We start from the raw sequence: 115343 nt of genomic DNA, 5'->3' as shown, positions 1-115343 counted from the left end.
GGTTGTTTGCTAGTGTACCGTCCTTAGCCAGTCCTGATAGTGTGGTGGCAAAGGCGTCACCAAGCGGGTCAATTGCTGGCCGAATGTTGGCCGTAATATGAGCATTCAGCTTGTTGTCCAGCTCGCTCACGATTGACTGCATGTAGCGGTTAAGAGCATTGGCGTACATCCCCTTAATTTGGACAATGCTACTTTGCTGGTCACCCTGACCGTTCAAATAGCTGTCTGGGATTCCAAATACCTTGGCAATCTGGCGGCTAGTCCAATCAGTCTGACTAAGCAGCTGAGCCACATTGGCCTTCATCTCTAAAGGCTTGTACTCTTCTAGTTGGTCAAGAACTACCGGACCACTATCGGAGGCACTGACCTGACGCATAAATTGGCGACTACGTGCAGCCTTTTGCTTACCATCAAGCAATCCACCGTGTTGAATCGAAAGCACACCAGGGGAGCTGATAGACCGCTTCAAAGCTGACAGTGTCAAGCTATTAGACGTGTCTTTGATGTTGAGTTCATCAGATAATGCGGCCAGTGGGCTAACACCTGTCATACCTCCGTTCTGGCTGAGCAACCGCAAGTGGATCATGTCACCTTGTGGCACGTATTGAAGCACTCCCAGATCAGGCTCATCAAACGTGACCGTATAGGTAAGCCCTGTGCCATCATCTAACAGATACGTGGTGACCTGGCTAGGCCGTAAGTATTCCCATCGCTGGTCAATCCCATTTCGATTACGCCAGCGGTAAGCAAATGCTTCGCCGCCTAGTAGCAACTGAGCATACATGCTCTGCCAAAACGCGTGACGATTACTGGTCGAACTTGGATGGTCTAGCATCCCCTGAGTACGCGGCATACTTGACTTCAAAACTACGGTTGACAGGTCACTAGACAGCTGATTTACTGCCGAATAAATGTCTGAATTCTGTAATGCCGTCTCTGCACTGATATACTTTCCAGCCTTCCCCGGATTCATGAAATTAATAATGTCCGGGTCGGAAAGGCCAATTGATTGTTTGCCAACTGTCAGCGAGTTCTTAACTCTAGTTGGTGGTTCAAAGAATGGCATCGTTAATCACCCCCTTTCTGGTTATTGGCGGCGATTACCTCGGACAGCCAGCCAATAACTGCTGCTGTCAATGCTAGAGCGAACACCCCCCATGCTTTACCCATCAAAAAAGCTCCATAATCGCCTAAACCTAGGGCAATTACGAAGCAAATCACGTCAAAGTAGTTCCAAAATCCTGATAAAATCCGTTTAAATATCGTTGTCGTCACCTCCTAGTAGTCCTGATTTAGGGTCATTGAACCAATTGAGTACCTGCTCATCAGTCATGCGATCTACTTGCTTATCAGGATTATTTACATCAGAAAAGTCTTCAAAGTCATACATTCCTTGGAATCCAGCATCAATCAGGGCATCGACCACGTCAATTTTCAGAGTTGCTTGTGCCTTATCAACCTGGATACCAATGCTGTCTTGCTTTGTCTCAGCGTTCAATAGCGCTTTTTCCATAATCTTGTCGTCCAAGCGAGTGAATGACCCTTCAACGAAACCAGTTTGTAGCCACTTCGTTGGGTCTTTAAGCTCACTAGTTCGCTGCCGAATGGCTTCAAGCGGCCACCCTGAATTGAGCTCCAGTTGCTTAATCATTGTGGTAGCATTCCAGGCGTCATATCCAAAGAAAACAACTTGCAAATTATGTCGGTCAACGTATGCTCTCAACCACTGGTAAACCTGGTCCATGTTAATCAATCCTTGTGGATGGCTAGTAATCGTACAGAATCCCCTCTTGACCAGTTCGCGGTAGGCAATGCCGTCCTGCTTCTCTTTGGCCTCAATTGAGCCCGCCTTTTCCCAAGGAATGAAGGAATGCTGATACAAGTGCCACTTATGCTTACCGCCCTTATCTGTATATGGGAAGATAAAGCCAAGCGCCGTATTATCACTAAACATCGAATAATCAAAACCCAGATAGGCTCGCCGTCCGTCAGCATTAAAGCTTGAGATAATTGGCCTATTGACATCGGCTAGCTTGAGGTAACTATTAGCTGACTGCTGTAGCCACATATTCAGATTCTTATTCTGGAAGTCTCCCAGTGTTCCTGAAAGAGCATCAGAGTCTCGCTTATCAAGTAGTCCATCCATGAGAACTTTATGTTGGCTATCCAAGTCAAGAAGTGGATTACTCTTAACCCACTTTTCAGGCTTGTAAGTCTCATCTAAGCTATCCTGACACCAGATAAGTCCTAAGAACGTATCAGCTTCGCGCAAATAGTCCTGCTCCATAGCTTGCTGAATCATCTTTTCATCTTCGTGGAATGGAACGGTTGGATCAGGATAAGCCGTTGAAATCTCAACGAATTGCTTGTTTGCGACCTTAACTTGTCCAGAAATAATCTTAGAAATTTTCTGACGTATCTTAACTTCACCAATTTCATCAAACACAGCAGTTGTGAAATGGAAGCTATCATACTGTCCAGCTTCATGGCTAATGGCCCGTAATTTGTTATTAGTCTTACTCATAGCAACTGTGTCAGCCTGTGACGCGAGTGTCCGATTATCCAGTCCATTCTCTTTCATGAATGACTTAAAAGGTTCGATGGTAGCAATCTGAGCCAGCATTGACTTGATATACCCAAGGATTTTACTGGTCTGCTTAAAGTTGATGGAACTGACTAAATAATCTTGATTAGACAAACCAATCGATTCGACTAAGAAGCTGTACGCAACAATGATTGCCATTAAGTACGTCTTGCCTTGTCCACGGGCAACGGAAACAATAGCGCGAGTGAACCGTTTGCCACTTTCCTCGTTCCTCCAACCCATTAATTGGGTCATGATGAATTCTTCCCACGGCATAAGTTTAGTGGGCTCGCCGTCATCAACATTTGGACAAATAGCAGCAAACTTTAGTATTTGATTAGCTTTCTTAAAGGAGTAGTGGAATGGAAAATCTGGGCTACCCTGCCGTTGTAGATCCCGCAAGTGGCGAAAAGCCGCCAGTTGAATCAAGTACCCGGCTGTAACTTTCTGGTCCAGTACATCGAATGCATATTGTGTACCCGCGTCCGTGTACTGAGTTCGGATGGCCGACCAGTCAATTGACCGATAAGCTCCCAGCACGTCATGAGTCTGTGTTAAATCAATCTTCGTGGTCAGTCACCTCCTATCCTAGAAATTCCTTCATTTGTTCAGCAGCGCTCTTACCATTTTTTGAGTTATCAGGAACAACTATCTTTAACAATTCGCTCCGTGATTTAGGCGATAGTCCTAGTTCAGAACCAATCTTCGTCAGGTTACGTACTGCCGAATCATAAATTTGTGTCATTGGGTTACGCTTATATCCTACAAAGTCGTGAGCTATCACCTTTCCAGCCGCATTTTGAATGCTTTTGTAAATTGGCTGAACTTCACCATTCTCTAGAATATGGTCGTAGGCATTTCTGTAAATCTCATACTGTGTGGCGTACATTTCGACCAACGCAAAGTCAATTCGCTTAACCGAAGATTCTTGCTCTAAAAAGGGCACTACTTTCCGCCACACGGCTTTTGCCTGTGTGCCTAGGTACTTAGGAGGTGTGCTTGCTAAACGGCCTCCATTGGCGTCTTTAAACTGCTTTTTGACCACTTGCACACCTCCCTTCTGGTTTGCCTCAGCCCCCTTACCCGAAAGCATTCAAAAACAGCTTGCGTCACAAAGTGATGGTAGTGTGTGCGCTCTTCTGTGGCCTGCTAGGGGGGCGGGGGTTGAATTTATATTGTCATCGCGTGTAATTAGTCGGGTCACTGCTAAAAGCTCTCACGATTGCTTATATAGCCTCTCAGTCCATACAGTATTTTCTAAAACATTTATTTATAGGCTATTTCTGTCCATAATCGCTGGCACAGCCACTGTGTACACGGTCTTGCCGTTTTCATCTCCGTGACTGGTCTTAATATCTGCACGTTGATACACATATCTAGCAACTTTCCCAGCAACTTCTAATTCTGAATATCCTTTAAATAAATACCTCTCATAAATGTCATCTAACAGTTCTGGTGCCTTATCTCTGATTAGCTTGGCAATGTATCTAAGCCCAATTGCATTAGGATCGCTGATAGTTTCATTCGTAGATTTAAACTTATCAGGGCTCATTAAAACTGCTAATACTTCGTTTGCAATCCGTTCATAATCAGCTTTGGTGTGTTCCATGTTCATCGCTCCTATTCATCAATACATTAACTGCATCCACATCACGAATCTCTGGTACTTGCTTGAGCTCATTACCCTGACCGGTCCCGTAGTATTGCCGTTCCCAATCAGTCTTAACCCTGTGGCACTTCCCACAGATAACAGCTAAATTGTCCACGTCAGCACGCAACTCGCCATCGTACTCAATAGGTACAATGTGATCTACTGTCTTCGCTGGGGTGATTACCCCACGTGCCTGACAATAAGCACAAAGAAAATGGTCACGCTCTAGGATTTGTTCCCGGAGTCGCGACCATTGCCGTGTTCTGTAGAAGCTGTATTGCTCTCGCTTATCATCATTACGATACCGTGTAACGGTGTTGTACTTGTGTTCGTACTGCTTGTCATGGCTTCGTGCCCAACGCTGTCGGCTTTCCAGGTACTCAGCTTCATACTCGTAGTGAGCTTGGCAATAGTGGTCAGGAAACGTCACCATTGTATGACAACCTGGTTGTCTGCATCTTCGTACACGTGGCACAGCGTCCATCTCCTAATCCTCCACACATGTATGCATGCGCAGTCTGAACGTCCGAACTGTTTCCTAATGTTTCAACTACCTTTTCGTTTCCGTATATTCTTACAACTTTTGGCGGATTCAAATAGTTTAGCCCACGCTTAATCCTTCGTGACGTAATCAGCAGCTCCTTCACCACTATCATTGCCAATGGTTTCATATTCATGTGTCTTGCGGTTAAGCGTCGTCAATAGGAAATGTTTACGGTTCTCTTGCTCAGTATTGGTAATCCAGTCCAAATGTAACGCAACTAATCCGCCACCAGTACTGACGTCAGTTACGTCAACTCCATCAACATATACCTTGGGAACCTCACTGACAGCGTCAAAGTCAATCCGGATATGTGGCTGCTTCTTAACATCATGCTTCACGATTCGATTAACGCGTTTTTCAAGTTCGTGATATAGCTTTTCATAATCACGTGCAACACGTTGATAGTCTCTACAGATAGGATTCATTTAATTCACCTCATAATTTGATTGCATAGCAAAGCCCTGACGTCACCGCCAGGGCTAATTTAGGAGTGTACTTTGCCAACATGGCAATACCGCCCGTGAGAATCGAACTCACAATCAATCACCAGAGACGGTACGTGAAAGGAAGAAACAAGTCAACATCAAGTCTTGCTGTAGTCACCAGGTACAGCAACATTGCGGGTGAGGAATCGAACCTCACAGCTTGCAGATTGACCTAAGTCTGAAAGGATTAGAAGGATTTAAGCCAAATTGTGTTACCCACTGCACCACCGCAATACTTTTGCTCTTTCGATACTACTAATATAATCCCACGAAACCTAGAAACCCATGCATTCAGAGTGTACACACAAAATACACTTTCAGTCGAACAACGGTATACAATCGCCAATTTCCACATCGTACCGATTCTCAAAGCTATGCTTGTGACTCTCCCACTGGTCTAAGAAGTCCAGCATGTGGTGAAGTTCTGCCGACTTGTGACGAATCCAATCAATCCCGTATGGGAAATCTGGATCATCAGCTATATCATCAAGCGTCATACCCTCAATATAGTGAAGCTTTAGGAACTCATGCTCATATCCATGGAAGGAATCAACCAGTGCTAATAGCTCCTGTCGGTCGCTCTCACAGTCATCTAGTTCAGCCTGCAAAGGTGGAAGCTGGTCTAGGACGTGAGCACCACGCGACTTACCATTGATTCTCAGGTGGGATAAATCACCATCTTCCCAACGCTGTTCTTCACGCTTAACCTTTCTGATTTGCCACCGCAGATAACGGCAGCACTCTTCCAAGTCAAGATACTCTTGAAGCCATTCATATCTACTCTTATCCTTGCGTCCCAACTCCGTCACCTCATGGTATAATTAGTTGCTAAGTTAATTAGACCAGTCGACGTGCCAGCAATGGGACGCTTTTTTCGTGCAGAAATTTATTTAGACTTCACATACGAAATGTGTTCATATCCGTATTCTCTACCTTCGTCAGTGGTAATCTTATAATCGGCTGTCTTATCACTAACCCAATCATCATTGAATTCGTCTTCTTCAATACATGCACGTTTCTTCAATAAGTCAACGGCACCTTGAGACGTGTCAGAACAACCAATCATATCTAAGTCATAATCATCATCTAAGTTATAGATTACGAAAGCCACAAACATTTAGTTCTCCTCCATTCGTTTCAATCGCTTCATGCATTCACTACCGAAGTAAATCAGAAATGCAGCTTCTTCATTCTCGGTCCAAGAATTATAAATCTTCCAAGTATCATCAGATAAAGATGCAGTGGAAATTTCCATAATCATTTCAATTGGATAGAATCCTTTGCCAACTGACCATTCAATTAATTCCTTAGTTACCTTCTCAAACTCCGTCACTATTCAACGCCCAAGTCAGTCTGGCCGTCAGTTTCACCGGTGTCCTCATCGTCAGTATCTAACTCCGTCTGATTTGGCATGAAGGTGATGATTGAGTGGCCTTCAAGTACGCTAGCAAATGCGTCACGCTTACCGTCAAATTGTTCCGCCGGAATCCGCACCTTGAGTTCAATCACTTGCCCCTTGTTGACGGTCTTTTCAGTTGAGTTCAAAACGCTACCCTTTACCGTAATGCTGTTGTCCTTAATTTCTTCTGCCATACTTAATCTTCTCCTTTGGCTAAAGCCATCTCAATGAGTTCCTGTAGTACTTCGTTCTTCTGACGAATCGTTAACCGGTGAATCGCCTTACGCTCTGGATCACTAATCTTTAGTGGGTTACGTTGGCACCAACCCAATGTAGCCGTTAAGTCATAGTGATGCTCTTCAAATTTAAGGAGAACGAACCGCCGGTACTTTTGCTGATCTAAGTTCAATTGTGACTACCTCCTAATGGCATCCCATCCACCAACTAGAATTGACTACCTGTAAATAATCGATGTCAGTACCCAACGCATATCCTAAAATGGCTTCTTTAGCTTTCAGTTGAGTGGCATATCCTTCACCCCATACGGAATTATCACGATTATCAATCACCATATAGTTTCCCATCATAATCGCTCCTTTATAACCCAGTGGCTTCAATCCAGTCATACTGCATATTGGTACACACAAGTGGATGAGTAAGCTTACGTTTCTTAGTAATGCCCCAGGCTATTGTTTTAAAGTCATGTCGTCTAACCACAACTACTTCAACAGGAATCCCATATTTACGAGTGAACCGTTTGAATTTAGTGGTTACATCGCTCGGTATCCCATAGATTCCAAAACTATTTTTAACATCATAAACATGAAGTATTTCATGGTTCTTGTAGATTACAAAATCCGGTTTAAAAGACTCTTCGCCAACCTTCAGTCGCTTATCGCGAGGTAATTCTTGTAAAGGATCTAGCACATACTTAGGGTGAATTGTATATTGCAATCCGCTATCCCGAACAAATCGCGTGTAGAAGTCAGCTTCCTTCTGACTGTCGAAGGTGTAGCCGTCCAAGTGAACCCTCGTACCACGTTTATTTAACGCTGTCGGTGAGTTCACTTGACCACTTCCAATCTTTCCAGTGGCAATTCAATATGATTACCCTTGTGCTCGATCATCGCCGTCAGGTATGCCTGCCGGTTAATAATTGCTTGAACGAATCCCCAATAACGATGGCTACCTTCTAGCCAACTGACCTTATCGTGTGGTCGAATCATTCTACCACCTTCAATCCACTCAGTTCACTAACGCAAACCATCGTGTAGGTACGCTTAGTCACGTCCATCAACATTTCCAACAGCTCCGAATTCACAACCTCACCAGCTGTTACGAATTCTTGAGCTTCGTTCATTCTGTCTTCAAGAAATGTAACCATCTTGGCACTCCCTTCATCACTCAAGACTGTGGACTTTTTCATGACAAGTGCCATTCCATCAGTAGCTTCGTTCAAATCAATCACTTTAGAAAGACTATTCTCTTCCTTTGATGCCTCTAAATATACAAATGACTTCATAAACTGAACAACGTCCTTACCAATGTGTCCTTGTGCGGTAGCGCCTTGATTCTTCTTAATGTTCAGGTAAGAATGCTTCATCTGGCCCATACAAGCTTTCTGCCAGTGATCGGGGTTCAGCTTCAACAAATCATCACGATTCTTATGAAGGAAACCGGCCATCATCGTAAACAGCTCGTCGGTATACAGCGGTTCCTTGTAAAATAACTCCAGCACATTAGGATTCGACTTATAGATTGAATTGACAAACTGGAATAGGTCGACCTGCTTGAAATCAATCTCACCGTGGTTCTGTTTCCCTTTACGTTGATTAAAAATCAGACTATCAAATTCTGGCTCTGTCACTACGTAATAATCTGTGTCCGAATTTTCATCAGCCAAATCATTCAGCCGACTGCCAGATAGATAAATCGCTAAGACCTTTGTTGGCAATTGTTCTTGGAAATATTTCAATAACTTATTACTCAGTTTCATGTAATCCCTCCCCACCATTCTTATAGATAATCATGGAAAAGTCATTGCCTTCATCAAACAGGTACTTAATATCAATAAGGCGAACGCCCCTATGATCTCTTAACCATCTGTTTATTTCTTTCTCCAAATTCTGGCGGTAGCAGTCAAATATTTTCACTTGATACATGATGATTGGCCTCCACTAGTGATTTAAAGTCAGTGAATGAAATCTCAAATGTTTCTGCTTTATCTCCAATTCCAATCGCCGTGGAATTTCCGTCATCAATGGCAAAATCTATATGGCTAACTTGAATGAGAGTCCTAGTACCGAACGGATCAGTAAGCTCAATCCAGCCCATTATTCATCAACCTCCCGCTTTCCCAGTTCTGCAATCTTAGCGTAGGTATCACCATGTGGTAACTTTTTAAGATGCTCGATTAGCTCGTTAAATTCGGAATCGGTGAAAACATTTTGGAAGTTACTAAGCTCTGCAATATCAGTTGTACTACTTGTGTAATAAGGTCTCATTGACCCTTTTGCCCAAACTGTAAGCCCATTCCTATTTCCATCCTGCCCAATCACAACATTCCATCGCTTCTCATCGCTGCGTTGCTCAATTGGCGTCTGAGCATAATCCATCATGTAACCAATCAATTGACGTTGATCACTTAACGGTATGCCCAAGATAGACGAATACGTTTCGATTCTTCCACTAGTACCTACCGAGGTGCTTGCAAGGAAATTACCAAAAGGATCATAAGCGTTAATCCATAATTCGTTTTGACGTTTACGGATTTGCTCCATAATTCCCATATTTCTCAATGCATTTTTAAGTTCACTAGTCTTCATTTTTCTCCTCCTCAAACTTAATCAGCCGATTCAAGTACGTCTGAGTCTTTAGCAAATCTTCCACGCCATTCTTATCTGGATAACGCATCAGGTACTTAAAGACGTTGCCCCGCATGAAGTCACGGAACCCTTCCTCTGGGAACATTTCAGTGAAGTGATCAAATAAGTCTTTGCCATTCTGCTTATAGTAATCTGGACGAATATTCGAACTAGAACTAACCCAGCCACCTTTTTTAAATCCTTGTTTCAAGTCTTTACGCTCCATTCTTAATTTGTCGTTGTTGCATTTCTTCCAGAATCTCGATGTACTCAGTCTTTAGGCTCTCTAAGCGACTGCACCTATCCATCTGACCCTCGTACTTAACCAGTAACGTGTTGACGTAGTCACTGCCATCTTCCAAATACTGCCAGCCTTGTAACTTCTCAGCTTTAGCTGTCTCAATTGCCAGCCACACATTCTCCACGCGTGACTCATCGACGCGCCTCAACTCAGCCGATAATGCCAGATTATGGGGATGACTCCCCACAGCCTGTTGCAATGCCTTCTGCTGGTTGTAGAAATGTGCTGCCTTCGTCAGGTACAGCTTGACTGCCATTGAGTTTCTCAGTCCTTCTGAATCCATAATCTTCTGGTACTCGTGGAAATTCATGTACTGATCAACGACCATCGCTATCAACTGCCAGTTCTTGGAACTTCATTGAGTCACCCTGAAACTGGTACGGAATACGCATTTGCCAGCCTTCACGGTTCTTCTTAATCGATAGGTTGACCACATCATCAACGTCCTTATCTTTCGACAGGAAGGCAACCACGTTACTATCCTGCTCAACAGATCCAGACTCCCGAATATCGCTCAGCTGAGGCTCTCTGTCCTGCCGGTTCTCAATAGACCGGTTAAGCTGAGTCAACGCCACAATCGGCACGTTGTATTCATTTGTCATGACCTTTAGCTGTCGCGTAATCTCTCCGACCTGTAGGTAACGTTCCTTTAGACTAGGTACCGTAATCAAACCAATATAGTCCACAAACGCCACGTACTTATTCTTCTTGGCGGCACTCGCGTGTTGTCGAATCACACTAGTAATCTGACTTAACGTTTCAGCAGTGTCATAGACAGCTAAATTAAGCCGTTTAACCTTGCTTAGAGATTGCCGGACCACTTGCTTAAGAGTTGGTGTCAACGAGTCAGCAGAGCTTCTCAGTGTCACTGACGATATGCCAGTGTCATTTGAGACGAAACGGTTAAGCATTTCACGTTTCGTCATTTCCAGAGTGAAGTAGTCAACTTGAATTCCTTCATTTTCAGCTAACATTTTAGCTGCCAGGTTGACACTAAATGCCGTCTTACCGATACCAGGTCGTGCCCCGATAGTGAACAACATTCCGCCATAGAATCCACCAGCTAGGCATTCGTCTAGCCGTGGATAGGACTTCACACCAGCTTCTACCGGATGATCTAGGTTGTAGTCTAGTTCCTTTGCTTGGACATCAATTGAGCCGTCATCAACGTTGTCGTCTAACTCAAGCAGTGCATTGCTAGCTGACGTCAACGTCAATAAGTTGTCCTCAAAGGGTGCCTCATGGTATACAGCCATGGCTCGCTGAACTTCCTGCTTCAAGTAAAGCCGATGCAGATCACGGACCAACTCAGTTAAGTTGGCGTCTGTAATGGCATTACCACGCAAAGCGATTAACTCTTTATAGGTCAAGGTGAACTGATTTGACAGTACCTTAGCTTTCCCATAGATAGTCATCAGCGAACCATCCCCGACTTCCTGCAAAGCTTGGAAGATGACCCGGTAGTTACCATCTACAAACCAGTCAGCATTGGCGTTGACCATTGCAACGTTCTTTGGCTCCTTCAGCAGTACCGAGATGATTGCCTGTTCAATTTCACTATTCATCACTTACACCTTGATTCTTGTATTTTTCTTCCAACTCAGCCAACTGGCGAGCCGACCGCGCGGAACCTTCTTCTGGGGTCAAGCCCTGTTGCTCAGGGGTGTTGGCTCGTTGCTGGCTACGTTGTGCTTCGTTCAGATACTCATCGAAGTGACTTTTGGCAAATAAGGTCTTAGGCCTCAAGTACTTCTCCATTTCTGAATTACCTACCCATTGCTTAGCCTTAACTGCAATCACCAATCCCACATCATGCTCCGAATACCCTTCGTTAATTCTTGCTCGAATGAGGTCTTGATTACTCTTGACGTTATGGAACTTGCTATTCGTTTTCTCGTTAAGAAAATTGATTATCTTTTTATAGTCAATCTTCCTAGTAGAATCCGACGTAGGTTCTTTCTCTTCATTCTTATCATTCTTGTTTGTTGTCATTGGATTGTCAGCAGATTGTCGTTGGATTGTCACTAGATTGTCACTCTCTTGGTAGTCATACCAGTTAACCACAGTGATGACGCTGTATCTGGCGTTCGATTGGATTGTCAACATTCCACTTTTTTCAAATCGTTTAACCCATCTCCATAACTTTCTCCATGCCAGCTGATTGTCACGCGGCACTCCGGCATTAAACTCAGACGCCAGTACATGGGCACCCGTGACACATTGACCGCTTGTCACCGATATTTCCTGTCCGTTAAACAAAAACTTGTTTTGACTATGGTTAGCCTTCATTAGAATTAGTAACCATAGTTTGAGCTGATCGGAGTTTGTCCAGACAAAGGATGACTGAATTTTCCGATACAACTTAATCCATCCTTGGTCCGACATTGCTTAACCCCCTAGCTTAGAATGGAACGTCGTCATCTGAGATGTCGATTGAATCGCCTGTGTTAGCGAATGGATTGCCAGTTGCTGGCCCAGCGTTACGGGTGTTACCCATATTGTCTGGAATACCGTTAGCAGCGTCTTGTAATTCCTTACCACTCTTCACGATTGGTGTTTCAGTCATCGGCTTGTTCTTAGATGGCTTGAATGAGCGAACAGCCGGACGTGGAATACCCTTGTTGTCACGTTCCATCGCGACCACTGCGATGACTGGCTTACCCAGCATTTCTTCTGCCCAATTGCTTGGGGTGCCGAAATCATGCCCATTTTCAAACATTTGCGTTGCTTTGGTTAAAGCATTGAACCGCCATGCGGCCTTAGGTGTGTTGACGAAATTGTCATACTGGATCAGTGCACCTTGGGCTGGTTGATCGACGTCAGTACGCACCCGATAGTTCACAACTTCCATTTCGTTACGTGTCGTTTTGGTGAGCTTGTCTGCATAGGCGGTAGCGTAAACTTCATATTCGCCCGGCTTCGTAATTAATTCGTTGCCTGCATTCTTTTCATCGTATCCAAATCCCATAATTATTTATCTCCCTTATCAGTATTTGAAGCTGCTTCATTCTGCTGTTGCGTTGCTTGTTCATTCTTGACGGTAGCCATTAGCTCAACATAGAGTTTCTTGAGGCTATCAACCGGCCAGTTTTCAAGCGGGGCTTTGCCAGTAGTAATACGTTCAAGCTGGAGTTTGGCCGCGTTACTACCCTTAACTAACTTCTGAATGGTAGATAAGGCGTTCTTAGCACGTTTCTTGTCCTCACCAATCACATCGACACCCTTTTCAGCCCAGTCGTAAATTTTATGACCGACCTCGCGTGACAGTACTTCGGGGTGAGTGAAGATTGAAGAATTATCTTTGGTTGGCTGAGCCACATGGTTCTCGTAGACTTGGAAGGCAATGGCAAATTCGTATTCCAGTGAGTCCTTCTGCTCAATCTTCAAGCCGACCTTCTCAACCTGAACCTTGCCAGTATCATCGGTGGTTACCTCAACGCCCTGTTTGCTACGAACTGTCGCGATGACATGAACGTCCTGGTCAGTGAGCAACTTAAGGAAGTTACGCTGTTCCGGCGCTACGTCCTTCCAGCCGCCAATACCGCCGTTATTGCTGTTATCGACCTGCTGTAGTACACCACCTTCGCCGCTCCACGCGTTGGAGATACCATCAACCACAATCACCTGGCACCCATATTTCTTAAGGCTTGCAAACGCGTCAAGATAATTTGATGAATCAAATGGTGCTGTTAGATCAACCTTCGGGAATTCTCCGATTCGGACACCATCATGTTCAGTATCAACGTACAGGTTGGTCCGCTTATGTTCTGTATCAATCACACCGACCTTATCCCATTGTTCGGCGTCACTGGCATCTGGATACATGCGTTCCATCATCCCCTTAGCAACCAGTAGGGATCCTAAGGTCTTACCTGAGCCACTAGCGCCCATGATTAGAATGGGAACCTTAATCTTCTGACGCTTAGCTTTTACAATTTTCGCCATTACTTATCCACCCTTTCGTACTTGATATGGTTCTTATCAACCCACAGCCGTAGTGCGACCAACTGTGCGTGAGTACCCGTCAGCTTCAACGTGGTGCTCTGTAAGACCATTTCACCAGTATCGGTATCAACAGTTTCTCCACCCTGTTTGACTTGGTGTGTAGCGTCAATGGCGGCTTGTGCTTCTTTCTGTTTGGCTTCACGCTCAGCAGTTTCCCTGACTTCTTGGTCACGCTTAGCAGCCGCCTGATTAATCTGCTTGAAGATATCAGTCAACGAGACACCTTGATTCAGTAGCGCGGCCCAACCTGCTGGCTCAATGCCCATCTGGTCCGCATAGGTCTTGATGGTCTCAATGTCCGTAGCACGTTGGTCATGGTCCTTCTTGAGTTGAGTCATGTCAGACGCAATCTCTTCAACCGTTGACTTAGTTAGTGCCGTACCCTTTGAATTGGACGCTGTTTTATTGATCCAAGCCGGCCGTACTTCAATGTCGGTAACCGATACGCCGTAGTTCGGTGCCATCTCAGCAATCGTGTCAGTCACAAGTTTGTACCGTGCTTGTCGTTCTTGCTCAGTTACTTCGGCAATCTTGTCATCAAGCGGATCAATGATATCTTTGATTCGCTTCTTGTAGCCATTCATGACGTCGTCAAATTCGGCGATTGGCTTCTTGTACTCACGATTAGTTGCCAGTCGCGTATCGTTGATGGCCTTCATAATCTTGTTGATGTGAGTACGCATCTTCTTGGTTTCAACGATATTATCAGCAGTCACCACGAAGTCCTGACCGTACTTGTCAACAATTGCATCTAAGGCTTTCTCAACCTGCTCACGGTTGTTGATGACAATGGGCGATGGATTTACTGTAATAGCCGGTTCAATTGCTACAGGTGCGTTATCAGTCATTGATGGTCACCTCTCTCAGCTTAGCAAGCTTCATCTTTGTGCGATAAAGCTGTGTGAAGTCATGCATGAGAGATTTGTACTGGCTTACCGGTGTCACGTTGATACGGTGCTGTAAAGTCTTCTCGACTGCCTCGTAAGCTTCAATCAGAAATCCTCTATTTCTCATTTTTACCTCCTAGTTTTAAAAGACGTTGCAAAATTCGTGGTTCCCGTCTACTCTTGGAGTAGATGATTCTAGTCATCGGATTTGCTTGGCTCGTTAGCGTCCTACCGCTGGCGGGCTTTTTTGCTACGTTGAATCGTTTGAAACTAGCAATTTTCAAATTAGTAATTGTTCTAGCGCTAAGAATGCGTGACACCTCCTAATAATTCGACTGTTTAGAACAGGTCATTAAATGACAGTCCTCGCAGATTCATTTGATATCCAATGTCATATTCTGAATTGATAAATACCCTATTCAGCATTCGATTAGTAATTCGCGAATAGTTTAATTCAGCCCAGTTGATGTATTCCATCAGCTCACGCTTACCAATTCTCCGCTCTTCAAACTTTGCCATGTAAAACGGACTGTCTACTTTCTTCACTACTCTCTTTTTCATTTCATCGCCACCTTTCATAAGCAATCCGCAGAAGTCCGCCGATTCCAAAAATCAAAACAAAGATAATTACTGCCGCCATTTAATCACCACCTGACGCTGCCCGCGACTTGATTAATCCATTAGTGATAGAACGGCCTGTTTCAACTCGTTGGGATCGTAGAATACCTTTTTGGAACCCGGAACATGATGCTCAATTAGCTTTAATTGCGGTGTCTTGAATAGATATTCCTCAAAGAACGTCCGTGACATCGACATCAATTCTGCTGCCCGGTTACGATCAACCATCAGGTACTCACGTGTCACACGTTCTACCAGTGGCTGTAGCATCCCCTTAGCTTCCACCCTAACCAAGTCGTCATAGTGTTGGATTAGCGGCTGTGTTGCGTCCTCAGCCATTGAATCACCTCCTACTCAGATAGATGCGTGATGCCGTAGTGACCAATCACAATACCGGCAAATAAGATTACTACCATTCGCAGAGCTATCATGATTCCACCTGCGCATTATCAAAGTAGAATTGGTAAGCAATATTTCCATTTTTGGTATCTTTCAGATCGGCATAGATATTGTAATTTGCCAAGTCACCAATGAGCTGGTCACTTAACAGGTACTTGACTTCTACGTCCACCACTTTCTTCCCCATTGCCGCGGCCATAGTAATATGAGATTTAATGTTTACCAAATCATGCTGAGAAAATCCTGCTCTGACTTCCGCCGCAACTTGCTGTGCAAAGAATTCTGTATTCATAATGATTCCTTCTTCCAATTATTTTTAAGGTATAATTTAGATAATCCAATTAATTGAGGTGATAAATGATGCGAATTACTGGAGCTCGTATTACCGAACAAGGCGTTTCATTCTCCGTTGTTGTTGTTAAATCCGGCACTTTAAATTCTCCAAGTCGTGATTCAGTCGCAGATGGCTTACCCCTAGATTTTCCACGTCCAGTTATCCTAGCTGAACAGGCTAACGGTGGCTTTCAATTTTACGGCCGCGACGATATTGTAGACTTCCTTGCTAACCTCGATCCTTCTCAAATTCCTTGGGAAGATTATGAGATAAGCTAGTTTTCAATTTAAAAGCACTTGGCGTCTCTCTTGTCGCTGAAAATAGTGCTTTTCGCTCTGATGAGACTTCCGTGCTAGTTGCGATAACACGGAGGTCTTTTTCTATTGCCCATAAAACGTTGATTAGCTTCTTCATATTGTTCATTCCTCCTTATGCTGTACGTTCATCATTCAAGAATCGGTTGATGAAGTATTGCTGACCCTTGCCAGTAACCTTGGGCGTCTTGTTAACGCTGACGTGACCGTCTGAGTGCTGAATTGATGTCTCCTTAACCTTGAACAGCTTCAACTCCATTGATCGTTGCGTTGGCATATTCCAATCAGTGCCTTTTCGGTTAATTAAGTAGCCTTTCTCACGGAGCCATTTAAACAACCGATTAGCACCAATATCGACACCGTTTTGCTTGATTAGCTTGGCTAAATCACCGACAAGGATTGATGTTGATGATACCGATACGGCGTCAGCAAACAGGGCCTTGGGTTGCATAGCTTCGTTCTCATCATGAAGTCGTTTCACTTCCTGCTGAGCTGACTTGTACTTCTCCAGGAACTGAATCATGTTATCTGGATCAGCCATCCACTCATAGGCCGTCTTAGGAGTTACATAAGCCCCTTGCTTGCGAATAGATGGAAGAACCTGCTCATAAATCCAATCTTGAAATGGTTCAGCGCTTGGTAGTTTGCTTTGGCCCGCCAACTGGTATACACCAGGTTCAGAAATCAGCGTCATCATTTGGATTCCTGAGGGAGTCGCGATTTGCGACTCCCTCTTATATTTGCTCTTTACGTGTTTGTTTAGAGCATCTCTAAAATTCTTATATCCAATCGCAATTGCAACATCCTTGCCAACAAAATGTGGTTCGTTATCAATTAATACTGTGCGAACCTGGTTTCCTTCAAAATTAAACGGTGTGATTTGGTTCATGACTAGTCCTCCTTAGATTCCGTATTTTCCTGACAGATATTCATAAATATCATTAACAAGGTGTTCAGAAGCTTTAGTAACTGATTGCTTGTTGAGTGACAGGCTCACAAACGTACGAGATTTTCCAAAACGTTTTGCTAATCCTGATTGAGTTTCTTGCTTCTTATGTGCTCCCAGCCAAGACATAATTGCCTCTGCCTTTGTATTTGTTTCAGTATGGATAAACAATTCATCACCTCCAATTGAAAAAATAGTAAACTTTGTTAAGAAAATGTTCTAGAGTTATTGTATTTCCTAGAAAATAGTTCTAGAATAAGAACATAGTTAAACAAGCGTACGAGTACCGTTTATCGCCCTGGTAAGCTGATTAGCCGGTGAGTTCGTTTGCTTAATTTAATAACGATATTTCTTAACAACGATTATTCTAGAACTATTTTATAGATTTGTCTACACATTTCTAGAATTATTTTCTAGAGTCGTTGTGTTGAAGTGAAAGGAACCTCGACATGACACTGTTTGACTGGGTAAAAAAACTTGCAGATGATCGGCATATGAGTATCGCCGAATTGGAACGCCAAGCTAAATTAAGTGAAAATTACTTGTATACCTGGAAGCGAACTGAGCACCCACGTTCTTCTAGCGTTGAAGCAGTTGCTAAAGTTCTTCAATGCTCAGTAGCAGATATTTTGAATAGAGGAAAAAGTGGCCCTGTTCAAGATAATGATTCTTTGCCTAACCACATAGATATTGAAGATATAGTAGCGAATGCTGCCATACTTACATCACGTAATCACGCGCTATCAGATGAAGATCGTTCCGCCATTACAGCTATGCTCACTGGATACCTAAACTCTAAGGAAGGCCAGAGACGACTTAGAAAGTATGGCACCAAAGATAACACTGGGGAGAACGGAGAAGATTAAATGCTGTTTGACACTTTGAATTCGGCTCTTGCCGATATTAATACATCATCGGATTATAATTTGGACCATTTAATTAATAGATACGATATTGATTGCCAGTACCAGGCCCTAACTGGGAACATCAAAGGCTTTAGTCTGCCACTTACTAGGACCATGTTCATCAATAGTGACTTGCAGAACACGGATCAGGTAAAGTCCCATGAGCTTATCCATTGCTTGCTAGATGACTCTGTAGAGCCACTGTTAGAGACCAGCATGGTCAACAACTCCAAGATTGAAAATAGAGCTGATTGGGGTGGACTATACTTGATGCTTAAAGAGTATCAGGCTTTGTATGATGTCAATCCAGAAAGCTTTAACATTGTGAGTTTTTGCAAGCAATCTCATATACCATCTAAATATGAATTCCTAGCAGCTAGTGCTGCTGAACAAGCCTTTGGAATCACAATTCCAGATACTGCATTTTACAAATAGTCTTTACGTCCACATCCGATGACGCTAAAAGCTGTATATTCTGAGGAGGAACAGATAGTTGAAAGAAGAAATCAGGTTTTGGGGATTCATCATTATCGTCTGTGGTGCCGTTATTTGGTATTTTTATTCGCAAGCTAAAGAGAAAGATAGTTTCAAAAAAATTCGGCCTGAAAACTCTATTCGTTATTTAAGACTAAACGAACAAACAGACTTTTCTAGTGTGGGTTCAAGGGGTAATCACCGAGTTCATTTCATTAACGAGCTGCCTGGAAAAGTAATCAACTTTCCTGAGTCTTACCGATCTGAAAATAGATATTATTTAATTTCCGTCGATTTTACTGCAAATTACAAAACAACTACGGACGTGAGTGGACATGCAGGAAGTGCACTGGTTGGAGGACTCATTGCTGGACCAGTTGGAGCAATTATTGGCGGATCTCGCAAACCTAATGTAACGACAACTACCTCTGAAGAGGGAGCAGATGCGATTCTTGTTTTTGCATCCTTAGATCTTACACAAACCTATACAGTCACGACAAAGACTAAGTCCAACATCATTCAAGAACTAAAGGCTCACTACTTGTTAAACAGCATTGAGGTTCAAAACATTCAGTCTCAATTAGCAGACGAATCCGATAATTCTAAACACTTGGAAAGCTAATTCCAAAACAAAAAGCGCATCCCTGTAAGGTGCGCTTGCTTAGCTGAAAGGAAGTGATAATCATGAGTGACAAACCGGTACAAATTGGTGATTCGCCTAAGCCATTAAATAAATCCATCATAAAACCACGAACAAAGAGCGTTAAGCCAAATCCTAAACCAACCAAACCGACTAAGAAATAATCACATAATTCTTGATTCTATTTTTATAATCAATAATTATTGAGTTCTCATTACTTTCACTGTACAGTGTCTTAGCTTGGTCCAAGGTGTATTTGTCTTCCGTTTCCCCATACAATTCTACCTGGCAGTTGCCTTTATCATCAATATTACGAACGTATCCTGAGGAAATATAATTTCCGTCAAAGTCAAAGGAAATTAAGAACTGAGATTTGTTTTTCCCTGGATTTTGAGAAAGCACATGTTCCATCGTTCCCTGATTGTCATAGAGATTCATATTGAATAGATTGGCAATCCCCTCTGAAAACTTGTTGTACAAAACAAATATTGCAAAATAGATGATTGTAATGAGTAAAGATATGAGCATTGCTGTCCAAAATGAATCATGCCAATGAAACATTGGTGACAGCCAGTATTTTATTGACACGGCTGTAATTGCGGAATTGATGACTGAAAGGATAACAAGAGTCATTTGCCTATCAGCATTATTATAGAAATTAAAAAGTCCAAATGGTCGCAAGGCAATATAAGTAATGAACCCTGGCACTAAGGGTAAAAGTTTATCCATTTCATCTATCTCTTTTCTAAGTGAATTATTTTCATCAATTATAGCATAAAAGCGCATCCCCCTACCCGCCAAGATAATGAGATGCGCAACGTAAATACATATGAGTTTGCCGTTTAAGCAAGCTGTTTTAAGAATACATAGCTGTACCCTTTTAATTAATTTTAAACCTAAGGAGGTGATGCCACAAGTTTCTCTATAAATTGACGCTGCCCGCGCAATTGGAAGGAGAAATTAATATGAAACTAACAAAAGTAGTCAAATATAACAACGTCTATTCTTATACAACGAATAAAGGCACTCTCTACGCCTTTCGCTATCCTTACTATGATTCAGTGGGGAGACGGCACGAAAAGCAACAGCGTGGATTTAGCAGCCCCATATCAGCCCATAAAGCTGAATTACGAGTTGAGATGCAGGTTGCAAACGATGAATTGTCTGCGTTGGATAATTCAGACATAACGGTTAAAGACTGGTCACAGAAGTACTACGAAATGACCAAGGCAAAATGGCGGCCAAGTACCGAACAACATTATCACGTTATCATAAACAGATATGTCATCCCTTTGATTGGGAATCAAAAGCTATCCAAACTCAATCGAATGGAATACGAATATTTATTTATCGATCCTCAGTTGAAACACTTGAAGTCTTCAACTGTTAAAACGTGTCACACAATGTTTATGGCCATCGTCAACTCCGCTGTCGCTAACGATATTATCCCTCGTAATAAGTTGCACGGCGTAAAGTTTAAGCCAACACCTAAGCGACACGCTTTCAGCGAGAAGGACCTCGCCAAAATAAACAGCCAATTGAAAAAGTCCGCTCTAGTTGATCGTGCTTTCTTCATGCTTCTCGAACTGACGGGAATGCGTGACGGAGAAAGCTTAGCCTTAAAGTGGAGCAATATTAATTTCAAGAACCAAACTATCTCTATCAAGCATTCGCTTTCTGTTGGTGAACTAGGGCCTACCAAAACACCGGCTGGTGTCCGAACGATTTCAATTCCAGAAACGTTGGTTAAACTGCTCAAGGAATATCGTTTATATTGCAAAAAAACAGGTATGAAGAGTGGTGAAATCATTGGCAGAAACAGCTTTGTATTCCCGTTCAAAAAAGACATTATGTACAAACATTTCAACACATTGTTAAAGAGCGCTGATGTTGAAAAGGAAAACTACGTTGTTTATAGTTTTCGGCACACACATGCCACTTTACTCATTGGAGCTGGCGTCAGTCCAGTTGACGTGGCTAAACGATTAGGCCACTCTGACCCCTCAGTGACGTTAAAAAACTATGCACATGCCATTGAAGGAAACGACAAAAAAGATGCTGAGCTATTTGCTAAGATTGCCAACGTTTAAAGCTGTGGGAGATTCTGTGGGAGATTTTTAAACAAAAAGCGTCAACCCACTGATACCAACGGGTTGACGCTTGTGTTTTACGATTTGAGAATGTTTATATTATAGCATAGCTTCCGGTTAAGATTGTGATAAAACTGGGACGGATTATCCTAAAGCTCCGTCACAAATAGGACTAAGCAACGCCTTGCTAAGTGCCAAAGATAATCAATGTGCCTGCTTAACTTGACTGTTCCACGACGCCTCATGATCAAATGATGTTCAGCGTTAGTAACCGATTAATTTGCATCAAAAAACCCGGTAACGACCACAGTTTCCTGCAGCCACTACCGGTTTGAATTTAACTTAAAATTTTGAAATTACTTCCGTGAAGCAGTCTTCCGCTTCTTGGCAGCCTTTTCACGTTCGCTGGTGTTCAAGATTTGCTTACGCAGACGAACATGGTCTGGCGTGATTTCACAGTATTCATCTTCGTTGATGAATTCAAGTGATTCTTCCAAAGACATCTTCAATGGCGTCTTAACCTTAGCAATATCTTCTGAACCGGCGGCACGCACGTTGGTTTGGTTACGGCCACGCGTAATGTTAACGGAGATATCGTTGTCACGGCTGTTTTGGCCAATGATCATCCCTTCGTAAACTTCAGTCCCAGCATCGGTAAAGACGATCCCACGGTCTTGAACGGCCATGATAGCATACGTCGTTACCTTACCAGAGTTGATTGAAACCAAAGTCCCGTTGTGACGACCTGGGTTCCAGTTCTTGATAACTGGCAAGTACTTGGAGAAGGTATGGTTCATGATTCCGTAACCACGAGTTAAGGACAAGAATTCGGTTGAGTAACCGATCAATCCACGTGATGGGGCCAAGAACGTCAAACGCGTTTGACCGTTACCTACGGCTTCCATGTTCTTCATTTCACCCTTACGTTGAGAAAGCGTGTCAATGATTGAGCCAGTGTATTCGTCAGGTGTATCGATCTGAACAGATTCGAATGGTTCGCAACGAACATTGTCCACTGTTCTGTAGATAACTTCTGGACGAGAAGCTTGTAATTCGAAACCTTCGCGACGCATCGTTTCGATCAAGATGGACAAGTGAAGTTCACCACGACCTGAAACGACCCAAGCACCAGGATTGTCGGTGTCGTCAACACGTAAAGAAACATCGGTATGAAGTTCTCGTTTCAGACGTTCTTCGATTTGACGAGACGTTACAAATTTACCTTCACGGCCAGCAAATGGTGAGTCGTTGGTCCGGAAAGTCATTTGCAGCGTTGGTTCGTCAATCCGTAATACTGGTAGTGGTTCCAACGTGTCAGGTGCAACAACCGTTTCACCAACGTTGATTTCATCCATCCCAGAAACGGCAATCAAGTCACCCGCTTGGGCTTCGTTGATTTCCAAACGCTTCAAACCAAAGTACCCAAATAACTTGGTTACTCGGAAGTTTTGCTTAGAACCGTCGAGCTTCATAACCGTAACGCTATCGCCGACTTTAACCTTCCCACGGAAGATCCGGCCAATCCCGATACGACCAACGAAGTCGTTGTAGTCCAACATGGCAACTTGGAACTGTAAAGGTTCGTCAGTGTTGTCAATTGGGGCTGGAATGTGCTTGACGATGGTGTCAAAGACAGGCTTCATCGTGTGTTCTTGCGTGTCCAATTCTGGATCGTAGCTTGAAGTCCCGTTCATAGCTGAAGCATAAACCACTGGGAAGTCCAGTTGGTCTTCGTCAGCTCCTAATTCGATGAAGAGGTCCAAAACTTCGTCAACAACTTCGGAAGGACGAGCGCCTTCACGGTCAACCTTGTTGATAACCACGATAGGGGTTAAGTGTTGGTCCAAAGCTTTCTTCAAAACGAAACGGGTTTGTGGCATCGTACCTTCGTAGGCATCGACAACCAGTAAAACACCGTCGACCATGCGCATGATCCGTTCAACTTCACCACCGAAATCGGCATGTCCTGGGGTATCCAAGATGTTGATTTGCTTGTCGCCGTATCGAACAGCGGTGTTCTTGGACAGGATCGTGATGCCCCGTTCCTTTTCGATTGCGTTAGTATCCATGGCGCGGTCGCCAATGGACGTGTGTTCGTCTAACGTATCGGATTGTTTAAGCATTTCGTTAACCAGGGTCGTCTTCCCGTGGTCAACGTGGGCAATGATGGCAATGTTACGGATATCATCTCTGAATTTCAAGTGTATTTCTTCCTTTCATGCTTGTTGAATTAGATGGATCACGGCATGCTTACGTCGATAGTAAGTACGCTTATTGTAGCGTGATTGAGTAATAAAGTCCATCTGTACCGACCGGCCGCATAAAAAAAGCTGTGACCGTGTCACAGTGAGACGTCATCTTCTTCAATTTGGAGAATATCACGTTGCGCTTTTTCCGTCGCTACTAGTACAAGGTTAGATGATAGCATATTGAGCGGCTGGCCGTCAATGGTTGAGACCCGAACACCCAAAAAGTTTAGCATAACTTGACCGGCCGCAATGTCCCATGGCTTAAGGTAGGAAATGTACCCCAGCGTCTTTCCGAGTAAAACATTAATCATTTCAATCCCAGCACTCCCGTAGATACGCATACCGGCGCTGTCATGAACAATCTTCTGCATGTGAGCTGTATCATGAACCACTAACGGTGCACTGGCACCAATCAAGCCCTCAGATAAGGCCAAATTAGCCGGCGCAGAGATTTGCTGATCATTGGCCCAAACGCCGTCAACAGCTGGTCCCCCAGCGTACAAAACATCATTCATCACATCATAGATGAACCCAAGTTGACCTTCACCGTCCTGATAAATACCGATCATCATGGCGAAGTTGTCATGCTGCTTCACAAAGTTCATCGTGCCATCGATTGGGTCCACGATCCACACACGACCATCCAGACTCGTCAGTGTATCGCCAAACCCCTCTTCGCCTAAAACTTTGGCTGTTGGATCCATGTTCCGAATACCGGCAATTAAGAATTGTTCGTTACTTTTGTCGATATTGGTCACAAGGTCCTTACGCCCGGTCTTTTCATCGACCGTCATGGGACCGGCCATCTTGGCAATAACCTGCCGACGACCCTCCCGTAACAAGGCCGATACATCACGTGCTACTTGCTGCCAATCTTCACTCATCGTCTAACGTGCCCCTTTCATCCTAACCCGACCGCCCTGCTCACGAGCTTGTTTCATAGTGCGGTAAATACTATACCCAGATGCTTTCTCAAAGTCGCGACTAAGTTGCTTCTCTTCAAACTTTTGTGGAACAACCTTCTGAAATTCGCGGTACGCTGCGATTAACACATCCGCCGAAACCCCTTGATTAACTTCGTAGGCATCTTCCACCCGTTGATAAAGCGTGGTCACCGCCACGATATCCGTGGTTGACCAGTCGGCCTGTAGCGGATATTCATAATTACTTGATGATTGGGTCACGATTTATTTTCCCTCCGTTTGTTGGCTTTCAATCGCCGTAATTTGTTCTCTAATTTCTACAATCTGAGCGCCGTAAGCCTGTTGTTCATCTTCCGACAACACTAGATTGGTTAAATGCTGAATACCCTTGGTTCCGACCAACACCGGTGAAGCCGCAGCAAATGCCGGCGTCTCTTCATGGATGTTGGTGACCGGTGCAATCACAGGTTGCTGTGACAAAGTCGCCTGAATCAGCCGAATAATCGCCATGTAACGTAGCGTATCCTGTTGTTCAGCCGCCTCGCGCGTCAACCAGGTACTCATTTTATCCAAGTCATCTGCGTCAAAATCCGCATCGGCATTGGCCAGGTACATCAGTAACGGTGCTGGTCCCACGTATGTCCGGCTCCAGGCAACGATTGGTGATTGCGCCGTTCCGACAACGGTCGCTTGAATAACCGTTGCCCCAACGCCCAACCTCTCCGCTAAGCGATAGGTCAGCAGTCGGGTTAACGGGTACGTGCCCAATCCCCAGATTTGACTCGCTGGTAAGCCCGAGAATTTCCACGCAAAATAGCTGAGAAGTTCATCCTGTTCACCGGAAAAAACCAGCTGACCGTTGAAGCCATTTTCAATAATATGCTTCATCAGTAACCGCAACTCCGCGATACGACCGGCAATTGGCAGTTCTGCCGCATACCGGTCTAATACGACCAACCACGTCGCTTTACCATAATCTGCGGCGGTTCCCACTCTAACGGTTAACCGTGGACACAGAGCGCTGGCCACCACTAACGGTTGATAACGCGGCGTATCGTCAGTCGCATTGGGCATAACCACGCAGTCGAGTGGTAGGTTCATCACCAGCAACTGGTGAACCAATTGACTGGCCTGATCAAAATTTCCTTGAATAAGTAACGTTGGTTTCATGGTGACCCTCCTTTTACCGCAATTCCCCAATTGTGGGACCATTGCTTGAGCCTAAGCGTACAGTTGAATGACCACCCAAATCGTTGACTTTTCAAACTAAAAATTTTGTCAACGCTTGGCACAGCGGTCAAAACACACAAAATACTTTAATCCGAAAATGACCACATAGTCCCATTATAAGTGAACCTTGCCGGATAGCAAGTTAGAGCGTCTAAAGACTAGAATTTACCACCTACGGCTGTCAGAGATTCCGGCGACTGTGGCGCCCACTTGTAGCCGATGAAATGGTTCTCCAGCTCGGTTCGAATTCTGGAAAAAGCACCAGTCTTCAAACACATCACACACTGTAAGCTGATACACAACCACAGACCACGAAAAAGGGTCACTCACTAGGAGTGACCCTTTTCGTAAAACTAGAGTTGTCACAAGTCGCCATTAGATGTGGGTTGGGAACCCTAAGGCAATATCTGCGGCTTCTTGGATCGGTTCGTTTAACGTTGGGTGTGGATGAATTGTCAAAGCAACATCTTCCACATTCAACCCACCATTAACGATGAGTGATAATTCACCAGTCAAGGTGCTGACCTCAGGACCCACCGCTTGAGCACCGACGATATTCTTGTTGTCATCGTCCGTGTAGACGAAGCGAACAAAGCCTTCAGGTGCATCCAAGGAGACAGCCCGTGCATTCCCAGCAAATGGGAACTTCGCGGTCTTGACCTTGATACCCTTGTCCTTGGCTTCGGCTTGCGTGTAACCAACCGTAGCCAATTCTGGATCGGCGAAACAAACAGCTGGGACACTTAACCAGTCGTTTGCCGTCTTTTCACCAGAGATGGCACCGGCAGCGGTCTTGGCTTCAGCAAAGGCCTTGTGAGCCAGCGCTGCGCCAGGAACCACATCCCCAACCGCCCAGATATGTTCTGAAGCGGTCCGACCTTGGTTGTCAACTTCAATCTGACCATGGTCGTTTAACTTAACCTTGGTGTATTCCAGACCCAAGTCATCCGTGTTGGGCTTCCGACCAACCGTGACCATGCAGTAATCTGCCTTGATCGTGGATTCTTTGCCATCGACGGCGTAGGTCACGTCAACACTGTTATCGTCTTGCTTAGAACCCTTAGCCATGGCGCTGGTGATAACATCAACACCCTTTTTCTTCAAGTTCTTCAGCACAACGGAAACCATGTCCTTTTCGAAGTTTGGTAAGATCGATGGCGTTCCTTCAATGATGGTCACATGAGCACCTAAACTAGCGTATGCGCCCGCTAATTCAGTCCCAACGTAACCCCCACCAATAACAACGAATTCTTTAGGAATCTCTGGTAAGCTGAGCCCACCAGTCGAGTCAATGACCCGACCTTCAAACTTAAACCCAGGGATTTCAATGGGATGACTCCCCGTCGAAATAATAATGTTATTGTATTCAAAGGTTTGACCCGTGTCCGTGGACATGAATTGCTTTTCACCCGTAGGCATTACTCGTAATTGAGTATCGCTCAAGAAGACAGCCTCACCATTGACCACGTCAACGTGATGCTTCTTCATCAGCATCTTAACCCCACTGGTCATCCGGTCAACGACCTTCTTTTGCTTCCAGTCTTGGGTCTTCTTGAAGTCGATCTCAGCCGAGCTCGTCGAAATCCCGTAAGTGGAACCATCCTTAGCTTGTTCTAACCGGTGACCCGCTTGGATCAACGCCTTGGAAGGGACACAACCAACGTTCAGGCAGACACCGCCCAGCGTATCGGATTTTTCAACCAAAGTTACTTTTTGGCCTAATTCAGAAGCCCGAATTGCGGCTACGTAGCCACCGGGGCCGGCACCAATGATGACGGTATCCTTTTTTTCAACATCTGCCATATTTTCTGTCATCCTTCCATTAAAAGCATTTCTGGATCATGAAGCAATGCTTTAAGTTCATTTAAGATATTTTGAGCTAAGGCCCCGTCAATCAAACGGTGATCGTAACTCATGGAAAGCTTCAACATCCGGCCAACAACGATGTCGCCATCTTCATTAACGTAAGGTGCCTTTTCAATCCGGCCAACCCCTAAGATTGCAACTTCAGGTTGGTTGATAACTGGGGTAAACCAGCCACCACCGATTGACCCAACGTTACTGATGGTAATGGACCCACCGGCCATGGATGCTGGTGATAACTTGTTATCATAAGCAGCTTGTGAGTTTTCACTAATTTCCTTGGCAATTTCGAACATACCTTTGGAGTCCGCGTTCTTAATGTTTGGTACATACAGACCGTGTTCCGTGTTGGTAGCGATACCAATGTTGTAGTAGTGCTTCGTCACAATTTCTTGCGTCGTGTCATCGATTGAGGCATTCAGTTCTGGGAAGTCCTTCATGACAGCAACCAGTGCCTTGACAATGTAAGGCAGGAAGGTCAAATGAATGTCCTTATCAGCAGCAGCTTGTTTGTACTTCTTCCGGTTAGCCATCAGAGCTGATACTTCAACTTCATCGAATGACGTCACGTGTGGCGCAATGTCTTTGGAAGTCCGCATACTCTTGGCAATGATCTTCCGCATTGGTGACATTGGTTCACGTGTTTCCAATTCAGGCCGGTCGGCATTCCAAGGCTTGATAGCTTGGCCAGTTGCTTTAGCAGCGGCTGGCGCAGCAGGGGCAGCGGCAGCAGCGGGTGCTGGAGCAGCGGCGCCATTGAAGTTATCAATATCAGCCTTCAAAACTTGGCCATGATTCCCAGTTGGGGTTACTTGAGTAATGTCAACACCTTTGTCGCGGGCATGTTGCCGGACGGATGGCATTGCCATGACTAACTTGTTAGGATCGGATGCAGCAGGAACCCCGGTTGGTGCGGCAGCAGGTGCTGGCGCAGCAGCTTCGGCCGGTGCAGGTGCGGCTGCTGGTTCTGGTGCAGCTTCTTCAGCTGGCGCAGCATCGCCACCCTTACCTAAATCAGGAGGTGTATCGGAGCCGTCATCGATCACGATCAATGGATCGCCGATTTCAACAGTATCCCCTTCTTTTGCCACAATCTGTGAAATCGTACCATCAACAGGTGATGGTAATTCCGAAACAGACTTATCGTTTTGGATTTCGACTAATGTGTCGTCTTCCTTGACGGCGTCTCCTTCTTTAACAAGCCATGAAGAAATTTCGCCTTCGGCCATTCCTTCACCAAGCTCAGGGAGTTTGAACGTATAAGCCATGGGAAAACTTCCTTTCTTTCATTTAATGCAGGATGTTCCCACATCGTGTTTGATCTTAATTTTTAAGTTTAAGTTAATAGTTAGCGATTTCGCGTGCCTTGGCTTCGATGTCATCAGCATTTGGAATCCAATCATTTTCAGCTTGGGCAAATGGGTAAATGCTATCTGGTGCAGCTACCCGGCCGATTGGGGCGTCCAAGGACATGATCTTTTCTTCGGCAATGTCAGAAGCTACCACGGCACCAACACCGGCCATCCTTTGTGCTTCTTGAACAACAACCACCTTGTGGGTCTTGTCAACGGAAGCAAAGATGGTATCCGTGTCAATTGGAGACAGTGACCGCAAATCAATGACTTCAGCAGAAATGTTGTCCTTAGCTAAGGCATCGGCAGCTGTCAATGACTCGTTAACTTCTGCACTGTAGGCCACGATGGTAATATCAGTACCTTCGCGCACAACCTTCGCAGAATCTAACGGAACCGTGTACTTGTCATCTGGCACTTCATCCTTCATTGACCGATAAAGTTTCAGGTTTTCCATGAACAGAACTGGATCGTCGCTTTCAACGGCGGAGATGATCAGGCCCTTAGCATCGTATGGGTTAGCTGGTGTAACCACCCGCAACCCAGGGGTACTGGTAAAGTAGTTTTCCAAGTTATCGGCATGCATTTCAGCAGTATGTGTCCCACCACCAAATGGTGTCCGAACAGTAACTGGGAAGTTCTTTTGCCCACCAAACCGGTAGTGGTCACGAGCCAATTGTCCAACAATCCCATCCATTGCTTCGAACGTGAAGCCCATGAATTGGATTTCTGGAATTGGCCGCCAACCGGTCAATGATAACCCAATTGCTAACCCTAAAATACCGGATTCAGCCAACGGGGTATCGAAGACCCGGTCTTCACCATACTTGTCTTGCAAACCAATCGTAGTCCGGAAGACACCACCGTTCTTACCAACATCTTCACCGAAGATCAAAGTCTTGGGATCATCATTTAAGACTTGATCCAGACCAGAAGTGATCGCTTTAATATACGTCATTTTAGCCATGATTACTTCGACTCCTTTGCTTCGAATTCTGCAATTTGCTTCTTAACCGCTGGAGTAGGAACATTGTAAGTCCACTTCAGGAAGTCGGAAACCTTTTGTGCTGGTGCTGCTTCCGCTTCCTTCATAGCTTCCTTGAATTCGTCTTTGTATTCGTCGACTAATTTGTCTTCTTGATCTTGTGACCAAACACCCTTGTCCGTTAAGACCTTCCGCATCCGAATCAATGGATCGGCATCAAACCAAGGCTTTTCTTCTTCCTTCGTCCGGTAACGTGAAGGATCATCCCCGGCAGAGGAGTGCGCACCATAACGGTACGTTAACGTTTCAATAACCACTGGCCCATTCCCAGCAGCGGCAAAGTCACGGGCAGCTTTTGAAACTTCGTGAACGGCCACGATATCCATCCCATCAACTTGGACGGAAGGAACACCCATGGCAACCGCTTTTTGAGCTAAGGTTTCAGCACCAGTTTGCTTGTAACGTGGTACAGAAATTGCCCAACCGTTGTTTTGAACAAAGAATACGGCTGGTGCTTGGAAGGCACTGGTGAAGTTAACCCCTTCATACCAGTCCCCTTGTGATGTCCCACCATCACCGGTGTAGACGAAGGCAACGCGGTCTTCATCACCGTTTTTCTTGATCCCCAAAGCTACGCCGGCAGTTTCTACGTATTGGGCACCAATAATAATTTGTGGGAAGAGCATGTTAGGATTTTCGTGTTGGTTCCCCTCAACATGACCTTTAGACCATAAGAAACCTTTTGCAACGGTAGTCCCGTGTTGAATCATTTGTGGTAAATCACGGTATGCAGGTAATAGGAAGTCTTGTTGCTTGAATGCAGTAACACTCCCCATTTCACTAGCTTCCTCACCGGCAGTTGGAGCATAAAAACCAAGGCGACCCTGACGGGAGAAGTTCATTGTTTGTTCGTGTAACGTACGCTCCCAAACCATTTTCTTCATGAAGTCAACAAGTTGGTCATCTGAATATTTCGCCAACGTGTCTGGATCAACAACCTTCCCTTCCCGGTCAATGACTTGCACCGGGTGCTTATACGGGTCGGCCATCGTAGCTTTGATTTTGGCAAAGTCTACAATCTGTTTGCTTCCATTAGCCATAAGTAACACTTTCCTTTCACTTGATATGAAATTGTTAACATAGAGTGAGTTAACGTTGCGTTTCCTGACTACACCCCTAAAGTACCATTTTTTCACAACCGTTGCAAGCCCTTTCATTGAGGTAAATAAAGGTTTACTGTGAAATCATTGATGGTGCTTGTGAGTATCAGCTTTCGCTATTTTAAATGTATGGAAACCGTTTTCTTTCATTTCATTTTGACCGCCTGATATGTTAAAATGGATACTAGTTATGAATAAATTGCGGAGGTAATGCTCTTGTTTCTCATGAAAGATATCGTCAGAGATGGCGATCCTGTACTGCGTAAGGAAGCGGCGGAAGTCACTTTCCCTCTCTCAGAAGAGGATCAGCAACTCGCTAAAGACTTAATGGAATATTTGGTCGTCTCCCAAGACCCAGAACAATGCAAGAAGTATGGTTTGCGTGCCGGTGTCGGCCTGGCTGCTCCTCAAGTGGGTGTCTCTAAGAAGATGGCCTCCGTACTGGTTCCGCCGGCTGAAGATAACGGCAAGTCGCCCTTCACCGACGTCATCATCAACCCCGTCATCGTCTCCGAATCCGTTCAGCTTGGCGCATTGACTGAGGGTGAAGGCTGCCTATCCGTTGACAAGGAAGTGCCCGGATTCGTTCCGCGTCACGACCGGATCACGTTGCGTTACTACGACGTTAACGGCGAAAAGCACCAACTGCGGCTAAAAAACTATCCCGCTATCGTGTGTCAACACGAGATTGATCACTTACACGGGATGTTATTCTACGACCACATTGACAAGGATCAACCGTTTAGTCGTGATGAAGATACCATTATGATTGAGTAGTTGTTTGAAAAAGGACGACTTAGTTTTCACACATTTGTGAAGACCAAGTCGTCCTTTATTTTTTAGTCAAAATTAGTTCGGTTACTCACTTAACACTCAGGTCGCCCAATTTCTTTAAATCTTTCATATATTCTACGGTGGATTCATTCATCAGGTACGCGACGTCTAAATGCAGTTCGCCCGTGTAGACCCAAATATCGCTGACCACAAAAGCTGAACCGCTGACGACCGACTTCACCTCGTGATCGGCACAGAAACCAGCAAGTGCTTGGTTAAAGGACGCCTCAAGCTCCGGTAACCGGCGCTCGGTATCCAGACCAGCAGGAAAACTATACTCAAATGACATGACCCCCCTGCCCCAAACATCAGCAACTGTTTCAGCAGCTTCAATCTTACATTCGGGTTCCGTCAAGACATCTTCATTGACCAGACGTTGGAGAGCCGCTTTGACCGCCACATCCGTCTCATCCTGAGCAGACCGGCGAACAATTCTGGTCGCCCGCTGCACGATGGTCCGGTGAATCATTTCATATATCACGATGGCAATGATAATCCCAATGATGATCTCTACTATTAATGCCATGGCGTCTCCTCCGTTCACTTTGCGTTAGCTTAATCATAGCATGTTTTGTCGTCCAGTGGTAATTCTATACAATCGCCTAAAACTATGCTAAAATTGTGCTAATTGTTGTGTAAGCAACCCGCAGTTCGGAAGAACCCATGACCCGCCGTCTTACTGACGAGTTAAATTATTTTGTTAAAGGAGTTTTGTCAGTGATTTATAAAGTTTATTACCAAAACGATAAAAAACGGAATCCTAAGCGCGAGGATACCCATTCTCTCTATTTGGAAGCGGACACCGAAGTTGAAGCTCGGGCCCAAGTAGAGGCACACACGGAACACAATATCGAATTCATCGAAGCGATGGCAGGTAGTACCCTCGCTTACGAACAACAGAATCCGAACTACAAGTTAACGGAGTTCACTGAATGAACAAGTTAAACGTCAAAAATAACGAGACCGCTATCTTTGGCGTGGGTGGACTTGGTGAAATCGGGAAAAACACTTACGGTATTCAATTCCAGGACGAAATCATCCTGATCGATGCCGGAATCAAATTTCCTGAAGACGAATTATTAGGGATCGACTATGTCATTCCCGATTACCAATACCTCGTCGAGAACCAGTCTAAGATCAAGGCGCTAGTGATTACCCACGGCCACGAAGATCACATTGGTGGTATCCCGTATTTGTTAAAGGCTTTGAACGTCCCAGTCTACGCTGGTCCCTTAGCCTTAGCATTGATTAAGAACAAGCTCGAAGAACACGGATTACTTAAATCGACTGAGCTACACACAATTGACGATGATACTGTGCTTAAATTTCGGAAGATGAGCGTGACTTTCTTCCGAACGACCCACTCAATTCCCGATACGCTGGGGGTTGCTGTTCACACACCAGTCGGCACGATTGTGGAAACGGGGGACTATAAGTTCGACTTAACGCCCGTTACCAACCAGCCGCCTGATCTTCAAAAGATGGCCAAGCTGGGCGCCGATGGCGTGCTCTGTCTCATGTCAGACAGTACTAACGCCGAACGCCCCATCTGGACGAAATCTGAAAAATGGGTGGGTAAATCCATTCACAAGATTTTCGACCAGGTTGAAGGCCGGGTCATCTTTGCCACGTTCGCTTCCAACATCTCACGTATCGAGACGGCTTGTGAAGTTGCGTTGGCGCACGGACGAAAAATTGCTGTCTTTGGCCGGTCCATGGAAGCAGCCATTGTCAACGGTCGGGAACTGGGTTATTTGAACATCCCTGACGAAGCGTTAGTCGATGCTAACACCATTCGTTCCCTACCCGCTGAAAAGGTCATGATTCTATGTACCGGTTCGCAAGGTGAACCCATGGCGGCCCTTTCACGGATCGCTAATGGAACCCACCGCCAAATTTCCATTCAACCTGGCGATACCGTTGTCTTCTCCAGTAACCCAATCCCTGGGAACACCATTTCGGTGAACCGGGTCATTAATGAACTAGAAGAAGCCGGCGCAAACGTTATTCATGGTAAGGTCAACAACATTCACACTTCCGGTCACGGTGGTCAAGAAGAACAGAAGCTGATGCTCCGGCTGATGCAACCGAAATTCTTCATGCCGATTCACGGGGAGTACCGGATGTTAAAGATCCATACCGAACTGGCTGAACAGTGTGGTGTCCCATTAGACCACAGTTTCATTCTACAAAACGGGGATGTCTTGGCCTTAACGCAAGACTCTGCTCGGGTTGCGGGTCACTTTACCGCTGGCGATGTTTACATCGACGGTTCCGGTATCGGTGACATTGGTAACGTGGTCTTACGTGATCGCCAACTGCTTTCCGAAGAAGGTTTGGTTGTTGTGGTTGCTACCATCGACCTCAAGAATCAAGAAATCAAGGCTGGCCCCGACCTGCTCTCTCGTGGATTTGTCTACATGCGTGAATCCGGTGAACTGCTAAATGAAGGCCGTCGTCGTGTTTTCCAAACGATTCGTCGGGCCATGCGCAATCCCAAAGCTACCGAAGCTTCGATTAGAAATGCAGTCATTGATGACCTCCAAAACTTCCTATTTGCAAAGACGGAACGTCACCCTATGATTCTGCCAATGTTCATTATGACAAAGTAAATATGATTTGAAGAAGACGCTGTGATGGCGCCTTTTTTTGTGGCAAGAGTGCGGAGCAAGGCGAATAGGTCCCTGCGCTTAACGTCATTAAGTCAAAAAGCCTGGGCCTGGCTTTTGGGCTTAATGACGTTAAGCGCAGGGACCTGCCTTGTGCAGCACGTTTCAGCCATGTTGCATGAGAGTGAGGCTCCAAGCAGATATAACCATAGCACTCAAAGCCCGGGCTTGGCTTTTGGGCTTAATGGGGTTAAGCGCAGGGGCCTACCTTGTGCAACACGTTTCAGCCATGTTGCATAAGAGCGAGGCTCAAGCAAATATAGCCATAACATTCAAGCTCCGCGTCTAGTTTTTACCCTTATTGGGGAGTCCCAACCAAAGATAAGCTGTAATTCGCCCTTCCCAGTCAGTAAAAGAATCCCCGTCACCAAAACCACCCCAAGAAAATTAAATAGCCACCACTTCCCTCCCAATTCCTCCAGAGCTCCCTAAAAATCGGATCCTCCCTATCCCTTGTTCCCGCTTCCTTACGAAAACCTTATAACTAAGGAAAGTTCCACTAGAATCACTAGGCAGTTTGGTCGATTTCGTTTATAATAGTGAAGATTAATAATTGAGAGGAGAAGTATGGTGAGTGTCCAGTTCTATATCATCTTAAACGAGCACGCGGGCAGCGGACGTGCGAAGGACTTGTGGCCGGAAATCAAGCAACAGCTTGATGCCGCCCAGGTCTCCTATCAGCTTGCCATCTCGGAATATGCGAACCACGCGATTCTTTTAAGCGAGCAGTTTGCCAAAAAATTACCCGATGAACCCCATCAAAACTGGGTTGTCCTCGCCGTTGGTGGCGATGGCACCCTTCACGAAGCCATTAACGGCCTCACCAAGTTGCCACGGACCCACCCTATTCCGGTCGCCTACTTACCGATCGGTTCAGGCAACGACTTTGCCCGGGGCGCTGGTATGGCACTTAAATGGCAGGACGCCTTAAAACAGGTTATTCAGTGTACACATGCGACCGACTATGATATTGGGAGTTATGACGAGACTATCAAGCAGGAGCGCGGCGTCTTCACCAACAATCTTGGAATTGGCTTCGATGCCGCTATTATTTCTCAAGCCAACCAGTCCAAAACTAAAGTGTGGCTTAACAAGCACCACATGGGCAAGCTTTCCTACCTAGCGTCAGCCCTGGACGTGTACTACAATCAGACTGGCTTTACGCTAACGGTGCACGTGGGCAACCAACGGGATATTTATCCCAATGCATTCCTGGTCACCACCACCAACCACCCCTACTTCGGCGGTGGCGTGGGTATTGCCCCAGCCGCAACCATTGTCGATCACAAACTACATTTGGTTGTCATTGAAAAGCCCAACTTCTTCAAATTAATGTGGTTAGCCCTACGTCTCGTATTTAAGCGTCATTTGACGTCTAAGGCCGTTCACTACTATCAGGCATCAAGTGTCCACCTCACCGTTCCGGCCATCGAATACGGCCAATTAGACGGTGAAGAGATGGGTGGACGTTTCTTTGACGTTTATGTGGGTCTCAAACAGTATCCTTTCTGGTTTGACACGACAATTTAGGCCATTAATGGTATTTTGAAAGTAAGACTTGAAAAGGTCCTATCAGACGCAGCATTTGCTGTGTCTGATAGGACCTTTTTTTCGCTCATTATGACAATATAAAAAAGGGTGTGGTCACGACCACACCCTCTCGCCATTGGCACTGACCAACGACAGTTTATGATTAATCTTCAGAAGCATCCATTGCTTCCAGAATCATGTCTAGCTGAGCGCACTTATTACTGAGGTAGTTCATTTCCTCACCATACCGCGGTTCAATCTGTACGGTTTCACTAGTACTTTGAACAGTTGCGGATTCCTTTTCTTTCAACGTGGTTAGCTGTGAATTAGCCTGCCGATACTCTTCCAGAATCTCTACCCGATTACTCATCACTACACAACTCCTTTAACAAGTTTAGTTTTTTGATTCCCGTTTTCTTAAACGACTAAGAGGAATCATACCACTTGCTAACGGATTTGTTAACGATTATCTTAAACTTTTTCAGCGATTTTCATAAACTTTTTCCCTGCAACCGATTACTTCAGCGTCCCAGCAAAGGATGGCATGAAGTAACTGCTGATCTGTTGAACCTTAACATTTTGGCCAGGTTGTGGTGCAGCAACGAATTGATTATTGCCTAAGTAGATTGCATCATGGTAAGTGGACCCCTTCGCACCCCAGAAGAGAATGTCGCCAGGCTTAGCTGAAGCGACAGAGTGCGTTGAAACATAGGCTTCTTGCGATACCGTGTTATGTGGTAAGCTGACGCCCATTGCATTCTTGTAAACGTAAGCAACTAATCCAGAACAATCCATCCCACTGAGTGAAGAACCACCCCAGACGTAAGGAATATTGGCTGAAGCTAACTTCAGGGCTAACCCAGTCACGGAACCGCTGGTCAAGCCGGCAGTGTTCGTGGTCTTCTTAGTACTGCTGCTGGTTGCGGCCGTTGCTGAAGAACTGGTACTAGTTGTATTGCTGCTAGTTGTCGTAGACGCTTGGGCAGCCTGCTTCTTAACGGCGGATTGTGTCGTGGTCTTGATCCGTTTCGTCCGGGTCGTGGCCGTCGCATTTTGACTACTTGTCTGCGGCTGCGCTTGCGTTTGACTGCTACTGCTAGTTACGGTACTTGTACGCGCCGTACTTGGAGCCGTCGTCTGTGAGCTAGACTGCGTCGTATTGGATGACGAAGACTGACTGGACACAGCAGCTGCACGAGACTGACGCTGAACCGGTTGACTCGTACTCGTGGCACTTGGGGCCGTTGTGGACGAACTGTTAGAAGTAACTGCACTATTCGAAGTCGTGGCAGTAGCGTTACTGCTTGAATGACTTGTGACTTGTGATGTAGCGTTGACGTGATTATCCTTCACAGCTGAACTGCTCGTCCGTGATGACTTACTTGCAGCTGTTGTTGATGCGGCTTGTTTTGTCGCACTAGGGGTCTTCGTACTTGGTGTCGTGGTACCACCGGTACTGGAACTAGTAACCGCGGCGCTCTGCTTTTGCTGTTGCTTGCTAGCTGCGGCCTGCTGTTGCGCCACAATTTGAGCTTGCACCGCATTGGCTTTTTGTGTTGACTGTTGCGTTGCACTACGGGTCGTGGATGTCGTCGCATTACTCGTGGTAGACGCAACGCTCCCCTTAGGAATCGTCAGGTTCTGTCCCACACTGAGAACATCGCCATCCAGGTGATTAGCTTTTTGTAATTGTGCCACAGAAACGTGGTACTGCTGTGCTAAGTCCCACAGCGTATCACCAGATTTTACGGTGTAAGTCTTTTGGGCCTTAGCGGAACGGACTTGTAATTTCTGACCGACAAAAATCATGTCAGTCTTACTATCAATCGAATTTTGTTGTTCAAGGTCTTGAATCGAAACGCCTAACTTTTGTGAAAGTTCCCAAACGGTGTCGCCCTGCTTGACTTGAATACTATCTGCATTGGCGGTGATCGTGGCTCCGGCTGCTAAAGCACCCATGGCACTAACGACGCCGACAAGTGCTTTGGTGGTTTTTCGTTGTCCTGTACTCATTTTCAACAACACGTCCTTTTATGACTTTTTTTCAACGCAGGTGAACGTGAAAGTCCTGCTGTTCAGCAAGTAACTTCCGGTCGTTCATAGTAAATACGAATCACAAATTAATATTACCACACGTTTTGCCAGTTCCTTGTGAAATATTAAGGAAATCATAACCAATTTTTAAGCTTAAACGTTTGTTCCCATTTTTGAATTTATCATGACATTTACAGATCGAAAACGACTGTTTATGGGCTTAGAGCGCTTACACGAGGCAAACCTTTGTTCTGAAAGCCTTAAAATTTGCCTGCAATAATTCCATTGAACACCTCAAGCAGTTTCCAGGCCAAAAATGTTTGCAGAATACAAATTGCCATTGATAACGCTTTCTGTAGGTTACAACCAGCAAATTTTGTTGCGACTTTGTGAAATTTATTTTTGCGCACAAAAAAACGGGAGAAATTCTCCCGTTAGTTAGTAATCCCGCCGTTCTGACGTCCCTTAGTTGAATAGTCCTTGGAAGAACGAGACAACCTGGTGCCAGATTTGAACGAGGAAGTTTTCAGCTTTTTTAGCATCAGCACTGTTGGCAAAATCTTTCACATTGGCCATTTTGTCACCAATACTATTGGCTAAATTATTTGCAACGTTGGTCACGTTAGTCACGTAAGTCTTGCTGGTTGAGACTGGTGCTTGCTGAACCTTGCTCAGAGCAACCGCAATATTAGTAATCTGCGTTTGACTGGTTTTACCATCGACGCCCTGCTTAGCCAAGGCCTTTTCCAACATTGCTTCAATGTCAGCCTTAGTTGCCAGGTCACTCCCGTTTTGCCGTTGCTTGGCCAAGTCGGAAGAAACTGAACCGACCGCTGACATCAGCTTACCAGGATACTTCTTATCACTACTGTTATTATCAATGGCGGGTTGCGTGGCATCCAGGACCCCATTAGCAGCCTGAGTATTCTCGGAGTTCAACGTTAAGCCGTCCGCTGCCAAGGCCTTGTAGACCCCAGTCAGCGCCGACTCACCTGAAACGGACTTATCGGCCGTCACCGTGATGATGACGTCCTTGACCCCGGCCATCGTGGCAACCATGGCATACTGTTGCGAAGTAACTTCTGTAATATTATTGCTACCATTATATTCGGCAATGTTAACCTTCACACCAGTACCCGGATCAGCCGGCGCCAATGCCACGGAACTAATCATACTGGCATCGGTCGTCCCGGCTGAGTTCAAGTACTGGGCGTAATCGCTCCCAGTCGCCGTTAATGCGCTGTAATTGGATTTAACGCCCAAGGCCGAAGCCACGGCATCCTTGTCCTCGCTGGCTAACCCTGCACCATAGACCACGTAAGCCTTTGACAAGGCCTTGGTCTGAACGGTACTGCCGCTGGTTGCGGAGCTACTCGTATCACTCGTCGCATTCGTGGTATCCGCGGCAGCACTAACCATGCTACCACCAATTCCAACTGCCAGAGCAACTGCCGCCAAGCTCAAGATAACTCGCTTTAATTTCATTGTTTGCACTCTCTTTTCACTTGAATTTAACTTCCCCGGTAAACTCAGTATAGCATGAGAATCACCACGAGGACCGAATCCATAGTGACCTTAGAGAATTCTTCAGACTTGAAATTATTGCCAGAAACGCCGTGCACCGGCGTATTCAGGTGCAAAGGCAGATTTTGCCATGCTGATTTCCTCGACCTGACCACCAGGTTTAGGAGCGTGTAACATTTGCCCGGCGCCGGCGTACAGGCCCACATGATGAATGGTTCCCGTGCCATGATCCGTGGCAAAGAAGACCAGATCACCGGCCGTTAATTCTTCAGGTGCTACGGGATAACCGTTGGCAAATTGATCCTGAGCATCACGCGGTACTGGGATCCCCAACGCACGATGCAACGCATAAACAAAACCCGAACAGTCAAAACCGGCTGGGGTCAAACCACCCCACAGATAAGGCGTACTGATAAACTGGCGGCCTAATGCGAGAATCCGATCCCCATCATCCACACCAGTTACGCCGAGTTGCGCAGCCGCTGCTGGAATCTGGCCGGAGCCCAATGGTGTCACGACTTGAATCCACGCCACATCCTGGCTAGTCGTGGTTAGAATGGTTCCCATTGGCAAGGTCAGCACTGACTGTTGATCAGCATCTAGCAAAGTCGTCGTTGGCTGAACTAAGCGAACCGTGGTCGTCGGATACTCCAACTCAGCATCACTTGTCGTCAATTGCGCCATCGGAATCCAACCGGGATACCCCCGCCGTTCCAACCGATTTGCCTGGCGCGTCACAAAAACGTGGGCCCAGTCGCCCTCCTGCCGATCTAACACGACCCGATCGTTAAACAGCGCTTCAGTGACGATACCATCTGTATCAGCCAAACGCTGCCGATCAGCTGGTTGCAAGGCTGCCAGCCACGCCGTCAGATCGCCGTCCTGTAAATAAGTCTGATCAGTCTCTGTGGCTACCGTCGGTGCAGACCACACTAACGCTGTGGGAACCTTAATCCGTCGAATCTCCATTAAAACCGCCTCCAGTTTCTTTACCCCAATCTTACCAATAATTCGGTCAACTTACTAGATTGTTCTGCAACTTACGTGATTGTTTCGATAACTAGCCACTAAAGCTCTGTCAATACCGCCTCGTCTCAACATTGACGGTTTCAAGGTCAATAAAGGCGTCGGAATCTCTGACAACGGCAGATGACATTTCTTGTGAGCTGAGGCTTTCAACGTATTTTGTACGCGCCACCTTTAGTGCTCCACAAAAAAGTCACACTAGTTGCGGAAGCCTAGCGTGACTGGAGGACATAGTATTATAGTAGAAACTTTTCTTTTACAACAAGTCTAGATAGGCTTGAACGACATTTTCCGGGGTAAAACCAGCCATCTCGACGACAGCCGTTCCGTTACCACTAGCCCCAAAGTGTTCCTGCGTCAGTGCGACACCATCAAGACCAACGTACCGGTACCAACTGGCACCACTCGCCATTTCAACCGCGACTCTACGGCGGAGCTGCTTGGGCAGAACACTCTCCTGATAATCAGTAGATTGGGAACTGAATTTCTCAAAACTAGGAATGGACACCACGCGGACATCATGGCCGATCTCGGCCAACCGTTGCTGTGCATCCACAGCCAGCTTCACTTCAGAACCCGAGGCCATCAAGATACCTTCGGCTTCATGCTGGGCGTCGGTGACGATATAACCACCCCGCTTCACACCAGCGCGGACCTTTGCGGCTGGCTTTGGTAAAGTCGGCAACCCCTGTCGCGTCAAGATAATGGCCGTTGGGTGATCCGTTGCAGAAATAGCCTGTTCCCAAGCCGCAACCGTTTCATTCCCATCGGCTGGCCGGTAGACCGTCAAACCTGGGATAGACCGCAACGCCGCCAACTGTTCAACGGGTTCGTGGGTGGGGCCATCCTCCCCAACAGCTAAGGAGTCGTGGGTGAAGACATAGATGACCGGTAATTTTTGTAGCGCTGCTAACCGAATCGCTGGCTTCATGTAATCGGAGAAGACAAAGAACGTTGACCCGTAGACGCGCGTCCCGCCGTGTAATGCAATACCATTCATTGCAGCGGCTTCGGCAAATTCACGAACCCCAAACCAGAGATTCTTACCGGTTGGATTGTCCCGACTGAAGCGATCCTCGTCGGCAACGTTGGTCTTGTTTGAACTGAACAAGTCGGCTGAACCGCCCCAAAGGTTCGGGCAGGCTGCGCTCAACTGTTGGAGAATCTCATGACCGCTGGCCCGAGAAGCCAGTGCATCCTTCTTATAATACGTTGGGAGGCTCTCCGTGTAGTTAACAGGTAAGCTCTGACTAATTCCCTGTGCAAATTGCGCAGCCAAGGTGGGTTCGCCAGTAGAATAACGGGTAACTAAGTTAGACCATTCCTGATGACTAGCCCAGCCACGGGACTTCACGGTACTTTGGAACCGCTCAGTAACGGCGGCAGGAACCGTGAAGGGATCATTATCCCAGTTGTAGAAATCACGGGTAGCGGCAAGATCTTCTGCATTGAGCGGTGCGCCGTGAACCTTATTCGTGCCTTGGTGAGGACTGCCGGCACCAATCACCGTCTTGACCTCGATCAGTGTTGGCCCAGATTCATTGTCTTTAGCGGCGGTAATGGCAGCATCAATAGCGTCCAAATCATTGCCATCGGCAACCCGCAGATAGTTCCAACCGTAACTCTCAAACCGACCGGCCACATCATCATGACAAGCGTTGGAGAGCGGGCCATCTAATGAAACATCGTTTGAATCATATAAGACAATTAATTTATTTAATTTTAACTGACCGGCGAGGCTCGCTGACTCTGCAGCGACCCCTTCCATCAGATCACCATCCCCACAGATTGCGTACGTATAGTGATCGACCACGTTAAATTCGGCACGGTTATATTCGGCACCCAAGTGCATTTCAGCCATGGCCATCCCCACGGCCATCCCAATCCCTTGTCCCAAAGGACCAGTCGTGGCATCGACACCTGGCGTAACCCCATGTTCGGGATGCCCTGGGGTCTTGCTACCAACCTGACGGAAATTCATCAAATCGGCCTTGGTCAAAGCAAACCCACTGAGGTGCAGTAGACTGTAGAGCATCGCTGACCCATGACCAGCTGACAGAACGAACCGGTCGCGGTTGAACCACTGTGGGAAGGAAGGATCAATCCGCAAGTGCCGGGAGAACAAGACGTAAGCCATTGGCGAAACCCCCAAAGGTAAGCCAGGATGACCGGAACGGGCCCGCGAAATCATATCCATACTGAGCATCCGAACGGCCGTCACCGCTTGCGTATCAACTTCATCAAAATCTGCTTTTTTTACTGCTTTTTCATTCAACATTTGATAGATAACCTCACTTTTATGTAGCCGGACCATTCACGACTACCATTTTTGATTGGCACATGCATTCGTTGATTTAATCGATATCGTCAACAGCATCTCCTTGACTTTTCTAACTATACCAATTCAACCGAAATAATGCAACCACTCTTTTAAAAGTTATTCTACCAACGTTTATAATAATTGAATAACTGTATTATCAAATATACCGATTTCGTGATGTTGCAACCGGTTGTCTAAAAATTGCAAAAAAAAGCAATCTTTTCCGAAAATTTCGAAAAAATTGCTTAGTTAGTTAAGTCTTTCAGAAAACCCGCTTTTTAAGCCTTATTTTTTGCTCGCAGCGATGATTTCATCATAGGTTGGAATTGAAGGCATAGCGCCCAAGCCTTGAACCGTCAATGAACTAGCACGTTGTGCGAAAGTCAATGCGGATTCAATGTTACTCAGGTCACTCTTTAATTGTGAGCTCAACGCCCCGATAAAGGTATCTCCGGCTGCGGTCGTATCCACTGCCTTAACCTTAAATGCTGGGACAAAGCCTGATTCCTTTTCGGTTGCGTAGTAAGCACCCTTACTCCCAACGGTAATGATCAGGTTCTTGGCGCCCATCTCGCGGAACTTGTCGGCATTGGCATCCATTGACGCACGGTCAGTGACTTCGATACCCGTCAAAACAGCACTTTCAGTTTCGTTAGGAACAACGAGATCCGTAACCTTTAAGATAGCGGGATCGATCTCAGCAGCTGGTGCTGGGTTCAAAATCGTCGTTACACCGTGTTGCTTAGCAACCGTAAAGGCAGCTAAGGTGGCAGCTTGAGGCGTTTCAAATTGGGCGATCAGGAAGTCAGCCTTGGCAATGTCATCTTCGACAGCTAAGACTTCAGCGTCCTTGATTTGTTGGTTAGAACCGCCGTAAACTAAGATACTGTTCTGGCCCTCTTCATCCAACAGAATGAAGGCAGAACCGGTACCGACTGTCTTGTCGGTGACAATAGCACTCGTATCGATCTTGTCTTCTTGCAAGGATTCTACCATGAAACGGCCGGCATCGTCGTTCCCGACTTTACCAATGAACCGTGTTTCGGCACCAGCACGAGCTGCGGCAACGGCCTGGTTCGCACCCTTCCCACCAGCGGCACTACTCTTGTTTTCAGTTGACAGGGTTTCACCTGGTAACGGCATACGGGGAACCCGTAAGGTTGTATCCACATTGAGACTTCCCAAAACAGTAACTTTGTTTGCCATAATAAACTTTCACTCCTTAACCATTTATCCGTTCGTAAAACGTTTTACGTATTACCAACACGCCCGGTAACCCGTTTCAGATTACTACTAGCGTATCATGATTCGAAAAGGCTTACAAGTAAAACTTGAAATTTTTTTCACTTATTTTTTAATATTTGATGGGTTATTTACTGACAGGTCCCGTGCTCTCCCGTTCTTTTAATTCAACAGGAAGCTCCACCGTCTGTGGGGCCAATTGACGTTTCTGAATCCGGTTGATCAATAATGTTGTGGCCTGTTCCCCCATCGTCACAACCGGCTGATGAACCGTCGTCAGCTTTGGTACAACGTAGTCATCGAGGTCAATATCATCATAACCTAGAACCGAGATGTCTTCCGGCACGCGAATACCCTGTTCGTGTAGGCCACGAATCAAACCCAGAGCCATTTCATCGTTGACCGCAAACACCGCCGTTGGGGCTTGTTTGACCACGGCCGCTGCCGCCTGGTAACCGCCAAGCTTAGTCATTGGTGAAATAATCGTCGCGTCTGCAGGCAGGGTCACGCCAGCTGTTGCCAGCGTGTGCTTAAAACCTTCTAGCCGCACAATTAAGTTGTCTGTCGGATCATTGGGCATGACGACGGCAATCTTCTCGTGACCCAGCGCAAGCAAATGCTCAGCCGCAATTTGCCCCCCATGTTGGTCGTTGATCCGAACACTATCGAGACTAGGACCCCCGTTTTGATCGATCAACAGATAGGGAATCCCATTTTTCTTCAAGATATTGTCAATAGCATCAACGGTGATCGAAGAACTAGCGATGATCAGCCCGTCAACGGCCCGTTTGATCAGTTCCTGCAGATAGTACCCTTCCAGGTCCTCATCGTAATTCGCCCCAAAGATCAGTGGAATAAAGTGACGTTCGCGACTCGTCGACTGAACGCCCTTGATAAACATACTAAAGAAGGGGTTTCCCAGGTTAGGCACGATGACACCAATCGTCTGTGCGGAACGCATAATCAGATTACGTGCGTTGAAATCCGGCACATATCCCATCTCTTCTTGGAGTTGGTGCACGCGCGTTCGCGTATCAATGCTGAAGCGCTCGCCCTTGCCATTTAGAATCTGCGAAACCGTGGTCACCGAAACGCCAGCGGCCTCTGCCAGGTCCCGAATCGTTACTTTACGTGTCATAACATCCTCCACACCAATCTGTCTAATTCTCTATTGTCTCAAGTATTGGCAGTTAACCTGCCTCACTTGTTCTATAACGATTATACCCTATCCCGTAACCCATTTGCTGAACAATTTTTCTTATTTCGCAGAATAGCATTCGTTATTATCAAATTTATAACCAAATAGGGCCCGATGCTCACAAGATTGTCTAGTGACCTAACCAACTAAGCGTCTAAGTTGACCTGGGCTTTTTACCATCATCTTCCGTTTCCACCGTTTAGCCGGTGTAAAAGAAAAGGCTGCGTCGTAAGTTAAGCCTTGCGTCGTCAGTCTTTACCCAGTCCTAAGCCTTTAAAATCTTGTCGATAGCTTGTAATTCTTCATCGTCAAATTCTAAATTTTGAACTGCTTTTACGTTTTCATATAAATGTTCAGGTTTGGAAGCACCAGTGATGACACTGGTGATAACCGGGTTGTGTAGCAACCACGCAAGGGCCATGTGAGAGAGCTTTTGCCCACGACTGTGTGCGATCTTATTCAGTGCTTGCAACTTGCCCAGCATCTTGTCACGTCCCTGTTCCAAAATGTATTCACTGGACCAGTGAATGTCAACATCCTCTGGAATGCCGTCCAAGTATTTGTCGGTCAGCAGGCCTTCACATAGGGGGCCATAGGCGATTGCACCGGCATTGTTTTTCTGTAGCATCTCGAAGAGACCGTCGTCGTTGGCGCTCTGATTCAACATGTTGTAAGAGACTTGGTCCACGACAAATGGCGTATGCAGATCCCTAAAGATCTTGATCATCGCTTCGGCTTGTGGGGCCGTGTAGTTGGAAATGCCGACGTACAACGCCTTACCTTGCCGAACCATATCATCCAAGGCTACGGCCGTTTCTTCCGGCGACGTCTCAGCATCGTAACGGTGGCTGTAGAAAATATCCACGTAGTCCAACCCCATATGTTTCAGGGAACGGTCCAGCGAGGCCATTAAAGCCTTGCGAGAACTCATTTGGCCATAAGGTCCCGGCCACATGTGGAAGCCAGCCTTACTACTGATGACCAATTCATCTCGGTATGGCTTTAATTCACGTTCCAATACCTCACCAAAAAGACGTTCTGCTTCGTAGGAACCCGGCCCGTAATTTGCGGCCAAGTCAAAACTAAAGATTCCTGCGTCAAACGCCTTCAAGATAATGTCGCGGGTATCGCCATAATTGGCATTTTCCCCGTAGTTATGCCACATTCCGAAAGAAATTGCTGGTAATTGAAACCCAGTATTCCCGGCACGCCGCACTGGAATTTTTTCATAACGATGTTCATCTGCTAAATACATTTGCCACATTCCTTCCCTTTATGCCTACCTACGAGTATAAAGGAATTGGTGTGGACCAGTCAAGTTTTTACCTTAAACCTGATGGACGTCATCGCTGAGTTTGACAGCCTGTGAAACGTGGCCACCAGTGGCGTCAAGCAATTTTTTGGCCTCCGCAATGGTGCCTTTGGTTTCAATTAACACAATGGCCAACGGCACGTTATTGCCGGCCCGGTCAAGCGCCCGTTCTGCTGCCAAGGTTGATGTCTGGGTAGCCTCCGCGATAATCTTTTTAGCCCGTTCAAAGGTCTTACCATTAGTTGGAACCACATTGATCATCAAGTTCTGATAAACCTTTCCCGACTTCACCATGATCCCGGTCGACAGCATGTTGAGCACCATCTTCTCGGCAGTCCCGGCCTTCAGGAGCGTGGCCCCCGTAATCACTTCAGGACCCACGACCGGCGTGATTGGGTAGTCGGCAAGTTGCGCCAGTGGACTCTCTTCAATACATGAGAAACCGATACCAATAGCCCCGTGTTCCTGTGCAAATTTTAAAGCGGCTACAGTGTATGGCGTCTGCCCGGAAGCAGCACTGGCCACGACCACATCGTTCTCCGTCAGTTGCACGGCAGCGAGATCATCCTGCGCCAGTTCCGGTGAATCCTCAACGGACGGTAACGTGTGAGTTAACGCTTGATTACCCCCAGCAATCAGTCCAAACGTTTGTTGCTCGGTCAATCCGTAAGTCGGTTGGAGTTCGGTAGCATCAATAACTCCCAACCGGCCAGAAGTCCCAGCACCCACGTAGATTAGACGCCCACCCTGGTCGAACTTCGGATACGCAGCATCAATGGCCGCAGCGATCTCTGGCAACTGCTTTTGCACAGCGCGAGCTACCCGGTGGTCCTCACGATTGATCGTGCCAACCATCTCCAACGTTGATTCACGGTCGATATGTGTCGAGCGGTGGTTTCTCTGTTCTGTAAGTAAGTCATCAAATTGCATGGTGTTGACCTCCAACTTTCATTAGACTTATCGAAATTATGTATTCGCTTTCATAGTTACTACTCTAGGTATAACATGTTTCATACATAATTTCAATTGTGAATATTGCGCCCGTAATATTCACGTTGCCTTCCAGCGTTTACAAACGGAACATTTTTAACCGCAGTTACCCTGAAAATCAATTACCTTCTGTTCCCCATTAATTTCTGGTTTTCGTTTGCAAAAATTGGTTGTCGTCCCCACACCATTACGTGATTAAAACGAATTTTCAAATTATTTTAAAAAAAGTGAGACAAAACTCCGTAAATTTACATTGGTAATAGTATAGAGACAATTTTAGCTGTCTCTTCAGAAGGTCTCTTTCCATTTCAGCTTTCCTTTGAACAACGCACTATGAGACCCGATTCTCACGAGTCTAACGACCGGATTTAACGATAATCCCAGAACATCAGCTACGCCTTATGACCAATGAAAGTCCTAGTTGCCGCCCCTATTCACCAAAATATACGGTTTATATGTATCGGACACAGCCCCCATATCTCGCAATTCATGAAGTGCCCGTCTTAATTCAGCTGTTAGTTCTGAATGCCTCCGCTTAAGTTCTTGAAAGTCTCGCAAAAATTGTGATTCAAAGCTCAATCTATACATCCTATTCCCCACGATCTAAATAATTCATCATTTTGTCAACATCAGCAAAGACTGGTGAATCGTCAGGAACCAGTCCAAGCTCTTTAGCCTCTGCCAAAACCATTGCCCGTCTAGTGACGTCGTTAGGTTCTGATTCTTCTGGTGTAATCACGTCGAATGGCATTCTAATTTTTCTCCGACTTCAACCGTGTCCGAATCCGACTCAATGATACCGGTGTGATTCCCAAATACGATGCAACTAACCGTAACGGCACCCGATCCAAAATCTCCGGGGCATCATCAACTAGCTGCCGGTAACGCTCAACCGGAGAGTCCTGTAGCTGCGTGAAAAAGATGTTACGGTACGTGATGAACCGCTCACAGATAAACCGTGTGATGGCCGGTTCAATTGACGGATATCGCTGCTGAATCCGTGTGAAATCACGTTTGCTGAGCATCAAGACATCGGTATCTTCAAAACTTTCAATCGAGAACCCACTGGGTTGATCCAAATAAAAGCTCTCAAAGGAAGATACAATTTGATTTTCAAAGAAGAACTGGAGCGTAATATCGCGCCCCGAGCTGCTGTGCCACAGACGCAACGCCCCGTTGGTCACGATAAAAAGTTCGGTGGCCACATCACCTTCGAGGAGGAGCGTACATCCAGTTGCGACGTGCTTGGCCACAAATAAGGACTGGAGTTCCGACCAGTGCTCGCCAATCTCCGGAAATTTCTGTGCTAAATAAGCTGGTTCTTGCATGTGATGACCTCCTTGGCAACCTAAATTAACATATGTTAATGCTGCCGGTTTCACTTCCCTTTATACTCTATTTATCAACTAAAAACGAGGTCTTTATTTATGAAAACTGTAATTATCTTTGATCACCCATACACGGCAACTGCCGGTCACAATGTTCCCCATCATCGTTCCTTCCTTGCGGCCCTGTTGCAATCCGTTATGAAACAATTGCACTCTGAAAACAATGAAATTGACCTGATCGACCTACATGCGGATGGCTTCAACCCGGTTATGTCCGCCGCTGATTTGTCCAATTGGCGGCGAGGTCAATCGACCGATCCTCAAGTTGCCGACTACCAACTGCGTTTACTGGGTGCCGACCGTATCGTCTTTATGTTTCCCGTCTGGTGGGAAGTCATGCCAGCCATGACCAAAGGCTTTCTAGACAAGGTCTACGCCAAGGGACAACTTTACCAAGCCGATTCCATGAAAACCAAGTTGACTAAACAGCCTAAGATCGAAATTATCACCACGATGAGCACCCCTAATCTGGCTTACCGCCTATTGTTCGGTGCCCCATTGGCCAAATTTCTTTTCCGAGGAACCTTCTTGAAAACGCGATTGTGGCACTTCAAGTGGCAAAACTTCGCGCAGGTTGATAAAAAGAGTCTGGCCCAACGTGAGACTATTCTGCGCGACTTTAAGCTATAGACTGAAGGTTGCAAGTTTCAAAATACTCATTATGACTGGTGCCACAACGATACTGGGCCTAAAATTAGGCAACGTTGGCCAACCATCGCCTTACAGGCCGGCAGATATGGGCTGGATCGGTGCGAACACAACTTGAAGCCTCGAAAGGACCGAGTCTACAAGCTTGGCTTTCTACTAAGCCAGTATGAAAAACACCCTCTGACTAAGTAGAACGACGCGCCTGAGCCCATATCTGCCGACCTCTCGGCTTATGTGGTTGATCTGAGGCAACGTGGATTATACCTATAGAAACGTTACAGTTTTATGCTTAAACCCTAACAACCACCTGTAATTCAGTGGTTGAAATGGATCTGTACAATCTGAGCCGGAGGCGGTCAGGGATGGAGCTAGCCGTGTCGACGATGTTAGACCGGGCGGCTTTTTCCCCGGCCTTACATCGTGGGACGACCTGGGAGACGCCTGGGCTTGGCGGCTTTCAGACGAGCTCCCAGCCCGTCCTTTGGCTGAAGGCGTTCCCCACAGCCAGCGGAATCCCTGGCCACCGGAGTGCGACCATTGTCATTAATTTAGCGGTGATAATTCCTACAGTTGCAAGAGTAAGGCGAGTATTTTGGCTTTCAACCTTCAGTTAGCTGTAAAAAAAAGAGGTTCAGCCCAACGGCCAAACCTCTCATACAACTCCATTTATTTCTGGACTGACATCCATTGGTACCCACGGCTCATGCCGGCTGGGTTCCAAACGTAACCACTGACCTTAGAATTCCACATTTCAACTGTTGCCGGTTGATACAACGGAATCACACCTTGCTGCGTCATCAGGCGCTTTTCGGCATTGACCAGGTCTGTGTAGCGCGCCGTTGGCTTGTTGGCATCCTGATTCTCAGATTTCTTCACGTAACTGTCGTATTGGGCATCGGAGAAGCCACCGTTATTATTGGTGTTCCCCGTACTCATCAACGACAAGAAGTTAATGGGGTCGGCAAAGTCAGCCCCCCAATTGGACAGAACCAAGTCAAAGTTTCCACTATTTGAACGGCTCAACCGTGTCTTGTAAGGCAACGTACTCAACGTCACCTTCACGTTAGGCAACTTTTCCAAGTCGGCTTGAATATACTGGGCAACTGTCTTGGTCACACTGGTATCATCAGCCATCAGGGTCAAGTTCAATTTCTTCGTCCCGCTCGCTTTCAAGCCAGCCTTCATCAGCTGCTTAGCCTGCGTCAAATCGTAGGTCACGCCGCTCTTGACGTACGCATCTTTGGCAAAGTCCGTCTTGGTCTTCGGATTCTGTGTCAAGTTCTGTGATACAAATCCTAACGGTGCCTTTGACCCATCCCGCAACACGCTCTTAGCGAGTTGTTGCTTATTAATGGCCATGGATAAGGCTTGACGAACCTTCAAATTCCGCAAAGCCTTGATGCGCTTTTGGTTCATCTGCATGTAGTAAGTCGAGCCCCCAACGAAGGTCTTCATATCCTTGTTGTTCTTCAGGTTAGCCACTTGCGTTCCGTCCAGGGTCGTCGCGTCCAACTTCTTTTGCTGATAGAGGTTAAGCCCAGTCGACGGATCAGCAACGACTTGGAAGTTCATCTTCTTCAAGGTGATCTTCTTTTTATCCCAGAACTTGGTGTTCTTGACCAATTGCCAGTTCTGATTAGTCCCTTGCCACTTCGTCATGACAAATGGCCCATCATACGCCGTCTTGTCGCTGGAATGACCATAGTCCTTACCATACTGATCCACGACACTCTGCTCTTGTGGAAAGAAGGTTGGGAAAGCCAACAATAGCTTGAAGTAGGCTACTGGCTTGCTTAACGTTACTTGTAACTTATACTTGCCCAATGCTTTAACACCCAGCTGACTAGGCGCCAACTTACCACTTTGTACCTGACTGTAATTCTGAATTCCCGCCATCAGGTAAGCATATTCAGCTGCTGTCTTGGGATTGACCGTGCGCTGCCAGGAGTAAACGTAATCCTTGGCCGTAACCGTCTTGCCATCGTTCCATTTGTTATCGTGACGCAAGTTAAAGACATAGGTCTTCCCATTGTCACTGACCGTTGTCTTCGTCGCCATCGCATTGACCAATTTTTCATTTTTACCTAACCGATACAATCCCTCTTGCGTATGATACAACTGGGTCAAACTCGTGGAGTCTGCAGCCTTGGAGACATCCAAGGTCGTGACTTCCGACTTTGTAGACAACTTGACCTCTTGATCAGCCGCCAAACCTGCCTTGCTAGAGGTCGTGGTCTTTCCGCAAGCAGCGAGACCACCCACGACTAAAGCTGTGATTCCCAGTAAAATACCAAAATGTTTTCCTCTCAAACTACTCGCTCCTTAATCTAGATGTTTGTGGTGCCACCCGTTCAACCCCTTTGCGGATTCGTCATGGCATAAAATAAGAACCATCACCAGCGTGACGGCCCTCATCAGTTTTATTGTTTATGCTGCTTCAAAGGCTTATGGAATAAGGAATCCACGGGTTCTTGATGATAAATGAGGTCCATGGCTTTTCCAAATAACTCACCAACGGACAATACAACAAATTTATCACTATTCTTTTCATCAGGCAACTGAATCGAATCGGTGAAAACCACTTTCTCTAGTGGTGACTCGTCGATACGTTCCGTTGCCTGGCCAGACAGAACCGCATGGGTTGCGCAGGCGTAAACGTCCGCAGCACCAGCAGCCTTCAGGGCGCGGGCAGAAACGGTAATCCGTAAGGCGGTATCAATGATATCGTCGACTAGGATGGCCCGTTTACCCTTCACATCCCCGATAACGGCATCGGGATGTCCGGAATTCTCCGTATCGTCCCGGTTATCAATGATCGCGATTGGTGCACTCAGTAACTCAGCTAACCGCCGGGCCCGGCTCACACCGGCATGATCGGGAGCGACCACGACGAAGTTATCATCTGCCATTTCGGGGTTATCTTCAAAGTAACTGGCCAGCAGTCGGTCACTTTGCAAATGATCCACCGGAATATCGAAGAACCCTTGCAATTGCGCCGCGTGCAAGTCCAAGGCAATCACCCGACTGACACCGTCCATTTGAAGGAGTGACGCAATTAATTTTGCGGTGATGGGTTCACGTGAACGTGCCTTACGATCGGCTCGTGAGTAACCGTAGTATGGAATTACCACGTTGATCTTCTCGGCACTGGCCCGCCGTGCAGCATCCACCATGATCAACAGTTCCATCAAGTTCGTGTTGACTGGATCTGAGACTGACTGAATGATAAACAGTTCGTCCCCACGAATACTCTCATCGATACTAATTTGAATTTCGCCATCACTAAAGTGCTTGATCGTTGACTTACCCAGTTCAACGCCTGCAGCCTTCGCAATTTTTTCCGCGAGTGGCCGGTTTGAATTCAGTGCAAAAACTTTCATTCTGCCAGCTTCGACATGTTCTGCCATAACAGCCTCCCAGTGGGTTTCCCCAAATTCTTTTATATTTTAAGTTTACGTTGTGCTGTTCGCGGGATGGTCCCCACTAAATAAAGTCGTGCAACGCCTAATTTACTGTTTACATTATCGCAATCTTTGACCGGAAACGCAACGATTCGCGCCGCACTTTTAGGCTTTTGCCATAAATTGGGCTGGTGTAATTCCCTGCATCCCAATCATGGGGTCAATTTCACGACCGCTTACCAGCTCCGGCGTTAAGCGATACTCAGCGGGTTCGGTCGGCGCTGCTACTACCGATGAAGGCGTTTCCGGTGTTTTCTCACTTGGCGCCACTGTTTTCTCATTTCCGGTCGGTATTTCTACCGTTAGTGCGTCGACATCTGGCGTTGCTTCAGTCGTCGCGGGTGTCCCCTCGGGATCCAACACGTGCTGAATCCGTGTGGTCAATGTCGTGTGTCGGTTAACCGACAGATTGTTGACACAGGTGGCAAACGCATTTGGCTCTCCCAAGAGGATGAGCATGTCCGCCGCTCTAGTGACCGCCGTATACAGCAAGTTTCGTTGCAGCATCCGGTTATACTGGCCAACCATTGGGAGGATGACCATCTTGAACTCGGACCCCTGCGACTTGTGAATCGACATGCAGTAAGCTAACGTCAAGCGATTCCAGTCATTTCGTGAATACGTGACCTCGGTCTGCTCAAAGGCAATCGTCAACTGATCGGATTTGATCTCCTTATTCTTGGCACTCAGATCAATCCCAGTAATTGTTCCAATATCACCGTTAAAGACGTTATTTTCGGGACTGTTTACGAGATGTAAGACCTTATCACCAATGCGAAATTTCTGATTACGGAACTCGACTTCCTTAGTACGCTCGGACTTCCGGGGATTCAAAATATCCTGCAGAACCACATTCAAGCGGTCAATCCCGGCAGAGCCACGGTACATCGGGGCAAGCACCTGAATATCGCTAGCTGTAAAGCCCTTAGCGTGTGCCCGACCTACAATCTGATCAATGACGCTTTCGACCTGATTGGCATGACACGGGATGAATGACCGATCCGGCTGATTCTTCGTAAAGTCAGCCGGTAACTCTCCGTTCTTAATCGCGTGTGCCAGAGGAATGATCGATGACCCATCGCCCTGCCGATAAATGGTGTCCAGCTGGATTTTCTGCAGTTGGTCGCTAGCTAACAGGTCGTGAAATACCTGACCAGGACCAACGGATGGTAACTGATCCTTATCTCCCACCAGGATGACTTGCATCCCCACAGGAACTGCTCGCAACAACGTCTTCATCAAGTAGACATCGACCATCGATGTCTCATCGATGATCAACAAGCCACCCTCTAGATCCTTGGTGGCTGCGGCATCGAGGTCTTCCTCTCGTCCCGTTAACCCCAGTAGCCGGTGAATAGTACTGGCCGGCAACCCGGTCGACTCACTCATGCGCTTCGCAGCGCGGCCGGTTGGTGCGGCCAACAAAATCGGGAAGGGTTGATCCTTGTACGCGTTGATGTCGAGCGACACCTCATGCAACCGCGCGTACAGGTTGACCAGTCCCCGAATAATCGTCGTCTTCCCGGTTCCGGGTCCCCCGGTCAGCAGCATAACTTTAGCCTTCACGGCGGCGGTCAGCGCAGCCGTTTGCGAATCGTCATATACGATGTCGGCTTGTTTTTCGACGATGCGGACCTGTTTGGCAATGCCCTCATCGTTAAACCGGTCGTCGTCCTCGCCACCCTGTAAGAGCCGTTGAAAATGTTCAGCAATTTGCCACTCGGCGTCGTAGAGTGACTTCAGATAGATACGTTGGTCATCACCCACGACCTTCTCCTGTTTTGCCAGTTCAAGGAGTTGATTGGCAATGTCCTGCGGATTCAACCGGACATTCCGCGAGTTCTCTAGGAGACTTAATGTATTTGCCAATAATGGTTTAGCCGTGGTATAGGTATCCCCATTAGCCACGGACAGATCCGTAAGCGTCTGTAAGAGGCCTGCACGTAGCCGTTCTGGTCGGTCGGCCTCGTAGCCCAGCTGGGTCGCAATCTGATCGGCCCGTTTGAAGCTGACCCCCGTGATGTCTTCGGCCAACTGATAAGGATTATCATGAATCACATCCAACGTCTTTGCCTCGTATCGATTATAGATGGCGGCCGCCAGTGTGCTCCCAAAGCCGTACCCATTCAACCCGATGATGATCTGTTCCATCCCATTATTGGTCTGAAGCTGACTGATCAGTGTCGCCACAACCTTGGGTGACAGGCCCAGCGGCATCAGGACGCTACTGTCATCGAGAATTTTCTCAATGGCATTGGTCCCCAACCCATCGACGATCTTTTCCGCTGTCTTCTTACCCAACCCAGGGAAGTCATCGCCGCTCAGATAGGTGATAACCCCACTGCGGGATGTTGGCGTCTCATTTTGATAGTTGTCGGCCTGAAACTGTACACCGTACCTGGGATGTTCGACTTTTTTTCCACTGAAGCGATAGGTCACATCATCCTTCACGTCCGCAAAGTTTCCCGTCACAACGATCTCGTCCTCGTGCCACTCCAGACTGGTCTCGGACACCTTGATCAGCATGACCTTGTAGAAACTATCCTGGCTAGCAAAGAAGACCGCGCTGACGGTGCCGACCACGTAATCGGCCTGGTCGCCATTGTCGCCCGCGAATAAGTCTAGTGATTCGGATGCCATCTGCTCGTCTCCTCCCAACTATTCTTTGGTCTCGTTTTTTTGCTTCTTTTGTGTTTGAATGAACCGCTCGATGTCGACTAATTTTTTCTGTCCTTTTTCAAAGTACTGAGGATCTAAAGCTTTGGCCACCTTAAAGTACGGACCATAGTTTTCGCCCTGAACCATAGCGACCAAACCGCGATCAAAGTTGGCTCGGCCGTTGTGGTCGTCTAAGGCCAAGACTTGATCGTAGTATTGGGCCGCTTGGGCCATGTTGCCCAGCGCTAACAGATTTTCAGCGACCACCTGCAACGTGGCCACGTCTTTGGGCTGACTGTTCAAAGCGGTCAAGCCAAAGACCAGTGCCCGCTTATGATCGCCACTTGCCATGTAACTCTGTGCCATCATCAGATAGCCGGCACCCTTTAACTGTGTCCCCAACTGGTCGAATTCGGCAATAGCCTTCGTATAGTCCTGAGCGGCGTAGTAGACGTTTCCCAGACCATAATGTAGCTTCTCCACGGCAGCTGGTTGCGCCGCAAATACCCCCAAAGCCTTCATCAAAAGCTCTTCCGCTTGAGCAAAGGAATTGAGATCCACTAGAACTGTTGCCAATTCGTAATACGCATCCACATCTCCGGGATGACTATCGATGCGTTGAACCAATTCGTGGACCATCTGTTCTGAGCGCGCCTTATCTTGGTCGCGCCCTTGACTCTTTTGTTTTTCCGTCATTTTATTAATCACCTAATATCTAAATCGTATCGGTCGGCGATGCTGCCGCCGTCAAGAAACTCGTATCGTTCCAGTCCAGCAAGGCAAAGCTTTGGCCGCCATCCGTGGTTTCAAGTACTGTGACACTGGTATTCCGAATACCGCCACGTTTCCGCAGATCCGGGAGTGGCGTCCCCAACAACGCGTTGATTTCCGCATTGAGGGCGGCCCCGTGACTCACAATCAGGACGTTGGCCTTTGGTTGTGGGTTGGCCGCAACGATTGCCTGAATACCAGGCGTCATCCGGTCAATGACCTCCTGGAAAGTCTCCCCGCCAATCCGACTGGTATCATACTGGTCGGGATGGTTCCGGAAGGCGTCTAATTCGGCCGGAAATTGTTGTTTGACATCATCAAAGGCCATACCTTCAAGCTGGCCCAGATGAAATTCCTCAAGCCGACTCATCAACGTTAATGGTACGTGTTGGTGAAGTTCTTTCACGACATGTTGCGCGGTCACCCGTGCTCGGCGAATGGGACTCGAATAAGCATGCTGAAAACGCGTGTGACGCAAGAACCGCCCCACCTGAACCATTTGTTGGTAACTCTCGGTTAGCAGCTCAGAATCCCCACCAGCGCCCTGAAACCGGCCCTCCAAATTCCACTGCGTCTTACCGTGACGGATAAAGTATAATTTCAAAGTGTCGTCCCTTCCTCTCATCTCTGTACGAGTTAAGCCTTTGTGGCATCTTGCCAAGTGACACTGCCTTAACCGGTACCCATCTTTTTATCTTGTCGTTTTCTATCCATCTGCATCGGTTAATCTTTAATGACATACCAACAGCGTTCTATCACAATACCTTTAATAATACCACGCTGACATGTCCTTTAGATCCCCATGCAGTCACATCACCTTATTATGCCAGTTTTCAGATGATTTTCAAAGAAACTAACGCGGAAATTTTAAAAACCCGCCAACGAGAGTCTTCTCGCTAGTGGGTTTCATTAACTCTTTAATTTAACTATCAGGAACTAGATCAACTGTAACTCACGGTCCTTATTGTAAGCAGCATCGATAATGGCACTTCCCAGGCACTCGTCGCCATTGTAGAAGACCACAGCCTGTCCAGGCGTAATTGCTCGTGCAGGATCGTCAAATTCAACCGTGACCTGCTGGCCGTCCTCACTCAAGTGAACGGTGACGCCAGTATCCTTTTGCCGGTAACGGAACTTAGCCGTGCAATGGAAATCACTGCCACGGTCAATCGTGTTGACCCAGTGAATGTCAGAGGCTGACAAATGGGTCGCGTAGAGGTGCTCGTTGTGATACCCCTTGCCCACGTAAAGAACGTTCTTCGTCAAGTCCTTACCGATAACGAACCAAGGCTCGTTATCTTCACCGTCACCACCGATACCCAGGCCACGACGCTGACCAATGGTGTAGTACATCAAGCCGGCATGGTCGCCCTTGATCTCACCATCAACAGTCATCATCTTGCCAGGCTTAGCCGGTAAGTAAGTATTCAGGAAGTCCTTGAAGTGCCCCTTTTCGCCGATAAAACAGATTCCCATGGAATCCTTCTTCTCAGCGGTTGCCAGACCGGCATTCTTAGCAATTTCCCGAACCTGTGGCTTAACCAAGTCACCAATGGGGAACATCACCCGATCCAACTGCTCCTTGGAAAGCTGACTCAAGAAGTAAGTCTGGTCCTTGTTCTGATCCACGGCACGCATCAAATGTGCGTCGCCGTTCTCGTCGCGGGTCAACTGTGCGTAGTGACCGGTAGCAATGTAGTCTGCACCAAGCTCCAACGCGTAATCGAGGAACGCCTTAAACTTGATCTCCTTGTTGCAGATCACGTCAGGATTAGGCGTCCGGCCCTTCTTGTACTCGTCCAAGAAGTACGTGAACACACGGTCCCAGTATTCCTTTTCAAAGTTGACGGAGTAGTAAGGAATGCCGATCTCTGAGGCAACCTTGGCTACGTCCTTGTAGTCTTCTGTGGCGGTACAGACACCGTTCTCGTCCGTATCGTCCCAATTTTTCATGAAGACGCCGATCACGTCATAACCCTGCTGCTTAAGCCGCAAAGCAACGACGGAAGAATCGACACCACCACTCATACCAACGACAACTCGCGTATGGCTGTTGTCCTGCATGGTATCACCATCATTTCATTCAGATTCTGGAGAATCTACGATTTGAAGGTCGCATAAATCCAGTATTGCCTAGTTTACCTATTTTTCGTAAGTTTTGCAAGCCTGGTGTTTCCTTTCAGAAAAACCGGAGCCATCTGCCCACTGCGGCCAGCACCATGCCCACTCACAAATGGGCATCTTTGCCACTAAAAAAGTGGCAGGTCCGTCTCGGCCTCCCACCCTTAGTGATTTTATTTAATCAGTCAATTTGCGCACTATGCCTTTTTCTGAATGATCTCGCGGTCAATCAGATTTTGTAGAATAAAGTGATACTGTTCTACATTACCCTCGGCATGTGTTCCCTTGAAAATGTTAACACGCTGATTACCGGAAGCATTGGTTGTAGACATCTTGAAACCGCTGAGATCCTTCGCCACGACTAGCCGTAGCATCTGGTTACGGTTGTAGGGTGACGTTGGGTCGACTGACCGTTCCAGCGTGTAGTTGCCGGCATTAGACAGTTGGAAGCCCACATCCTTTAACGCATAAGGCTTCACGTTCGGATTCAGCTCATAAGTATCGGGGTCACCGTCAACTTGCATTTGTTTTTCAAATAACACGTTACTTCACCTCACTATGATTTTTGGCTAAACGCTTCACGATTGCACTCACATTCTCCACGAACGCAGCAATCTCATCGCTCGTCGTCTGTTGCCCAAAGGATAAGCGAATCGACTCTGCAATCCGTGGACTCTTCTCGCCAAACATCGCCGTTAAGACGTGAGACGGTTCGATGGACCCCGCCGTACAAGCAGAACCACCGGACACAGCAATCCCTGCCAAATCCAGATTGGTCTGCATCACGTAGGTCGAAATACCCTTGATCCAGATATTTAGGACGTGATCGAGAGTTTCCCCCTCATCGCCCAGTGAACCGTTAATTTCAAAGTCCACGTCATTATCGGTCAGGCCCTTAACGACCTGTTCCTTGAAGCCATGGAATCGAGCCCGCTTTTCAGCCTTAGCTTCCGGCGTCAGGAGTTCAGCGGCCTTCGCAAAACCAGCGATGGCAGGAACATTTTCCGTTCCGGCCCGCCGTTTTTCTTCCTGGTCGCCCCCCTTGATCAAACTTGGAAAGTTAACCCCTTCACGCTTGTAAAGAAACCCAATCATCTTTGGCCCGTTAATCTTATGAGCCGACGTTGACAGCATATCGATGTGATCACGCTGAACGTCAATGTCGAGTAAACCATAGGTCTGCACAGCATCGGTATGGAACCAGGCCTGGTGATCCTTTAAAATCTCACCAATCTCGTGGATTGGCATCCGACTACCAACCTCATTGTTCCCCATCATGATGGTCACAAGAATCGTGTCGTCACGCAGAGCAGCCTTGAAGTCATCGAGACTGATATTTCCCTGTCCATCGACCGGGAGATAGGTCACGTCAAAGCCCTGTTCTTCCAATGCATGGAGGGGCTTCAAAACGGCCTCATGCTCGATCTCCGTGGTAATAATGTGCTTACCAAGAGATTGTCGTGTGAGCGCGGTCTGTGTGATGGCCGTGTTGTCACCCTCACTACCGCCACTAGTAAAAATAATCTCTTCATCACTGGCAGCGTTGATGCTGTTGGCGATGACTTGGCGACTATTTTCCATCACCGTGTGGGCTTGGCGACCTAAGCCATAAAGCGTGGAGGCATTCCCATACACATTCGTCATCTTATCCATCATCTCAGCCAAGACCTCTGGGGCCATTGGCGTCGTGGCAGCGTTGTCCAGGTAAATCTCCTTGACGGCGTTGCTGTTATCAATATGAATCTCTTGCACCCTTAAAACCTCCTGAACGGCCGAGTTAGTCTTGTGTGGCTAACAGAGCTAATAGCATCTGAGCAGAACGGTGTCCCGCATCAACAATAAAGTCATCAAAATTAACGCCAGAGTCATTGTCAGCGTTATCGGACATCGCTCGAACGACCACGTAAGGCACGTCAAACTGATGCGCAACTTGGCCCACAGCGGCCCCTTCCATTTCACCAGACAAGGCATCTGGGAAGTGGCCCATAATGTCCTTGATGGTCTCTGGACTGTTTAAGAACTGATCGCCGGAAACAATTAGGCCCAGTTTGGTCTTCAAACCGGTGTCGGCTGCGGCAGCTACGATCTTCTCGCCCCATTCCTTGGAAGCTTCGAACCGTGCTGGTTGTTGGGGAAGCTGACCGTATTCGTAGCCAAAGGCCCGGGCATCGGCATCGTGATACGCCGTTTCGGTGGAAACGACAACATCCCCAATGTTCAAGTCGGGGGCCAAGGCGCCGGCAGAACCAGAGTTGATCACGATATCTACATTGAACTGGGTAATCAGTAAGGCCGTCGTTAAGCCGGCTTCAACTTTACCAATACCAGAACGTACCAAGACAACTTGTTGGCCGCTAATGGTGCCTTCGTAAAATTCAAGACCGTGAATATCCGTGGTCTTAGCGTCCTGTAAAACGTCATGTAATTCTTTGATTTCTTCTTCCATGGCGCAGAGAATTCCAAATGTCATGTGTGGTCGTCGCTCCTTAAAATTTATCATCTATTTTTAGAGGTCACTAGTGCTGGCCCGCGTGGTGATGAAGCACTGCCCCACCACCGTTTGTTTACGTCATTTACAGCACGTCATGTCTTCAGTTAATCTCGTGGGTATGACGTGTTTATACCATAAGTTAATGCATGAGAAACATAATCAGATAAACAATAATGATCAATGCGCCTAACCAAAAAATCGCCCAGTTTAGGCGGTGACCCAACCGTTTCTGTTTCGTCTCGGCAGGACTCACGCGCTGATCAATGGGTGGTTCGTTAGTCGGCTCGTTCCCTTTAGGGTTACCATGCTGTCTGGCATAGTCCTTCTCGACCTGAACGCGCTTACGGTCACGTTCCTGAAAGTCCTTTTCGGCCTGTTCCTGTTCGCGCCGATAGTCGGCTCTGGTCTTAGGTTGATCGTTGTTTTCTTGCCAATCATTGTGCATCCCTGTCACCTACTTCTGTAATAGCCAGTAATAGATGGCCGTAATCGTCTTGGCGTCGTTGATCTCGCCACTTTCAATCATGGCCTGTGCTTCGGACTTTGTGACGGTCATCAACTCCAAGTTTTCGCCTTGATCTCGAGGAAGCTCTGTGGTCACGGGCTTGAGGTCCGTTGCCATAAATAACGTCATGTACTCGTCAGAAAAGCCAACACTGGAGTAGAATCCGGTAATCCGTTTTAACTGGCCCGGTTGGTACCGAATTTCTTCGTTTAATTCTCGGATAACGGCGTGTTCGACGTTGTCAGCGTCGCGACTGTCCAACTTACCCGCTGGAATTTCTAAGGTCGTCGCGGCGATTGGTGCGCGCCACTGACGTTCCAAAATCATCTTATGATCATCGGTCAACGCTAAAATACCAACCGCACCCGCGTGACGCACGATCTCTCTGGTCGCCGCATCCCCGTTAGGTAGGCGGACACGTTGCCGTTCTAATTTCACGATCACACCGTCATACAGATCCTCGGTGGATTCAACGTGTTCTTCTAAGTCCATGTTAAGCCTCCTCCGCACTGCCCATTTTGACAGGCGTCACTTTGGCTGCTTGTGGCCCACGGATGCCTTGGACAATCACGAATTGCACAGTTTGACCGGCTTCGAGTTTTCGAAAGCCTTCGCCCTCGCCGATGATGCCCGTGTAATACACGAAAATATCTTCACCGTCTGACGTGGTAATAAAGCCAAAACCGCGTTGTTCACTATAACTTTTTACTTTTCCGGTTAACATGGTATCCCTCCCATACATAGCACAAATTATACTCGCTTGACCGGTAGACCGCAAACACAGGCGCTTATTGCTGATTTACCAGCGATTATGGCGCTGAAAACACACTAAATATCCAGTCATCGCCTTACCGGCCGGTAGATATGGCCTGAGATAACCCACATCATCGACAAGAAACACTGAACGGCATGACTTCGGAAGAATACCGGAGTCATGCCGTTCAGAAAATCACAGAGCACTTTGGTTATTTAAGACGAATTGCGTTCACTATACCATGGGGAGTGATAACCACAAGCGGCCGGTTATAAACAGGTGTGGTTGATTTGTCTACATTACAACGACCTTACCAAGCAACAACGCCATGCGTATTGCTGAACGTGGCCGTCGCTTTATTATCAAAATCAGTTGCTAATTCAACCGTCCTGGCGACTCCGAAAGCAACTGGCTTGCCGCCCATAGCCGTAACCTGTTCTGGAGCAGCGCCACCAAACTCAGTTGCAACTATTCCTGGGTCGATTGCATTCACTGTGATTGGCAGGTTTTCTTTTTTAAATTCCTTGGCTAATTGAACGGTATACATATTGGCAGCAGCTTTTGCTGATTGATAACCAACGGCCACTGCATGATAGACCTCTGATTCTGGATTCAACGCTTCTGTTTTCGAACCCATCATACTAGAAACATTGATGATTTTGGCGTTACTGCTTTTCTTCAGCAATGGCACCATACTTCGGGTAACGCTGATCAGTCCAAAATAATTCACTTCAAAATCTTTTCTGACATCTTTCAAGTCTATTTCAGATGGTTTCTGACGAAAATCAAATACTGCTCCAGCATTATTAATCAGACTGGTTAGGTACCCATACTGATCCGCGATCTCTTTTGCGGCTTTGGCTACAGATTCTTCGTTATTGACATCCAGCGCAACAACATCAACAATAATTCCTTCATCTGCTAACTTTTCAGCAGCTTCTTGCCCATTGGATAAGTGCCGCGAGCCTAAAATAACCGTTTGACCTGCTTTTGCTAATTCTCTTACAATTTCCAGTCCCATGCCCCGATTGCCACCGGTTACGAGTGTGATAATGTTTTTATCCATATTTTAACGTCCCTTCGCTTTCAATATTGAACATCCTAGCACGCTCGTGTTACACTAGCGCAAGCGATTATTTAAAAAAGGTGACTAAATATGTATACAATTAAAGAAGTTTCAGAAAAGTTCGATGTAACCTATGATGCATTGCGTTATTACGAGCAAATTAAGCTCCTACCAACTATCAGTCGCAACAATCGCGGCCAAAGAGAGTACACCGGTAGTGACATCGAAGAGCTCAATAAGGTCATGCATCTCAGAAAATTGGGTGCGACTATCGCAGAGTGTAAAGATTTTATGACCCTTCTGGGAAACACAGAAATTACCGCCAAAGATTACGACAATGGCATTGCATTTCTTCATCAATTAGATACAAATCTGGATAAACGTATTTCAGAGATCCAAGAGCAAAAGGAATTCTTAAAAAAGAAAACTGCGCATTTGACGACCGCAAGAAACAAACTAAAAAATTCACCAACATCAGGCATCTTCAAATAATCAAGCCGTCCGATTTACATCTCCCACATAGCCAGTTCGATGCCATGACGCCTCATCGTGTCAAGATTCTGGCTCACTAAAAATGCCGCGAAGAGCACCACCCAACCGGGCAGTGCTCTTCGCGGCACCATTTAGTTTTCAGCTAAGACAAGTCCTAAAAACTTACTTTTCTTCAAAACCTTCCGTTGCCGTTTCAGGATAATTTTCCCGAACAATAGCGGCACAGCGGGCACAGAAGTGCGGGTAGTCTTTGTCACTCCCAACATCTTCCTTGGTCAACCGACAACGATCACAGACCTCACCAGCGGCTGGCGTAACCTTGACGGCGACGTGATCAAAGCCCAGCGCATCGGCTGGCGCTTGATCTAGGTCGGCAAAGTCTAATCCAGACACCAGCAAGATTTGTTGTACGTCAACGTCCAACTTATCCAGTAACGTCTTGGTTTGGTCGTCAATGTACAAGTCCAGGTGGGCTTCAGCAGCCTTCCCAATCAACTTGGCATTTCGTGCTTCTTCCAAAGCCTTCAAAACGTGGCTCCGTAGCTTCATGAAGTGATCCCAAGCCGAGTTCTCACTGCTATCTTCAGCTTCATTGGCATCATCCATGTCCAGTACCTTAGGCATTTCAGCTAATTGGACAAACTCTTCTGGTTCTTGCAAGAAGCCCCAGAGTTCTTCGGCGGTGTGTGGCAGAATTGGCGTGATCAACTTGGTCAAGCTAACAGCAATCTGATAAAAGACCGTTTGCATGGACCGGCGTGCCTTGCTGTCGGCGGCATCAATGTACAGGATGTCCTTGGCAAAGTCCAGATAGAAGGCGGACAAGTCCGTCACGACAAAGTTGATGAGTTCCTTGTAGATATTCAGGAAGTCAAAGTTTTCATAATGGTCTTCCACACTCTTCGTGAACGCGTTGAGCTTGTAAAGCATGTGACGGTCAACCGCGGTCAGCTGATCAAAAGCAACGGCATCAGTCTTGGCATCGAAGTCGCTGGTATTGGCCAACAAGTAACGCATGGTGTTCCGCAGCTTCTTGTAACTGTCGGAGATCTTGACGAAACCTTCCGTAGTTACCCGCACATCGGCTGATGAATCCACTGAAGTGACCCAGAGACGGACGATGTCGGCCCCCATCTTCTTGATGATTTCGTCAGGAGCAATCGTGTTCCCTAAGGACTTGGACATCTTGTGACCATCTTTGTCCAACGTGAACCCTTGCGAAACGACCTGCTTGTACGGTGCCTTACCGGTAGCAGCAACACTGGTAATTAAACTAGAGTTGAACCAGCCACGGTATTGATCAGAACCTTCCAGGTAAAGATCGGCTGGGAAATCGAGGTAGTCACGTTCAGCCAAGACCCCTTGGTGTGACGACCCAGAATCGAACCACACATCCATGATGTCGGTTTCCTTCGTGAATTCGCCATTTGGTGAATGTTCGCTAGTAAAGCCTTCGGGCAGTAAGTCTTTAGCTTCACGTTTGAACCAGATGTTTGACCCGTATTGACCGAATAAGTCAGCGACATGTTCAACTGTTTCTGGCGTGATGATGGCCTCACCGTCTTCACCATAAAAGATTGGCAGTGGCACACCCCAAACACGTTGCCGTGAAATAACCCAATCGCCACGATCCTTGATCATGTTGGCTAAACGCCGTTGGCCCCAGTCAGGCTGGAACTTAACGTCCTTTAACGTTGCTAGGATTTCGTCACGAATCTTGTCCACGGAAGCAAACCACTGTGGCGTTGCCCGGAAGATGACGGGCTTCTTAGTCCGCCAGTCAAATGGGTAACTGTGTTCGTATGGCATGTAGTTTAATAAAGCATTATTAGCTTTCAGTTTGTCCAACGCAATTTGGTTAGCATCTTCGTAGAAGACACCGGCAAAGTCGGGACCAGCTTCTTCGGTCATGTACCCTTGATCGTTGACTGGAACCAAGATAGGTAGGTTGTACAGCTTACCCACGTTGAAGTCATCTTCCCCAAGACCTGGTGCGGTATGAACTAGACCAGTCCCGGAATCAGTCGTTACGAAGTCACCTAACATGACCACTAACTTACGGTCCGCGATGAATGGGTGTTGGGCAACGATATTATCCATGTCCTGGCCCATTACAGTCTTTAAGACTTTAACGTCGGTCCAACCAAAACGTTCGGCATTTTCGGCAACTAAATCACTGGCCAAGACAAACTTACGGTCTTCACCAGCAGGTTGCACAACGGCATACTCGATACCAGCATCAATGGTGATCCCTTCAGAACCAGGAATGGTCCAAGGCGTCGTGGTCCAAACGACCAGGTAAGTGTCGTCATCTAAGACGCCCTTACCATCAACAACCTTTTCACCATAAAAGGCGGAAGGTGAAGTCACATCGTGGTATTCAACTTCGGCTTCAGCCATAGCTGATTCAGAGGACCAAGACCAGTAGACTGGCTTCTTCCCCTTGTAAATCAACCCACGTTTAGCCATTTCACCAAAGACCCGCACTTCAGCAGCTTCGAATTCTGGCTTTAACGTCAAGTAAGGATTATCCCATTCGGCGGAGACTCCCAACCGTTTGAATCCTTCACGTTGTAAGTCAACTTGCTTCAAGGCATATTCGCGGCAGAGGTCACGGAAGTCAGCAGTCGACATCTTCTTCCGGTCGTAACCGGCCTTCGTCAACTGTTGTTCGATTGGCAGGCCATGCGTATCCCAACCAGGAACGTAAGGTGCTCGGTAGCCACTCATCGACTTGTAACGCACGATAATATCCTTAGAAACCTTGTTCAACGCGTGCCCCATGTGGATAGGACCGTTAGCGTATGGTGGACCATCGTGTAAAATAAACGATGGCTTCCCCTCATTTAATTTTTGGCGGGCTTCGTAAATCTTGTTTTCAGCCCAGACTTTTTGCCGTTCAACTTCTTTAACTGGCAAATTGCCACGCATTTTGAATTTGGTCTTACCCAGGTTCAACGTGTCTTTCACTCGCATACCGTCATTTCCTCCTTATGTTTAAATCCTTCACGGTTGGTGAACCGGTGAGCTCAAGCTAGCTTAACTGGCCTCAGCTCACCGGTCTACCTGACCGAATATATCTTGATGCACATTCAAAACACTTACACTGTGCGCCGTAAGTGCCTTCGGAAAGCTCAAAAGGGATCGGCTCGTCATGAGCTTACCCTGCATAGTATAACAGGGGCCCTGCAACTGATTGGTAATTTAGTCTTAGCCGCTGACCCGATTTCTCTGGCCATCCTCGTACTAAAAGCCCTTTACCCTCACGTGGCCGAAACGTGTTCCACAAGGCAGACTCCTGCGCTTAACCCCAATAAGGAAAAGCCAAGCCCGGGCTTTGAACTCTATGGTTATATCTGCTTGGGGCCGCTCTCATGCAACGTAGCCGAAACGTGCTCCACAAGGTAGGTCCCTGCGCTTAACCCCATTAAACCCAAAAGCCAGGTCCGGGCTTTTGAGCCCTATGGCTATATCTGCTTGGGGCCGCTCTCATGCAACATAGCTGAAACGTGCTCCACAAGGCAGGTCCCTGCGCTTAACCCCATTAAACTCAAAAGCCAGGCCCGGGCTTTTGAATTTAATGACGTTAATGCTCAGGACCTAACCGCCTTGTTCCGCACTCTTATACTCTTCTTCACACAAAAAACGACCCGTCGCAAGGGACGAAGTCGTTCGTGGTACCACCCAAATTCAGAAGGCGGTGGTCACCGCCTTCCCTCAAGGCACCGTATCGGGGCGCTTCCGCCGTTGCTTACTGTTCGTTCAGCCACGGGACTTGGAGAATGATACCAGCTAAAAGAGTAGACGTTAGCCTTTCACCATCGCTAACTCGCTTGTGTCGTCTTTTTAGTTGACTGATTTCTCTGTCATTTCATATTTATTGATTGTCTTGGTCAAAATGCGGCTGATCGTTGTCTGGGAAAATCACAACGGTTTCGCCATTATCCTCATTCGAATCCGTCACCGGGGCTTCTTGAACCGGGGCATCGTCTGCCACGGCAGTCTCACCACTTGGTTGGGATGTGTTTGAGTTTACGCCTTGCGTAGTATTGTTGTCAAGCCGGTCGCCAACGACCTTCTTGATTTCTTCGTAGCTGGACATGGACCCTTCCTTTAACAGGCTATCCCAGTCATTGGACTTAACCACTTCCAACTGACTTTCCAGCATGACTTGCAGACGTTGACGGAAGACTCGGGTGCTCTTCTTCAAGTCATCAGTCTCCACGGCCAACTTCTTGGCACGCTTCGAAGCTTCGTCCATGATCTGATTGCCCTTGTTTGTGGCCTCAGAAACAATATCGGAACTCTGCTTTTGTGCTTCTCTGATGATGATTTCAGATTCCTTTTGAGAATTAGCCTTAACTTTATCCGCAGCTTCTTGCGCAACCAAAATGGATTGGTTTAAAGAGTCCTTCAAGTCGTTAAAGTACTTGAGCTTCCCGTTCGCTGCATCTAATTGTTCTTCTAATTCCTTATTGTGATTCAACGTGATTTGATAATCCTTGATAACTTGATCCAAGAAATCATTGACCTCATCAACGTTGTAACCGCGCATCTTCGTACCAAACTCTTTATTATGAATGTCTAATGGACTTAGTACCATTGTGTTCCCTCCGCATCTATTTCTTCAACACCGCTAGGGTGACCCGAATTTTTTCCTTTTTCGTACGGCCGGCAATCTCGTCTAACCGTACCCGACCGAACCCTCGGACTGACACAATGTCAGCCACGTCGAGCTCGTAATCCGGCTTGATGGTTTCCGTCCAGTTGACCCGAACGTGATTGCCTTCAATCAGTTCCTTCGCGCGGTGCCGGGATAAATGGAAACCGGTCCCCACGATGTTGTCTAACCGCAATGATGATAAGGTCGCAGATTCCGTTTCCCACTCGTCTAGCGGTTGAATCAACGCGGCAAAGTCGCTGACTACTAACCGGGATTTGACCCGACCGATGTGATCGACCTGCCCCGTCAAGTAATCGGCCATTGACGACTCCGTCACGACCTGCCACGTTTCGCCATCGGTCAGGATATCACCCAAGATCTCGCGTTCGATACCCGAACCCAATAACGTCCCCAGAATCTGACTGTGATGTAACGTCGCAAATTTTACCGGATAATCCACCCGTAATAGGGTCAACTCGAAGTCTTTCTCTTCGGGCTCGTAATAGTCCGGGAAGAACAGTGCACGCTGCATCTCAGCCATCTTATGACCGCCGCCAAACTGAACCTTCACGTCGGCGCGGTGCGCTAATGTGGTGGCAATATAGACTTGCCGTGGGTTCAAGAAATGCGTGAGGACGGGGCGGTACTCGTCCGCCACCTGTTGGAGCCAACCACCGACAGCATCGATGAACGGTGCTTCATCCGGCCGAAAATGTTGTGTGACGTTCTCATCCATGTCTCAAGCCTCCCCTCGACTCGTCAAACGAGTAAACTCAGTACAATGTATTGCAGGTACTGCAAACCGTATTGAACCAGTGATAGGACGATGATGGCCACGACTGGACCAAATCCTAATGGTCCAACCGAAATGAAATTAAAGTAACTTAGAAATGGCTCGACCAGCCGGCCAATGAATTGACCCAATTTCGACTGGTAAGCCCCAGGCAACCAACTCATCAGGGCGTACACCACGATCAACATGATGTAGGCACTCACGACCCAGCCTAAAACCTGGAAAATCAAATTCACAATCGTTAACAAGGCGTCGCTCCTTTACTTCGTAAACTGCGTTCCTAGATTTGCTGCGACGTCGCCGCTAACTTCAAAGTTATGCGGAGTGCACAGAAAAATCTGTTCACCAATCCGCTTGATCTCGCCACCCACAGCAAATGCGGTCCCATTGAGGAAATCCACGATGCGTTGGGCTTGTGGCTCATCGACCCGTGCAAAGTTCACGATAACGGCATCGCCGCTCGTGAGTTGCTTCGCAATCGACTTCGCATCAGAGTAGATTCGGGGCTCACAAATTGCAATGTGACTGGCGTTAGGTTTTGTATTACGCATGGCAACCACCTTTCGACTATCGACCGGCCGATTAGGGGTAGCTGGCGTTGGTTTCGCTACCGGGGCTGATTCGGGTTCCTGATAGTCTTCGTCATAATCATCGTTTACACCGAAAAATCTGCTTAGACTAAACTTTTCCGCCATGGTTGGCCACTCCTCTCATAACGACTCCTACCTGGGACGCCCTTTACTTGCGGCGACGCTTGAAGAACGGTGGCGTGTCCTCGCCCTTATTGCTATCATCAGCCGGTGCGCTCTCATTGTTCGAGCTAGGGTTGAAGATGTTAAAGTCTGGCTTGTCGACCCCGGCAAATTCATCATGGGACGAATTTGCTTGTGGTTCTGGCCGGTGGGCAGGTTCGCGGATGTCCCAGTTACCAAATGGATCCTGGTCTGCTTCATTCTTACTTGCTTGGTTATTTTGTGAGTCAGTATTACTACCTTGTTGGTTGGCTTCACGCCGAGCAACCCGACTGTGTTGGGCGGCTTCGCGTTCTTCCTTCTTCTTATCGATCCCAGTAGCAATCACTGTGACCCGAACTTCATCGCCGAGTTCTTCGTCGATGGACGTCCCAAAGATGATGTTAACGTCGCTGGTAGCAGCGTCAGACACGATTTGGGAAGCAGCCTGGGCTTCAAACAAGGACAGGTCTGGTCCACCGGTAATGTTCAACAGAACTTGTTCGGCACCATCGATTGAAACTTCTAATAATGGTGAGGAGATCGCCTTCTTGGTGGCATCTTCCGTCCGGTTCTCACCGTTAGCGGAACCGATCCCCATCAAGGCAGCCCCCTGATCCTTCATGACCGTCTTCACGTCAGCGAAGTCCAAGTTCACATAGCCAGGACTCGTGATCAAGTCAGAGATTCCTTGAACCCCTTGACGTAACACGTTATCGGCCTCTTGGAAGGCTTCCATCATTGGCGTCTTCTTGTCCACAATTTCTAACAAGCGGTTGTTGGCGATGACAATGAGCGTATCAACGCTTTCCTTCATGGCCGCAACACCTTCAGCGGCGAAACGACCGCGCCGTGGGCCTTCAAAACTAAATGGCCGGGTCACAACACCCACCGTCAAAGCACCGCCATCCTTAGCGATTTTAGCCACGATTGGCGCAGCACCGTTCCCGGTACCCCCGCCCATCCCGGCGGTAACGAAGACCATGTCGGCACCGTCCAAGGCTTCCGTGATCTGTTCTTCGCTTTCTTCGGCAGCTTTGGCCCCAATTTCAGGGTTTGCACCGGCACCAAGACCCTTGGTCAATTTCGGGCCAAGTTGAATCTTGGTTTCAGCTTTAGAAGCTTCCAAGGCCTGAACATCGGTGTTGGCAACGATAAATTCGACACCCTTAACATCTTCGGCGATCATCCGGTTGACGGCGTTGTTACCCCCGCCTCCAACACCGATGACTTTGATATTCGCGCCGTGATTTTGCGCTGAATCTAGTGAGTATTCCATATTTGTATTTCCTCCATCTCGCATTAGTCGAAGAAGTCGCTAAAGAACTTCCGGAACCCATCAGTTCGCTTTTTCTTTTCTTTTGGTTGTTTGGCCTTTGGACTTTGACTTGACTGTGCCGGAGCATTGCTGGTAGCTTCTTGGGCGGCCTCTCTGGAACGAATCTCGTCAGTCTCATCGGCTAATTGGGTGGAGCCAGTCAACGCACTCTTGATGAGCAGATCAATCTCGCTTAATCCCCCAAAGTATTTCACTAAAGCTAATGCCAACGTGAATGATGGGTGCCGAAGCCCCATCTGATCAGGCACATAAACCCGAACGTTGGTTCCAAATTCATCCGTAGCCAAGTCAGTGATGCCTGGCAGCGCAGCTACGCCACCAGTCAACACGATACCCCCCGGTAACTCTAAGGCTTGGACTTTATCTAGGTTAGACCGTAGACGTTTAAAAATTTGGTCGAGTCTAGCTTCAATAATCTCAGCTAAGTATTTTTCCGAAATTGGTGTTGGTTGGCTTTGACCAACCACATCAACAGGGAACTCATCCTCGTCGCTGGCTTGCGTTGCATCAGCGTAACCATAATCGCGCTTGAGTTTTTCCGCGCTATCCAGGGAAGTATTCAACACCACCGAGATATCCTTAGTGATGAATTGCCCGCCTTCCTGGTCGACATCAATGTATTTTAATTGGTGGTCGTGAATGACAGCCGCCGTGGCTTGACCGCCACCGAGATCAATCAAAATGGTCCCAAAATCTTGTTCACCATCGTTCATGACCATCATACCTTGCGCCATTGGGTTGATAACTGTCCCACGCAGGTTAAGGCCGGCTTGTTCCACAGCTTTGCGGGTGTTGTGCATAATCGTCTTGGGGCCGGTAAACAACGTCCCGTGAATTTCGAGACGAACCCCAACCATCCCCCGAGGATCCTTGATCCCGTCAAAACCATCGACCACAAATTCGTCAGTTAAGATGTCAACGACTTCGCGTTCAGGTGGTAAGCTCTGTATCAACGCGGCGCTAGCAACCGTCCGGACGTCACGCCCTGTGATTTCACGAGATTGGTCGTCAATGGCGATCATCCCACTACATGGTTCAATCTTTAACATATTTGCAGGAATTCCCACAATTACATCGTGAATTTCGATACTGGCCTTCTCTTCGGCTTGTCGAACGGCGCGCTGAATTGCTTCAGCTGCCTTGTCAATGTCCACGATGACTCCGCGGCTGACACCATTCGAACGTTCATTTCCCACACCAATAACGTTCATTTGCCCTTTAACATTCTCAGCAACAATGACTTTTATTGAGGTGGTTCCTATATCGAGACCAACGTACATCCCTGAATTATCCATAGAAAAAGGAACCTCCTAAGTTAATCTAATATCAACACTGCATGAATTCGCTTTTTCCCCTAATTATTTTTCAGTTTACCACATTTACTAGGGGTTGAAAAAGCCTAATTGACGCTTTTTCGCCGTTGCAATCAAAATGAATTATTTTGTAAAGGGGTATGAGTACGCCCCAACCTCCAGATTGACCACACCTTTTTGCTTCATTTTCGCTGCTATTCCCGGGTAATACGCCATTTTCTGGGCGAAAGTTGGGATACTAGCGTAGACCTCGTTACCATCATTCATGAACAAATGAACCCGGTTCGGATTGTCCTTATTCGGCGCATCATGAATTTCACTGATACTTCGTTTAATTTCCGAATCGAGCTTCGCATATTGCAAGATCATCCGATGAAGGGTCTTAGCATTCTTGAAATTGCCGTAAACCGGCGTCCCACTTTTAGGTTGAGTTACCGACTGTTCACTAACAATACCATTTTCTAAGACTTCAGAGTAACGATTTTGCTTCATAACATACCCGGCCGTGGCGTACTCGGTTACGTGGACTGTTGCCCGATTGGGCCGCTGGAAATGAATGGTGACTTGTTTGAGACGCGAATTTCGCTGGGGAGCTTGCCGTTCGAATTGCTTGGTGTGCCCCCACAGCTTAAAGATTGAATCTCCCGGTTGAATCTGCACCGCGTGTTGCACCCGTTGGGCAGTCAATACATTGGCTCCAGTGACCGTCACCGTTTTAAAATGACTCAGTGGTGAGATCAGGTAAACCATGGCAACAATCACAACCGTAAAGCTGGTCAACAGTAACGTTAACCGGCGGACCAACTTCCGGTTCCGTTGATGCTTCAATCGTGGTAGTTTATCCCCGATGCGTTTAGCCTGATGAACCCACTTGGGCGCCTTAGCCTGCTTACGCTGAGCCGCCGCCTTACGCTGGTAGCTTTCCCAGGGAGTCAACGTTTCTTGTTGCTTCTTATCGTTGCGGTTCAAACGAAACTTCACAACCGCACACCTCCCACTTGCTGGATTAGCGTGCTAGTCACGCTTGAGAGAAAGAACGACATCCAGGACCCGATCTGCAGCATCTGGCACACCCAATTGTTTAGCAGCCACTGCCATATCTTGCCGTAGAGCGTCATCTGTCATCAATTGATCGGCCTTCGCGACCAGAGTATCCCCGTCCAAGTCGGCTTCCTTGATGATTTCGGCGGCACCCACATTGGCCAAAGACTGTGCATTCTTGGTCTGATGGTCGGCAGTCACATACGGACTGGGAATCAGAATAGATGGGATCCCATCGGCCGTGATTTCCGCAATGCTCGTTGCCCCCGCCCGGCCGACAATTGCAGCAACTTTGGGCAGAACCTCCGGCATATTGGAAATGTACGGTTTAACCACAACGTTGTCACCGATGGTCGTCGACTTAAGCTGTTCCATCACGCCATCATAGCGCTTCTGACCCGTAACGAAGACCACTTGATAATCTCGTTGGTTGAAAGCCGGAATCGCAGAAACTGTGGCCGCATTGATCTTTAAGGCCCCTTGGGACCCCCCGAAGATCAGTAACGTTGGCACGTCATCTTTTAAATTGTATTCTTGCCAACTAAAGTTGCTGACGACTTCAGCGGCTTCCTGCGCCCGTGGGTTCCCCGTCTTCACCATTTTGCTGGCGGGTAATTGATCCAGCGCAGCGTCAAAGACGTAGGCGATACGGTCCACGTACCGGCTCAAGAACCGGTTGGTGATTCCGACCACACTGTTCTGTTCATGAATCATCGTGGGCACATGTAGCCGACTGGCGGCGTACACCACCGCTCCAGAAACGTAGCCCCCGGTACCGACTACGACATCCGGTTTAAATTCCTTGATCATCTGCTTAGTCTCGTGGACACTCTTCAAGAACAAGTAGAGCGTCTTAAAGTTTTCCAGGGACAAAGAACGCTTGAAGCCTTGAATTTTCGTTGATTTGAAGGGAATGCCCTTGGCTGGAACAATGGTGCTTTCCAATCCCCGTTCGGACCCCACGTAGAGAACTTCGGCGTCAGGATCGCGCTTTTTTAAAGCTTTGATAAGGGCTAGTGCCGGATAGATATGTCCACCGGTACCACCACCCGATACGATTAGTCGCATTTATTTTTCCTCCTGCTTACCCGTGAGCGCTTCAACGGCCTTGATGAAGCGGTCGCCACGAACCTCAAAGTTCGGGTATTGATCCCAGCTGGCATTGGCCGGCGACAAGAGAATGATGTCACCAGGATCGCTCAGCTGGTAAGCCACTGGCACGCCAGCTTCGGCATTCTCAACGAATTTGATGGTCTTAATACCAGCCTGTTTCGCCGCATCTTCAAGCAGTTTGGCCGTTTGACCGAAGAGCACGATAGCTTTCACATGTTCTTTAAAGGCAGGTACCATCTTTTCAAAGGTATACCCCCGATCCAGACCACCAGCTAGCAAGACAACGGGGTCCTTGAAGCCCTTCAAGGCCATCTCGGTTGCTTCCATATCCGTTGCTTTGGAATCGTTGTAGTATTGACGACCCTCAGCTTCCAGCACGTACTGGGTTCGGTGCCGTACACCACCAAAGGTCTTCAGCACGCTGACAATAGCCGCCGTACTGACCCCTTTGATCTTGGCCACAGCAATCGCAGCCAAAGCATTTTCTATGTTGTGATCGCCAGGGACCTTAACGTCAGTGGCAGCCATAATCTTTTCACCACGGAAGTAGAGGATACCCTCGGCCTCATAAGCGCCCTCCTGCGAGTTATCTGCCCGGGAGAATGGCACGACCTTGGCGGCGGATTGTTTACTCAACTCGCGCCACTCTGGATTATCAAAGTTGACCACGAAGTAGTCGTCCGCCGTTTGATTGGCGGTAATCTTCATCTTGGCTGCGACGTAGTTAGCCCGCGTCTTGTGGTAGTCTAAGTGATTGGAGAAAATATTGGTCAAGACCGCGATGTGGGGGTGAAATTCGGTCGTCCCCACCAGCATGAAGCTAGAGACTTCCAAAACCAACGTGTCATCAGCTGTGACCTCTTGCGCGACCTTGCTGGCTGGAACGCCGATGTTTCCGGCATAGACGGCATGGCCCGCTTGACGATCGTGATCCAACATTTTTTGAATCATCGTGGTGGTCGTGGTCTTCCCATTGCTGCCAGTGACAGCGACCAATTCGGCCTCAGCGACTTCTCCGGTCAATTCCATTTCTGAAATAATCGGTAACTTTAAGTCCAGTGCCCGCTTCACAACTGGCACATCGTACGGTATTCCAGGATTTTTTACGATCAAATCGTACCCGGCATCTAGCAGATCCGGCGTTTGTTCACCTAGGATCACGTTAAAACCAGCCGCTTTAAGTTCCTGCGCATTCTGATTTTCTGCCAGTGGTTGCACATCACTGATGGTGACCGTAGCCCCCAAACGTTTTAATAATTTTGCTGCATTGGTTCCACTCTTGGCTAATCCCAAAACGAGAACCTGTTTCCCTGCATATGTCGTGATCTGCTTCATAACACCGTTCGCTCTCCATTCATTTTTAGTGTTGCTTATTTTGATATCGTTTAACTCAGGCGGATTGTCACTTGCGGCTGTATCTCTAATCCCCTCCAACTAGGCTTTAACCTAGTAAATTTTCATCCGGAGACCTTTGCTGCAGGACAATGTGTCGCCATTCCAACTAGCAATCTTATCGGGATACCTATAAATGATGAGTACCCCAAATTTAGCACTACCTCTATTTTATCAGGTTCACTGACTTATCTCACTAAATCTACCAAAATCTACAAGAAATCTTCGATATTCAGTGTTTTTTAGGGTCAACGTTCACCAATAACCGATAGTCGGCAGTTTCTTCTCTGTGAAGGGCCCCTAAATGGACTGTTGCGCCTGTTTCGAGAAACTCATGGCCAATTGCCACTGTCCCCACCAAGGAGCTGTGACGAGCCTAATATAGGGGGCGTGCGGCCATCCCGCAAAACTGACAGTGAACGAAAAAGGGCTAGCTTGGCCCTAACGAGCAAGCTAGCCCATTAGTCGTAGTCATTACTTAGCTAAGATGGCCCAGACACCCGTCAACGCGGTAACTAAGCCTATTCCCCAGAATGTCAGATCAATCTTCCATTCACTCCAACCCTTCATTTCGAAGTGATGGTGAATTGGACTCATCAGGAAAATTCGCTTACCCGTTAACTTGAATGAGGCAACTTGCAACATAACACTCGCCGTCTCAATCACAAAAATCAAACCAATCCACAGTAGGGATAGTTCGTGATGCAACAGAATCGAAACTGCTGCTAAGGCCCCACCAAGGGCTAACGAACCGGTATCACCCATAAAAATCTTGGCTGGCTTGTGATTAAAGATGAGAAAACCGAGAAGACTGCCGACTATGGCAAAACAAAAGATAGCAATGTTAATCTGAAATTGTTGGTAGGCCACAATCCCGTAAGCAGCAAAGGCAATGCTAGCCAACCCACTGACCAGGCCATCCAACCCATCCGTTAGGTTCACGGCGTTGGAGAAACCCACCAACCAAATAATAATGAAGATGGCATACCAACCACTCATGTGCCAGTCGCCAAAGCCCGGGAGATGCAGGGCCATAGGCAACCGTTCGTGAGTATAGACCCAGAATAAGATCAGTGCCCCCACGATTTGGCCGAGCAATTTTTGCCACGCCTTGAGCCCTTCATTTTGACGATGGAATAGCTTAATACTGTCATCCCAAGCACCTAGTGCCCCGTAAAGGACCAGGATAAAGAGCAAGATCCAGGTCGTAGACAAGACGTGGTGTGGGGCCAATGACCAACTGGTAACCAGGGTCATCACGACGATCGCGATAATGTATAGCAAGCCACCCATCGTTGGTGTTCCTGACTTTTTCTCATGCCAGGTTGGTCCCTCTTCACGAATCATCTGCCCCTCATGTCGGGCTCGGAAGTACCGAATCAGTGACGGCATGAACGCCACGGTAATTATAAATCCACCCAGCAAGGGCACTACTACATTCATCATTCTCTTTCTCAATCCTCATTCTTATTTATTTTGTTTCAAAGTCACCGTTAACGTTGCGCCAGAAGCCACGGTAGTTCCCGCTTTAATGCTCTGCTTCGTCACGTAGCCATCCCCGGTAACATTAAGCTTCAATCCTTCAATCTGAGCTAATTTTACCACATCACCCTTTGACCAGCCTGTCAAACTTGGCAAAGCCACGGTACCACTCGTATTCAGGAAGACCCGCTGATTTTTGTACAACGTAGTTCCCGCCGAAACGGATTGCTTCGTGACCTTGTTCCCATTTCCAAGTAGCGTGACTGTCGCACCGGCCTTGGTCAGTGCACTGGTTGCTACCGTCACGGTGCGACCGGCAACCAGTGGCATCTTGGATTCCTTGGTCGTCTTGGCCTCGGTATCCTCTTGTAAGGCCCGTGCCATGACCGGCTTCATGATAGAAGCCAACAATTGTGTTGCAGTCTTACTGCCCAAATGGGGCTGCTTCATGGTGATGTACATCACGTATTTGGGATTGCTTGCAGGAACCATGGCTGCCACGGAATAGAGATAGTTATCATCGCCTGACAAGTACCCCTTCCCATTGCTGACCTGAGCGGTACCGGTCTTAACAGCGACCCGTTCCCCGCTCATCTTATAGTCACTCCCAATACCATAACTCTTATAGACGACATCTTCCATATGTTTCCGAACAGTTTTCGCCGTTTCAGCAGAAATGGGGTTCCCCACGACTGTTGGCGAATACTTTTTGACGGTCTTGTTCGTATTGGGATCCGTTACCTTACTGATCACATACGGCTTCATCATCTTACCATTATTGCTGACTGCGGTCAGACCTTGAAGCATCTGGAAGACGGTGACCTGAATCCCTTGACCAAACGCAGTATCGGCCTGCTCGATTGGCCGTTGAAAGGCAATACTCCCATTCATTTCGCCGGGTAGCCCGGAGTTGGTACTCTTCAGAAAGTGGAAGCGATTGATGTATTTCTTCCAAGTCTTGGCTCCCATTTGTTGCTCTAGATGAGCCATAGCGACGTTACTGGAGAGAGCAAATCCCTTGTTGTAGGTAATTGTCCCCCAACCAGCGGTATTCCAGTCAGGAACAGTCTGATTACCAATGGCGTATTTCCCGGATTGATAGGTAGCGTTCCCATTGTAATGACCACTATCAATGGATGAGGCCAACGTGAAGACCTTCATCGTTGATCCAGGCTCGTACGCATCCTGAACCAATGTATCCCGCCAGATATCACCCAGCCCCTGCTTCGTGCTGGCATTAAATGTCGGCCGTTGCGTAGCAGCCAGAATGGCCCCAGTCTTAGCATTCATCAGTACGGCATTCATCGAATTGGCCTTGACCTGGTTCTGAACGCTGCTCATTTCAGTTTCTAGCAGCGTCTGTAGGCGAGTATCCAGAGTGGTATACACGTTATCCCCATTCTTAGCTTTCTTGGACTTCTGCTTAGTCCCAGGTAGCTGGTAACCGTACATATCTTTTTTGATTTTCTGTGACCCATTTGTCCCCGTCAATTGCTTATTGAAAGCCTGCTCGATTCCCATTGATCCTGTCAGTGTCGTCTGACCCTTGCTGTTGGTCTTCGACTGTGCTAGGCCAACGAGATGGGAAGCAAACGTTCCATTAGGGTAGAGTCGCGATTCCTGTTGGATGAAGTTGACGCCACTCAGATGTTCATTTTGAATCTTTTGCTTAGTGGTCAGTGAAATATTCTGACCTGCCGTCCCAAATTCCACTTGAAATGGATTCCCGGAGCTGGGATTCAGGATTTTCAAAGCTTTACTCCGACTGATTGGTAAATACTTTGCCAAAACGGTCGCAATTTTTTCCTTGTTAGTGGCATACAGTTTCTGTCCATCCACACTCTTTTGCCGTTTATCCAGAACGACATAAAGGGAATACACACTGGTATCCTCGGCAATCGCCTGACCGTTGGCATCGTAGATTGTCCCCCTCTTGGCCTTGAGGGTTTCGTTCGCCGTATAGAGCTTCTGTGCCGAAGCACTCAGGTTAACGTTTTGGACCTTCTTGCCAATGGAGATATACGAAAAGCGACCAACGATGAGTATAAATACAGCAATGAAAAGGAAAAACAGAAACTGGCCAACGTACTTCCGGTTCCTGCGGGGTTGCTTATTCATCATTTGTCGCTTATTTGGGTCTTTCATTATTCGTTTACATTCCTTATGCGGTCATTTTGAAGAGATAGACCTTGCTTTTTGGCAATTTTATCAAGTCGGCTCCGACTCTGCAACTCATTTATTTGCTGTTGCTTGTTGGTATTGCGATTGGTATAGGTCGTCACAGCATTGTTAACACTTTGCAATTCATGCTGGGCGTTGCTCATCGAGATCTTGGCAGAAACGACACAGACCATAAGCACGGCTAAAACAAGGCCGCACACGGTCATCAAACATTTTTCAAATTTCGAAACCGGTAACTTCTGGCTATTTGGATTGCCTTGCGGTTGAACCTGAGGCTGCGCCTGGCGTTGCGGTTGCTCTATGTTTGGGCGTTGTTGGGGTTCCGGTGTTAGGGGAACAGCTTCAGCTAGATTATTTTGCGCCATAATTGATCATCATCCTATGTCAATATTTAGTGATTGCTTTAACTATTTAACTTTTTCTAAAATTCGTAGTTTAGCACTGTGCGCGCGATGGTTCGCGTCCAATTCTTCCTCGGAAGGCGTGATTGGTTTGCGATTGACCAGCTTATAGTTGGGTTGCAAATTATCAGGGATTACCGGAATACCGTGGGGGAGTTCTGGTAATGAAGAATTTTCACGAAACATGGTTTTAACAAGTCGATCTTCCAGTGACTGGAAGGTAATGACGCTGACCCGTCCATTCAGGGCCAACAAGCCGATCGCCTGTTCCAGGGAATCCTCAAGGGCCCCCAGTTCATCATTAACGGCGATTCGAATCGCCTGAAAGACCTTCTTAGCGGGATGCCCGCCGTGCCGACGAGCGGCTGCGGGAATTCCTTCCTTGATGATTTCAACCAATTGACCGGTCGTATCGATAGGCGCGGTGGCCCGGTGACGCTCAATAGCTCTGGCGATTGGCTTAGCAAATTTTTCTTCGCCGTAGCGATGGAAGATCCGCATCAAGTCGTTGAATTCCCATTCGTTGACCACGATCCACGCAGTCAACTTTGCACTCTGATCCATCCGCATGTCCAGCGGGGCATCGTGCTGGTAACTGAACCCACGATCGGCCTCGTCAAATTGTGGCGAAGAAACACCGAGGTCGTAAAGAATCCCATCGACCTCGGTAATATTCCGGGCGTTCAGTTCCTCTTTAATCTGGCGGAAGTTACTCTTGATAAAGGTCAACTTCCCGGCTTCAACGTACTGCTTTAAATGTTCTTGATTGTAAGTAATGGCTGTCTGATCTTGGTCAAATGCGTAGAGATGACCCGTCGTTAACTGCTCCAGAATGTGTTGGCTATGTCCGCCACCACCGAGAGTGCAGTCAACGTAGGTGCCCGTTGGCTTGATGGCTAACCCCGCCACTGCTTCATTTAGCAAAACCGTTACATGATGAAAGTCTTCCATGAACACTCTCCCTTCCCGAGTTACATCCCAAAGTCGATTAAATTTTCGGCAATATCGTCGAAATCTTCTTCGGCGGCGGTGGAGAACTTATCCCACCGTTCTTGACTCCAAATTTCAAAGCGATTGGCCACGCCGACGATGACACATTGTTTAGACAACGCGGCGTGATCCTGTAAGGACTTCGGCAAGTTGATCCGCCCTTGCTTATCCAACTCACACTCCGTCGCAGCGGAGTAAAAGAATCGAACGAAGGCCCGAGCGTCCTTACGGTTAACTGGCAAGGCTTTCAATTTTTCTTGCAGTGCTGCCCACTCGGACATTGGGTAGCCGAATAAACAACCATCCATGCCCCGGGTCACCACAAATTGTTCACCAAGCTGCTCCCGAAATTTCGCGGGGATAATGAGTCGGCCCTTGGTATCGATTGAATGTTCAAATTCGCCCATGAACATGGCCATTACCCCCTATTTGTAACTATTGTCAAGTTTACCACATGCCCCCACTTTCTACCACAACGTTTCCGAATTTTTATAAATTTCCCCACAAAGCTTAAAAAAGCCGCGGCGAACATCTGTTCACCGCGGCTGAAAGCCCTTCATATTTCACCAAAAAACTGGTTCCATAATCAGAATTATTAATATTTATGCATTAACTAACTAATTACAAGTAAAAAGCATACAATGAACCCCAGCAGCCAATACAGGTCGGTCAGGCGCCAAAAGGTTTTAAAAAAGCTACTGTATAGGATTTCGTGGTTCCGAATCGCTTGCATCACCGCAACCAAGATACCCACAGCCATCCATCCGATGACCAGCCAGGGCATGATGACGCCTGAGCCGGCGGGGATCAGGTTCAGAGCGCCCAGTAAGAAGAGCGGTGCCATCAGATCCCAGGTGCTGAGTCCCGTTGGCCAACGCTTCCGCAACAAGGTCTTTACACCCCGAATTAACAAGAATCCAATCGCCAGAATCGCGAGTTGGCCCCCCGGCGACGTCCAAAACTTCATTTTACTTCCCCCCACTGCTAGTCTTCGTTATATTATAGAGATTTCAGCGACCACATGCAATTCGGATTTGTAACAACTCCTTGACAAGTTGGCTGTAGCTGTTGCAATTCGAGCGCCACCACGGTAAACTAGTTGAGTAAAATGGGACGTAAAGAGGTGGCTATTCACGTATGGAAAAGAAAAAGAAATCAACATTTCAAAAGATTCTCAACGTTTTTGTTTGGATCATGATTATCGCAACGATTGGGTCACTTGTTTTCGGTGCCATTACCGCATTCATGAACTAATTAATGCTACGAGGCATCCTGCACAGTAAAAATACTGTGACAGGATGCCTTTTTATTTTTGCATAATATCCACATTGCGTGGTTGAAATGACAACGTGTCACAGTCCGTCAGAAATAACCGAAAAGTCGGTTATTTCTGCTTGTGATTATGTCAACTAAATGAATTAACTTAATTGCTTTAATTTTATGGAAGTCTGTCTGCTACCAGACAGGCTTCCATAAAAGTTGTCCCTCACCGACAATCAGCCAACGCAGCTAACTGCTGTGTAACGACCTGTTGATTAGGCGTTGGCGCTTCAACCGCCGTCAATAATCGCTCCCCAATCGCCACGATTGGCTCACCTAGCTCATCCGTCAGTAAGGATGAATAGAGTCTCAAGAGTGTTTGTAGACTATTAAAGTCCGACTTCCACTGAATGTCACGCTCTGGATTGGCCATCAGGTCAAGCGTTAACCGCCGAATATTTTGATTAACACGTTGACGAGTTGCCCGCTTACGCTTCTTTTCTTGAACGACTGGTAGAAAGAGAGCCACCACAACGGCTAGTATTTCGCTAACGCCCTCAAACCAGTCGGACCAGGTTCCCAATTCCATAGCAAAAGCCTCCCCCATTTAGTTAACACGATACGCGCGTTAACGAAACCGACCAATAATTGTGTCGGCTGGGAGGAGACTTGGTTAGGTAACTTGTTTTTAATTCAACCATCAGTGGCGCCTGTCAGCACTACTGACTACTAATCCGATGAATCTGGTTGGTCAGCTGAACTGTCAGGTTGTTTGTAGACCTGCCGCGGTTTACTTCCCTCCTGGGGACCAATATAACCGCGTTGTTCGAGATCATCCATGATCCGTGCTGCCCGGTTGTAGCCGATACGGAAACGCCGCTGTAACAGTGACGTGCTGGCCTTCTGCTGATCGACCACGAATTTTAAGGCGTCGTCGAAGAGATCGTCATCACTATCGCCAGCGTCTTCCTGTTGCATCTCCTCGTCCGTAACCATCATGTCTTCATCATAATCCGCTGTCTGTTGCTGCTTGATGAACTCGACCACGTTAGACACATCCTCATCAGGAATGAATGCCCCCTGAATCCGGACTGGTGAATTGGCATCAACTGGTTGATAGAGCATGTCTCCTCGGCCAAGCAACTTTTCTGCACCGTTAGTATCGAGGATCGTCCGCGAATCGATTCCGCTGGATACAGCAAAAGCAATTCGTGATGGTACGTTGGCCTTGATCAGACCGGTAATAACGTCAACCGAAGGCCGTTGCGTTGCCAGAATCATGTGCACCCCGGCGGCCCGACCCATTTGTGCCAACCGGATGATAGCATCTTCTACTTCACTGGAAACGGTCATCATCAAATCAGCCAATTCATCGACGACGACCACAATATATGGCAAGGTTGACCGTGCCTGATCATCCTCGGCATTCGCCTTCTGAACAAAAGCATTGTAGCTCGAAATTTTCCGCTGCCCAAACTGTGAAAAGAGTTCGTAGCGCCGTTCCATTTCGGCTACGACCTTATGCAGGGCACGCGCCGCCTTCTTCGGTTCGGAAACCACCGGTGTCAGCAAATGGGGAATTCCGTTGTACACGCTGAGTTCAACCTTCTTGGGATCAATCAGCATCAGCTTAACTTGGTCTGGCCGCGCGTTCATTAAAATACTGGTAATGATCCCGTTGATGGCCACGGACTTCCCACTCCCAGTTGCCCCAGCAATCAAAAGATGGGGCATCTTGGTGAGGTCCATGCTGACGACCTGACCGGTGACGTTACGACCTAGTGGTACCTGTAACGGCTTATTTGGGTGGGCCGGCTGACCTTCGACCACGTCCCTGAAGGCCACTGTTGAGACTTCTTTGTTGGGGACTTCGATCCCAATGAGAGATTTCCCTGGAATGGGTGCTTGAATCCGAATACCCTTGGCCGCCAATGCGAGCGCTAGGTCGTCCGCCAAATTAACGATGCGGGAAACCTTGACCCCAATAGCTGGGTGCAATTCGTACTCGGTCACAGACGGCCCCAGGCTGACGTTCTTCACCTCGGCGTCAACGCCAAAACTATCCAGTGTCTGTTTCAAAATCTTAGTATTAGCATCGATTGCATTGACCTCATCCGTCTGGTCAGTCGGTGGCACCTGCTTCAAAAGGTCTGCCGTTGGCAACTGATAGTTAGGATCAACCGGCGTGCTGTTGACCAGACTAGCTTCGGTATCATCGGCGTCAGCCGTATCAGACGGCGTCACATCGGTCGGTGTCTTAGGTTGTTCGTTTGCCACCGTAATGTGATAACTGGGTTCCGGTTCGGCCGGTTTAGCCTCAGCACGGGGTGTTGGCAGGTCTTTGGCGTCTGGATCGGTTGGTGTCGTAACGACTGGCTTGACCGGCTTAGGCGTTGCTCGTTTTTCACGTTGTTGTTGCACCTTTTCGTTGCCCCGCTTCAAGGCATCACTGCTGGCCTGAACACCGTGATGCAATGTCTGCCAAATGGTTTGAAGCCAGCGTTGAATATCGGCAAAGGGAATCTGGAAGAAGACGATGACCCCACCAACCATGATCAGCCAGGAGGCAACCTGTGCCCCAACTAGGGCAATCAACCAAGCCACAATGCTCAGCTCAAAGGCCCCGATGGCCCCACCACCGAGTTGCGAGGTCAAGCCGCCACTCCACAGGTCAGCCAGGCCGGCTTGCCAAGTAGTTGCAAAGAATTGACTGTGTTGATCGACCTCAATAAAGTGACTAGCTGTGATCCAGAGTAGCCAGCCGCCGTAGATTAACCCGCCGCCGACCCAATAATGGTGTTTTAAGTGCGGTAGGACGCCTGTAACAGTCAGTGCCGCACCGAAAGCCCCAATCAGGACTAATCCGAACTGATAGGTATCCCCAATAAACAGGCGAATTAAGTTGGCCCACAGTGTACCCAGCAAACCCAAATTAAAGAGCCCCAATGCTGCTAACGCCAGTAAAACCAGCCCGATCACGTTACTTGTGTATGGAAAAGGCTGCTTTTTCGTTGTCCGCCGCTTGGTCGGCTTACGTTTAGTTGGCCGACGTCGTGACGTCTTTCGTTTCGTAGCCAAGAAGCGGCCCCCTTTCGTGTTTCAAAATTATTTCAGTTTATCATGTGGATACTTGTGTACGCGTTCCAGTTTTGGAAATTGCTGTTGCCGCAGAACTTCGTAAATTACGATTGCGGCCGAATTTGATAAGTTTAAAGCCCGAATATGGGTATCATCTTGTGGGATTCGAATACATTTCTCAGCATTCTTTCGCATGAAAGGTTCTGGTAACCCAGTCGTTTCCTTACCAAATAAGAAGTAATGATCATTATCGTTCAGACTGTAATCGGGTTCGGTATAGTCCTGATCGGCAAATTTTGACACTAAGTATAATTGCGTTGGATCCGGGATTGTGGCCAAAAATTCTGGTAAGTTCTCGTGATATCGCACATCAACTTTATCCCAATAATCCAGACCGGCCCGTTTCAAATGGGCATCATCCACTGAGAATCCCAAGGGCTTGATCAAATCTAAAATCGTATCGGTCCCAGCACACGTCCGGGCAATATTTCCCGTATTGGCGGGAAATAGTGGTTCAAATAAGGCAATATGGTTAGTCATACTCTCTCTCCGTTCTGTCTGTCAAACATTCGTTCTGTCCCATCATTATAGCCATTCTGGTAGGCTTTTGACAAGGGCTCAAATTCGGCTTTGCCGGTGACTTCAGCGACACTGTTTTTTACCTTTAGCGCAGAAAAAAAGCAGTTCCTCGGTGTGGGCACGGCGAGGGGCTGCTTTAGTGAAGTGCTACTTGTCAGTCGCTAACAACGTATGCTGATATCGACCGCCAAACGATTTCTCACTGGTAAATATAACACCGCACTGTCAGGTTCGCAAGCCTTTTGCGTAAGATTCTTTAACGTTTTACTTAATTCACTTGTGTACTTAACAAAGTCACGTCGACCGTGATGTGGGCGAAGGGGTCGGCCTTGACCTGTGCCAATTGCGCCTCGTCAGCCCCCCAATGCATTGGCGTCATCAACATGAGATCAGCGAATAAGTCGGCCGGAACCGGCACTTGGTAACGGATCCGCTGAGCCGTTGCCTCTGGATAATGTTGCTTGAACAACCCCAAGACATTTCCATTATCGTAAGTAGCATGGGCACTCCCGGCTGGAAAAATAGCTTGCCGCAATTCTATCAGATAATCCGCATTGGGAATCACCTTTAACAAGCGACCGCCAGGCGCTATCACCCGGTTGAACTCTTTATAAGCCGATGGCGAGAAGAGGTCCAACACCGTGGTGAAAGCGCCATCGCTAAACGGCATTTGTGCCAAGTCGGCTACACAGAAGAAAGCGGGCCCACCCAGTTGGGTAGCTAAATTAATGCCGGGTTTAGAAAGGTCGAAGCCAATTGCCGTATCGCGATTATCGCGAAGTTGTAGCACATCGGCTAACGGTGTCCCCTCACCACATCCCACGTCCAGAATCGTCTGAGGACTGGCTGGCATTTGTGCAGCGAACTCGGCCGTGATACCGGCAAAGAGTCCAGCTTGTAGCATGCGTCGCCGGGCGGCTAACATGGCATTGTCATATTCGCTCTCGACAGCACGCTGCATAAAGTACAGTGTCCCCTTCTTCGAGAGGTCAACGTTGTGCCCATGTGGGCAGACCAAGCTGTGCCCCTCAACGTGGTCGTATGGTGCCAGGCACACGGGACAGCGAAATAAGTTTACATGAGTCGTTAGGAACGCGGCTGCTTCATCAATCTTTTTCATCAGGTGTCGTCTCTCCTTGTTCAATCACGGGCGCCGGCTCCTCTTCATCGTAGCCACCCACAAATTGGCGGTACCACTGGAAGCTCTCGGTCGCGATGACGCGAATCACGGCGTATCCGGGAATCCCCAGAATCACACCGAGGACGCCAAAGGCTTTCCCGGAAATCAGTAAAATAAAAATAATCGTTAACGGATGGATCTTAAGTGAGCTCCCCAGGACAAGGGGCGAAATGAACCGGCCTTCCAGCGTTTGTTCAACAATAAAGACGATCAGGACCTTCACCAACATCCACGGAGACACAAAGGCAGCAACTACTACGGCAGGTACCATAGCTAGGAAAGATCCCAGGTAAGGCACCAGGTTCAGCACCCCCGCAACAATTCCCAGCAATAAGGCAAAGCGCAACCCAACAATTAAGAAACCAACGTAGAACAACATTGCGACGATAAATGCCACGATCAATTGTCCTCGCACGTAATTACTGACCTGTCGATTCATTTCCACCAATAGATGTTTAGCCGACTGCCGATGCTTGATTGGTAGAACCTTGGCCAAGTAATCTGGTAACTGGTGTCCATCTCGTAGCAAATAAAACAGGATGAATGGCGCGGTGATCACGCCCACAGCAATTGAGACGACCCGACTGACGATACCCCCAACTGAACTGACCGTACTCTGTGCTAAGCCGGAAACGGCTGCTGAAGAGCTGTCGGACAGCTGCTGATTGAATTGGTCCAATTGTGCCTTTAAGCCACTCAGCCGGTCATCCTGGAGCCACGTAGAGACCATACTGGTAGCATCCCGCCAGTAATGTGGCCACTCGGCAATCAAAGTCGTCAATTGCCGTTGCACCATTGGAATCAGACTACCGATCCCCCAGACCAACAGTAAGGCAATGATGACGAAGAGCCCCAGTGTCGACCAGGTTCGGCCAACGCGATGTCTTTCCAACCGGTCAACCAGTGGATTTAGTAAATAATAGCCCACCCCAGCAATAATAATCGGTAAACCGACAATCTGCCAGACCAAAACGAATGGTGTGGCAAGCCATGGGACTTTACTTAAGACTAGTAAAATGAGTAAAATAAGAAGCGTAATTGTTAGTATCGACACTAAGCGATTATTCACGACCCAGTTCCAGAACCAGGAGCGTGTTTTATGCGTATCTGATTTCAATAACTTCACTCCCGTTAATAGAGTGCGTTCATTGTACCATACCGTTAGTGCCATTGACGAATTTCTAATTTGAGAAAGGATTGACGATTTTGCTGTTAGTTGAACCGTTACTAGAGAATTATCCGCAACTACCCGCTGCTGTTGAGGCTGGCGCCAAACGTGTCGCCCTAGCCGACAATTTGGCGGTCGGTGGTACCACCATTAGTAAGGGCGTCATGGGCGAAGCCGTCCGCTACGCCCACGAACATCAAGTCACCTTAGATGTTGTGATTGCCCCTCGTGGTGGCCACAGCCCTTACGATGACGTTGAGCTGAAAATGATGGAGGCCGATCTACTTGAAGCCCAGCAATTGGGTGTGGATGGTGTCGTTTTCGGTGCCCTCGACCTTCACCACCATCTCGATCAGGAGGCGCTACGTCCCTTGATTGCAGCCGCTGGTGGCATGACCATGACCTTTAGCACTGCTTTCGACCAGATCCGTCCGCAAGACCGTGGGACCGCCGTGGATTGGTTAGCCACCCAAGGCTTCGAGCATATTCTGAGCACTGGTCTCGCCAATGAAGAGCGCTTGGAAGACTGGACGATGACCAAGCGACTGACAGATTCCGTGGGCATTACCCTGGTTCCTGCTGGTGTCACTGCCAATGAAATCAAGGACATAGCCGATCAGTTGGGATCCAATCTCTTCTATGGTAAGAAAGTTCTAGCACTCTAAGGACATCAGATAATCAACCAGCTTTAAGACGCAAAAAGGGGAACGACGATTGCCGCTCCCCTTTTTTGCTATCGTTAACTTCTATAATTGGCAATCTACCCCGAATAGATCTAGTCTCCGTGCTGGCTTCTTTGCCAATGACCACACCTTGTCACTTTTGAAAATCAGCTAACCTCACTGGTTTTGGCACAAATGGCTGTAACTGATCAGTCTCACGTAATACCCGTACTTTAGCCAGAAAGGTTGCAACATCATCATCTGCTTGAACCGTCCCAAACTGGTCAAAATCATACTGCCACCACTTGAGCGCTAATAATTTTTGAATCGTAGCAAAATCAAATCGATATTTCACCACACGCGCGGGGTTTCCTGCCACCACAGCATACGGTGGGACATCCTTTGTCACTAGCGCATTCGCTGCAATCACAGCACCATCGTTAACCGTTATTCCTGTTGAAGAAAAGGTCACATCTTGGCCGATCCAAACATCATTGCCAATCACAACTGGCTGATCGAGTGGTTGAGATTCTGCGACGCCAGTGAAACTAGCAATCTGGTCTGATCGGTATCGCAAATAAGCATTAACCGCGGCACTCCCACCTTCATAAGTCACGATAGATGTCGAAAAACGATCCATAGGATGATTTGCTCCCATTCGACTGACACCAGTGGCAATCGACGAATACCGCCCAACAATCGTGTTAACGGGTAGTTCGCTGCGTGAATAGCTGAATGCCCCCATGGGATACAAGCGATTCCCCACTGGAAATGTTGCAAAGGGTTCAATAACCACATTACGACTAACCTCTAAAAATGTGCCCAAGGAGAATCGCACTTGCTCTGACTTTAAGTGGCTCAAGATGTGCCGTTCCCGTAACATAGCAGCCACTGCTGGTGTGACCTGAATAACCTTTCGTTTGTGGCTCTCTTGATAAGCTAAACCGGTCTGAAAAAAAGTAATTCCCCTAATTTCCACAGCCATTATTAGTCCCCCCAACGCCATATTAACCGATTTTGCCAAGCGATCCTAACCTTGAATTGCTGACAATAAAGACCGCCACTTCGCAATTGTTGCCGTTTCCGTGTACTCTTTTGCCGTAAGTAAGCTATTCTTCATATAGGTCTTCTGCATCTTTGTATCCTTCAAATAAGTCCGAACCTTCCAATACAGGATGTCTTGATTATCCCGCTCTACGAGATTTCCGTTGACACCATCCGTAATCATTTCGGTTGGTCCATACCGGATATCATAACTAATAACTGGAACGCCAAAACTCAAAGCCTCCAACGTCGTCAGTGAGAATCCCTCTTCATTACTGGTCACCATTTCCAAGGAGGCTTGCGCATACGCCGTCGAAAGATCCGTCACGAATCCATGGAAGAAGACGTGTTTCGTCAAATTATGATCCGTCACATAATCTCTTAATTGTTTTTCTTCAGTAGGTCCGCCAAAACCAAATAAATGGAGTTCGACATCGGGAAATTCATCGACTAGCCGGTCAACTACCTGAATCTGGTGCAGCACCTGTTTTTCCGGTGAGAAGCGTGCGACCCCAATGATTCGGTGGGGCTGCTTTTTACGCAGGCTAACTTTATTCGCTTGAACGTACCCCACTGGAATCACGTCGATCGGTGGCAAGTTATCAAATCTGGCTAATAAATCTTGCTTTTGTAAGGTAGTCGAGACCACGAACCGATCGAATTTTTCCGGCTGTGATAACGGCACCCGATAGGAACTCTTCAGTTTGGAACCCACGACATCGCTCTGATCACGGGCGTGCGTGCTGTGGAAGACCGCGCACACCTTGACGTTAGCAGCGGTGTTCGCCATCGCCTGCCCGATGTACCCGTTCTTATCGCAGAAATAGACATCGCCATCTTCATATAACGTATTGAAAAAGAAGGTCTGTAGCTCCTCCTCCGTGTCAAAGAACCAGTCGCGCTGCTGAAAATTTTTTAAGATGATACGCTTCAAGACCATCTTTCCGTCAACCTCACGATATGTTCGCTCAATTTTGACCTGACCGTCACGATTGTAAAAAATCTCCGCCTGTACCCGCTGCTGTTCCTTTAAGAATTTCGTCTGGCTCAGAAAACCACGTGAATCATAGAGGTCCCGTTTAACTTTCTGGTGATCACTATCGAAATAGTTCACGTAGTCGGGGTGCCGATAGTCCTTATCGTTGAAGTGAACGTATGCCACGTAGCGATCCTGCTCATCGAAAAGCTTAACATCTGGGGCAATGTCCACAAACTCTAAGCGAAAATGACAGGTTGTTTCCCAATACTCGACCCAGTCCTTGACCGGCACGACTTGATCATCTGTTGCTTCTTGGAAGTAGTCATAAAGCGTGAAGCATTGACCATCTAAACCAAATTTAGCCGCATTCGCATGAATCTTAGGATTGTACTTCGTGTAAATACAGCGTGCAGGCCACCCTGCATCCGCAAACAACTTGATCCGGTTGACCTGAGCCTTCTCAATACCGGTTAGTTTGGCATTCAAATACGCTCCCACAAAGTAATTCATCCTACTACCCCCAATTTGAGTTAACCGTTAGATTTCCCATGGATACTTACCATTCTTGTCCTTTTTCGTGTGCTTCATCATATATTCTGTCTTCTCATCCATACGCTTACGGGTCTTTTTCTTATTGTAGTGACGCACGACCAAGACCACGATCCCTAAGACAATGTAGATTGACATTCGGATAAACATTTGAATTTTCTTATAGGCAAAGATGTTCGCTAAGATAATCATTGGCCGTCGCCTCCTAGTATTTGTAATTGTAATAGTTAATCAAGCCTGATAGGAAATGCTCACAGTCATCGATTCGCGTCCGGAAGTGGTCGTTACGTGTGAAGAACCCACCATAGAATTTAGTTGGTCGGTAGAAGAACATGGCAACTTCTGGCTCAAAGGCCCCGGTTGCTATCTCGTGCTCTGCCCGTCGTTGCCAGACTTCCCGCAAGTGCTGGACATCGTATTTCTCTAACAAATCCTCGTTGCCCGTCCGGCGGATTGCGTCGATCAGTCGAACTGTTGCATTCAATAATTCTAGACGCGTTGGGTGTGGACTAACTTGTTCCTCAATAAAGCCCAGGTTACTAAAGGCATTCTGTAACCCCATTGCCATGTAGTCCCGATTGGCTGGAAAGGCCTGTACAGCTTCGTTCGAAGCGTAAGCAATCCAGTGGTCATGATACTTACCAAAATCATTCTCAACCATGAAGTTCAGTGTCTGTTGTGCCTGTTGACCAATATCAGCGTCACCAGTCAATTCGAACAACCGAATCAGTGCGAAAGCAATTTCCCCTTCATAGTAGATAATTCGGAAGCTGTCTTTTACTGTCAGATCAGGATTCAAGACGTGATTGAAACGTCCAGTTGGTTGGCGGAAAGCCACTACCCCACGAAAGGCCTGGCGAGCAACCTCTTCGAACCGTGAATCCTTGGCAACCTCTTGGTACTTGCACAAAGCAAGAATCAACATTGACTGCGCACCAAGCTTGATCTCAGGCGTATCATTCTTAGGATTCTCAATCGCAAAGCAAGCGTCGTTTTTCAATACGGTCAAGTGGTCAATTCCCCACTTTAATGCGGTCCGTGCTTTTGCAATATCCGCCACGCGATCAGTCGCGTCAATGGCTTCAAGTAGCGCATAAATTGAGGAAAAATGGCGGACACTGTTGTAATTCGTTAATACCCGTTGTACAGCTGGAAAATAGCCGTAAACGAACTTGCCATCATCGTCGATTTGACGAGCAAGATAGGCTTCTCCAGCCATCAAATACGTCTGAATTTCTTGCTTAGGATCCTGCAGCAAACGAACACCAGTTGTACCATCTTCACGCGTAGACAGTGGCCAAATCTGTTGACCATCTGAAAAGATACCTGCCGTGGTAAAGCTCCAAATATACTGACTTTCCGCTAAATCCGGTGTCTCTTGACCATCCCGTTCCTGCAGATAGTCAGCAATCGCTTTAAAGTCAATCCACATATCCGACGCATTCTTACCAACCTGATGATCCTTACCGGGATGAAAGAACTCGTGACCATTAATTTCCATCTCAAGTAACGCCGTCTTCAGGTCCGGATCAAAGCTGACACCACGTCGCCAGAAGTTCATACGGGTCATGACTTTCAAATCCTGTTGTAAGTCCACTAATGGTCGCCGTTGAAGACTGTTGACCGTCTCAATTCGTACCCAAGCTTCTTGGGGTGCCGGTGCCAGGATTTCAGTGACTCTCTTCCAAGCCAAATCCAAACTAGTCGCCCGGATAAATGATGTCTTTGCTCTGTGCCGTTTGTCCGAGACAGACAGCGCCAATGTCACCTTCCCCGTCGCCTGATCTTTAGTTGTTCCCCGCGCCGTAAGTGCCTCTCGAAGCTCCTTAATCACTGTCTTTTTCATGGATAGAACCGCCCCTCACATTAATTATTTTTCTAATATAAGAGCCCCCCCAGTTTGACCCAAAGGAGACCCGTCTGGATATAAATCAAGTATACCCACTTTTAAACTATTTTGTTACTATTTACCACTTTTGTGATACCAATTGTTAATCGTCACTGTGCTTGCCACGGTTGCTACCGAAGTACCACCATGAGCCACCGGTTACGGCCGCGATAGCTGCTAGGATGGATCCCCAGAGTGTCAGGTTGTTCCCATCATTCTGAGCATTTTGACTAGAGTCGGCACTGTTACCAGTTGAGGCACCAGCGGCTGCTCCACTCTTTGAAGCGGTAGACTTATCAGCTGTCTTCTTGTCTGACGAATTGTTGTTTGATGCATTGTTATCGTTAGAACTAGGACTAGCCAAATTCGTTACAACTGGTTGCGTACCGTTAGCAGCTGTTGGCGTAGCACTTGCTGCGTAGCCCACTGGTGCTGCCGTAGCACCAATTGTTCCGGTACCCGTTGTGCCAGTACCAGTCGTCCCAGTACCAGTTCCACCAGTCCCGCCGGTAGTCGTACCACCACCGGTTGTGCCACCACCAGTGTCTGATCCGCCACCATTTGAGCCAGATCCGTTACCACTATCTGAATCAGAGTCACCTTCTGAATCGCTATCGGAGTCAGAATCACTGTCGGAGTCCGAATCACTATCGGAATCAGAGTCACTGTCAGAATCGGAGTCGCTGTCGCTATCTGAGTCACTGTCGGAATCTGAATCACTGTCGGAGTCCGAATCACTGTCGGAGTCAGAATCGCTGTCAGAATCGGAGTCGCTGTCGGAGTCCGAATCGCTGTCGGAATCGGAGTCACTGTCGCTATCTGAGTCAGAATCGCTGTCGGAGTCAGAATCACTGTCGGAATCAGAATCACTGTCAGAGTCAGAATCACTGTCGGAATCTGAGTCACTGTCGGAATCGGAGTCGCTGTCGGAGTCTGAGTCACTGTCGGAGTCTGAGTCACTGTCGGAATCGGAATCGCTGTCAGAGTCAGAATCACTGTCGGAGTCAGAATCGCTGTCGCTATCCGAATCACTATCGGAGTCAGAATCACTGTCGCTATCTGAGTCACTGTCGGAATCGGAGTCGCTGTCAGAGTCGGAATCGCTGTCGCTATCTGAGTCACTGTCGGAATCAGAGTCGCTGTCGGAGTCAGAATCGCTGTCGCTATCCGAATCACTATCGGAGTCAGAATCGCTGTCGCTATCTGAGTCACTGTCGGAATCAGAGTCGCTGTCGGAGTCAGAATCGCTGTCGCTATCCGAATCACTATCGGAATCGGAGTCGCTGTCGGAGTCCGAATCACTGTCGGAGTCTGAGTCACTGTCGGAGTCAGAATCACTGTCGGAATCGGAGTCGCTGTCGGAGTCCGAATCACTATCGGAGTCTGAGTCGCTGTCGGAATCGGAGTCGCTGTCGGAGTCTGAGTCACTGTCGGAATCGGAATCGCTGTCAGAGTCAGAATCACTGTCGGAGTCAGAATCACTATCTGAGTCGGAATCACTGTCAGAGTCTGAGTCACTGTCGGAATCGGAGTCACTGTCAGAGTCAGAATCGCTATCCGAATCACTGTCAGAGTCTGAGTCACTGTCGGAGTCTGAGTCACTGTCGGAATCTGAATCGCTGTCAGAGTCGGAGTCGCTGTCGCTATCGGAGTCACTGTCGGAGTCAGAATCGCTGTCAGAGTCTGAGTCACTGTCGGAGTCAGAATCACTATCTGAGTCGGAATCACTGTCGGAGTCGGAATCACTGTCGGAGTCGGAATCACTGTCGGAATCGGAATCACTGTCGGAGTCGGAATCACTGTCGCTATCTGAGTCGCTGTCGGAGTCTGAGTCACTGTCGGAGTCAGAATCACTATCTGAGTCGGAATCACTGTCGGAGTCTGAGTCACTGTCGCTATCCGAATCACTATCGGAGTCAGAATCACTGTCGCTATCTGAGTCGCTGTCGGAGTCTGAGTCACTGTCGGAGTCGGAATCACTGTCGGAATCAGAATCGCTGTCGCTATCTGAGTCACTGTCGGAATCAGAGTCGCTGTCGGAGTCCGAATCACTGTCGGAGTCTGAGTCACTGTCGGAGTCTGAATCACTATCGGAGTCTGAGTCACTGTCGGAGTCAGAATCACTATCTGAGTCGGAATCACTGTCAGAGTCTGAGTCACTGTCGGAATCGGAGTCACTGTCGGAGTCTGAGTCACTGTCGGAATCTGAATCGCTGTCAGAGTCGGAGTCGCTGTCGCTATCGGAGTCACTATCGGAGTCAGAATCGCTGTCAGAGTCTGAGTCACTGTCGGAGTCAGAATCACTGTCGGAGTCAGAATCACTATCTGAGTCGGAATCACTGTCGGAGTCTGAGTCACTGTCGCTATCCGAATCACTATCGGAGTCAGAATCACTGTCGCTATCTGAGTCGCTGTCGGAGTCGGAATCAGAATCGCTGTCGGAATCAGAATCGCTGTCGCTATCTGAGTCACTATCGGAATCGGAATCGCTGTCGGAGTCGGAATCACTGTCGGAGTCAGAATCACTATCTGAGTCGGAATCACTGTCAGAGTCTGAGTCACTGTCAGAGTCAGAATCGCTGTCGGAGTCTGAGTCACTGTCGGAGTCTGAGTCACTGTCAGAGTCTGAGTCACTATCGCTATCCGAATCACTGTCAGAGTCTGAGTCACTGTCGCTATCTGAGTCACTGTCAGAGTCAGAATCGCTGTCAGAGTCGGAATCGCTGTCAGAGTCGGAATCGCTGTCAGAGTCGGAATCGCTGTCGCTATCTGAGTCACTATCGGAGTCAGAATCACTATCGGAGTCTGAGTCACTGTCAGAGTCTGAGTCACTATCGCTATCTGAGTCACTGTCAGAGTCAGAATCGCTGTCGCTATCTGAGTCACTATCGGAGTCGGAATCGCTGTCGGAGTCAGAATCACTATCGGAGTCTGAATCACTGTCGGAGTCTGAGTCACTGTCGCTATCCGAATCACTATCGGAGTCAGAATCACTGTCGCTATCTGAGTCGCTGTCGGAGTCTGAGTCACTGTCGGAGTCGGAATCACTGTCGGAATCAGAATCGCTGTCGCTATCGGAGTCACTGTCGGAGTCGGAATCACTGTCGGAATCGGAATCGCTGTCGCTATCTGAGTCACTATCGGAATCGGAATCGCTGTCGGAGTCGGAATCACTGTCGGAGTCAGAATCACTATCTGAGTCAGAATCGCTGTCGGAGTCTGAGTCACTGTCGCTATCCGAATCACTATCGGAATCTGAATCGCTGTCGCTATCTGAGTCACTGTCGGAATCGGAATCGCTGTCGGAGTCGGAATCACTGTCGGAATCGGAATCGCTGTCGCTATCTGAGTCACTGTCGGAATCGGAATCGCTGTCGGAGTCGGAATCACTGTCGGAGTCAGAATCACTGTCGGAGTCAGAATCACTATCGGAGTCAGAATCACTGTCGGAATCTGAGTCACTGTCGGAGTCAGAATCACTATCTGAGTCGGAATCACTGTCGGAGTCAGAATCACTATCTGAGTCGGAATCACTGTCGGAGTCAGAATCGCTGTCAGAGTCGGAATCACTGTCGCTATCTGAGTCACTATCGGAGTCGGAATCACTGTCGGAGTCAGAATCCCCTTCGGCTGCAATTGCCAAGTTAGCGTAACTCAAGGCATCATTTGCTGCGCTAGATGCTTTGTCCTTTGCCGCATGAGCCGCTGAAGCTGCCGCTTGTGCTTGAGAAGCATATTCCTTAGCTGCTGCATTATCTCCAGCAGTTTCGGCTGATTTAGCACTACTATAATTATCTGCTGCGGCTGATGCTGCGGCCGATGCATCTGAAGCCGCCGATGAAGCTGTTGCTGCTGCATCTTGCGCTTGAGATGCGTATGAAGCGGCCGACTTATTGTTGTCTGCATATTGATCAGCTACATTCGCGTATGAGCTTGCCACTGCCGCATAGTCGCCAGCAACTGCTGCTGCGGAAGATGCATCTGAGGCTGCTGATTCAGCATCTTCAGAAGTTGTACCGTTAACGGTCAGCAATCCGGCCCCTAGCGTTATGCTTGAGCTTCCGGAAGTAACCTTCAGGAAGTAGTAGCCGCTTTGACTGGTCTTGATATCTGACAACGAAAGCGTCGAGTTGGTTGCTCCTACAATCGCTGTTTGCGTCCCGTCCTCAGTACTTGCGTAATACCATTGGTAAGTTGCCGTGTCAGAACCTGAACCAGCATTTGCAGCTGGTACCCATTCTAAGTCATCACCGGCGTTAACCGTCTGGTCGTTCAGCCCACTCCCAACCGTTACAACTTTTGAAGCTGTATAGCTGGTACCATCTTCATTCGTAATCGTTGCTGTGATTGTCGTCGTGCCTTTGGCGTCAGCGACAGTTGTCAACACACCAGATGAATCGATGGTCGCAACTGACGTGTTACTACTCGTCCAAGTCACGGTACCAGTCGCATTCCCTGGATTGGTAATGGCCGTATAGCTCGTTACATCATTAGTGAAGACATAGCTGTCACCACTAATTTCAATTCCAGTTGCTGGAATTTCACTGTCGTAAATATCAACTTCGGCTAAGTCACTGTATAAGGAAGTTATGACCCCATATGAGGATCTCAATTGGAAGACTAATGTTCCAGTAAAATCTGCTTTCGTCTTAACAGTTAACTTTGAACTCATTGTTGAAGTGGTAATAAATCCACCCGTAACATCATTCGGAGTAGCAGATTCAATATAGTTGGCCTTCACAGCGGCATCAGTAGTCATCCATTTGCCATTAACCTGAACGTACCATGTTCCTGAAGCAGTGAGGTTCCCAAGCCCTGATACCTTTGATGTCGCGGTTAAAGTAAACGTGCCGCCGGCAATCGCAGGTGTCAACTGTGCTGGTTGTTGCGTATACCCAGAACTTAAGGTGATCCCCCAAAGGGTAGAAGCATTCCCACTTGGTTTGCCTTGATAAGTGCTCAAGTTATTTGAATAATTGACCGCATAGCTTGCAGCAATTGTGGCGTCCGAAGCGGCAGAAGTTGCTGTGACTGCGTAGGAAGCAGCCTCCGCTACTGAAGAATCGGCAGCAGCTGCATAAGAGCTCGCTTCCACGAAGTTTCCTGCACTAACTGCTGATGACGCCAATGTCATGTAGCTCGTAGCCGCTTCAGCAGCCTGATCTCCATACGCTGCGTCTAGCAATGATGACTGGGCATAATATGCAGCCTGAGCAACGTAGGATGCCCCTAAACTTGTGTTATTAGGCATTGCTGTGGCCAATGAATTTGCGACAGATGAAGCCGTGCTAGCTTCATCTGCAGCGGCAGAAGTAATTGCTGCGGCTGACGAAGCTAAAGTTGTCGTGTTGTCCAATTGTGCATCAACAATTGTCTTGGTTGCGGAGCTGGCTGCTGCAGAGGCAGCGGCCAATGCATCATTAGTGTAGGCCAAGTTCGTCAAGGCTTGGTCATACATCATTTCTGCGGTATCCGCATCCCCTTCAACCGCTGCTGAGGCTGCAGTTGAAGCGGCACTAGAAGCAACTGCAGCTTGAGCCAGTGCTTCGGCTGCGGCTGAAATGGCTGCCTCGTAGTATTCGGTCGCTCCAGAGTTGAAGTCAACCGCTGAAGAGTACGCGTTCTTAGCATCATTGGCATGAGAACCAGCAACTGTAGCCAAACTAGCGGCTTCACTAGCGGCATTTGCGGTTAAGGTTGCATAGCTAGAAGCCAGGTAGTCGTTTGCCTTAGCCTTTTCAAGAGCCGTATTCACATAGCTCAACGCAGCACTAGCTGCTGTACTGGAAATCGTATTGTAAGAGCTAGCTGTGGAAGCAGAATCAGCCGCGTCCAATGCGTAAGAGCTGGCCGCCGAGTAATCTTTGGCCGCTTCGAAGGCAGCAGCGTTGCTATATGCTGTACTTGCAGCTGCCGCAGCACTTGTCGCATTTGCCGCGTTCTCAGCTGCAATAGCAGCTTCGGAACTTGCCATATTTGCATAAGAGCTAGCGGCTGGAATCCCAGCAACGTTAGCAACCTCGTAAGCGTTTGAAATGGCACTACTTGCGTTGGAAGCCGCGGCGGTCGCTGCATTTGCGTAGCTCGCCGCCAAGCTTGCGGAACTTGAAGCCTGATCTGTATAATTCCCATTTGCATCAGTCACAACAACCGTTAACACATTAGATGCAGCCTTGATAGCTGTTGCCCCGATTTGAAGTGGATACGTCTTTTTCCCAGAAACGACAGCTTGGAAGTAATACGTTCCTGCCGTAGACAGCGTAAACGTATTCGTTGTCGTCGTCTTCTTACCGGTCGTTTGCGTTAATTGGCTCCAATTTTGACCGTCCGTAGAGAAGTACCAGGTATACGTCTGTGTGCCACTCAGCGAATAAAGCAAGGCACCACTTGTCAAATCAGTGATTGACGTTGTAATCGTCAACGTGTCTCCCACTGCCAAGGTATCGTTGTCAATTGCCGTTGTCAGAGTAGCACCATCTGCATCCGATTGCTGCCCACTAACGTGCGTATTAAACTTTTCTGCCAACAATGCAGCAGCGGCGGCTTCACTGGCAGCAGATGACGCAACTACCGCAGAGCTGGCAGCGGTCTTAGCATATGACGTTGCGTCTTTTGCCGTAGATGCATTGGCTGCGTTAACTGCGGCCGTAGATGCTGCAGTTGCGGCGGCAGTGGCTAACGTTGCAGAACTGGCAGCAGATGTAGCATAAATAACCGATTGATCACCTTCATACTGTGCTGCTTCGCTAGCTGAGCTGCTGGCTGCCATTGCATCGGTGGCCGCGTTACTGGCACTGACAGCAGCACTATTAGCAATATTAGAAATCGCTAGTGCTGAAGCTTCCTCTGCTTTGGCCTGTGCTGTGCTCGTGGCCGTCGTTGCTGCCTCCAAAGTGGTGACGGCTTCGCTGGCCAAACTATTGGCTGTTGATAATGCCCCCATTGCAGCATCGTATTCCGTATCATCCGTGGCAGTGGCGGCAGCAGCAGCGGCACTACTTGCAACCGTTAATGCTTGTGCGGCTTTAGTTGCAGCATCGTTTAAAGCTGTAGCAGCACTACTAGCTTCGGCAGCAGCACTGTTAGCCGCTGAGTAAGCAGATAAAGCTGCTGAATTAGTCTTATCAAATTGCGTAGCCGTGTAAGCACTGCTTGCGGCAGCGGCGGCTGAAGCTGCTAATTCATTAGCTGTGCTTGCCGCGGCATTAACATCAGTACTTGCGTTGCTAACCATGTAAACAATCTGTTGCGTTGCCGCATTCCGTGCTGCACTGGCAGCAGACGTTGCGACTGAAGCGTAGGAACTGACTTCAGCCGTGTATGAAGTTGCCATGGATAAAGCGTTAACATAGGCAATCGTGTTAGCTCCCACATCCCCGCTCGCACCCCCAGCTGCAATATCAATTGAAGCTTGGGAGTACATTGCTGCCAGACTATTGTAATGTTCAACAAAGTCATAAGCTTTTTCAGCTTCCTTATAAGCACTCTGCGCAGCACTATTCGCAGTCTGGACATCTAAAGCATTCTGTATTTCAACTACCGCTGCGTAACTGCTTGCAGCACTGGCAGCTGAAGATGCCGTGGCCAGATCTGCGGCAGCTGCAGAATTTTCAGCAGCCGTACTTCCTGTCGTTGCTGCACTAGAACTGACCGTAGCGCTTTCAGTAGATGGTGTCACAACAGCCTTCTTGGTAGTTGCTACCGTTGCCACTGTCTTACTAACATTTGTGGTTAAGGTAATGTCAACTTTAGCAGTTGATGCCAAGCTGGAAGCTGTGGTTGCCGCATCACTAGCATTAGAAGCGCTTGTTGCTGCCGCAGATGTGCTCGTAGCACTCGTTGCAGCGGAACTCGTAGAGCTAGTTGCGGTTGAAGATGATGATTCTGAATAGCTACTAGTAGAAACTGTTTCGCTCTCTTGCACAGCGCTTGCTGTGGATGAAGCGGTACTAGAAGTAGTTGAAGTATCTGTACCACTAGCTGATGAGCTAGCTGCACTAGATGTATTAGCTGATGACGCGCTTGACTCTAGCTCATCGGCGGCAGAATTCGCAGAACTTGCCGCAGATGAAACTACCCTTGCATTACTACTGGTATCGGCTTGACTTGTGCTATCAGCACTCGCTGTCAATGACCCAGCACCCAATAACGAGAATGATGCCAATGCAGCGAAAACCCAGGTTTTCCCTACCTTGTACATCTTATACCGCAATTTGGGATCGCCATTAAAAGCTTTATTCCGCATGAACTTCACTTTTAATCGTCCTCCTTAAGTTGTCTGAAAAAGTTGTCTATAAATTTTCGATGTAAGTACGCCTCCCAGTTACGCATCGCACTCACAAGTTTGAAAGTTGAGTATAATCGGTCTATACACATTTCTATAATGAAGAGTCGTCTATATAAAGTGTATCCCCTATAAACGAACTCCTCAACAAAATCATTTTATCATAAATTCACCATGCATACTATTTTAAAGATAAATTTATTATTGGTCTACATGAGAAAACGGCAAAATAGGTGAAATTAGTATTTTTCTAACAGTCATTTTTAATAATCCATTCAACTGACTAACTACCGATTTATGCAGAACTAGAAAGTTTTAAAACTGATGAGATCAGTTTTAAAACGCCTAAAAATCAACATTTATAGCCCTTTACCCTTTTATACAGTTCGATCATCAAATTTCACGCACGGCTTATACCATTAACAAACGCAGGTTCATTAGTTAATTTTTTTATATTCTTTTATTACATTTTGATTAAAAAATCTGTATGGTAACAACTATTCCCCTATGTCTATTGGCCATAATATCATTAATAATTCAAGCAATTAGACCGCAAATTCACTGCTATTTTTGCGCATCCGGTTGCAATATTAGTTAGTTTTGCTCACATTCTTAGTGATGTGTAACATAAAGGTTTGGACCGTTTTGATTAACTTGTATGGGTAATTTCTTTGTGTCACCTAACAATTGAATTCTCATCGTGAAGTACTCGTGCTTTCATAATTATTATTTCATTTAAATAATTATGAAATTCTCTTGAAAGCGAATCATTTCTGGTATACTACTGTACCTTTTCTTTCTGTTGTTTATCAGGTCACCCTCGGCATTAGTTTCTTATCCAAACAAAAGGAGCGATGAATTGGTTTCACACCAATTCATCGCTCCACAAAATAGGTTATCTATTTGTCGATTGTCATTTTCCCAGCATGGTACGTGACAACTACCGGCTTCTGCGTCGTCAACACCCAACTGGCAAGTTTGCGTGGTCGTTGCCAACTGATTCCGGCCATTGCCACGGCTGCACCATCCATCGGTGTACTCTTGATTCCCGTGCGGTTTGCCTCCAGCATGTTCGGCCCAGTCTCCCACACACTCATCACCTCTGGCGTAATGTAGCCTACGGCACCAGCAGCAGACCCTGTCTTGCCTCCGCCTAGATTGGGAATACCTAACGCGTGACCCAATTCACGAATCAGAACCGCTTCCCGGTTATCTTGATCTTCAGTTGCCGTAAATCCCTTAGTTTTCCAGTTTTTTGGAAAAAATTGGATGCCGGTTCCATTATACTGTTGGCCACCAATGTATTTGTCCTTGGTCTTACCATCGTGAATAACCTCGTCGCTGCCTTTAGCACTGGCCACAACCTGAATGATTTGATAGCCAGCAACCTGATTCCAAAATTTTGCAGCGTCCCTAACCATTGGCGTCGTCATCATCTTGGACTCATTGTGCACCTGAAGGACACCGTCCCTTCCCATAAAGTTACGGATATTCTTGCCAGAGATCTGGTAAACGTGCCGTGTAGCCACTGCATCCAAACTGTGATTACCCGTATACTTGGTTCCATGGGTTAGTTTCGTTAACTGTGTCAGCTCCTGCTGGGAATACGTCTTCAAATTAATTGCACCATCCACGGTGCTCGTTGGCTTGGTGTGTTGGTAATAATGGACATCCCCATTCATCAAAACTTGCAACCGGTTCATTCCCAAAAACACGCCAGCAATGATGAGCGCTAATCCCACGAAAATCACCAATCGCTTTATTACTTTCGGCATCATTTATCTCCCCCTCGGAATCGTTGACGCTAGCACGCTATCGTTGTAAGTCACCGTAGCCGTTGGATTCGTGAGTACCCAACTCGCCAGCTTACGTGGATGCTGCCAGCTGAGCCCAGCCAGGGCTAATGCAGCAGCGTCAACTGTGGTACTACGAACCCCCAAGTCAGATTTAGACGGCGACCATGGCCCCATGAAGTCCATATTATAGACGCCAGCGCTAGCAGCATTGCCTCCCAATGGCCCGCCTCCTAAGTGTGGAATCCCCAGAGCATGTCCGATCTCGTGAATTAAAGCGGCTTCCTGCCAATTATTTTGCTGCTCAGCCGAAAGGTTCGCTACATGCCAATTAGCAGGATAGTACATGATTCCCTGCCCATTGTACGCTTGCCTCCCCAAAACCCCTCGTTGATTTTTGCCATCATGAATGACCTCATCACTCTGTGACTGCCGATCAACAACCTCTACGATATGGGAACCAGCTATGTGATTCCAATAACTGGCGGCATCAAGGACCATCTTCGTCGTCATAAACTTAGACTGGTTGTATAGCTGCAGAACACCATCCTTCCCTACAATGTTGGGGAGTGGTTTACCATCTAACTGATAACTATGCGTCGTTGCAGCAGTGTCTAGGCTCGTATTGCCATGGTATTGGCTACCGTGGGTAATCGCCGTTAATGTCTTCAACTGATCTTGCGAATAGTAGTTGCGCGCAATTATTCCGCGATTATCCGTCTTGGTGCGCTGGTAATAGTGATGATTAGGTCCACCGATAACGCGCTGAGTGACCTGAAAGCCGATGATTCCTAGGAAAATGATACCCAGAATCACTGCCATCCAAATTTCTCCAGACCGGTGCATACTCACTCCCCCTTATATAGAAAAACCGCCCAAACTAGATACGTTCTCGGCGGTTACCCTTCATTCTAATCCGCTACAACGGCGGTATTCTCTTGCATCAGACTGGCAAAGTAGTCCAATAACTGTTGCCATTGATCAAAGACTGCGTCCTCAGAGTAGCGCTTCGCATTTTCATAAGCAGCGTCACTGTACTCGCGTAGTAGTTTTCGATCCCCAAGCAATTTAATTAAAGCATCCGCCAACTGCTGGGGCTGGCCATTCTCCGTTAAAATACCCGTCTGACCATTCTGGATAATATCACTCGGACCATACTTCACATCATTAGCGACCATCGGTACACCGTGAGATTGTGCTTCCAACAAGGTTAAAGAGAAACCTTCAGCACGACTCGGTAATACCCCCAGTTGTGCACGGTCATAGACTGCCCCAATATCGTGCGTATACCCTTTAAAGCTAACGACATCTGTTAGACCAGCATCCGCCACTTGTTGCTTAAAACGTTTTTCAATGTCCCCGTTTGCGTATCCCCACAATTCAAGGCGGGCATCTGGAAACTGTTGATGTACCTGCGCAAAAGCCTGAATGGAATGATTTTGCTGCTTTTCAGGTGCTAACCGTGCCACGTGGACGATCAGATTTTTCTGTCGCTGGTCAAAGGCTTGGTGTTTGGCGGCAATTTCCTCATCGGTCACATATCCCACTGGGATGGTAAATGCTGGAATTGCCGTGCCAAACCGATCGGCAACATCCTTAGACTGTTCAGGTGTTGCGGAAATCACAGCATCCCACTTATCCCAGTTATTGAGGGCGTTCGTATAGTTATTATTTAGGGGTGAGTGCAACATATCACTGGGATCACTCACGTGGTCGTTATGCAGGTGAAGCACCTTGAAAGCCGGCGTCTGCATGTGAAAGAGGCCCCAGTCACATTCTACCGTTCGATCACAAATGAAAACATTGTTGGCAGTTAGACCATTTAATTCATCATAGAAGAAACGGGTCAATTCATTCATGCCATTAAAAACCCAGCTACTTTGCCGATAATTCAATACTCGCCAAGACAGACACTCTTTACCGGCGCGATTGAGATAATGATTTTTTTCAATATGAACTTGACCATCTGGCCCGAAGTATTGTTCCTGAGAAATCTTACCGTCCCAGTCAAAGAGCTGTTCCAAGCTTCTAAAACCGCGAACATCCCACCAGACCATCTTAATCGTTCGACCATTCACATCAAAATACTGAACGTTACTGATTTCGTCACTGTCCTTCCGGAAATAAATGATCATCATCATTTTCCCTTGGGCGAAGACTTGAAGTTGATTATCCTTCCGCGTAGTCGTTGTGTTTGCCGGTAATGAAAAGTCATTCATGGTAAACGATCGACTCGTAACATCAGCACTGTCACAGAAGAATTCAAATAGATTCACAAAGTTTTCACGAGCAATCCCTGCTTGACGCAGAATGTTCGTGAGTTCCATCGAGAAGACCCGCGTTACAATTTTTGCAGAGATATGGTGCTTCTCAAATAACCGTAACCGATTGATTTCAGCTTGTTCAATACCCGATTTTGAATACTGCATGTTGTCATTTAAAAAATAATACATTCCCGGACCCTTCCTTTCTCAAGCCATTAAGTTAAGCATTGAGTTCCTTTTGCCAGCGATTCCAAACCTTGCGCCGCGTCCACTGTGTGTGTGACTTGCTGTAGGCGGCATCACTGAATTCAGTCAACTTAGTGGCATCGGCGAACAACCCCACAATCTTTTCCGCCATGGCTAACGTCTGCCCCGGCTCAATTAAGTAACCATCCTGATTATCCGTAATCAATTCTGCTGGTCCATAATTAAACTTATAGCTGACGACTGGAATACCATGCATGAGGGCTTCCATCATGGCTAATGATCCCCCATCGGCGAGAGACATATTGGTTAGGACCTGGTAATCGTCATAACGATCGGCCAAATCGACAACATAGTCCTTAAAGAAAACACTGTCAGTTAATTTCAGTTCATCTGTGAGGTTCTTCATATCCGTAATATACTGCGGGTCACCGTAACCAAATAACGTAAAGGTTGCGTCTGGTACCCGATCCTTAACCAAGGCAAACATTCGTAACTGCTGATCAATTCGCTTATCCTGGCCAATTCGCCCAACATAGAGCAAGCTGTGCGGGTGACGTTTAGTGGATGCAACCTTTTCCGTTGCCTCCTTTGAGAGTGGTAACGTGGTTACGGGCGGCATGGAAAAGACATGTGCTTTAGGAAAACGGGTCGCCAAGTTTTCTGCCTGTTGAGCGGTCGCCGTGATAAAGCCATCAAAGTGACTGAAGTGTTCAAAGGCTGGCTCTAAGAAACCATCCAGATCTGCATGAACCGGATCGTTTGGATTCACGGCATGGTTGATGGGGATGTAGAGATACTTGCGGGACGCATCATTCAATGCCAACAACGGTTGAACACCAGTACCCGGCCGGTCAACAATGAAGGTTGTTTGCTCAGGATCTTGATTACTGAGCTCATTTAAAAAGAAAGTGAATAGATCATCGGTGTTCTGGAAGAAGCGGTCATCCTCATCGTGATAATTTTTTAAAATTATCCGGGAAGGTAACGGCTTACCCTCCGTATCCTGTGCAAAATATTCTTCCAAAACAGTTTGGCCGGCTGGCGTGTAATACCGTTGCAAAATCAATTGACCATTTTGACCAAAATATTGCGTGGCAGACTTAAACCCCCGCCAATCCCAGAGGTCACTTCCCACGTGATTACCCTGTTGGTCAAAGAACTCTTGATAAAAGACGCGACCAATGGTTCCCGGAATAAAGCCAACGTTTTCAACTAACCGGTCACCATCAGCTACACCACTGAAATTAGCCCCCACGGTAACTTCATATTCAATAGGCACCTGTAAATTATCGGTAGTCACGACGCGCGTATCCGCAAAATCCGTGACCTGTTGAAAGTAATCAAACATATTCAACACTTGCCCATCTGTAACCCCAAAGTCACCGATAGTCCGATGCAACAGTCGGTCATAAATTTTGGTGACAATTTTGGCCGGTGTTTTATAATGATTGAACAATTTAACTCGGTTCATCGCCGTATGTTCAACACTAGAATTTTTTTGCAGGATATATTCATTAACAAAGTAATACACAGCGCAACACTCCCATTCGTCTGGTTAGGACACCTTATTCTCTTATATATGCGATTCCATGCACAAAAAACATGACCACATATCAACTGATTAAGATTATACCTGATTTGTTTTATAATTAAAACTAATTGCAAGCTATTATAAAAATTTACTCATTTAGATTATTTAATCTTCGAATTAAATTTTTCCACTTTTCTGTCGTGTTTTCTGGAGAATATTGTTGTACCAATAGCTGTGCCGTCGTCATCAATTTTAACTGTAAGTCCCGATTAGACAAGTACTCACGCATCTTCTGAACCAGTTGTTCCTGGTCATTAACTGGCACTAAAAAGCCATTCTCCCCATCGTGAATCATCTCATTTGGCCCATACCGAATATCATACCCAATGACAGGAACACCGTAACTCAATTCCTCAATCGTTGAGAGCGAGAATCCCTCTTCCACACTGGTCATCAATGCCAAAGAGGCCTGCTGATACTCACTTGTAAGATCCTTCTGAAATCCTCGTAAAAAGATATAGTCCTCTAGGCCATGTTCTTTGATATATTTTCTTAGCTCGCCTTCGATCTTACTCCCAAAACCAAGCAAGTGTAACTGAATATCTGGAAACTCTGGTACTAGCTCTTCCACCGCTTTAACTTGATGAATCAACTGCTTTTCTGGCGAGTATCGCGCTACACTAATAATCCGGTGAGGATCACGCTGACTAAAATCAACCACTTGTGGCGTTGCAAAACCTACCGGAATGGCGGTAATCGGCGGTAACGTACTGTACCGGGCTAACAAATCCGTCCGTTGCTGTTCCGTTGATACCACAATGCCATTAAACCGGGAGGGATGCGTTAAAACATAGTCGTAGATTCCATGTTTCAAGTCCCCCGTCACCACGTCTTGACCAACGCGCACATGGGTACTGTGAAACACTGGACATACCTTAATCTCAGGGCGCGTGTGGTCCATTGCTGGTGCCATTTGTCCGTTACGATCCGTAAAGAAGATATCCTCATCCTCAGCCAACTCATCGATAAAGAACGTTTGTAATTCGCCTTCGCTATTAAAATAATAGTCCCGCTGTTTATAATTTTTTAGCGTGATCTCCCGCAGAACTGACTTACCCTTAACTTCCTCACACTGCTTAATTAACTTAATTTGCTGATCTGGACTATAAAAGAGTTCCGTATTAATCTCATCGTTATTAGCTAACAGACTCGTCCGGCTCAGAAAGCCCCGCCAGTCATATACATCTCGTCGAATCTTTTTATGGTTATGATCAAAATAATTAATGTAATCAATCTGTGAATAATTGTCATCCAGAAAATGAGCATACATCAAAAATAAACCATCTTCATCATCTACCCGAATATCATTGCTGGCTGCCACGTAGCGTAACTGAAAGTGACAAGTCGCTTGCCAATAATTGCGCCAATCAAAATGACCCGCCGGTCGGTACTGCCGACACTCTTGAAAATAATCATACATGGAAAATCCAACACCCTGAAACCCATACTTGGTCAGATGTTCATGTAACCGTGACCCATACGCTAGATACAGGAGTGTGGCTGGTATTCCAGCCTTCTGAAATAATGTCATGCGGTTAAACTGTGCTTTCTCAATCCCCGTCACAGAAACACCCAAGTTTGTATCTACAAAATAATTCACAACAACCTCACCTCTTCTAACCTCTCAATTGTCAGTCTTTAATTCACAAGCGATCTCCAACAAATGAAAGCACTTGCATTTCTATGTTCCTAATTTAAGCCAAATTCGACTAGCAAGCAACTAATCCACCTCCAAAAGGTCTCACCAACGCCTAATGTTAGGTGACCAATCAAACAAAAATACCACGATTCCACCTCTCATGGTGGAATCGTGGCACTCGTTCTAAAATTAAGTTATCACTAATGTGAGGGACAATTCTCGATTGCCCCCGTTACCAGCTTGTGAAACACCGCATCAATCCTCGTAGATTTCATGCTGAATCACCGTTGCCATGTCGATTGGCAACGGCGCGTAACAGGTAACCCAACGTTGCTCAAAGGGTTGGTAGAATGACAGTCTGGCACAATGCAAGGCCTGACGGTGAATCCAAGGATTTGTCGTTGTCCCATATAGCCAGTCTCCCAGTAACGGATGCCCAATCGATTCACAATGAACTCGAATCTGATGCGTCCGTCCGGTATGCAATTTGATAGCTAATAAACTTGCTGTCGGAGACGCAGCAACGACCTGCAATTCTGTTTCAGCTTGGCGTCCATCTGGTCGAACGGCACGTTTAATAAAGGAACCGACTGCACGCCCAATCGGCGCGGTCACCATTTGATGCCGTGGTGTAACCATCCCTGCAGCCACTGCCACATACCTTTTGTCCAGCTGTCTTAGTTTAAGTTGTTTATCCAATATCGAGTGAGCAAAGTGATGCTTAGCAAAGATAACGACGCCACTCGTTTCCCGATCCAGCCGAGTCACGATATGTGTCACCGTACTGGGGGCGCATATTGTCGTCAGGTGGCCCTTTACCCGATTAGCCAACGTATCCTCTGGATATAGGTGTGAAGGCACAGACGCCATTCCAGCAGGCTTATTAACAACCAGAAAGTGATCATCCTCATATAGAATGTCCAGCGGTAGAAATGACGTGCCCACGTGATCGTTAGGTGCTTCTGGAGGCAGCTGCAACCCAACCGTTTGACCAGGATTGGCCATCGCAATCACGCGAACCTCTACGCCATCCAACGTGACCACGCCACCGTGAAATTTAACTTGTTTCAAAAAGGTCCGGGTCACACCGTGATCCATCAGAACCGTCCGTACGTGAATTGGGCTGGTTCCCGTCACACGCCACGCAAAGGCCGTCATTCGTTATCTCTCCCGATAAAGGAAGACTCGACTCGCTGCCAGAAGTGGGTGTGTCGATACTCAGCAAAGGAAATCCGATGCTGCGCGATCTGGTAGGTAATCGCCTTGATTGGCCGGCCCTCAATACTCAGTTGATCACACATCAAGACATTATTTGCTGAACTCGCTGGTTCCACGCGAATCCATTCATCGGCCGGCAGAATGAGTGGTGAACCCAACGTTCTAAAAACAAGGTTATTGATGGACGCAATTTCTGCCATCTGAATTGCGTTGAACTGTGGACTCAACACCGCACCACCAACAGCCTTATTATAAGCCGTCGATCCAGTTGGCGTGGAGATACACAGGCCATCCCCTCGGAAACTTTCGAAGAATTCACCCTTGATATAGACATCGGCCACCATGGTCCCGGAGACCTTCTTAATTGTCGACTCGTTCAATGCTAAAGCCTTATCAGGATGAGTACCATCCGCATATTCTACTTTTATCGTCAGCAAAGGGTAGCTGACACTCTGGCCATTATCTTCAACCAGACTATCAATCAACTCCTGAACCTCGTAGTCCCGCCAATCGGTGTAGAAACCCAAGTGGCCCGTATGAATACCCACGAAGCGCACCCGATCCAAGCGATCACTGTAGTGGTGAAAAGCGGATAACAGCGTGCCATCGCCGCCCACCGTGATCACAATGTCTGGGTCCAGACTATCCAGCTCGATGCCCGCCGCTGTTAGTCCTTTTTTTAAAGCCGTCGCGACCTTCACCGAGGCCTGGCCGTTATTGCCATAAATGGAAACCTTCATTGCGTCAATCTTCCTTACTGTGAGGTGAGTCCGGGGCATCCCCACCGGCGCCATTCTGCGGCGTATAGTGCTGGGCTTCCTGGATTTCTTCTCGAATTTCGGACATTTCCGTGTCCAACTTGAAAGCGGCCTCCGCCGCTCGCTGGAGCCGTGCACTCAGCTCTGTCGGGAAGTCACCTTGATACTTATAATTCAATGAATGTTCAATCGTCGCCCAGAAATTCATGGCCAGTGTCCGCACCTGAATCTCCGCTAAAATCTTTTTTTCTCCCGTGACCAATTGAACCGGATACTCGATCACAATGTGATAAGACCGGTAGCCACTGGGCTTTTCGTTATGGATGTAATCGCGTTCCTCAAGAATTGTAAGGTCCGTTCGCTGCCGTAGCAGGTCAACCACTTGGTAGATATCCTCAACAAATTGGCACATAATACGTAGTCCCGCAATGTCTTGCATATCTTGTTCCAAGCGTTCCTCGGCCACGTGCCGACGAGTCATCTTCTCCACGATACTAGGTACCGGTTTAACTCGTCCAGTAACAAACTCAATGGGCGGCCGCTGATTGCGATTCTCAAATTGCTTTCGGATACCGCGGAGCTTGACTTTCAGCTCACTCACGGCCTGTTGATAGGGCAATAAAAATTGATCCCAATTTGCTATCATGACGACTATCCCCCAACCTTTATTACACAGCTTACCATTGAATTTTACCATAATTTGGCCGGAACCGAGACTAATTACTTGGTATCATCCCGTTAAATTTCAAAGTTCCTGCCAGTTTTGATTTCACGAGGCGTTTAGCTTTACCTCCGACTAAAAATGTTGCATGATTAGGTTGCGTTTTAAACGGACGGGATTCACCTCAAACAAACGTTTGGATTGCTATTTTTTGAAAATTTGCTAAAGTAGTGCTATTGTTACTTTTTGTTTAGTGATTCTTGTGGATGACTAATCAGGATAGATATTAGGAGGAAGCAATGTGTTAGAAGTCTATTTGTTCGTCAACCCTCTGGGCGCACGTTGTATGCGTTCAGAACAGAATATTATGCGGTTGGCCGACCATTTAAATAGCAAGGTGTCGTTTCAATTCGTCCCGCTGCTAAATCAACAAATCATTGAACAGGCCTTGCCCGAACGGCCCACGTTGGTCCAACGTAACGCCTACTTCAACGTTTACTATCAGGCTATTTTAGCCTATAAAGCAGCCCTCTTTCAGGGCAAACGTAAAGGACGGAAATTCCTACTCGACATGCAAACGGCCGTTGTCAGCGACCACCAAAAGTTCTCACAGGACTTGGCAGTGGAAGTGGCAAAGGACTGTCGCTTAGACCTTGACATGTTCGCGGAAGACTGCGACTCCGACTTGGCGAAACAAGCCTTTAAGACGGACCAAAAGCTCGCAGCCGAAATGAAGATTCAACAGTCTTCATCTGCGGTTATCTTCAATTGTGATGTTTCTCAATGTGGGTTACTCTTAAACGATGTGACTTACGACTCCCTATGTGACGTCTGTGAGAGTCAGGGTGTAGCTACGCGAGAAATGTTAATGACTGAACCGAATTACCCCAAAAATGACCAAGCTGCTTCAACATCATTGGGTGCCTTTCCGCCACATCTGCGGGTGTTATAAACCGTTTTACGGAGAGCTCACGTGCAATCGCGTGAGCCTTTTTTTGTGGATTACGGTGGCCCTAAAAAAGTAATCCAATATTTGCCCGTTGTCTCACCCGATATGGTATGATTGACCCAACTATTTTGGTTTTTAAAGGGGAACGCTTATGACAACTGCCATCGTCACCGATACTGCTTCTTATCTCACCGCCGACCAGATCGCGGAAAACCCAATAACGGTCTTGCCCATCACGGTCATTCTCGGTGGGCAACAGTATCCTGAATCAGAATTAAGTCCTCAAACTTTCTACGATTATTTAAAAACCGATAATGAACTACCGACGACCTCGCAAGTTTCCCTAGGTCAGATTGAAGACGCTTATGATGAGTTGGCGCGTCAAGGCGTCGATGAGATTATCTCGATTCACCTCTCTAGCGGCATCACCTCATTTCTCAGTAATTTGAAGATGTTCTGCAAAACTTACACCAAGGCAAAGATCTACCCGGTGGACTCCCTGGTTGCCAGCGCTGGCGAAGCTAACCTGTGCCTGCTAGCAGGTAAGCTGATCAAGGCTGGTCAGACTGCCGAGCAAATTGTCCCCCAACTCAACGCCCTTCGCGATACACAGCGGGTCTACTTTGCCGTGGATAATCTGAGTCATTTGGCGCGAACCGGGCGATTGAGTAATCGTTCCGCCATGATTGGCAACCTGCTCAACATCAAGCCACTGCTGACCTTCGATGACACTGGTAAAATTATCGCTATCGACAAGGAGCGAACGATGCGCAAGGCCTTTGGTTTCATCACGGACCACCTTTCCGCTCACCTACAGGAAATCGATTACCCGCTCCACGCAACGGTTATCGACGCCAATAACGAAGAAACCGCGCTCCAATGGCAACAGGCCCTTCACGAACAATTTCCGCAAATCCGTGTCTCTCGTAGCGCATTGGGCCCTGCCATTAGTGTCCATACCGGTGAAAAAACGATGGGTGTACTATGGCAACAGGATTGGCAATCCATTTAATACGAGTTAGGCAGAATTCCCTCGTTTTCAAACAAGGGATGAATGCCATCATGCCTTTCGTTGCTTTATGATATAGTCTTCCACGGTCTCCTTGCTCATGTCACCAAGCGTACTCATGAAATAGCTAGGAGACCAGAGATGTCCACCCCAAAACTTTTGACTTTTTATCTCGGGATGTAATTCAAAGAATAGGCGCGCTGAGCCTCCTTTGAAGGCTTTGACAACGTTGGTTGGTGCATACTTGGGCTTAAAACTTAGCAACAAGTGAACATGGTCAGGCATGATTTCCATCTGCTCAATGGTGACTTCGTTCAATTGGGCTATTTTTGTTAAAATTCCCTTCATTTCAGAGACCAACTTTGGCGTTGTAAACGCCTCGTGCCGGTACTTAGTGACCCAGACCAAGTGGAAATGAAAGTTATAAACATAGCCTCGTTCGTGAATAGGTCCTGCAATATTCTTACTCATATGTCACCTCTATAAATATTATTATAAGTTGTTTTGCTATGGCTATAGTATACTCATATGATATGCTATATTCAAGCAAAAGGAGGTGCAGGCTATGGCGAAAACGATGGCGCAATTACCTTATCATTACGGGGTTAAGGTCCGGTTTTTTCCTTCAACTGAACAGAAGCGTCTAATCAAGCGTAACAGTGATGCTAGTCGCTTCATTTACAACCAGATGAACGGGATGAACAATGAGCTATTCTGGCTAAAGCAAGTAAAGATCCCCATCACAATTGTCTTGGACCGAATCGCTGATTTGACGGAGCGCCTGAAGAAACCGTCAACTGCAATCTCTAATAGTCATGGTTGGCTAAACCATCCAGATTTTGACAGCCTGATGAAGGCCAATGCTATCAAAAATTACAAGACGGCCTGGAAGTTATTCCACCAAGTTC

General features: G+C 47.3%; 117 protein-coding genes (1 of these 117 running past the window's edge). 16 read left to right on the top strand and 101 right to left on the bottom strand.

All coding sequences use genetic code 11. The features are described 5' to 3' along the window. The 30 genes from ACKTSF_RS01650 to ACKTSF_RS01505 form a co-directional block, all read right to left on the bottom strand. Positions 1–1066 carry the 5' portion of a phage portal protein gene (locus tag ACKTSF_RS01650; RefSeq protein ID WP_407886029.1) on the bottom strand. Its footprint begins 131 nt before the window's first position, so 1066 of the gene's 1197 nt are visible here — the first part of the coding sequence; it begins with the start codon at positions 1064–1066; its stop codon lies beyond the left edge, outside the window. Between the two features lie 2 nt (positions 1067–1068). Further along, the gene (locus ACKTSF_RS01645; protein WP_260338589.1) at positions 1069–1275 is read right to left on the bottom strand and encodes a DUF1056 family protein; all 207 of its coding nucleotides are present in this window, start codon (positions 1273–1275) and stop codon (positions 1069–1071) included. Beyond that, a complete protein-coding gene (locus tag ACKTSF_RS01640) occupies positions 1256–3124 on the bottom strand; it encodes a terminase large subunit (protein ID WP_407886026.1) in 1869 nt (622 codons plus the stop codon). Before ACKTSF_RS01640 ends, ACKTSF_RS01645 begins: the two co-directional genes overlap by 20 nt. A gap of 43 nt (positions 3125–3167) precedes the next feature. Then, positions 3168–3677, bottom strand: a complete 510-nt coding sequence (locus ACKTSF_RS01635; RefSeq protein WP_407886024.1) for a phage terminase small subunit P27 family — start codon at positions 3675–3677, stop codon at positions 3168–3170. A 177-nt stretch (positions 3678–3854) separates the two neighbouring features. Continuing rightward, the gene (locus tag ACKTSF_RS01630; protein ID WP_407886023.1) at positions 3855–4193 is read right to left on the bottom strand and encodes a hypothetical protein; all 339 of its coding nucleotides are present in this window, start codon (positions 4191–4193) and stop codon (positions 3855–3857) included. Continuing rightward, on the bottom strand, positions 4174–4710 hold the full coding sequence (locus ACKTSF_RS01625) for an HNH endonuclease (RefSeq protein ID WP_491062230.1): 537 nt from the start codon (positions 4708–4710) through the stop codon (positions 4174–4176). Before ACKTSF_RS01625 ends, ACKTSF_RS01630 begins: the two co-directional genes overlap by 20 nt. A 137-nt stretch (positions 4711–4847) precedes the next feature. Next, positions 4848–5204: a hypothetical protein gene (locus ACKTSF_RS01620; RefSeq protein WP_407886019.1), complete on the bottom strand. Its 357-nt coding sequence runs from the start codon at positions 5202–5204 to the stop codon at positions 4848–4850. Positions 5205–5581: 377 nt separating this feature from the next. Beyond that, positions 5582–6064, bottom strand: coding sequence for a sigma-70 family RNA polymerase sigma factor (locus tag ACKTSF_RS01615; protein ID WP_407886017.1), 483 nt, complete (start codon positions 6062–6064; stop codon positions 5582–5584). A gap of 86 nt (positions 6065–6150) precedes the next feature. Next, on the bottom strand, positions 6151–6381 hold the full coding sequence (locus tag ACKTSF_RS01610) for a hypothetical protein (RefSeq protein WP_407886015.1): 231 nt from the start codon (positions 6379–6381) through the stop codon (positions 6151–6153). After that, entirely contained in the window at positions 6382–6597 is a 216-nt protein-coding gene (locus ACKTSF_RS01605) for a hypothetical protein (protein WP_407886013.1), read from the bottom strand. Next, positions 6597–6857 (bottom strand): hypothetical protein, encoded by a 261-nt coding sequence (locus tag ACKTSF_RS01600; RefSeq protein ID WP_407886011.1) that lies wholly within the window; start codon positions 6855–6857, stop codon positions 6597–6599. Before ACKTSF_RS01600 ends, ACKTSF_RS01605 begins: the two co-directional genes overlap by 1 nt. Before the next feature lie 2 nt (positions 6858–6859). Further along, a complete protein-coding gene (locus ACKTSF_RS01595) occupies positions 6860–7072 on the bottom strand; it encodes a hypothetical protein (protein WP_407886010.1) in 213 nt (70 codons plus the stop codon). Positions 7073–7085: 13 nt separating this feature from the next. After that, positions 7086–7247, bottom strand: coding sequence for a hypothetical protein (locus tag ACKTSF_RS01590; protein WP_407886008.1), 162 nt, complete (start codon positions 7245–7247; stop codon positions 7086–7088). Between the two features lie 13 nt (positions 7248–7260). Further along, complete coding sequence (locus tag ACKTSF_RS01585; RefSeq protein WP_407886006.1) at positions 7261–7686, bottom strand: DUF1064 domain-containing protein; 426 nt, start codon at positions 7684–7686, stop codon at positions 7261–7263. A gap of 41 nt (positions 7687–7727) precedes the next feature. Further along, positions 7728–7889, bottom strand: coding sequence for a hypothetical protein (locus ACKTSF_RS01580; protein WP_407886004.1), 162 nt, complete (start codon positions 7887–7889; stop codon positions 7728–7730). Beyond that, positions 7886–8659: a nucleotidyltransferase domain-containing protein gene (locus ACKTSF_RS01575; RefSeq protein WP_407886002.1), complete on the bottom strand. Its 774-nt coding sequence runs from the start codon at positions 8657–8659 to the stop codon at positions 7886–7888. The genes ACKTSF_RS01580 and ACKTSF_RS01575 overlap by 4 nt, the downstream gene beginning before the upstream one ends. After that, positions 8646–8825, bottom strand: a complete 180-nt coding sequence (locus ACKTSF_RS01570; RefSeq protein ID WP_407886000.1) for a sporulation protein Cse60 — start codon at positions 8823–8825, stop codon at positions 8646–8648. The genes ACKTSF_RS01575 and ACKTSF_RS01570 overlap by 14 nt, the downstream gene beginning before the upstream one ends. After that, on the bottom strand, positions 8803–8997 hold the full coding sequence (locus tag ACKTSF_RS01565) for a hypothetical protein (RefSeq protein WP_407885998.1): 195 nt from the start codon (positions 8995–8997) through the stop codon (positions 8803–8805). The genes ACKTSF_RS01570 and ACKTSF_RS01565 overlap by 23 nt, the downstream gene beginning before the upstream one ends. Beyond that, positions 8997–9488 carry a hypothetical protein gene (locus tag ACKTSF_RS01560; protein WP_407885996.1) on the bottom strand — a complete coding sequence of 164 codons (492 nt, stop codon included), beginning with the start codon at positions 9486–9488 and terminating at the stop codon, positions 8997–8999. Before ACKTSF_RS01560 ends, ACKTSF_RS01565 begins: the two co-directional genes overlap by 1 nt. Beyond that, the gene (locus ACKTSF_RS01555) at positions 9478–9738 is read right to left on the bottom strand and encodes a DUF3310 domain-containing protein (RefSeq protein WP_407885994.1); all 261 of its coding nucleotides are present in this window, start codon (positions 9736–9738) and stop codon (positions 9478–9480) included. The genes ACKTSF_RS01560 and ACKTSF_RS01555 overlap by 11 nt, the downstream gene beginning before the upstream one ends. A gap of 4 nt (positions 9739–9742) precedes the next feature. Continuing rightward, complete coding sequence (locus ACKTSF_RS01550) at positions 9743–10156, bottom strand: hypothetical protein (protein ID WP_407885992.1); 414 nt, start codon at positions 10154–10156, stop codon at positions 9743–9745. Further along, a complete protein-coding gene (locus tag ACKTSF_RS01545; protein ID WP_407885990.1) occupies positions 10146–11393 on the bottom strand; it encodes a DnaB-like helicase C-terminal domain-containing protein in 1248 nt (415 codons plus the stop codon). Before ACKTSF_RS01545 ends, ACKTSF_RS01550 begins: the two co-directional genes overlap by 11 nt. Then, a complete protein-coding gene (locus ACKTSF_RS01540) occupies positions 11386–12213 on the bottom strand; it encodes a conserved phage C-terminal domain-containing protein (RefSeq protein WP_407885988.1) in 828 nt (275 codons plus the stop codon). The genes ACKTSF_RS01545 and ACKTSF_RS01540 overlap by 8 nt, the downstream gene beginning before the upstream one ends. 16 nt (positions 12214–12229) lie before the next feature. Continuing rightward, positions 12230–12796, bottom strand: coding sequence for a DUF669 domain-containing protein (locus tag ACKTSF_RS01535; protein WP_407885986.1), 567 nt, complete (start codon positions 12794–12796; stop codon positions 12230–12232). 2 nt (positions 12797–12798) lie between these two features. Further along, entirely contained in the window at positions 12799–13773 is a 975-nt protein-coding gene (locus tag ACKTSF_RS01530) for an AAA family ATPase (protein WP_407885984.1), read from the bottom strand. Then, the gene (locus ACKTSF_RS01525; RefSeq protein ID WP_407885982.1) at positions 13773–14681 is read right to left on the bottom strand and encodes a DUF1351 domain-containing protein; all 909 of its coding nucleotides are present in this window, start codon (positions 14679–14681) and stop codon (positions 13773–13775) included. The genes ACKTSF_RS01530 and ACKTSF_RS01525 overlap by 1 nt, the downstream gene beginning before the upstream one ends. Continuing rightward, positions 14674–14847, bottom strand: coding sequence for a hypothetical protein (locus tag ACKTSF_RS01520; protein WP_407885980.1), 174 nt, complete (start codon positions 14845–14847; stop codon positions 14674–14676). Before ACKTSF_RS01520 ends, ACKTSF_RS01525 begins: the two co-directional genes overlap by 8 nt. 212 nt (positions 14848–15059) lie before the next feature. Beyond that, positions 15060–15299, bottom strand: a complete 240-nt coding sequence (locus tag ACKTSF_RS01515; protein WP_407885978.1) for a hypothetical protein — start codon at positions 15297–15299, stop codon at positions 15060–15062. A 93-nt stretch (positions 15300–15392) separates the two neighbouring features. Beyond that, positions 15393–15677, bottom strand: a complete 285-nt coding sequence (locus ACKTSF_RS01510; RefSeq protein WP_407885976.1) for a hypothetical protein — start codon at positions 15675–15677, stop codon at positions 15393–15395. Positions 15678–15765: 88 nt separating this feature from the next. After that, complete coding sequence (locus ACKTSF_RS01505; protein ID WP_407885974.1) at positions 15766–16029, bottom strand: hypothetical protein; 264 nt, start codon at positions 16027–16029, stop codon at positions 15766–15768. A 65-nt stretch (positions 16030–16094) separates the two neighbouring features. On the opposite strand from ACKTSF_RS01505, the gene ACKTSF_RS01500 reads away from it, so the two are divergent. Next, positions 16095–16349 (top strand): hypothetical protein, encoded by a 255-nt coding sequence (locus tag ACKTSF_RS01500; protein WP_407885972.1) that lies wholly within the window; start codon positions 16095–16097, stop codon positions 16347–16349. Positions 16350–16500: 151 nt separating this feature from the next. Here the strand turns inward: ACKTSF_RS01500 and ACKTSF_RS01495 are convergent, their stop codons facing one another. Next, positions 16501–17274, bottom strand: a complete 774-nt coding sequence (locus ACKTSF_RS01495) for a phage antirepressor (RefSeq protein WP_407885970.1) — start codon at positions 17272–17274, stop codon at positions 16501–16503. Positions 17275–17286: 12 nt separating this feature from the next. After that, positions 17287–17502 (bottom strand): hypothetical protein, encoded by a 216-nt coding sequence (locus ACKTSF_RS01490; RefSeq protein WP_407885968.1) that lies wholly within the window; start codon positions 17500–17502, stop codon positions 17287–17289. Positions 17503–17780: 278 nt separating this feature from the next. Between ACKTSF_RS01490 and ACKTSF_RS01485 the strand changes: the two genes are divergently transcribed. The 3 genes from ACKTSF_RS01485 to ACKTSF_RS01475 are packed head-to-tail and all read left to right on the top strand — an operon-like array spanning position 17781 to position 19332. Continuing rightward, entirely contained in the window at positions 17781–18197 is a 417-nt protein-coding gene (locus ACKTSF_RS01485) for a helix-turn-helix domain-containing protein (RefSeq protein ID WP_407885966.1), read from the top strand. Next, the gene (locus tag ACKTSF_RS01480) at positions 18198–18671 is read left to right on the top strand and encodes a hypothetical protein (protein WP_407885964.1); all 474 of its coding nucleotides are present in this window, start codon (positions 18198–18200) and stop codon (positions 18669–18671) included. Between the two features lie 58 nt (positions 18672–18729). Further along, positions 18730–19332: a hypothetical protein gene (locus ACKTSF_RS01475; protein WP_407885962.1), complete on the top strand. Its 603-nt coding sequence runs from the start codon at positions 18730–18732 to the stop codon at positions 19330–19332. A 171-nt stretch (positions 19333–19503) separates the two neighbouring features. Here the strand turns inward: ACKTSF_RS01475 and ACKTSF_RS01470 are convergent, their stop codons facing one another. Beyond that, complete coding sequence (locus ACKTSF_RS01470; protein WP_407885960.1) at positions 19504–20136, bottom strand: hypothetical protein; 633 nt, start codon at positions 20134–20136, stop codon at positions 19504–19506. A gap of 179 nt (positions 20137–20315) precedes the next feature. Between ACKTSF_RS01470 and ACKTSF_RS01465 the strand changes: the two genes are divergently transcribed. Next, positions 20316–21440 carry a site-specific integrase gene (locus ACKTSF_RS01465; RefSeq protein WP_407885958.1) on the top strand — a complete coding sequence of 375 codons (1125 nt, stop codon included), beginning with the start codon at positions 20316–20318 and terminating at the stop codon, positions 21438–21440. Between the two features lie 356 nt (positions 21441–21796). On the opposite strand, the gene typA is transcribed toward ACKTSF_RS01465, so the two are convergent. The 8 genes from typA to pdhA form a co-directional block, all read right to left on the bottom strand. Then, positions 21797–23641, bottom strand: a complete 1845-nt coding sequence (gene typA, locus ACKTSF_RS01460; protein ID WP_407885956.1) for a translational GTPase TypA — start codon at positions 23639–23641, stop codon at positions 21797–21799. A 140-nt stretch (positions 23642–23781) separates the two neighbouring features. After that, positions 23782–24573, bottom strand: a complete 792-nt coding sequence (locus tag ACKTSF_RS01455) for an inositol monophosphatase family protein (RefSeq protein ID WP_407885954.1) — start codon at positions 24571–24573, stop codon at positions 23782–23784. A gap of 3 nt (positions 24574–24576) precedes the next feature. Further along, positions 24577–24873 (bottom strand): UPF0223 family protein, encoded by a 297-nt coding sequence (locus ACKTSF_RS01450; protein ID WP_407885952.1) that lies wholly within the window; start codon positions 24871–24873, stop codon positions 24577–24579. 3 nt (positions 24874–24876) lie between these two features. Then, positions 24877–25782, bottom strand: coding sequence for a Rossmann-fold NAD(P)-binding domain-containing protein (locus ACKTSF_RS01445; RefSeq protein ID WP_407885950.1), 906 nt, complete (start codon positions 25780–25782; stop codon positions 24877–24879). 435 nt (positions 25783–26217) lie between these two features. Continuing rightward, positions 26218–27645 (bottom strand): dihydrolipoyl dehydrogenase, encoded by a 1428-nt coding sequence (gene lpdA, locus ACKTSF_RS01440; RefSeq protein WP_407885948.1) that lies wholly within the window; start codon positions 27643–27645, stop codon positions 26218–26220. 8 nt (positions 27646–27653) lie between these two features. Then, positions 27654–28973: a 2-oxo acid dehydrogenase subunit E2 gene (locus ACKTSF_RS01435; RefSeq protein WP_407885946.1), complete on the bottom strand. Its 1320-nt coding sequence runs from the start codon at positions 28971–28973 to the stop codon at positions 27654–27656. Between the two features lie 73 nt (positions 28974–29046). After that, positions 29047–30024: an alpha-ketoacid dehydrogenase subunit beta gene (locus tag ACKTSF_RS01430; RefSeq protein WP_407885944.1), complete on the bottom strand. Its 978-nt coding sequence runs from the start codon at positions 30022–30024 to the stop codon at positions 29047–29049. 2 nt (positions 30025–30026) lie between these two features. Continuing rightward, a complete protein-coding gene (gene pdhA, locus ACKTSF_RS01425) occupies positions 30027–31142 on the bottom strand; it encodes a pyruvate dehydrogenase (acetyl-transferring) E1 component subunit alpha (protein WP_407885942.1) in 1116 nt (371 codons plus the stop codon). A 276-nt stretch (positions 31143–31418) separates the two neighbouring features. Between pdhA and def the strand changes: the two genes are divergently transcribed. Next, positions 31419–31979 (top strand): peptide deformylase, encoded by a 561-nt coding sequence (gene def, locus ACKTSF_RS01420; RefSeq protein WP_407885940.1) that lies wholly within the window; start codon positions 31419–31421, stop codon positions 31977–31979. Positions 31980–32064: 85 nt separating this feature from the next. Here def and ACKTSF_RS01415 read toward each other — a convergent pair whose 3' ends face one another. After that, positions 32065–32562, bottom strand: a complete 498-nt coding sequence (locus tag ACKTSF_RS01415; protein WP_407885938.1) for a hypothetical protein — start codon at positions 32560–32562, stop codon at positions 32065–32067. 191 nt (positions 32563–32753) lie between these two features. Here ACKTSF_RS01415 and ACKTSF_RS01410 point away from each other — a divergent pair, with 191 nt between their 5' ends. From ACKTSF_RS01410 to ACKTSF_RS01400, 3 genes are all read left to right on the top strand, one after another. After that, positions 32754–32972, top strand: a complete 219-nt coding sequence (locus tag ACKTSF_RS01410; RefSeq protein ID WP_407885936.1) for a DNA-directed RNA polymerase subunit epsilon — start codon at positions 32754–32756, stop codon at positions 32970–32972. Then, complete coding sequence (gene rnjA, locus ACKTSF_RS01405; RefSeq protein WP_407885934.1) at positions 32969–34648, top strand: ribonuclease J1; 1680 nt, start codon at positions 32969–32971, stop codon at positions 34646–34648. The genes ACKTSF_RS01410 and rnjA overlap by 4 nt, the downstream gene beginning before the upstream one ends. A 624-nt stretch (positions 34649–35272) precedes the next feature. Then, the gene (locus tag ACKTSF_RS01400) at positions 35273–36235 is read left to right on the top strand and encodes a diacylglycerol/lipid kinase family protein (RefSeq protein WP_407885932.1); all 963 of its coding nucleotides are present in this window, start codon (positions 35273–35275) and stop codon (positions 36233–36235) included. Between the two features lie 163 nt (positions 36236–36398). Here the strand turns inward: ACKTSF_RS01400 and ACKTSF_RS01395 are convergent, their stop codons facing one another. The 11 genes from ACKTSF_RS01395 to ACKTSF_RS01345 all read right to left on the bottom strand — a co-directional run bounded on the left by ACKTSF_RS01395 (position 36399) and on the right by ACKTSF_RS01345 (position 49209). Next, a complete protein-coding gene (locus ACKTSF_RS01395) occupies positions 36399–36605 on the bottom strand; it encodes a hypothetical protein (protein WP_407885930.1) in 207 nt (68 codons plus the stop codon). A gap of 146 nt (positions 36606–36751) precedes the next feature. Next, complete coding sequence (locus ACKTSF_RS01390) at positions 36752–38248, bottom strand: LysM peptidoglycan-binding domain-containing protein (RefSeq protein WP_407885928.1); 1497 nt, start codon at positions 38246–38248, stop codon at positions 36752–36754. Between the two features lie 486 nt (positions 38249–38734). Beyond that, entirely contained in the window at positions 38735–39754 is a 1020-nt protein-coding gene (locus ACKTSF_RS01385; RefSeq protein WP_407885926.1) for a DUF1002 domain-containing protein, read from the bottom strand. 114 nt (positions 39755–39868) lie between these two features. Then, positions 39869–40762 (bottom strand): C40 family peptidase, encoded by an 894-nt coding sequence (locus tag ACKTSF_RS01380; protein ID WP_407885924.1) that lies wholly within the window; start codon positions 40760–40762, stop codon positions 39869–39871. A gap of 313 nt (positions 40763–41075) precedes the next feature. Continuing rightward, positions 41076–43097, bottom strand: a complete 2022-nt coding sequence (gene tkt / locus ACKTSF_RS01375; RefSeq protein ID WP_407885922.1) for a transketolase — start codon at positions 43095–43097, stop codon at positions 41076–41078. A 327-nt stretch (positions 43098–43424) separates the two neighbouring features. Then, positions 43425–44345, bottom strand: a complete 921-nt coding sequence (gene rbsK, locus ACKTSF_RS01370; protein WP_407885920.1) for a ribokinase — start codon at positions 44343–44345, stop codon at positions 43425–43427. A 163-nt stretch (positions 44346–44508) separates the two neighbouring features. After that, positions 44509–45519, bottom strand: a complete 1011-nt coding sequence (rbsR, locus tag ACKTSF_RS01365; protein ID WP_407885918.1) for a ribose utilization transcriptional repressor RbsR — start codon at positions 45517–45519, stop codon at positions 44509–44511. A gap of 325 nt (positions 45520–45844) precedes the next feature. Continuing rightward, on the bottom strand, positions 45845–46834 hold the full coding sequence (locus tag ACKTSF_RS01360; RefSeq protein ID WP_407885916.1) for an aldo/keto reductase: 990 nt from the start codon (positions 46832–46834) through the stop codon (positions 45845–45847). A 72-nt stretch (positions 46835–46906) separates the two neighbouring features. Continuing rightward, positions 46907–47821, bottom strand: a complete 915-nt coding sequence (murQ, locus tag ACKTSF_RS01355; RefSeq protein ID WP_407885914.1) for an N-acetylmuramic acid 6-phosphate etherase — start codon at positions 47819–47821, stop codon at positions 46907–46909. Between the two features lie 649 nt (positions 47822–48470). Beyond that, positions 48471–48632, bottom strand: a complete 162-nt coding sequence (locus ACKTSF_RS01350; protein WP_407885912.1) for a DNA damage-inducible protein J — start codon at positions 48630–48632, stop codon at positions 48471–48473. Between the two features lies 1 nt (position 48633). After that, positions 48634–49209, bottom strand: a complete 576-nt coding sequence (locus ACKTSF_RS01345; RefSeq protein WP_407885910.1) for a Crp/Fnr family transcriptional regulator — start codon at positions 49207–49209, stop codon at positions 48634–48636. Between the two features lie 99 nt (positions 49210–49308). Between ACKTSF_RS01345 and ACKTSF_RS01340 the strand changes: the two genes are divergently transcribed. Then, positions 49309–49899, top strand: a complete 591-nt coding sequence (locus tag ACKTSF_RS01340; protein WP_407885908.1) for an NAD(P)H-dependent oxidoreductase — start codon at positions 49309–49311, stop codon at positions 49897–49899. Positions 49900–50583: 684 nt separating this feature from the next. On the opposite strand, the gene ACKTSF_RS01335 is transcribed toward ACKTSF_RS01340, so the two are convergent. From ACKTSF_RS01335 to ACKTSF_RS01275, 13 genes are all read right to left on the bottom strand, one after another. Further along, entirely contained in the window at positions 50584–52227 is a 1644-nt protein-coding gene (locus ACKTSF_RS01335; protein WP_407885906.1) for a peptide ABC transporter substrate-binding protein, read from the bottom strand. Between the two features lie 110 nt (positions 52228–52337). After that, positions 52338–53324, bottom strand: a complete 987-nt coding sequence (locus ACKTSF_RS01330) for a ribose-phosphate diphosphokinase (RefSeq protein WP_407885904.1) — start codon at positions 53322–53324, stop codon at positions 52338–52340. Between the two features lie 159 nt (positions 53325–53483). Next, complete coding sequence (gene recD2, locus ACKTSF_RS01325) at positions 53484–56018, bottom strand: SF1B family DNA helicase RecD2 (protein WP_407885902.1); 2535 nt, start codon at positions 56016–56018, stop codon at positions 53484–53486. 18 nt (positions 56019–56036) lie between these two features. Further along, on the bottom strand, positions 56037–56732 hold the full coding sequence (locus ACKTSF_RS01320) for a tetratricopeptide repeat protein (RefSeq protein WP_407885900.1): 696 nt from the start codon (positions 56730–56732) through the stop codon (positions 56037–56039). A gap of 19 nt (positions 56733–56751) precedes the next feature. Then, entirely contained in the window at positions 56752–57432 is a 681-nt protein-coding gene (locus tag ACKTSF_RS01315) for a histidine phosphatase family protein (RefSeq protein ID WP_407885898.1), read from the bottom strand. A 311-nt stretch (positions 57433–57743) separates the two neighbouring features. Further along, the gene (mnmA, locus tag ACKTSF_RS01310; RefSeq protein WP_407885896.1) at positions 57744–58871 is read right to left on the bottom strand and encodes a tRNA 2-thiouridine(34) synthase MnmA; all 1128 of its coding nucleotides are present in this window, start codon (positions 58869–58871) and stop codon (positions 57744–57746) included. Between the two features lie 254 nt (positions 58872–59125). Further along, positions 59126–59470, bottom strand: coding sequence for a DUF1831 domain-containing protein (locus ACKTSF_RS01305; protein ID WP_407885894.1), 345 nt, complete (start codon positions 59468–59470; stop codon positions 59126–59128). Between the two features lies 1 nt (position 59471). Then, positions 59472–60680 carry a cysteine desulfurase family protein gene (locus tag ACKTSF_RS01300; RefSeq protein ID WP_407885892.1) on the bottom strand — a complete coding sequence of 403 codons (1209 nt, stop codon included), beginning with the start codon at positions 60678–60680 and terminating at the stop codon, positions 59472–59474. A gap of 25 nt (positions 60681–60705) precedes the next feature. Beyond that, a complete protein-coding gene (locus ACKTSF_RS01295; RefSeq protein WP_407885890.1) occupies positions 60706–61398 on the bottom strand; it encodes a 5'-methylthioadenosine/adenosylhomocysteine nucleosidase in 693 nt (230 codons plus the stop codon). A gap of 160 nt (positions 61399–61558) precedes the next feature. Beyond that, a complete protein-coding gene (locus tag ACKTSF_RS01290) occupies positions 61559–61864 on the bottom strand; it encodes a hypothetical protein (RefSeq protein ID WP_407885888.1) in 306 nt (101 codons plus the stop codon). 9 nt (positions 61865–61873) lie between these two features. After that, positions 61874–62416 (bottom strand): NUDIX hydrolase, encoded by a 543-nt coding sequence (locus tag ACKTSF_RS01285; protein WP_407885886.1) that lies wholly within the window; start codon positions 62414–62416, stop codon positions 61874–61876. A 1-nt stretch (position 62417) separates the two neighbouring features. Beyond that, on the bottom strand, positions 62418–62648 hold the full coding sequence (locus tag ACKTSF_RS01280) for a cold-shock protein (RefSeq protein WP_407885884.1): 231 nt from the start codon (positions 62646–62648) through the stop codon (positions 62418–62420). A 340-nt stretch (positions 62649–62988) separates the two neighbouring features. After that, the gene (locus tag ACKTSF_RS01275; protein ID WP_407885882.1) at positions 62989–63744 is read right to left on the bottom strand and encodes an SDR family NAD(P)-dependent oxidoreductase; all 756 of its coding nucleotides are present in this window, start codon (positions 63742–63744) and stop codon (positions 62989–62991) included. Between the two features lie 90 nt (positions 63745–63834). Here ACKTSF_RS01275 and ACKTSF_RS01270 point away from each other — a divergent pair, with 90 nt between their 5' ends. Beyond that, positions 63835–64236, top strand: coding sequence for a MerR family transcriptional regulator (locus ACKTSF_RS01270; RefSeq protein ID WP_407885881.1), 402 nt, complete (start codon positions 63835–63837; stop codon positions 64234–64236). A 162-nt stretch (positions 64237–64398) separates the two neighbouring features. Here ACKTSF_RS01270 and ileS read toward each other — a convergent pair whose 3' ends face one another. The 16 genes from ileS to ACKTSF_RS01190 all read right to left on the bottom strand — a co-directional run bounded on the left by ileS (position 64399) and on the right by ACKTSF_RS01190 (position 82642). Next, entirely contained in the window at positions 64399–67212 is a 2814-nt protein-coding gene (ileS, locus tag ACKTSF_RS01265) for an isoleucine--tRNA ligase (RefSeq protein WP_407885879.1), read from the bottom strand. Between the two features lie 901 nt (positions 67213–68113). Then, positions 68114–68839 carry a DivIVA domain-containing protein gene (locus ACKTSF_RS01260; protein WP_407885877.1) on the bottom strand — a complete coding sequence of 242 codons (726 nt, stop codon included), beginning with the start codon at positions 68837–68839 and terminating at the stop codon, positions 68114–68116. A gap of 16 nt (positions 68840–68855) precedes the next feature. Next, positions 68856–69635 (bottom strand): YlmH family RNA-binding protein, encoded by a 780-nt coding sequence (locus ACKTSF_RS01255; protein ID WP_407885875.1) that lies wholly within the window; start codon positions 69633–69635, stop codon positions 68856–68858. A gap of 23 nt (positions 69636–69658) precedes the next feature. Next, a complete protein-coding gene (locus ACKTSF_RS01250) occupies positions 69659–69940 on the bottom strand; it encodes a YggT family protein (RefSeq protein ID WP_020088809.1) in 282 nt (93 codons plus the stop codon). 12 nt (positions 69941–69952) lie between these two features. Further along, on the bottom strand, positions 69953–70387 hold the full coding sequence (locus ACKTSF_RS01245) for a cell division protein SepF (RefSeq protein WP_407885872.1): 435 nt from the start codon (positions 70385–70387) through the stop codon (positions 69953–69955). A gap of 43 nt (positions 70388–70430) precedes the next feature. After that, a complete protein-coding gene (ftsZ, locus tag ACKTSF_RS01240) occupies positions 70431–71702 on the bottom strand; it encodes a cell division protein FtsZ (RefSeq protein ID WP_407885870.1) in 1272 nt (423 codons plus the stop codon). Between the two features lie 23 nt (positions 71703–71725). Next, positions 71726–73057, bottom strand: coding sequence for a cell division protein FtsA (gene ftsA / locus ACKTSF_RS01235; RefSeq protein WP_407885869.1), 1332 nt, complete (start codon positions 73055–73057; stop codon positions 71726–71728). A gap of 141 nt (positions 73058–73198) precedes the next feature. Continuing rightward, entirely contained in the window at positions 73199–74056 is an 858-nt protein-coding gene (locus ACKTSF_RS01230; protein ID WP_407885867.1) for a cell division protein FtsQ/DivIB, read from the bottom strand. Positions 74057–74089: 33 nt separating this feature from the next. Continuing rightward, positions 74090–75184 carry an undecaprenyldiphospho-muramoylpentapeptide beta-N-acetylglucosaminyltransferase gene (gene murG / locus ACKTSF_RS01225; RefSeq protein ID WP_407885865.1) on the bottom strand — a complete coding sequence of 365 codons (1095 nt, stop codon included), beginning with the start codon at positions 75182–75184 and terminating at the stop codon, positions 74090–74092. Further along, positions 75185–76564, bottom strand: a complete 1380-nt coding sequence (gene murD / locus ACKTSF_RS01220) for a UDP-N-acetylmuramoyl-L-alanine--D-glutamate ligase (RefSeq protein ID WP_407885863.1) — start codon at positions 76562–76564, stop codon at positions 75185–75187. It abuts the gene before it with no gap. Positions 76565–77095: 531 nt separating this feature from the next. Further along, positions 77096–78067 (bottom strand): phospho-N-acetylmuramoyl-pentapeptide-transferase, encoded by a 972-nt coding sequence (gene mraY / locus ACKTSF_RS01215; RefSeq protein ID WP_407885861.1) that lies wholly within the window; start codon positions 78065–78067, stop codon positions 77096–77098. 21 nt (positions 78068–78088) lie between these two features. Further along, a complete protein-coding gene (locus ACKTSF_RS01210; RefSeq protein WP_407885859.1) occupies positions 78089–80248 on the bottom strand; it encodes a penicillin-binding transpeptidase domain-containing protein in 2160 nt (719 codons plus the stop codon). Then, entirely contained in the window at positions 80248–80649 is a 402-nt protein-coding gene (gene ftsL / locus ACKTSF_RS01205) for a cell division protein FtsL (RefSeq protein WP_407885857.1), read from the bottom strand. Before ftsL ends, ACKTSF_RS01210 begins: the two co-directional genes overlap by 1 nt. 42 nt (positions 80650–80691) lie before the next feature. Continuing rightward, positions 80692–81636, bottom strand: coding sequence for a 16S rRNA (cytosine(1402)-N(4))-methyltransferase RsmH (rsmH, locus tag ACKTSF_RS01200; RefSeq protein WP_407885855.1), 945 nt, complete (start codon positions 81634–81636; stop codon positions 80692–80694). Positions 81637–81656: 20 nt separating this feature from the next. Further along, positions 81657–82088 (bottom strand): division/cell wall cluster transcriptional repressor MraZ, encoded by a 432-nt coding sequence (gene mraZ / locus ACKTSF_RS01195; RefSeq protein ID WP_020088820.1) that lies wholly within the window; start codon positions 82086–82088, stop codon positions 81657–81659. A gap of 200 nt (positions 82089–82288) precedes the next feature. Then, positions 82289–82642 carry a DUF3397 family protein gene (locus ACKTSF_RS01190; protein WP_407885853.1) on the bottom strand — a complete coding sequence of 118 codons (354 nt, stop codon included), beginning with the start codon at positions 82640–82642 and terminating at the stop codon, positions 82289–82291. 170 nt (positions 82643–82812) lie between these two features. Between ACKTSF_RS01190 and ACKTSF_RS01185 the strand changes: the two genes are divergently transcribed. Then, positions 82813–82929: a DUF4044 domain-containing protein gene (locus ACKTSF_RS01185; protein WP_020088822.1), complete on the top strand. Its 117-nt coding sequence runs from the start codon at positions 82813–82815 to the stop codon at positions 82927–82929. Positions 82930–83161: 232 nt separating this feature from the next. On the opposite strand, the gene ACKTSF_RS01180 is transcribed toward ACKTSF_RS01185, so the two are convergent. From ACKTSF_RS01180 to ACKTSF_RS01160, 5 genes are all read right to left on the bottom strand, one after another. Next, positions 83162–83524, bottom strand: a complete 363-nt coding sequence (locus tag ACKTSF_RS01180) for a hypothetical protein (RefSeq protein WP_407885851.1) — start codon at positions 83522–83524, stop codon at positions 83162–83164. 140 nt (positions 83525–83664) lie between these two features. Beyond that, positions 83665–86013 carry a DNA translocase FtsK gene (locus ACKTSF_RS01175; RefSeq protein WP_407885849.1) on the bottom strand — a complete coding sequence of 783 codons (2349 nt, stop codon included), beginning with the start codon at positions 86011–86013 and terminating at the stop codon, positions 83665–83667. Positions 86014–86040: 27 nt separating this feature from the next. After that, positions 86041–86553, bottom strand: a complete 513-nt coding sequence (locus ACKTSF_RS01170; protein WP_407885847.1) for a tRNA (cytidine(34)-2'-O)-methyltransferase — start codon at positions 86551–86553, stop codon at positions 86041–86043. Positions 86554–86860: 307 nt separating this feature from the next. After that, positions 86861–87712 carry a methyltransferase domain-containing protein gene (locus ACKTSF_RS01165; RefSeq protein WP_407885845.1) on the bottom strand — a complete coding sequence of 284 codons (852 nt, stop codon included), beginning with the start codon at positions 87710–87712 and terminating at the stop codon, positions 86861–86863. Then, complete coding sequence (locus ACKTSF_RS01160; protein ID WP_407885843.1) at positions 87699–88889, bottom strand: AI-2E family transporter; 1191 nt, start codon at positions 88887–88889, stop codon at positions 87699–87701. Before ACKTSF_RS01160 ends, ACKTSF_RS01165 begins: the two co-directional genes overlap by 14 nt. Positions 88890–88978: 89 nt before the next feature. On the opposite strand from ACKTSF_RS01160, the gene ACKTSF_RS01155 reads away from it, so the two are divergent. Continuing rightward, a complete protein-coding gene (locus ACKTSF_RS01155) occupies positions 88979–89605 on the top strand; it encodes a copper homeostasis protein CutC (protein WP_407885841.1) in 627 nt (208 codons plus the stop codon). Between the two features lie 151 nt (positions 89606–89756). On the opposite strand, the gene ACKTSF_RS01150 is transcribed toward ACKTSF_RS01155, so the two are convergent. The 13 genes from ACKTSF_RS01150 to yjbM all read right to left on the bottom strand — a co-directional run bounded on the left by ACKTSF_RS01150 (position 89757) and on the right by yjbM (position 112462). Then, on the bottom strand, positions 89757–90587 hold the full coding sequence (locus ACKTSF_RS01150; protein ID WP_407885839.1) for a CatB-related O-acetyltransferase: 831 nt from the start codon (positions 90585–90587) through the stop codon (positions 89757–89759). 45 nt (positions 90588–90632) lie between these two features. After that, complete coding sequence (locus tag ACKTSF_RS01145; protein WP_407885837.1) at positions 90633–92135, bottom strand: glycosyltransferase; 1503 nt, start codon at positions 92133–92135, stop codon at positions 90633–90635. Between the two features lie 27 nt (positions 92136–92162). Continuing rightward, complete coding sequence (locus ACKTSF_RS01140; protein WP_407885835.1) at positions 92163–92366, bottom strand: hypothetical protein; 204 nt, start codon at positions 92364–92366, stop codon at positions 92163–92165. A 13-nt stretch (positions 92367–92379) separates the two neighbouring features. Then, positions 92380–94020, bottom strand: coding sequence for a glycosyl transferase family 1 (locus ACKTSF_RS01135; protein WP_407885833.1), 1641 nt, complete (start codon positions 94018–94020; stop codon positions 92380–92382). Between the two features lie 145 nt (positions 94021–94165). After that, on the bottom strand, positions 94166–102307 hold the full coding sequence (locus ACKTSF_RS01130) for a KxYKxGKxW signal peptide domain-containing protein (RefSeq protein ID WP_407886217.1): 8142 nt from the start codon (positions 102305–102307) through the stop codon (positions 94166–94168). A gap of 938 nt (positions 102308–103245) precedes the next feature. Continuing rightward, positions 103246–104121, bottom strand: coding sequence for a hypothetical protein (locus ACKTSF_RS01125; RefSeq protein WP_407885831.1), 876 nt, complete (start codon positions 104119–104121; stop codon positions 103246–103248). A 3-nt stretch (positions 104122–104124) separates the two neighbouring features. Continuing rightward, on the bottom strand, positions 104125–104985 hold the full coding sequence (locus ACKTSF_RS01120; protein WP_407885829.1) for a zinc metalloprotease: 861 nt from the start codon (positions 104983–104985) through the stop codon (positions 104125–104127). 65 nt (positions 104986–105050) lie between these two features. After that, positions 105051–106592: a glycosyltransferase family 4 protein gene (locus tag ACKTSF_RS01115; RefSeq protein ID WP_407885827.1), complete on the bottom strand. Its 1542-nt coding sequence runs from the start codon at positions 106590–106592 to the stop codon at positions 105051–105053. A 31-nt stretch (positions 106593–106623) separates the two neighbouring features. Further along, positions 106624–108141 (bottom strand): accessory Sec system glycosyltransferase Asp1, encoded by a 1518-nt coding sequence (asp1, locus tag ACKTSF_RS01110; RefSeq protein WP_407885825.1) that lies wholly within the window; start codon positions 108139–108141, stop codon positions 106624–106626. A gap of 148 nt (positions 108142–108289) precedes the next feature. Next, on the bottom strand, positions 108290–109801 hold the full coding sequence (locus tag ACKTSF_RS01105) for a glycosyltransferase (RefSeq protein ID WP_407885823.1): 1512 nt from the start codon (positions 109799–109801) through the stop codon (positions 108290–108292). A 294-nt stretch (positions 109802–110095) separates the two neighbouring features. Further along, entirely contained in the window at positions 110096–110998 is a 903-nt protein-coding gene (locus tag ACKTSF_RS01100; RefSeq protein ID WP_407885821.1) for an RluA family pseudouridine synthase, read from the bottom strand. After that, entirely contained in the window at positions 110995–111798 is an 804-nt protein-coding gene (locus ACKTSF_RS01095) for an NAD kinase (RefSeq protein ID WP_407885819.1), read from the bottom strand. Before ACKTSF_RS01095 ends, ACKTSF_RS01100 begins: the two co-directional genes overlap by 4 nt. Positions 111799–111802: 4 nt before the next feature. Beyond that, entirely contained in the window at positions 111803–112462 is a 660-nt protein-coding gene (gene yjbM, locus ACKTSF_RS01090) for a GTP diphosphokinase (protein ID WP_407885817.1), read from the bottom strand. Between the two features lie 316 nt (positions 112463–112778). Between yjbM and ACKTSF_RS01085 the strand changes: the two genes are divergently transcribed. Beyond that, positions 112779–113429, top strand: a complete 651-nt coding sequence (locus ACKTSF_RS01085) for a DsbA family protein (protein WP_407885815.1) — start codon at positions 112779–112781, stop codon at positions 113427–113429. 148 nt (positions 113430–113577) lie between these two features. Beyond that, positions 113578–114438, top strand: a complete 861-nt coding sequence (locus ACKTSF_RS01080; protein ID WP_407885813.1) for a DegV family protein — start codon at positions 113578–113580, stop codon at positions 114436–114438. Positions 114439–114486: 48 nt separating this feature from the next. Here the strand turns inward: ACKTSF_RS01080 and tnpA are convergent, their stop codons facing one another. Further along, entirely contained in the window at positions 114487–114906 is a 420-nt protein-coding gene (tnpA, locus tag ACKTSF_RS01075) for an IS200/IS605 family transposase (RefSeq protein WP_407885811.1), read from the bottom strand. 94 nt (positions 114907–115000) lie between these two features. Between tnpA and ACKTSF_RS01070 the strand changes: the two genes are divergently transcribed. Then, positions 115001–115343: helix-turn-helix domain-containing protein (locus ACKTSF_RS01070; protein WP_407885809.1), on the top strand; the 343-nt coding region annotated here is incomplete at its 3' end.

The organism is Levilactobacillus muriae (assembly GCF_045862015.1).
GTDB lineage: Bacteria > Bacillota > Bacilli > Lactobacillales > Lactobacillaceae > Levilactobacillus > Levilactobacillus muriae.
This window is presented reverse-complemented; position numbering and strand designations above follow the sequence as displayed.

Bases quoted from the DNA above. Each gene is read 5' to 3' on its own strand.
- ACKTSF_RS01135 (WP_407885833.1), bottom strand. From the start codon at position 94,020: ATGAAAAAGACAGTGATTAAGGAGCTTCGAGAGGCACTTACGGCGCGG.
- ACKTSF_RS01320 (WP_407885900.1), bottom strand. From the start codon at position 56,732: ATGACGGAAAAACAAAAGAGTCAAGGGCGCGACCAAGATAAGGCGCGC.
- recD2 (WP_407885902.1), bottom strand. From the start codon at position 56,018: ATGGCATCCGAATCACTAGACTTATTCGCGGGCGACAATGGCGACCAG.
- ACKTSF_RS01285 (WP_407885886.1), bottom strand. From the start codon at position 62,416: ATGGACTTAGAAGAACACGTTGAATCCACCGAGGATCTGTATGACGGT.
- ACKTSF_RS01545 (WP_407885990.1), bottom strand. From the start codon at position 11,393: ATGAATAGTGAAATTGAACAGGCAATCATCTCGGTACTGCTGAAGGAG.
- ACKTSF_RS01620 (WP_407886019.1), bottom strand. From the start codon at position 5,204: ATGAATCCTATCTGTAGAGACTATCAACGTGTTGCACGTGATTATGAA.
- tkt (WP_407885922.1), bottom strand. From the start codon at position 43,097: ATGTTGAATGAAAAAGCAGTAAAAAAAGCAGATTTTGATGAAGTTGAT.
- mraY (WP_407885861.1), bottom strand. From the start codon at position 78,067: ATGATGAATGTAGTAGTGCCCTTGCTGGGTGGATTTATAATTACCGTG.
- ACKTSF_RS01455 (WP_407885954.1), bottom strand. From the start codon at position 24,573: ATGAGTGAAGATTGGCAGCAAGTAGCACGTGATGTATCGGCCTTGTTA.
- ACKTSF_RS01435 (WP_407885946.1), bottom strand. From the start codon at position 28,973: ATGGCTTATACGTTCAAACTCCCTGAGCTTGGTGAAGGAATGGCCGAA.
- ACKTSF_RS01080 (WP_407885813.1), top strand. From the start codon at position 113,578: ATGACAACTGCCATCGTCACCGATACTGCTTCTTATCTCACCGCCGAC.
- ACKTSF_RS01520 (WP_407885980.1), bottom strand. From the start codon at position 14,847: ATGAGAAATAGAGGATTTCTGATTGAAGCTTACGAGGCAGTCGAGAAG.
- murD (WP_407885863.1), bottom strand. From the start codon at position 76,564: ATGAAGCAGATCACGACATATGCAGGGAAACAGGTTCTCGTTTTGGGA.
- ACKTSF_RS01560 (WP_407885996.1), bottom strand. From the start codon at position 9,488: ATGAAGACTAGTGAACTTAAAAATGCATTGAGAAATATGGGAATTATG.
- ACKTSF_RS01445 (WP_407885950.1), bottom strand. From the start codon at position 25,782: ATGAAACCAACGTTACTTATTCAAGGAAATTTTGATCAGGCCAGTCAA.
- ACKTSF_RS01210 (WP_407885859.1), bottom strand. From the start codon at position 80,248: ATGAAAGACCCAAATAAGCGACAAATGATGAATAAGCAACCCCGCAGG.
- yjbM (WP_407885817.1), bottom strand. From the start codon at position 112,462: ATGATAGCAAATTGGGATCAATTTTTATTGCCCTATCAACAGGCCGTG.
- ACKTSF_RS01480 (WP_407885964.1), top strand. From the start codon at position 18,198: ATGCTGTTTGACACTTTGAATTCGGCTCTTGCCGATATTAATACATCA.
- ACKTSF_RS01500 (WP_407885972.1), top strand. From the start codon at position 16,095: ATGATGCGAATTACTGGAGCTCGTATTACCGAACAAGGCGTTTCATTC.
- ACKTSF_RS01610 (WP_407886015.1), bottom strand. From the start codon at position 6,381: ATGTTTGTGGCTTTCGTAATCTATAACTTAGATGATGATTATGACTTA.
- rnjA (WP_407885934.1), top strand. From the start codon at position 32,969: ATGAACAAGTTAAACGTCAAAAATAACGAGACCGCTATCTTTGGCGTG.
- ACKTSF_RS01400 (WP_407885932.1), top strand. From the start codon at position 35,273: ATGGTGAGTGTCCAGTTCTATATCATCTTAAACGAGCACGCGGGCAGC.
- pdhA (WP_407885942.1), bottom strand. From the start codon at position 31,142: ATGGCTAATGGAAGCAAACAGATTGTAGACTTTGCCAAAATCAAAGCT.
- ACKTSF_RS01120 (WP_407885829.1), bottom strand. From the start codon at position 104,985: ATGCACCGGTCTGGAGAAATTTGGATGGCAGTGATTCTGGGTATCATT.
- rbsK (WP_407885920.1), bottom strand. From the start codon at position 44,345: ATGGCAAACAAAGTTACTGTTTTGGGAAGTCTCAATGTGGATACAACC.
- ACKTSF_RS01290 (WP_407885888.1), bottom strand. From the start codon at position 61,864: ATGCACAATGATTGGCAAGAAAACAACGATCAACCTAAGACCAGAGCC.
- ACKTSF_RS01525 (WP_407885982.1), bottom strand. From the start codon at position 14,681: ATGACTGATAACGCACCTGTAGCAATTGAACCGGCTATTACAGTAAAT.
- ACKTSF_RS01465 (WP_407885958.1), top strand. From the start codon at position 20,316: ATGAAACTAACAAAAGTAGTCAAATATAACAACGTCTATTCTTATACA.
- ACKTSF_RS01170 (WP_407885847.1), bottom strand. From the start codon at position 86,553: ATGACTAACCATATTGCCTTATTTGAACCACTATTTCCCGCCAATACG.
- ACKTSF_RS01430 (WP_407885944.1), bottom strand. From the start codon at position 30,024: ATGGCTAAAATGACGTATATTAAAGCGATCACTTCTGGTCTGGATCAA.
- ileS (WP_407885879.1), bottom strand. From the start codon at position 67,212: ATGCGAGTGAAAGACACGTTGAACCTGGGTAAGACCAAATTCAAAATG.
- ACKTSF_RS01600 (WP_407886011.1), bottom strand. From the start codon at position 6,857: ATGGCAGAAGAAATTAAGGACAACAGCATTACGGTAAAGGGTAGCGTT.
- ACKTSF_RS01190 (WP_407885853.1), bottom strand. From the start codon at position 82,642: ATGAAGTTTTGGACGTCGCCGGGGGGCCAACTCGCGATTCTGGCGATT.
- ACKTSF_RS01380 (WP_407885924.1), bottom strand. From the start codon at position 40,762: ATGGAGATTCGACGGATTAAGGTTCCCACAGCGTTAGTGTGGTCTGCA.
- lpdA (WP_407885948.1), bottom strand. From the start codon at position 27,645: ATGGCAGATGTTGAAAAAAAGGATACCGTCATCATTGGTGCCGGCCCC.
- ACKTSF_RS01185 (WP_020088822.1), top strand. From the start codon at position 82,813: ATGGAAAAGAAAAAGAAATCAACATTTCAAAAGATTCTCAACGTTTTT.
- ACKTSF_RS01270 (WP_407885881.1), top strand. From the start codon at position 63,835: ATGTATACAATTAAAGAAGTTTCAGAAAAGTTCGATGTAACCTATGAT.
- ACKTSF_RS01180 (WP_407885851.1), bottom strand. From the start codon at position 83,524: ATGGAATTGGGAACCTGGTCCGACTGGTTTGAGGGCGTTAGCGAAATA.
- ACKTSF_RS01150 (WP_407885839.1), bottom strand. From the start codon at position 90,587: ATGGCTGTGGAAATTAGGGGAATTACTTTTTTTCAGACCGGTTTAGCT.
- ACKTSF_RS01535 (WP_407885986.1), bottom strand. From the start codon at position 12,796: ATGGGATTTGGATACGATGAAAAGAATGCAGGCAACGAATTAATTACG.
- ACKTSF_RS01505 (WP_407885974.1), bottom strand. From the start codon at position 16,029: ATGAATACAGAATTCTTTGCACAGCAAGTTGCGGCGGAAGTCAGAGCA.
- ACKTSF_RS01515 (WP_407885978.1), bottom strand. From the start codon at position 15,299: ATGAAAGGTGGCGATGAAATGAAAAAGAGAGTAGTGAAGAAAGTAGAC.
- mraZ (WP_020088820.1), bottom strand. From the start codon at position 82,088: ATGTTCATGGGCGAATTTGAACATTCAATCGATACCAAGGGCCGACTC.
- ACKTSF_RS01340 (WP_407885908.1), top strand. From the start codon at position 49,309: ATGAAAACTGTAATTATCTTTGATCACCCATACACGGCAACTGCCGGT.
- ACKTSF_RS01485 (WP_407885966.1), top strand. From the start codon at position 17,781: ATGACACTGTTTGACTGGGTAAAAAAACTTGCAGATGATCGGCATATG.
- ACKTSF_RS01255 (WP_407885875.1), bottom strand. From the start codon at position 69,635: ATGGATGAGAACGTCACACAACATTTTCGGCCGGATGAAGCACCGTTC.
- ACKTSF_RS01345 (WP_407885910.1), bottom strand. From the start codon at position 49,209: ATGCAAGAACCAGCTTATTTAGCACAGAAATTTCCGGAGATTGGCGAG.
- ACKTSF_RS01350 (WP_407885912.1), bottom strand. From the start codon at position 48,632: ATGCCATTCGACGTGATTACACCAGAAGAATCAGAACCTAACGACGTC.
- ACKTSF_RS01260 (WP_407885877.1), bottom strand. From the start codon at position 68,839: ATGGTACTAAGTCCATTAGACATTCATAATAAAGAGTTTGGTACGAAG.
- rsmH (WP_407885855.1), bottom strand. From the start codon at position 81,636: ATGGAAGACTTTCATCATGTAACGGTTTTGCTAAATGAAGCAGTGGCG.
- rbsR (WP_407885918.1), bottom strand. From the start codon at position 45,519: ATGACACGTAAAGTAACGATTCGGGACCTGGCAGAGGCCGCTGGCGTT.
- ACKTSF_RS01330 (WP_407885904.1), bottom strand. From the start codon at position 53,324: ATGGCAGAACATGTCGAAGCTGGCAGAATGAAAGTTTTTGCACTGAAT.
- ACKTSF_RS01385 (WP_407885926.1), bottom strand. From the start codon at position 39,754: ATGAAATTAAAGCGAGTTATCTTGAGCTTGGCGGCAGTTGCTCTGGCA.
- ACKTSF_RS01630 (WP_407886023.1), bottom strand. From the start codon at position 4,193: ATGGAACACACCAAAGCTGATTATGAACGGATTGCAAACGAAGTATTA.
- mnmA (WP_407885896.1), bottom strand. From the start codon at position 58,871: ATGCAGGACAACAGCCATACGCGAGTTGTCGTTGGTATGAGTGGTGGT.
- ACKTSF_RS01315 (WP_407885898.1), bottom strand. From the start codon at position 57,432: ATGAGAGGAAGGGACGACACTTTGAAATTATACTTTATCCGTCACGGT.
- ACKTSF_RS01130 (WP_407886217.1), bottom strand. From the start codon at position 102,307: ATGCGGAATAAAGCTTTTAATGGCGATCCCAAATTGCGGTATAAGATG.
- ACKTSF_RS01575 (WP_407886002.1), bottom strand. From the start codon at position 8,659: ATGAAACTGAGTAATAAGTTATTGAAATATTTCCAAGAACAATTGCCA.
- ACKTSF_RS01550 (WP_407885992.1), bottom strand. From the start codon at position 10,156: ATGGTCGTTGATCAGTACATGAATTTCCACGAGTACCAGAAGATTATG.
- ACKTSF_RS01570 (WP_407886000.1), bottom strand. From the start codon at position 8,825: ATGTATCAAGTGAAAATATTTGACTGCTACCGCCAGAATTTGGAGAAA.
- ACKTSF_RS01145 (WP_407885837.1), bottom strand. From the start codon at position 92,135: ATGAATTACTTTGTGGGAGCGTATTTGAATGCCAAACTAACCGGTATT.
- ACKTSF_RS01280 (WP_407885884.1), bottom strand. From the start codon at position 62,648: ATGTTAACCGGAAAAGTAAAAAGTTATAGTGAACAACGCGGTTTTGGC.
- ACKTSF_RS01100 (WP_407885821.1), bottom strand. From the start codon at position 110,998: ATGACGGCCTTTGCGTGGCGTGTGACGGGAACCAGCCCAATTCACGTA.
- ACKTSF_RS01245 (WP_407885872.1), bottom strand. From the start codon at position 70,387: ATGGCGGAAAAGTTTAGTCTAAGCAGATTTTTCGGTGTAAACGATGAT.
- ACKTSF_RS01125 (WP_407885831.1), bottom strand. From the start codon at position 104,121: ATGCCGAAAGTAATAAAGCGATTGGTGATTTTCGTGGGATTAGCGCTC.
- ACKTSF_RS01095 (WP_407885819.1), bottom strand. From the start codon at position 111,798: ATGAAGGTTTCCATTTATGGCAATAACGGCCAGGCCTCGGTGAAGGTC.
- ACKTSF_RS01295 (WP_407885890.1), bottom strand. From the start codon at position 61,398: ATGACATTTGGAATTCTCTGCGCCATGGAAGAAGAAATCAAAGAATTA.
- ACKTSF_RS01360 (WP_407885916.1), bottom strand. From the start codon at position 46,834: ATGTATTTAGCAGATGAACATCGTTATGAAAAAATTCCAGTGCGGCGT.
- ACKTSF_RS01395 (WP_407885930.1), bottom strand. From the start codon at position 36,605: ATGAGTAATCGGGTAGAGATTCTGGAAGAGTATCGGCAGGCTAATTCA.
- ACKTSF_RS01510 (WP_407885976.1), bottom strand. From the start codon at position 15,677: ATGGCTGAGGACGCAACACAGCCGCTAATCCAACACTATGACGACTTG.
- murQ (WP_407885914.1), bottom strand. From the start codon at position 47,821: ATGCAATTTGATGACTTACTTACAGAACAGAGAAACCACCGCTCGACA.
- ACKTSF_RS01495 (WP_407885970.1), bottom strand. From the start codon at position 17,274: ATGAACCAAATCACACCGTTTAATTTTGAAGGAAACCAGGTTCGCACA.
- ACKTSF_RS01275 (WP_407885882.1), bottom strand. From the start codon at position 63,744: ATGGATAAAAACATTATCACACTCGTAACCGGTGGCAATCGGGGCATG.
- ACKTSF_RS01580 (WP_407886004.1), bottom strand. From the start codon at position 7,889: ATGATTCGACCACACGATAAGGTCAGTTGGCTAGAAGGTAGCCATCGT.
- ACKTSF_RS01165 (WP_407885845.1), bottom strand. From the start codon at position 87,712: ATGAAAAAGATTGATGAAGCAGCCGCGTTCCTAACGACTCATGTAAAC.
- ACKTSF_RS01530 (WP_407885984.1), bottom strand. From the start codon at position 13,773: ATGGCGAAAATTGTAAAAGCTAAGCGTCAGAAGATTAAGGTTCCCATT.
- ACKTSF_RS01590 (WP_407886008.1), bottom strand. From the start codon at position 7,247: ATGGGAAACTATATGGTGATTGATAATCGTGATAATTCCGTATGGGGT.
- ACKTSF_RS01635 (WP_407886024.1), bottom strand. From the start codon at position 3,677: ATGCTTTCGGGTAAGGGGGCTGAGGCAAACCAGAAGGGAGGTGTGCAA.
- ftsA (WP_407885869.1), bottom strand. From the start codon at position 73,057: ATGGATAATTCAGGGATGTACGTTGGTCTCGATATAGGAACCACCTCA.
- ACKTSF_RS01415 (WP_407885938.1), bottom strand. From the start codon at position 32,562: ATGGCATTAATAGTAGAGATCATCATTGGGATTATCATTGCCATCGTG.
- ACKTSF_RS01470 (WP_407885960.1), bottom strand. From the start codon at position 20,136: ATGCGCTTTTATGCTATAATTGATGAAAATAATTCACTTAGAAAAGAG.
- ftsZ (WP_407885870.1), bottom strand. From the start codon at position 71,702: ATGGAATACTCACTAGATTCAGCGCAAAATCACGGCGCGAATATCAAA.
- ACKTSF_RS01540 (WP_407885988.1), bottom strand. From the start codon at position 12,213: ATGTCGGACCAAGGATGGATTAAGTTGTATCGGAAAATTCAGTCATCC.
- murG (WP_407885865.1), bottom strand. From the start codon at position 75,184: ATGCGACTAATCGTATCGGGTGGTGGTACCGGTGGACATATCTATCCG.
- ACKTSF_RS01115 (WP_407885827.1), bottom strand. From the start codon at position 106,592: ATGTATTATTTTTTAAATGACAACATGCAGTATTCAAAATCGGGTATT.
- ACKTSF_RS01140 (WP_407885835.1), bottom strand. From the start codon at position 92,366: ATGATTATCTTAGCGAACATCTTTGCCTATAAGAAAATTCAAATGTTT.
- ACKTSF_RS01565 (WP_407885998.1), bottom strand. From the start codon at position 8,997: ATGGGCTGGATTGAGCTTACTGATCCGTTCGGTACTAGGACTCTCATT.
- ACKTSF_RS01390 (WP_407885928.1), bottom strand. From the start codon at position 38,248: ATGAGTACAGGACAACGAAAAACCACCAAAGCACTTGTCGGCGTCGTT.
- tnpA (WP_407885811.1), bottom strand. From the start codon at position 114,906: ATGAGTAAGAATATTGCAGGACCTATTCACGAACGAGGCTATGTTTAT.
- ftsL (WP_407885857.1), bottom strand. From the start codon at position 80,649: ATGGCGCAAAATAATCTAGCTGAAGCTGTTCCCCTAACACCGGAACCC.